The sequence below is a fragment of the Bdellovibrio sp. GT3 genome (genome assembly GCF_037996765.1).
Classification (GTDB): Bacteria; Bdellovibrionota; Bdellovibrionia; order Bdellovibrionales; family Bdellovibrionaceae; genus Bdellovibrio.
On the sequence record NZ_JBBNAD010000006.1, the window covers coordinates 115,343 to 230,685 of the forward strand.

113 protein-coding genes and 1 tRNA gene (2 of these 114 running past the window's edge) are annotated in these 115,343 nt (G+C 47.4%); 46 read left to right on the plus strand and 68 right to left on the minus strand.

What is annotated here, in order from left to right:
- Nucleotides 1–722, plus strand: partial view of a transglycosylase SLT domain-containing protein gene (locus tag AAAA73_RS15900; protein ID WP_340599478.1) — the 3' portion only. The gene continues 25 nt to the left of window position 1, outside the view; only the last 722 of its 747 coding nucleotides appear in the window; its start codon lies beyond the left edge, outside the window; its stop codon occupies nucleotides 720–722.
- A gap of 83 nt (nucleotides 723–805) precedes the next feature.
- Here AAAA73_RS15900 and AAAA73_RS15905 read toward each other — a convergent pair whose 3' ends face one another.
- From AAAA73_RS15905 to AAAA73_RS15945, 9 genes are all read right to left on the minus strand, one after another.
- Complete coding sequence (locus AAAA73_RS15905) at nucleotides 806–1,696, minus strand: mevalonate kinase family protein (protein ID WP_340599479.1); 891 nt, start codon at nucleotides 1,694–1,696, stop codon at nucleotides 806–808.
- Nucleotides 1,686–2,666, minus strand: coding sequence for a diphosphomevalonate/mevalonate 3,5-bisphosphate decarboxylase family protein (locus tag AAAA73_RS15910; RefSeq protein WP_340599480.1), 981 nt, complete (start codon nucleotides 2,664–2,666; stop codon nucleotides 1,686–1,688). The genes AAAA73_RS15905 and AAAA73_RS15910 overlap by 11 nt, the downstream gene beginning before the upstream one ends.
- A gap of 3 nt (nucleotides 2,667–2,669) precedes the next feature.
- On the minus strand, nucleotides 2,670–3,584 hold the full coding sequence (locus tag AAAA73_RS15915) for a hypothetical protein (protein ID WP_340599481.1): 915 nt from the start codon (nucleotides 3,582–3,584) through the stop codon (nucleotides 2,670–2,672).
- A 12-nt stretch (nucleotides 3,585–3,596) separates the two neighbouring features.
- A complete protein-coding gene (locus AAAA73_RS15920) occupies nucleotides 3,597–4,907 on the minus strand; it encodes a hydroxymethylglutaryl-CoA reductase, degradative (protein WP_340599482.1) in 1,311 nt (436 codons plus the stop codon).
- Nucleotides 4,904–5,947 (minus strand): type 2 isopentenyl-diphosphate Delta-isomerase, encoded by a 1,044-nt coding sequence (fni, locus tag AAAA73_RS15925; RefSeq protein WP_340599483.1) that lies wholly within the window; start codon nucleotides 5,945–5,947, stop codon nucleotides 4,904–4,906. The genes AAAA73_RS15920 and fni overlap by 4 nt, the downstream gene beginning before the upstream one ends.
- A 26-nt stretch (nucleotides 5,948–5,973) precedes the next feature.
- Nucleotides 5,974–6,321 carry a 50S ribosomal protein L20 gene (rplT, locus tag AAAA73_RS15930; protein ID WP_340599484.1) on the minus strand — a complete coding sequence of 116 codons (348 nt, stop codon included), beginning with the start codon at nucleotides 6,319–6,321 and terminating at the stop codon, nucleotides 5,974–5,976.
- Between the two features lie 76 nt (nucleotides 6,322–6,397).
- Nucleotides 6,398–6,589 (minus strand): 50S ribosomal protein L35, encoded by a 192-nt coding sequence (gene rpmI, locus AAAA73_RS15935; RefSeq protein ID WP_088614378.1) that lies wholly within the window; start codon nucleotides 6,587–6,589, stop codon nucleotides 6,398–6,400.
- A 189-nt stretch (nucleotides 6,590–6,778) separates the two neighbouring features.
- A complete protein-coding gene (locus tag AAAA73_RS15940; protein ID WP_340599485.1) occupies nucleotides 6,779–8,080 on the minus strand; it encodes a DUF3443 family protein in 1,302 nt (433 codons plus the stop codon).
- Nucleotides 8,073–8,540: a DUF2844 domain-containing protein gene (locus tag AAAA73_RS15945; RefSeq protein ID WP_340599486.1), complete on the minus strand. Its 468-nt coding sequence runs from the start codon at nucleotides 8,538–8,540 to the stop codon at nucleotides 8,073–8,075. The genes AAAA73_RS15940 and AAAA73_RS15945 overlap by 8 nt, the downstream gene beginning before the upstream one ends.
- A 189-nt stretch (nucleotides 8,541–8,729) precedes the next feature.
- Here AAAA73_RS15945 and AAAA73_RS15950 point away from each other — a divergent pair, with 189 nt between their 5' ends.
- A complete protein-coding gene (locus tag AAAA73_RS15950; RefSeq protein WP_340599487.1) occupies nucleotides 8,730–9,758 on the plus strand; it encodes an alpha/beta hydrolase in 1,029 nt (342 codons plus the stop codon).
- A gap of 15 nt (nucleotides 9,759–9,773) precedes the next feature.
- Complete coding sequence (locus AAAA73_RS15955) at nucleotides 9,774–11,261, plus strand: acetyl-CoA hydrolase/transferase family protein (protein WP_340599488.1); 1,488 nt, start codon at nucleotides 9,774–9,776, stop codon at nucleotides 11,259–11,261.
- On the opposite strand, the gene AAAA73_RS15960 is transcribed toward AAAA73_RS15955, so the two are convergent.
- Together AAAA73_RS15960 and AAAA73_RS15965 are read right to left on the minus strand one after the other, a co-directional pair.
- On the minus strand, nucleotides 11,258–12,184 hold the full coding sequence (locus tag AAAA73_RS15960; RefSeq protein WP_340599489.1) for a glycerophosphodiester phosphodiesterase family protein: 927 nt from the start codon (nucleotides 12,182–12,184) through the stop codon (nucleotides 11,258–11,260). The genes AAAA73_RS15955 and AAAA73_RS15960 overlap by 4 nt on opposite strands.
- A 56-nt stretch (nucleotides 12,185–12,240) precedes the next feature.
- Nucleotides 12,241–12,567: a DMT family transporter gene (locus AAAA73_RS15965; protein WP_340599490.1), complete on the minus strand. Its 327-nt coding sequence runs from the start codon at nucleotides 12,565–12,567 to the stop codon at nucleotides 12,241–12,243.
- A gap of 186 nt (nucleotides 12,568–12,753) precedes the next feature.
- Here AAAA73_RS15965 and AAAA73_RS15970 point away from each other — a divergent pair, with 186 nt between their 5' ends.
- The 5 genes from AAAA73_RS15970 to AAAA73_RS15990 all read left to right on the plus strand — a co-directional run bounded on the left by AAAA73_RS15970 (nucleotide 12,754) and on the right by AAAA73_RS15990 (nucleotide 16,597).
- The gene (locus tag AAAA73_RS15970; protein ID WP_340599491.1) at nucleotides 12,754–13,713 is read left to right on the plus strand and encodes a 2-hydroxyacid dehydrogenase; all 960 of its coding nucleotides are present in this window, start codon (nucleotides 12,754–12,756) and stop codon (nucleotides 13,711–13,713) included.
- 80 nt (nucleotides 13,714–13,793) lie between these two features.
- Entirely contained in the window at nucleotides 13,794–14,174 is a 381-nt protein-coding gene (locus AAAA73_RS15975; protein WP_340599492.1) for a hypothetical protein, read from the plus strand.
- Nucleotides 14,175–14,714 (plus strand): metalloregulator ArsR/SmtB family transcription factor, encoded by a 540-nt coding sequence (locus tag AAAA73_RS15980; RefSeq protein WP_340599493.1) that lies wholly within the window; start codon nucleotides 14,175–14,177, stop codon nucleotides 14,712–14,714.
- A 183-nt stretch (nucleotides 14,715–14,897) separates the two neighbouring features.
- A complete protein-coding gene (locus AAAA73_RS15985) occupies nucleotides 14,898–15,791 on the plus strand; it encodes a hypothetical protein (RefSeq protein WP_340599494.1) in 894 nt (297 codons plus the stop codon).
- A gap of 119 nt (nucleotides 15,792–15,910) precedes the next feature.
- Nucleotides 15,911–16,597: a hypothetical protein gene (locus AAAA73_RS15990; RefSeq protein ID WP_340599495.1), complete on the plus strand. Its 687-nt coding sequence runs from the start codon at nucleotides 15,911–15,913 to the stop codon at nucleotides 16,595–16,597.
- Between the two features lie 39 nt (nucleotides 16,598–16,636).
- On the opposite strand, the gene infC is transcribed toward AAAA73_RS15990, so the two are convergent.
- Both infC and thrS read right to left on the minus strand, forming a co-directional pair.
- Complete coding sequence (infC, locus tag AAAA73_RS15995) at nucleotides 16,637–17,227, minus strand: translation initiation factor IF-3 (protein ID WP_340599496.1); 591 nt, start codon at nucleotides 17,225–17,227, stop codon at nucleotides 16,637–16,639.
- 134 nt (nucleotides 17,228–17,361) lie between these two features.
- Nucleotides 17,362–19,326, minus strand: a complete 1,965-nt coding sequence (gene thrS / locus AAAA73_RS16000) for a threonine--tRNA ligase (RefSeq protein ID WP_340599497.1) — start codon at nucleotides 19,324–19,326, stop codon at nucleotides 17,362–17,364.
- A gap of 281 nt (nucleotides 19,327–19,607) precedes the next feature.
- Between thrS and AAAA73_RS16005 the strand changes: the two genes are divergently transcribed.
- On the plus strand, nucleotides 19,608–19,916 hold the full coding sequence (locus AAAA73_RS16005) for a hypothetical protein (protein ID WP_340599498.1): 309 nt from the start codon (nucleotides 19,608–19,610) through the stop codon (nucleotides 19,914–19,916).
- 35 nt (nucleotides 19,917–19,951) lie between these two features.
- Here AAAA73_RS16005 and AAAA73_RS16010 read toward each other — a convergent pair whose 3' ends face one another.
- The 12 genes from AAAA73_RS16010 to AAAA73_RS16065 form a co-directional block, all read right to left on the minus strand.
- Nucleotides 19,952–21,121 carry a BamA/TamA family outer membrane protein gene (locus AAAA73_RS16010; protein ID WP_340599499.1) on the minus strand — a complete coding sequence of 390 codons (1,170 nt, stop codon included), beginning with the start codon at nucleotides 21,119–21,121 and terminating at the stop codon, nucleotides 19,952–19,954.
- The gene (locus AAAA73_RS16015; RefSeq protein WP_340599500.1) at nucleotides 21,112–21,699 is read right to left on the minus strand and encodes a hypothetical protein; all 588 of its coding nucleotides are present in this window, start codon (nucleotides 21,697–21,699) and stop codon (nucleotides 21,112–21,114) included. Before AAAA73_RS16015 ends, AAAA73_RS16010 begins: the two co-directional genes overlap by 10 nt.
- Before the next feature lie 102 nt (nucleotides 21,700–21,801).
- Nucleotides 21,802–22,344, minus strand: a complete 543-nt coding sequence (locus tag AAAA73_RS16020; protein WP_340599501.1) for a hypothetical protein — start codon at nucleotides 22,342–22,344, stop codon at nucleotides 21,802–21,804.
- 126 nt (nucleotides 22,345–22,470) lie between these two features.
- Entirely contained in the window at nucleotides 22,471–23,670 is a 1,200-nt protein-coding gene (locus AAAA73_RS16025) for a molybdopterin oxidoreductase (RefSeq protein ID WP_340599502.1), read from the minus strand.
- A gap of 8 nt (nucleotides 23,671–23,678) precedes the next feature.
- The gene (locus tag AAAA73_RS16030) at nucleotides 23,679–24,257 is read right to left on the minus strand and encodes a c-type cytochrome (protein ID WP_340599503.1); all 579 of its coding nucleotides are present in this window, start codon (nucleotides 24,255–24,257) and stop codon (nucleotides 23,679–23,681) included.
- Between the two features lie 2 nt (nucleotides 24,258–24,259).
- Nucleotides 24,260–24,784 (minus strand): DUF3341 domain-containing protein, encoded by a 525-nt coding sequence (locus AAAA73_RS16035; protein ID WP_340599504.1) that lies wholly within the window; start codon nucleotides 24,782–24,784, stop codon nucleotides 24,260–24,262.
- Complete coding sequence (gene nrfD / locus AAAA73_RS16040) at nucleotides 24,784–26,145, minus strand: NrfD/PsrC family molybdoenzyme membrane anchor subunit (RefSeq protein ID WP_340599505.1); 1,362 nt, start codon at nucleotides 26,143–26,145, stop codon at nucleotides 24,784–24,786. Before nrfD ends, AAAA73_RS16035 begins: the two co-directional genes overlap by 1 nt.
- The gene (locus tag AAAA73_RS16045; RefSeq protein ID WP_340599506.1) at nucleotides 26,142–29,288 is read right to left on the minus strand and encodes a TAT-variant-translocated molybdopterin oxidoreductase; all 3,147 of its coding nucleotides are present in this window, start codon (nucleotides 29,286–29,288) and stop codon (nucleotides 26,142–26,144) included. Before AAAA73_RS16045 ends, nrfD begins: the two co-directional genes overlap by 4 nt.
- Nucleotides 29,289–29,305: 17 nt before the next feature.
- Entirely contained in the window at nucleotides 29,306–29,791 is a 486-nt protein-coding gene (locus AAAA73_RS16050) for a cytochrome c3 family protein (protein WP_340599507.1), read from the minus strand.
- A gap of 263 nt (nucleotides 29,792–30,054) precedes the next feature.
- Nucleotides 30,055–31,713, minus strand: coding sequence for a cytochrome c biogenesis protein (locus tag AAAA73_RS16055; RefSeq protein WP_340599508.1), 1,659 nt, complete (start codon nucleotides 31,711–31,713; stop codon nucleotides 30,055–30,057).
- Entirely contained in the window at nucleotides 31,714–33,123 is a 1,410-nt protein-coding gene (locus tag AAAA73_RS16060; RefSeq protein ID WP_340599509.1) for a cytochrome c biogenesis protein ResB, read from the minus strand. It abuts the gene before it with no gap.
- 60 nt (nucleotides 33,124–33,183) lie between these two features.
- Nucleotides 33,184–33,993, minus strand: coding sequence for an N-formylglutamate amidohydrolase (locus AAAA73_RS16065; protein WP_340599510.1), 810 nt, complete (start codon nucleotides 33,991–33,993; stop codon nucleotides 33,184–33,186).
- Between the two features lie 62 nt (nucleotides 33,994–34,055).
- Here AAAA73_RS16065 and AAAA73_RS16070 point away from each other — a divergent pair, with 62 nt between their 5' ends.
- Together AAAA73_RS16070 and AAAA73_RS16075 are read left to right on the plus strand one after the other, a co-directional pair.
- Nucleotides 34,056–34,631 carry a cob(I)yrinic acid a,c-diamide adenosyltransferase gene (locus AAAA73_RS16070; protein WP_340599511.1) on the plus strand — a complete coding sequence of 192 codons (576 nt, stop codon included), beginning with the start codon at nucleotides 34,056–34,058 and terminating at the stop codon, nucleotides 34,629–34,631.
- A gap of 10 nt (nucleotides 34,632–34,641) precedes the next feature.
- Nucleotides 34,642–35,769 carry a hypothetical protein gene (locus AAAA73_RS16075; protein WP_340599512.1) on the plus strand — a complete coding sequence of 376 codons (1,128 nt, stop codon included), beginning with the start codon at nucleotides 34,642–34,644 and terminating at the stop codon, nucleotides 35,767–35,769.
- Nucleotides 35,770–35,842: 73 nt separating this feature from the next.
- Here the strand turns inward: AAAA73_RS16075 and AAAA73_RS16080 are convergent, their stop codons facing one another.
- The 3 genes from AAAA73_RS16080 to AAAA73_RS16090 all read right to left on the minus strand — a co-directional run bounded on the left by AAAA73_RS16080 (nucleotide 35,843) and on the right by AAAA73_RS16090 (nucleotide 37,598).
- On the minus strand, nucleotides 35,843–36,394 hold the full coding sequence (locus tag AAAA73_RS16080; RefSeq protein WP_340599513.1) for a GNAT family N-acetyltransferase: 552 nt from the start codon (nucleotides 36,392–36,394) through the stop codon (nucleotides 35,843–35,845).
- 106 nt (nucleotides 36,395–36,500) lie between these two features.
- Nucleotides 36,501–37,052 (minus strand): GNAT family N-acetyltransferase, encoded by a 552-nt coding sequence (locus tag AAAA73_RS16085; protein WP_340599514.1) that lies wholly within the window; start codon nucleotides 37,050–37,052, stop codon nucleotides 36,501–36,503.
- 171 nt (nucleotides 37,053–37,223) lie between these two features.
- Nucleotides 37,224–37,598, minus strand: coding sequence for a hypothetical protein (locus tag AAAA73_RS16090; protein ID WP_340599515.1), 375 nt, complete (start codon nucleotides 37,596–37,598; stop codon nucleotides 37,224–37,226).
- A gap of 491 nt (nucleotides 37,599–38,089) precedes the next feature.
- Between AAAA73_RS16090 and AAAA73_RS16095 the strand changes: the two genes are divergently transcribed.
- Nucleotides 38,090–39,109 (plus strand): HNH endonuclease, encoded by a 1,020-nt coding sequence (locus AAAA73_RS16095; protein ID WP_340599516.1) that lies wholly within the window; start codon nucleotides 38,090–38,092, stop codon nucleotides 39,107–39,109.
- A 15-nt stretch (nucleotides 39,110–39,124) separates the two neighbouring features.
- On the opposite strand, the gene AAAA73_RS16100 is transcribed toward AAAA73_RS16095, so the two are convergent.
- Both AAAA73_RS16100 and AAAA73_RS16105 read right to left on the minus strand, forming a co-directional pair.
- Nucleotides 39,125–40,246: a hypothetical protein gene (locus AAAA73_RS16100; RefSeq protein WP_340599517.1), complete on the minus strand. Its 1,122-nt coding sequence runs from the start codon at nucleotides 40,244–40,246 to the stop codon at nucleotides 39,125–39,127.
- A gap of 3 nt (nucleotides 40,247–40,249) precedes the next feature.
- Entirely contained in the window at nucleotides 40,250–40,819 is a 570-nt protein-coding gene (locus AAAA73_RS16105; protein ID WP_340599518.1) for a hypothetical protein, read from the minus strand.
- Nucleotides 40,820–40,976: 157 nt separating this feature from the next.
- Between AAAA73_RS16105 and gspC the strand changes: the two genes are divergently transcribed.
- From gspC to AAAA73_RS16180, 15 genes are all read left to right on the plus strand, one after another.
- A complete protein-coding gene (gene gspC, locus AAAA73_RS16110; RefSeq protein WP_340599519.1) occupies nucleotides 40,977–41,888 on the plus strand; it encodes a type II secretion system protein GspC in 912 nt (303 codons plus the stop codon).
- Nucleotides 41,889–41,911: 23 nt separating this feature from the next.
- A complete protein-coding gene (gspD, locus tag AAAA73_RS16115; RefSeq protein ID WP_340599520.1) occupies nucleotides 41,912–44,197 on the plus strand; it encodes a type II secretion system secretin GspD in 2,286 nt (761 codons plus the stop codon).
- Nucleotides 44,198–44,216: 19 nt separating this feature from the next.
- Nucleotides 44,217–45,908: a type II secretion system ATPase GspE gene (gene gspE / locus AAAA73_RS16120; protein ID WP_340599521.1), complete on the plus strand. Its 1,692-nt coding sequence runs from the start codon at nucleotides 44,217–44,219 to the stop codon at nucleotides 45,906–45,908.
- Between the two features lies 1 nt (nucleotide 45,909).
- Complete coding sequence (gspF, locus tag AAAA73_RS16125) at nucleotides 45,910–47,130, plus strand: type II secretion system inner membrane protein GspF (RefSeq protein WP_340599522.1); 1,221 nt, start codon at nucleotides 45,910–45,912, stop codon at nucleotides 47,128–47,130.
- A gap of 193 nt (nucleotides 47,131–47,323) precedes the next feature.
- Nucleotides 47,324–47,728, plus strand: coding sequence for a type II secretion system major pseudopilin GspG (gene gspG, locus AAAA73_RS16130; RefSeq protein ID WP_340599523.1), 405 nt, complete (start codon nucleotides 47,324–47,326; stop codon nucleotides 47,726–47,728).
- A gap of 6 nt (nucleotides 47,729–47,734) precedes the next feature.
- Nucleotides 47,735–48,331: a pilus assembly FimT family protein gene (locus AAAA73_RS16135; protein WP_340599524.1), complete on the plus strand. Its 597-nt coding sequence runs from the start codon at nucleotides 47,735–47,737 to the stop codon at nucleotides 48,329–48,331.
- Nucleotides 48,328–48,822 (plus strand): type IV pilus modification PilV family protein, encoded by a 495-nt coding sequence (locus tag AAAA73_RS16140; protein ID WP_340599525.1) that lies wholly within the window; start codon nucleotides 48,328–48,330, stop codon nucleotides 48,820–48,822. Before AAAA73_RS16135 ends, AAAA73_RS16140 begins: the two co-directional genes overlap by 4 nt.
- Nucleotides 48,822–49,709: a type II secretion system protein GspJ gene (locus tag AAAA73_RS16145; RefSeq protein WP_340599526.1), complete on the plus strand. Its 888-nt coding sequence runs from the start codon at nucleotides 48,822–48,824 to the stop codon at nucleotides 49,707–49,709. Before AAAA73_RS16140 ends, AAAA73_RS16145 begins: the two co-directional genes overlap by 1 nt.
- Nucleotides 49,709–50,968 carry a type II secretion system minor pseudopilin gene (locus tag AAAA73_RS16150; RefSeq protein WP_340599527.1) on the plus strand — a complete coding sequence of 420 codons (1,260 nt, stop codon included), beginning with the start codon at nucleotides 49,709–49,711 and terminating at the stop codon, nucleotides 50,966–50,968. Before AAAA73_RS16145 ends, AAAA73_RS16150 begins: the two co-directional genes overlap by 1 nt.
- A gap of 94 nt (nucleotides 50,969–51,062) precedes the next feature.
- Complete coding sequence (gene pilM, locus AAAA73_RS16155) at nucleotides 51,063–52,733, plus strand: pilus assembly protein PilM (RefSeq protein WP_340599528.1); 1,671 nt, start codon at nucleotides 51,063–51,065, stop codon at nucleotides 52,731–52,733.
- Nucleotides 52,730–53,416: a hypothetical protein gene (locus AAAA73_RS16160; RefSeq protein ID WP_340599529.1), complete on the plus strand. Its 687-nt coding sequence runs from the start codon at nucleotides 52,730–52,732 to the stop codon at nucleotides 53,414–53,416. Before pilM ends, AAAA73_RS16160 begins: the two co-directional genes overlap by 4 nt.
- On the plus strand, nucleotides 53,416–54,381 hold the full coding sequence (gene gspN / locus AAAA73_RS16165; RefSeq protein ID WP_340599530.1) for a type II secretion system protein GspN: 966 nt from the start codon (nucleotides 53,416–53,418) through the stop codon (nucleotides 54,379–54,381). Before AAAA73_RS16160 ends, gspN begins: the two co-directional genes overlap by 1 nt.
- Before the next feature lie 165 nt (nucleotides 54,382–54,546).
- Complete coding sequence (locus AAAA73_RS16170; RefSeq protein ID WP_340599531.1) at nucleotides 54,547–54,987, plus strand: single-stranded DNA-binding protein; 441 nt, start codon at nucleotides 54,547–54,549, stop codon at nucleotides 54,985–54,987.
- Nucleotides 54,988–55,311: 324 nt separating this feature from the next.
- Nucleotides 55,312–55,722 carry a hypothetical protein gene (locus AAAA73_RS16175; RefSeq protein WP_340599532.1) on the plus strand — a complete coding sequence of 137 codons (411 nt, stop codon included), beginning with the start codon at nucleotides 55,312–55,314 and terminating at the stop codon, nucleotides 55,720–55,722.
- A 3-nt stretch (nucleotides 55,723–55,725) separates the two neighbouring features.
- The gene (locus tag AAAA73_RS16180; protein WP_340599533.1) at nucleotides 55,726–56,670 is read left to right on the plus strand and encodes a hypothetical protein; all 945 of its coding nucleotides are present in this window, start codon (nucleotides 55,726–55,728) and stop codon (nucleotides 56,668–56,670) included.
- Between the two features lie 3 nt (nucleotides 56,671–56,673).
- On the opposite strand, the gene AAAA73_RS16185 is transcribed toward AAAA73_RS16180, so the two are convergent.
- The 8 genes from AAAA73_RS16185 to AAAA73_RS16220 all read right to left on the minus strand — a co-directional run bounded on the left by AAAA73_RS16185 (nucleotide 56,674) and on the right by AAAA73_RS16220 (nucleotide 66,781).
- Complete coding sequence (locus AAAA73_RS16185; protein ID WP_340599534.1) at nucleotides 56,674–59,259, minus strand: ATP-binding protein; 2,586 nt, start codon at nucleotides 59,257–59,259, stop codon at nucleotides 56,674–56,676.
- The gene (locus AAAA73_RS16190) at nucleotides 59,246–61,459 is read right to left on the minus strand and encodes a RelA/SpoT family protein (RefSeq protein ID WP_340599535.1); all 2,214 of its coding nucleotides are present in this window, start codon (nucleotides 61,457–61,459) and stop codon (nucleotides 59,246–59,248) included. The genes AAAA73_RS16185 and AAAA73_RS16190 overlap by 14 nt, the downstream gene beginning before the upstream one ends.
- A 102-nt stretch (nucleotides 61,460–61,561) precedes the next feature.
- Nucleotides 61,562–61,801, minus strand: coding sequence for a DNA-directed RNA polymerase subunit omega (gene rpoZ / locus AAAA73_RS16195; RefSeq protein ID WP_088614336.1), 240 nt, complete (start codon nucleotides 61,799–61,801; stop codon nucleotides 61,562–61,564).
- Nucleotides 61,802–61,852: 51 nt separating this feature from the next.
- Entirely contained in the window at nucleotides 61,853–62,410 is a 558-nt protein-coding gene (gene gmk, locus AAAA73_RS16200) for a guanylate kinase (RefSeq protein ID WP_340599536.1), read from the minus strand.
- 1 nt (nucleotide 62,411) lies between these two features.
- Nucleotides 62,412–63,293, minus strand: a complete 882-nt coding sequence (locus AAAA73_RS16205; RefSeq protein WP_340599537.1) for a YicC/YloC family endoribonuclease — start codon at nucleotides 63,291–63,293, stop codon at nucleotides 62,412–62,414.
- Complete coding sequence (gene miaA / locus AAAA73_RS16210; RefSeq protein WP_340599538.1) at nucleotides 63,290–64,258, minus strand: tRNA (adenosine(37)-N6)-dimethylallyltransferase MiaA; 969 nt, start codon at nucleotides 64,256–64,258, stop codon at nucleotides 63,290–63,292. Before miaA ends, AAAA73_RS16205 begins: the two co-directional genes overlap by 4 nt.
- Complete coding sequence (gene mutL / locus AAAA73_RS16215) at nucleotides 64,258–66,156, minus strand: DNA mismatch repair endonuclease MutL (protein ID WP_340599539.1); 1,899 nt, start codon at nucleotides 66,154–66,156, stop codon at nucleotides 64,258–64,260. Before mutL ends, miaA begins: the two co-directional genes overlap by 1 nt.
- A 37-nt stretch (nucleotides 66,157–66,193) precedes the next feature.
- Nucleotides 66,194–66,781: a hypothetical protein gene (locus AAAA73_RS16220; protein WP_340599540.1), complete on the minus strand. Its 588-nt coding sequence runs from the start codon at nucleotides 66,779–66,781 to the stop codon at nucleotides 66,194–66,196.
- 213 nt (nucleotides 66,782–66,994) lie between these two features.
- Here AAAA73_RS16220 and AAAA73_RS16225 point away from each other — a divergent pair, with 213 nt between their 5' ends.
- On the plus strand, nucleotides 66,995–67,516 hold the full coding sequence (locus AAAA73_RS16225) for a hypothetical protein (protein WP_340599541.1): 522 nt from the start codon (nucleotides 66,995–66,997) through the stop codon (nucleotides 67,514–67,516).
- Nucleotides 67,517–67,662: 146 nt separating this feature from the next.
- Here the strand turns inward: AAAA73_RS16225 and AAAA73_RS16230 are convergent, their stop codons facing one another.
- The 3 genes from AAAA73_RS16230 to AAAA73_RS16240 form a co-directional block, all read right to left on the minus strand.
- Nucleotides 67,663–68,532 (minus strand): SH3 domain-containing protein, encoded by an 870-nt coding sequence (locus AAAA73_RS16230; protein WP_340599542.1) that lies wholly within the window; start codon nucleotides 68,530–68,532, stop codon nucleotides 67,663–67,665.
- Entirely contained in the window at nucleotides 68,507–69,202 is a 696-nt protein-coding gene (locus tag AAAA73_RS16235; protein ID WP_340599543.1) for a polyprenol monophosphomannose synthase, read from the minus strand. The genes AAAA73_RS16230 and AAAA73_RS16235 overlap by 26 nt, the downstream gene beginning before the upstream one ends.
- Before the next feature lie 74 nt (nucleotides 69,203–69,276).
- Nucleotides 69,277–69,717, minus strand: coding sequence for a hypothetical protein (locus tag AAAA73_RS16240; RefSeq protein WP_340599544.1), 441 nt, complete (start codon nucleotides 69,715–69,717; stop codon nucleotides 69,277–69,279).
- Between the two features lie 79 nt (nucleotides 69,718–69,796).
- Here AAAA73_RS16240 and AAAA73_RS16245 point away from each other — a divergent pair, with 79 nt between their 5' ends.
- The 3 genes from AAAA73_RS16245 to AAAA73_RS16255 all read left to right on the plus strand — a co-directional run bounded on the left by AAAA73_RS16245 (nucleotide 69,797) and on the right by AAAA73_RS16255 (nucleotide 71,764).
- On the plus strand, nucleotides 69,797–70,450 hold the full coding sequence (locus tag AAAA73_RS16245; RefSeq protein WP_340599545.1) for a hypothetical protein: 654 nt from the start codon (nucleotides 69,797–69,799) through the stop codon (nucleotides 70,448–70,450).
- A gap of 17 nt (nucleotides 70,451–70,467) precedes the next feature.
- Complete coding sequence (locus AAAA73_RS16250) at nucleotides 70,468–71,130, plus strand: hypothetical protein (protein WP_340599546.1); 663 nt, start codon at nucleotides 70,468–70,470, stop codon at nucleotides 71,128–71,130.
- A gap of 70 nt (nucleotides 71,131–71,200) precedes the next feature.
- Complete coding sequence (locus AAAA73_RS16255; RefSeq protein ID WP_340599547.1) at nucleotides 71,201–71,764, plus strand: Yip1 family protein; 564 nt, start codon at nucleotides 71,201–71,203, stop codon at nucleotides 71,762–71,764.
- 400 nt (nucleotides 71,765–72,164) lie between these two features.
- Here the strand turns inward: AAAA73_RS16255 and dut are convergent, their stop codons facing one another.
- The 12 genes from dut to AAAA73_RS16315 form a co-directional block, all read right to left on the minus strand.
- Nucleotides 72,165–72,614, minus strand: coding sequence for a dUTP diphosphatase (dut, locus tag AAAA73_RS16260; protein ID WP_340599548.1), 450 nt, complete (start codon nucleotides 72,612–72,614; stop codon nucleotides 72,165–72,167).
- Nucleotides 72,611–73,879, minus strand: a complete 1,269-nt coding sequence (locus tag AAAA73_RS16265) for a M16 family metallopeptidase (RefSeq protein WP_340599549.1) — start codon at nucleotides 73,877–73,879, stop codon at nucleotides 72,611–72,613. The genes dut and AAAA73_RS16265 overlap by 4 nt, the downstream gene beginning before the upstream one ends.
- A gap of 44 nt (nucleotides 73,880–73,923) precedes the next feature.
- Complete coding sequence (pnp, locus tag AAAA73_RS16270; RefSeq protein ID WP_340599550.1) at nucleotides 73,924–76,017, minus strand: polyribonucleotide nucleotidyltransferase; 2,094 nt, start codon at nucleotides 76,015–76,017, stop codon at nucleotides 73,924–73,926.
- A gap of 208 nt (nucleotides 76,018–76,225) precedes the next feature.
- A complete protein-coding gene (rpsO, locus tag AAAA73_RS16275) occupies nucleotides 76,226–76,495 on the minus strand; it encodes a 30S ribosomal protein S15 (protein ID WP_340599551.1) in 270 nt (89 codons plus the stop codon).
- Between the two features lie 143 nt (nucleotides 76,496–76,638).
- Nucleotides 76,639–77,592: a tRNA pseudouridine(55) synthase TruB gene (truB, locus tag AAAA73_RS16280; RefSeq protein ID WP_340599552.1), complete on the minus strand. Its 954-nt coding sequence runs from the start codon at nucleotides 77,590–77,592 to the stop codon at nucleotides 76,639–76,641.
- Nucleotides 77,582–77,983, minus strand: coding sequence for a 30S ribosome-binding factor RbfA (rbfA, locus tag AAAA73_RS16285; RefSeq protein WP_340599553.1), 402 nt, complete (start codon nucleotides 77,981–77,983; stop codon nucleotides 77,582–77,584). Before rbfA ends, truB begins: the two co-directional genes overlap by 11 nt.
- Nucleotides 77,983–80,904, minus strand: coding sequence for a translation initiation factor IF-2 (gene infB / locus AAAA73_RS16290; protein WP_340599554.1), 2,922 nt, complete (start codon nucleotides 80,902–80,904; stop codon nucleotides 77,983–77,985). The genes rbfA and infB overlap by 1 nt, the downstream gene beginning before the upstream one ends.
- 37 nt (nucleotides 80,905–80,941) lie before the next feature.
- The gene (nusA, locus tag AAAA73_RS16295; protein ID WP_340599555.1) at nucleotides 80,942–82,339 is read right to left on the minus strand and encodes a transcription termination factor NusA; all 1,398 of its coding nucleotides are present in this window, start codon (nucleotides 82,337–82,339) and stop codon (nucleotides 80,942–80,944) included.
- A gap of 12 nt (nucleotides 82,340–82,351) precedes the next feature.
- Nucleotides 82,352–82,876 (minus strand): ribosome maturation factor RimP, encoded by a 525-nt coding sequence (gene rimP, locus AAAA73_RS16300; RefSeq protein ID WP_340599556.1) that lies wholly within the window; start codon nucleotides 82,874–82,876, stop codon nucleotides 82,352–82,354.
- 292 nt (nucleotides 82,877–83,168) lie between these two features.
- Entirely contained in the window at nucleotides 83,169–83,606 is a 438-nt protein-coding gene (locus AAAA73_RS16305) for a GNAT family N-acetyltransferase (protein ID WP_340599557.1), read from the minus strand.
- Between the two features lie 7 nt (nucleotides 83,607–83,613).
- Nucleotides 83,614–84,240, minus strand: a complete 627-nt coding sequence (locus AAAA73_RS16310; RefSeq protein WP_340599558.1) for a hypothetical protein — start codon at nucleotides 84,238–84,240, stop codon at nucleotides 83,614–83,616.
- A 95-nt stretch (nucleotides 84,241–84,335) separates the two neighbouring features.
- Nucleotides 84,336–85,532: a hypothetical protein gene (locus tag AAAA73_RS16315; protein WP_340599559.1), complete on the minus strand. Its 1,197-nt coding sequence runs from the start codon at nucleotides 85,530–85,532 to the stop codon at nucleotides 84,336–84,338.
- Nucleotides 85,533–85,861: 329 nt separating this feature from the next.
- Between AAAA73_RS16315 and AAAA73_RS16320 the strand changes: the two genes are divergently transcribed.
- A tRNA-Leu gene (locus tag AAAA73_RS16320) sits at nucleotides 85,862–85,943 on the plus strand.
- A gap of 448 nt (nucleotides 85,944–86,391) precedes the next feature.
- Here AAAA73_RS16320 and AAAA73_RS16325 read toward each other — a convergent pair.
- Nucleotides 86,392–87,264, minus strand: coding sequence for a PAN domain-containing protein (locus tag AAAA73_RS16325; RefSeq protein WP_340599560.1), 873 nt, complete (start codon nucleotides 87,262–87,264; stop codon nucleotides 86,392–86,394).
- A 191-nt stretch (nucleotides 87,265–87,455) separates the two neighbouring features.
- Here AAAA73_RS16325 and AAAA73_RS16330 point away from each other — a divergent pair, with 191 nt between their 5' ends.
- Complete coding sequence (locus AAAA73_RS16330; protein WP_340599561.1) at nucleotides 87,456–88,259, plus strand: DUF4423 domain-containing protein; 804 nt, start codon at nucleotides 87,456–87,458, stop codon at nucleotides 88,257–88,259.
- A gap of 12 nt (nucleotides 88,260–88,271) precedes the next feature.
- Here the strand turns inward: AAAA73_RS16330 and AAAA73_RS16335 are convergent, their stop codons facing one another.
- From AAAA73_RS16335 to AAAA73_RS16345, 3 genes are all read right to left on the minus strand, one after another.
- Nucleotides 88,272–88,754 (minus strand): hypothetical protein, encoded by a 483-nt coding sequence (locus AAAA73_RS16335; protein WP_340599562.1) that lies wholly within the window; start codon nucleotides 88,752–88,754, stop codon nucleotides 88,272–88,274.
- Nucleotides 88,755–88,847: 93 nt separating this feature from the next.
- Nucleotides 88,848–89,255, minus strand: coding sequence for a VOC family protein (locus AAAA73_RS16340; RefSeq protein WP_340599563.1), 408 nt, complete (start codon nucleotides 89,253–89,255; stop codon nucleotides 88,848–88,850).
- Nucleotides 89,256–89,323: 68 nt separating this feature from the next.
- A complete protein-coding gene (locus AAAA73_RS16345) occupies nucleotides 89,324–90,667 on the minus strand; it encodes an MFS transporter (RefSeq protein WP_340599564.1) in 1,344 nt (447 codons plus the stop codon).
- A gap of 28 nt (nucleotides 90,668–90,695) precedes the next feature.
- Between AAAA73_RS16345 and AAAA73_RS16350 the strand changes: the two genes are divergently transcribed.
- Nucleotides 90,696–91,838, plus strand: a complete 1,143-nt coding sequence (locus AAAA73_RS16350; RefSeq protein WP_340599565.1) for a DcaP family trimeric outer membrane transporter — start codon at nucleotides 90,696–90,698, stop codon at nucleotides 91,836–91,838.
- A gap of 3 nt (nucleotides 91,839–91,841) precedes the next feature.
- Here AAAA73_RS16350 and AAAA73_RS16355 read toward each other — a convergent pair whose 3' ends face one another.
- Nucleotides 91,842–93,119 (minus strand): sensor histidine kinase, encoded by a 1,278-nt coding sequence (locus tag AAAA73_RS16355; RefSeq protein ID WP_340599566.1) that lies wholly within the window; start codon nucleotides 93,117–93,119, stop codon nucleotides 91,842–91,844.
- A gap of 243 nt (nucleotides 93,120–93,362) precedes the next feature.
- On the opposite strand from AAAA73_RS16355, the gene AAAA73_RS16360 reads away from it, so the two are divergent.
- The 6 genes from AAAA73_RS16360 to AAAA73_RS16385 all read left to right on the plus strand — a co-directional run bounded on the left by AAAA73_RS16360 (nucleotide 93,363) and on the right by AAAA73_RS16385 (nucleotide 101,250).
- On the plus strand, nucleotides 93,363–95,105 hold the full coding sequence (locus AAAA73_RS16360) for an alpha/beta hydrolase (protein ID WP_340599567.1): 1,743 nt from the start codon (nucleotides 93,363–93,365) through the stop codon (nucleotides 95,103–95,105).
- 1 nt (nucleotide 95,106) lies between these two features.
- Entirely contained in the window at nucleotides 95,107–96,228 is a 1,122-nt protein-coding gene (locus tag AAAA73_RS16365; RefSeq protein WP_340599568.1) for a DUF6765 family protein, read from the plus strand.
- Between the two features lie 12 nt (nucleotides 96,229–96,240).
- Entirely contained in the window at nucleotides 96,241–97,944 is a 1,704-nt protein-coding gene (locus AAAA73_RS16370; protein WP_340599569.1) for a GMC family oxidoreductase, read from the plus strand.
- Between the two features lie 104 nt (nucleotides 97,945–98,048).
- Entirely contained in the window at nucleotides 98,049–98,972 is a 924-nt protein-coding gene (locus AAAA73_RS16375; protein ID WP_340599570.1) for an HlyD family secretion protein, read from the plus strand.
- Nucleotides 98,972–100,546 (plus strand): DHA2 family efflux MFS transporter permease subunit, encoded by a 1,575-nt coding sequence (locus tag AAAA73_RS16380; protein ID WP_340599571.1) that lies wholly within the window; start codon nucleotides 98,972–98,974, stop codon nucleotides 100,544–100,546. The genes AAAA73_RS16375 and AAAA73_RS16380 overlap by 1 nt, the downstream gene beginning before the upstream one ends.
- Nucleotides 100,547–100,692: 146 nt before the next feature.
- Complete coding sequence (locus tag AAAA73_RS16385; RefSeq protein WP_340599572.1) at nucleotides 100,693–101,250, plus strand: septal ring lytic transglycosylase RlpA family protein; 558 nt, start codon at nucleotides 100,693–100,695, stop codon at nucleotides 101,248–101,250.
- A gap of 3 nt (nucleotides 101,251–101,253) precedes the next feature.
- Here the strand turns inward: AAAA73_RS16385 and AAAA73_RS16390 are convergent, their stop codons facing one another.
- Together AAAA73_RS16390 and AAAA73_RS16395 are read right to left on the minus strand one after the other, a co-directional pair.
- A complete protein-coding gene (locus AAAA73_RS16390; RefSeq protein WP_340599573.1) occupies nucleotides 101,254–101,838 on the minus strand; it encodes a hypothetical protein in 585 nt (194 codons plus the stop codon).
- The gene (locus AAAA73_RS16395) at nucleotides 101,838–102,401 is read right to left on the minus strand and encodes a cell wall hydrolase (RefSeq protein WP_340599574.1); all 564 of its coding nucleotides are present in this window, start codon (nucleotides 102,399–102,401) and stop codon (nucleotides 101,838–101,840) included. Before AAAA73_RS16395 ends, AAAA73_RS16390 begins: the two co-directional genes overlap by 1 nt.
- A gap of 155 nt (nucleotides 102,402–102,556) precedes the next feature.
- Here AAAA73_RS16395 and AAAA73_RS16400 point away from each other — a divergent pair, with 155 nt between their 5' ends.
- A complete protein-coding gene (locus AAAA73_RS16400; RefSeq protein ID WP_340599575.1) occupies nucleotides 102,557–103,072 on the plus strand; it encodes an HNH endonuclease in 516 nt (171 codons plus the stop codon).
- Nucleotides 103,073–103,196: 124 nt separating this feature from the next.
- A complete protein-coding gene (locus AAAA73_RS16405; protein ID WP_340599576.1) occupies nucleotides 103,197–103,586 on the plus strand; it encodes a hypothetical protein in 390 nt (129 codons plus the stop codon).
- A gap of 6 nt (nucleotides 103,587–103,592) precedes the next feature.
- Here the strand turns inward: AAAA73_RS16405 and AAAA73_RS16410 are convergent, their stop codons facing one another.
- The 7 genes from AAAA73_RS16410 to AAAA73_RS16440 all read right to left on the minus strand — a co-directional run bounded on the left by AAAA73_RS16410 (nucleotide 103,593) and on the right by AAAA73_RS16440 (nucleotide 111,035).
- Entirely contained in the window at nucleotides 103,593–104,189 is a 597-nt protein-coding gene (locus AAAA73_RS16410; protein ID WP_340599577.1) for a hypothetical protein, read from the minus strand.
- Nucleotides 104,190–104,198: 9 nt separating this feature from the next.
- Nucleotides 104,199–105,368 carry a hypothetical protein gene (locus AAAA73_RS16415; protein ID WP_340599578.1) on the minus strand — a complete coding sequence of 390 codons (1,170 nt, stop codon included), beginning with the start codon at nucleotides 105,366–105,368 and terminating at the stop codon, nucleotides 104,199–104,201.
- A gap of 111 nt (nucleotides 105,369–105,479) precedes the next feature.
- A complete protein-coding gene (locus AAAA73_RS16420) occupies nucleotides 105,480–106,652 on the minus strand; it encodes a hypothetical protein (protein WP_340599579.1) in 1,173 nt (390 codons plus the stop codon).
- A gap of 35 nt (nucleotides 106,653–106,687) precedes the next feature.
- Nucleotides 106,688–108,097: a hypothetical protein gene (locus AAAA73_RS16425; protein WP_340599580.1), complete on the minus strand. Its 1,410-nt coding sequence runs from the start codon at nucleotides 108,095–108,097 to the stop codon at nucleotides 106,688–106,690.
- A gap of 45 nt (nucleotides 108,098–108,142) precedes the next feature.
- Complete coding sequence (locus tag AAAA73_RS16430) at nucleotides 108,143–108,805, minus strand: hypothetical protein (protein WP_340599581.1); 663 nt, start codon at nucleotides 108,803–108,805, stop codon at nucleotides 108,143–108,145.
- A 16-nt stretch (nucleotides 108,806–108,821) separates the two neighbouring features.
- Nucleotides 108,822–110,093, minus strand: coding sequence for a hypothetical protein (locus AAAA73_RS16435; RefSeq protein WP_340599582.1), 1,272 nt, complete (start codon nucleotides 110,091–110,093; stop codon nucleotides 108,822–108,824).
- A gap of 243 nt (nucleotides 110,094–110,336) precedes the next feature.
- On the minus strand, nucleotides 110,337–111,035 hold the full coding sequence (locus AAAA73_RS16440) for a hypothetical protein (RefSeq protein ID WP_340599583.1): 699 nt from the start codon (nucleotides 111,033–111,035) through the stop codon (nucleotides 110,337–110,339).
- Between the two features lie 121 nt (nucleotides 111,036–111,156).
- Between AAAA73_RS16440 and AAAA73_RS16445 the strand changes: the two genes are divergently transcribed.
- Nucleotides 111,157–112,413 (plus strand): glycoside hydrolase family 113, encoded by a 1,257-nt coding sequence (locus AAAA73_RS16445; protein WP_340599584.1) that lies wholly within the window; start codon nucleotides 111,157–111,159, stop codon nucleotides 112,411–112,413.
- A gap of 8 nt (nucleotides 112,414–112,421) precedes the next feature.
- Here the strand turns inward: AAAA73_RS16445 and AAAA73_RS16450 are convergent, their stop codons facing one another.
- On the minus strand, nucleotides 112,422–113,156 hold the full coding sequence (locus AAAA73_RS16450; RefSeq protein WP_340599585.1) for a type 1 glutamine amidotransferase domain-containing protein: 735 nt from the start codon (nucleotides 113,154–113,156) through the stop codon (nucleotides 112,422–112,424).
- Nucleotides 113,157–113,308: 152 nt separating this feature from the next.
- Here AAAA73_RS16450 and AAAA73_RS16455 point away from each other — a divergent pair, with 152 nt between their 5' ends.
- The 3 genes from AAAA73_RS16455 to AAAA73_RS16465 form a co-directional block, all read left to right on the plus strand.
- Nucleotides 113,309–114,040, plus strand: coding sequence for a pseudouridine synthase (locus AAAA73_RS16455; RefSeq protein ID WP_340599586.1), 732 nt, complete (start codon nucleotides 113,309–113,311; stop codon nucleotides 114,038–114,040).
- Between the two features lie 292 nt (nucleotides 114,041–114,332).
- Nucleotides 114,333–115,121 (plus strand): substrate-binding periplasmic protein, encoded by a 789-nt coding sequence (locus AAAA73_RS16460; protein WP_340599587.1) that lies wholly within the window; start codon nucleotides 114,333–114,335, stop codon nucleotides 115,119–115,121.
- A gap of 177 nt (nucleotides 115,122–115,298) precedes the next feature.
- Nucleotides 115,299–115,343: the 5' portion of a HAMP domain-containing protein gene (locus AAAA73_RS16465; protein ID WP_340599588.1), read on the plus strand. 390 nt of this gene lie beyond the right edge of the window; 45 of the gene's 435 nt are visible here — the first part of the coding sequence; it begins with the start codon at nucleotides 115,299–115,301; its stop codon lies off the right edge, out of view.

Sequence of the window (115,343 nt, forward strand, 5' to 3'; positions counted from 1 at the left end):
TGCTTTTTATTTTGATCTCGGGATTTCTGGTTACTGCTTGCGGAAACAATTCCTCACTCAGCTCCAGTCAACTTTCCAGCACAACCGGCGACGACTCAGCAGCCGGAATTGAGACCCCTGATCCAACACCAACCCCTACACCGTCGGTAGAACCGACACCGTCACCAACACCTGGTGCTTTGGCTGTCGCCCCAATTTGGGAAGCTGCAAAAACTGATGGCAAACTATGGACCACGCACGTGATGACTCAACTTGAGGTTTTAGGAGAAGACCTTCTTGATGTGATTCCGGCTGACGGCACCACTTTCTGTCCGAAATACAACAGTCTGACTCGCGAACAACGTAAGAACTTCTGGGTCTACCTGATATCACAGATGACAAAGTATGAATCAAATTTCACACCTACGATGAACTACACGGAAAACTTCGATGACAGTTCCGGCAACAACGTGATCAGCGCTGGCCTTCTGCAGCTCTCAGTTGAAAGTGGCAACGCCTACGGGTGTGGCCTTAAAAAGACAACCGACCTGCATAATCCATATACGAACTTAAGCTGTGGTATCCGCATCTTAAATCGTTGGATGGGAAAAGATGCCCGTATCGCGGGACAGGTCAGCGGAAGCTGGAGAGGTGGCGCCCGCTACTGGGCCGTTCTGCGATCATCGAACTCGCCTTACGCAAAAATCGTGGCGGCGACCAAAGCGATTTCAATCTGTAAATAACCATTCCCTGGCAGCTCATTCCCCTGAATTGCCTCCCTTAAAACAAAACCCCATCTTTTTAGATGGGGTTTTACTTTTTAAACTTAGCAAGGAATCAGATTTTTCAAAGTTTCCGCAGAGGGTGGTTTTTCCCAAAGGGATATCACATACCCACCACCGCCTGAACCCGTGGGTTTCACGGCAATGGCTCCTTGCTCGCGCAACCAGGCAATGTGACTTGCCGGAGCCCCTTCATTCAGGCCCCATTTATCGAAGCACTCAGCACCCATATTCAGGGCCTGCACCAGAGTCTGCAGACCTTCTGATTCTGAATCCATCAACAACGCCTTCTGCGCTGTCTCGACGGCCTTGGCCATGTTCAGGTCAATTTGCTGGCCCACGGGAGGCTGCTTAGCCAATAGATCCTTCACTTTATTAACAGCATCTGCGGTAACGCCACGTTTGCCGGAATAAGAGATATACCAGCGCGGCTTCCATTTCGGAGTGATTTCAGTACGCTCGCCATTGCGAACAAAGCGCAATCCTTGTCCACTTAAAGCCACGGAAATATCAATACCACTGCTTTCGCCATGGAATAGATCTTCAAGACTGCGCGCAAACTCAAAATACTCAGATTCCTGAACGTAACCCAGGTGTCCCAGCCACCGAGTCAGCGCCACACAAAGAGCGGCGGAAGCACCCATCCCGGCACCCACAGGTAACGATGAATCCACATGCAAGGTTCCAGTGAAAACCGGACGAGGAATATTTTTTAGCTGAAAGGCTCTTTCCAAAACACCCCAGAAAAGAAGCTGCATTTCCTGGCCGTGATCACCTTTAAGATCCAGAACCAGGGCATGCTCGCCAGGAGTGTATTTTAGTTCCAAAGTGCGTGATGGAATTGGAAACACCAATGAAGGATATCCGCGAATCACGGAATGATCCCCCATCAGAATCCATTTACCAAAAGCCGTGCACTGAAAACTAGTGGACATCAGGCTTTACTCCCTCGAAGGCTAAAACTTTGAATTTCTCGCCGAAATGCTGGCGGTATTCAGAAAAACGTTTTATCTGATCATGACGGAACAACATATGCACATTGGCACCGGCATCCATGGTCACCAACGGACCATCCTGCCAACGATTCCACAACTTCTCGCACTCGGCCAGAACTTCTTTGGAAGCTTCTGTCATGTAACTAAATGCCGGAGTGCTGGTTTCAAACAAGCGATGCATATCAATGAATTCATCCCAAACAATCTGGCGAGCCATATCCCAATCGCCGTTTTGCAGTGCCATGGAAAGATCACGCAGACGGATTTCAGCACGCTCCACACGACCTTCAAAGCGAGGACTGGTGGTAACAAGCTTATGGGCCTCTGATGACGATACTTCCTTCTTGGACGCTTCAACCACCACACAGATGTGGTGCATGTCTGCCAAGGGCAGATTCATCGGTTGCGCGTACTCTTGCTGCCACAAAGCCCACGGCGTATACAATGAGCGGCAAGAAGAGCCGGACCCCTGACGGGAAAGTTCAGACAAAAACTTCTTATCTGCACCCCAAGGTTGTGGATTTATTTTTTGAAACATCTCGGCTGCTGCCAACGTCAAAGCCGCAAAGCTTGACGCGGAACTAGCCAGACCGCAATCAGAGGGAAAGTTATTAGCGGATTCAACCAGGAAGTTTTTTGTAACTCCCCACTTGTCCTTCAAGTTTGCCAGATGTTTCAAAAATCTTTGCTGACCTTTTTCAGACAGATCGATTTTTTCAAGATCCTCGCGCACCAGCGGTTTCCAACGGTCGACACCACCGTCAATTTCGGTCAAACGCACGAAGGTGCGCAGATTTTCCAAAGTATAGGACAAAGATGCATTGGTCGGTTTATTACCCGTTCCTTCAATCTTTCCCATGTACTTGATCAACGCAATGTTTGACGGAGCAGAAACCAAAACCTGATTCATAGACTAACTTTCCTTCTCACTGATATGAAGACCTGCTGAAACTGTGCGGTTGGAGGCAATCACATTCACCTTCACTTCCTGGCAATGTCTTTCAATCACTTCGGACTGATTCTTATCGGTCACTACAAACATCACATCGGCGCCCAAAGCGCCACAGCCCTTCGCCGCTTTCACTCCCGGTAGTGCACGCAGCCCTTCCAAAAGTTTCAACGTGGGCTCACAAGTAAAATTCAAATCTTTCAATGCCTGGGCATAAGCCTTCACACCACTGATCAACTCTGCCGAGTTCACAGCAGCGAAAGATTCATGCACCTGATAAGCGGCTTTCTCTAAAGCCGACGAATCGAACTCTTTTAAAGTCTTCAGATGTTCGTGGGTCGCCACTTTATTGCCCGTGTGGATCAGATAAAAATCCAGATCCTCAAAAGGCCAGTTTGTGACTGACAATAAACCTTTGCGCTTTTCAAAGAATGTCAGGTTGCCCTTCATCTGCGCGATCAGGTCAGTGCCACTTGGCGGAGCCCCTTCGCCATTCCAGGCATACTTCAAATACACAGACAGAAGATGCTTGAAATCAAACTGAGCTTCCATCCCGATTTGATGGGATTCACGGTGCATCCAAAAAGCATAAGCCCCCAGGAATTGCGCCGTCGAGGCACCAAAGCCACCGACTTTATAGGGATCTTCAAATTTCAAATTAATGTTTTTAAAGTACTGCGCATGATCGAGTACAAATTTTCCAGCCGGAGATTCAGGGTGAATACTTCCCAAGCCCGGCGTGCTTTGATTTTCATCGGCCTTGACTGCCGTGACCACAAAGCAAGGCTTCGACAGCACGAACAAGGCCGGTCCGCCGTGGAGGGCCAGATATTCGCCCACCAAAAAAGTCTTACCAGGAATCGTGCACGTCAAAGCCAAGTTGAACTCCTCTTAGTGAGGACGCTGAGTCGAGCTGGAAGCCTGACCCGCACGAAGCTCTTTTAGAACTTCAATCGCATTGCTAAGGGAAATACGCTTACGAATAGTCAAAATCTCTTCCAGCTTCTTTTGTACCGCCGGGATCTCACGCTCTTCAGCGCCCGCTCCCAGTGCCAGGTTTTTAGTATGAAGCTTCATGTGGCCTTCGATAATACCGACAGTCGTCAGAGCTTTCAGAGCCCCCAGGTTTTGAACCAATCCCACTGCCGCAATCACGCGCGAAAGCTCGTTTGCGGATTGAGTGCCCAACATTTTCATACACATCATCGCCGTTGGATGCAGAGTGGTCACACCACCCACAGTTCCAACCACTAATGGTGCTTCAAACACACCGGTCAGGCCGCCGTTTTCACGGTACCATTTGGTGATGGAGCGATACTGACCATCACGGCAAGCGTAAGCATGAATGCCCGCTTCCACCGCACGCCAATCGTTTCCTGTCGCCACCAAAACCGGATCGATACCATTCAGCACACCTTTGTTGTTGGTGGCAGCACGGTATGGGTCCATTTGTGCGAACAAAGAAGCTTCTTCGATTTTTTCGGCCAAAGCCGGATCAATGTCATTAATACGAACCACAGCGCGAGTGACTTTTGTATCCACTAGATTGGACAGGATACACATCGTCACTTTTTCGCCTGTGAATTGTTCGATCGGCTCTTTCAGGTATTCACACACCTGATTCATGATGTTCGCGCCCATGGCATCGCAAGGATCCATCAAAACGTGAACCACAGCCATGTCAGTGCCATCACCACGAGGTACACGGCGCACTTGAATATCACGAACACCACCACCGCGACGAACCAGGCCAAAAGCCACTTCGCGGTTGGAGATTTCGATCATGTAGTTTTTTTGAGCCAGAAGTTGTTTTTCAAAAACCGCAAAGTCTTTCACTTTGGCGATTTGAATTTGACCGATGATTTCACTGCCCACCACTTCAGTTGTGATAGAGCCGGATTCACGGATCCATTTTGCAGATTTACAAACAGCTGCCACGATGGAAGTTTCTTCCACCGCCATTGGAATAGCGAAGTCTTTGCCATCGATACGGAAATTAGTGGCAACGCCCAAAGGCATTTGAAAATAACCGATAACATTTTCGATGAACTTTTCACCCAAAGTCGTGTCACGCAGACCACCCTTTGCCAGGTAATCGACGTCCGCTTGTTGCAAAGCACCCACCTCAACCAAAGAATCCAAACGTTCCTGGCGAGTCAGTTTTGAGAAACCTTTAAAGATCTCTTGCAGTTGTTTTTTCATCGAACCACCTTCTTATCTGCCAGCTCAGCCAAGTTTCCGCTGCCTGTGCAGAATAGTGCGATTTTAAGTTCAGTTTCCAAACGATTCAGTAAGTTCTCCAGAGCATCGTCGCCTTGCAAAGCCGCTTCTAAAAACGGTTTTGCAATTCCGACCTTTTTCGCTCCTAAGGCACATAGTTTAGCCACATCAAGGCCCGTACGCACGCCGCCCGATGCCCAAACTTCATAAGTGACGCCAGCCGCCTTAGCATTGCGTAAAGACTCTACCGTGCTGATGCCCCAGTTCGCGAAAGTTTGCGCCACTTGGTAAAGCATCGTGGTCTCTTCAGAGCGATAACCTTCAACACGTCCCCAGTGAGTTCCGCCCTTACCAGCCACGTCGACCGCGGCAATGCCGGTGCCTTCAAGGCGCTTCAGCGTACTCACAGAAAACCCACAGCCAACTTCCTTCACTATCACCGGAACTTCTGCGAATTTCACGAGGTTTTCAATAGCTTGTAAGGAGTTCTTAAACTCTGTGGTGCCTTCGGGCTGCAAAGCTTCTTGCAGAGGGTTAACATGGACAAACAAAGCCACCGCTTCGGTCGCATTCACCAAGCGGCGAATGTCATCCAACGGGGTTTTGATCAATTGAGCAATACCAATATTTCCCAGGAGGCGGGCTTTGGGTGCAGCTTTACGCACCAGAGTCCACTCCTCGGCAGCATTGGTATCATTCAATTCACGACGTTGAGAGCCCACACCCATCAAAATCTGACGGCGATCGCTTAAACGAGCCAGGGCCTGATTGATTTCACGACCGTGCTCATGACCCGCGGTCATGGAAGAAATAAAAATGGGAGAAGAAAGAGAGAAAGACTGTTTGGAAAAAGAAAAAGAGGTCGAAATATCGACCTCTTTAAAATTCAAGTCAGGCAAAGCCTCATGAACTAATTCGATCGAATCCAATCCCGTTTGCCCTTCAGTCTGAGACCTTGGGTCCAGCGCGATCCTGATATGGTCGCGCTTTCGATTTTCAAACTGCGTATTGGATTCGCTCATTGCCGTTGCTCCTTATGAGCTTCGACTTATTTCAAAGCGTGTTTGCAAAGTGCTGCGAAACCCGCTGCATCAGTGATAGCCAAGTTAGCCATAACTTTACGGTCTACTTGGATGCCAGCTTTAATCAAGCCACCGATCAAACGAGAGTACGTAGTACCATTCAAACGAGCAGCTGCATTGATACGTTGATTCCACAAAGTGCGGAAGTTACGTTTTTTAGCTTTACGATCGCGGTAAGCGAAAGCCATACCACGGTCATTTTTCTCTACCGCGTGGATGTACGCGCGAGAACCAGCGCTGTAGTAACCTTTTGCTCTTTTAAGAACTTTTTTGTGACGAGCACGATTTGTTTTACCAGATTTTACACGAGCCATTTTGAACCTCTGTTTAGATCTCTACTGCCAATTTGTACGGCTTAAGAGAGAAAATTTATTTATTAACTTAAAAACCTTAGAATACTAGGCAGCGACGTGCTTGAAGCATGTTCGCGTCTTCTACGTAAGATGTTTTACCAAGTTGTCTTTTTGTTTTTGAGCTCATGTGAGAGTTCAAGTGACGCATACGAGTGCTTTTTTTCTTAACTTTGCCGCTCGCAGTAACTTTCATGCGTTTTTTAGCGCCTGAGTGAGTACGCATTTTCATAGGTATTCCCTTGTCTCCGATAAGGCGTTCCTCCCGATGGGGAAGACTCTTAGTAGTGCCCTAGTCAGTCATAAATACGGACTCATGGTTTTAGGTCGAATACTGTGGAAATGCAAGCATTTTAACAGGCTTGTAAAACGAAAAAAGGACGCTTGGGCGTCCTTTGGATATATTAATGATTTTAGGTAGTTAGAAAGCCCAGAAGGGTCCTGAAACCGTAGTTCCGCTAGGATTTCCGGTAGTACGATTGATGACTGCCGACTTCCCGTAGATCCCAACATAGACCGACCGGCCTAGGAAAAACGGCAGCCCCCAATCAAAGGGGTCTCCATTTAGATCCGACGAGTCAAAGGCGATATTGCGGTAAACCATGCTGTATGGCTCTGACGAAGCCAACGTGACCATATTACCGACCTCAAAAGATACCACTTTCGTGGTTGCGCCCGACTTCATCGTTGCTGAAATGTTGATTAAGGATGCCGGGCAATAAAAACCCGAATCTCCGGAACACAGAGCTGGATACCCACCAGATTGTTGTGGAAATCCGTTAAAGTTAGTTCCGCTATCAATGAATGAGTAATCGTATGTATTCCCATTGTACTCTGTAGCGAAAGTCGCATCATGGTCCTGAGCGAAAACAGTCAGGTCTGTCCCTGAATTATTCGCATCCGTACCGATACCTAATATAAGATATCCGTAGGCCGCACCAGCTCCTACTAGAGGCACATCAGGCAACATCATCACAAGTCCATTATTATGTGATACAAGCTTTGCAACAGGGTTTACGATTTGATCTGCGGCAGGAACTGGAACCTCAATGCAGTCATCTGTAGTAGACTTGCACCCCCAGTATTTATTCGGCAAGGTCGCGGGGACCCCGGAAGTACACCCATTTTGTCCGACAGTGCCAAACCCAACACTGCAATCTTCAACAAAAGACCCTACGCCAATTATGCCGTTAAAACCAGCCACATCAGGACCTGAATCAGGGTTGCTAGCGCATTTTGTTTTTTCTGAATAGTCAGAATCCAGGGTTACAATAGAAACCGAACCATCAGTTTTAATATTTCCTAACTTCACATCAGCTTTTACAACCTGCCCCCAATGCCCGGAACCATCGAGATATCGCGTGCAGTTTGCAATCCCTCGTGTGGAATCACCCGAGTATGTCACCTGATCCAACGGAACCGTGATTAGTGATTTAAAAATCTTCAAACCATAACTACCCGTGTCCACCAGAATGTTATCGATAGTTTGGCACTGTGAAGTTCCGGGTTTGCAGATCGTAACGCTGATACACGGCTCATTCACATAGCCATGCACCCCGCAAGCCCCAACGGACAATGGAACTACGTTATCACCAGTAAGATTTGTAGGAAAGTAAACGGAAGGCTTACGAGTACTACCGCCACCACCTTCCGAGCATCCAAGCTGGTTCATGCCGACAACAAGTCCACTCAATAAAATTAAAGCCGCTTTGATTTTATTCATTGTAGTTGATGTCCTTTAAATCAAAGCCCTGCGGCAAGCTTGCTGGAATGTAAGCACGCCCTCGCTGATCTGTCTGGCGACTGGATCCCTCGACGACGATGTTATCCGTCTTGATTTTCAAAGTCTTACGACCATACACACGGCCGCGCGCCGCAATCTTATCCTTGTACTCCGGCAAATAAGTGCCTAACAATTCCTCAAGAGGTGGCAAACTTGTGCCCTTCCAGGAAATTGCAAAGACCACCCCTGCGGAGTTCACGTATTGACGAATTTTAAGGTCGCCTGATTCAGTTTCACTGATCGTATAAGTCGTACCTGCAGAAGTTGCTTTTTTGGATTGTGCAGATTTGGAAGTGGATGAGGAGCCCGAGACCAATTGGTCCCCGAGTGCGGCACTGGCAGGCATAGAAGTGAACAAGTACATCGCCCCCAAAAGAAGGCCACAAATCTGATGTTTCATGAGGGCTCCCACTGATAGTATTTTCGGTTTAATTCAGCGAATTCGTAAGTGAAAAACGGCTTTTTTGTTATTCGTTTCCCATAACATGACAACCCTTTCCCAAGACGGGATTTGCTTAGGTTTTGTCGATCTTCTTGGCCCTGTGCATTTGACTAGAACTCACCCACGCAGCCCTGTACCATTCTCAATATGAAACATTTTGAGACGCTTTCAAATCTCCGTGCTTATGAAGTTCATAACTTTCAAATTGAGACTTTGCAGATTCGCAGTGAAGTTCTTAAGAACAATCCACTGAATGATTCCGCAGTCCGCTTCAATCCTTTGTTATTACCAAAAAACAACGGACCTTGGCCAGTTGTCTTGGTGCTGGGGGGCTTCAGCGGCAATGCGCCTTTTTATTTCAATCCCAAGTTCAATGAACAAAACACAATTCAAGTGATTGATCAGGCCTGCACCCGTGGCGAAGCACCTGAGGCTCTGTATGTTTTCGTGGATGCACTCACCACCTGGGGTGGCTCGCAATTTTTGAACTCGTCAGCCGTGGGGAACTATGAAGACTACATCATGACGGAACTTGTTCCGGCACTTTCACACTACTCTGTTTCAAAAAATCCTGCCGACTGGTGTGTGATGGGAGGCTCCAGTGGCGGCTATGGTGCACTTCATTTATCAAGTAAGTATCCTGATGTGTTTGGTTTGTGCGCCGCTATCGCTCCGGATTCATTTTTTGATGCGAGCATCATCAATGATCTTTATCAGGCCCTGCCCGTGTGGGAAAAATACGGACAATCGGGATTGCGAGTTCTGGAAGAACTTCGCAGCGGCAAGCTTACCAAGTTTCGCAATTGGCATTCATTACTGAACGCCTTTGGGATGTCAGCGTGTTATTCACCGAAAGGCTCCTCAGGTGACTTTCATTATCCGCTGGATCCGCGCACAGGAAATAAAAATATTGAAATTTGGCAGCAGTGGCTTGAAAAAGATCCTGTTCACTTTTTGTCAAAACGTCTGACCGAGGTTCGTAAACTTGATGGCCTCTATCTGGATGTTGGCACAAAGGACAACTTCCATTTGCAGTATGGGGCTCGCCAGATTTCTAATTTACTGAAAGAAAACAGCGTGCCTCATGATTATGTCGAATTTGATGGAAATCACTTCGACATCGGGGATCGCCGACCGGAAGTCTGGAAATGGTTAACGACATTCTGGCGGAAATAAACGACTGAGGGATTTATGCACCACGACCGCATCGCCGAAAGATTTCGTAGTAAAATTACTTCCGCTGAAAACGCTGCGGAGTTAATCAAAGACGGAATGGTCGTGGGAGCCAGTGGATTCACAAAGGCTGGCGACCCCAAAGCCACCTTGAAAGCTTTTGCAGCAAAGGCGCAAAAGAATCCACTAAAAATCAATCTGATGACCGGTGCTTCCTTAGGCCATAATCTGGATGGATTGCTGGCTGAAGCCAACGCTATTTCCCGTCGCATGCCATTCCAAGCTGACTCCTTGTTGCGCAAAAAAATCAACAACGGCGAAGTCATGTTCACCGATCCACATTTGGGTGAAACAGCAGAGCTGTTGGCCTACGGTTTTTTACCGGCCGTGGATATCGCCGTCATTGAAGTCGCTGCCATTTATGATGACGGCACTGTGCTCCCGACAACTTCTGTCGGCAACAATCTAACCTATGCCCGTCATGCGAAGAAAATTATCCTGGAAGTGAATACCACCATTCCACTCGAGATCCGTGGCTTCCATGATATTTTTGCGACAGGTTTATCCCCCCAGCGCCAAATCATCCCGGTCACTGAAGCTAACACGCGCATTGGAACAGAAACTATGCCCATGGATCCGGATAAGATCGTCGCCGTAGTGGTGTCGGATCTTAAGGACAGCCCCATAGAGCTAAGCTCAGTGGATGATAAAACCCAGGCGATTTCCAACCACCTCATGGATTTCTTTGGCAACGAAGTCAAGAAAGGCCGCCTGACTTCTCAATTGCCACCTCTGCAAACAGGCATTGGAAATATCGCCAATGCCGTCTTCAGTGGATTTAAAAATGGCCCCTTCGAAAACTTGCAAATGTATTCAGAGGTTTTACAGGACAGCACATTTGAACTTTTGGATTCTGGGAAAATGAGCTTTGCCTCGGCTTGCTCTTTTGCCGTGACAGAGAAATGCTACGAAAACTTCTTTGCCAATCTGGATAAATACCGGGGCAAAGTTCTGCTACGACCTGAAAAAATCAGCAACTCGCCCGAGGTCATTCGTCGCCTGGGAGTGATTGCCATTAATACCGCTATCGAGTTTGATCTTTACGGCAACGTCAATAGCACCCACATTGGTGGCACTAAAATGATGAACGGCATTGGCGGCTCCGGGGATTTTGCTCGCAATTCTTACTTAAGTATTTTCGTGACTCAGTCGGCTTCCAAGAACAATTCAATCTCCCACGTGGTCCCGATGGTCACTCACGTGGATAGCAACGAGCATGATGTGGATATCTTGGTTACTGACCAGGGGTTGGCCGATTTACGTGGCCTAGCTCCCCGTGAACGCGCACTGCGAGTGATTGAAAACTGCGTTCATCGCGAATATCGCGATCAACTGAATGCCTACTACAAAGAGGCCCTCGCTCGCGGCGGGCACACTCCACACATTATTGAGCGAGCTTTTTCATGGCATCAGAACTTTAACGAGCGCGGGACGATGAAGCTTTAGTAAAGCTCGCAGAGCTCTTCGCGGACTTTATAAAACCGCTCTGGGAAGTCTGTGATAATGCCATCAGCGCCGGATTCGATGACGTGATGAATTTCACTTTCCAGGTTCGGAGTCCAAACGATGGCTTTGATGTTTTTCTTATGCAGATTGAAAATCAACTCCGGCGTTACCTGCCAGAAGCCAGGATTCGCCATCTTCGCCCCCAGATCCAGGGCGGCTTTTTCAGCGTTTCGTGCATCTCCAACCAGAGGGACAATTTCAATATCGGATACTTTAGACTTAAAAGACTTTAAAAAGTCGTGATTGAAGGACTGAACGAAATAGCGATCTTGATTCCATCCACTTTCGCGCAGCACCTGCAATATTAAATCAATATATTCGGACTCCGGTGGATAGTACTGCGCTTGATCCTTGAAGTATTTCACTTCGATATTTAAGCGCAGCGGTTTTCCCGAGCTTGCCTTGACGTGTTTAAATGCTTCAAGAACTTCACTTAACTTGGGAAATGGTTGCAGGTTTTTTTCGGTGTATTCTTTGATTCCACAGCGAATTTTACTGACGTCAGAGTAATTCAAATCAAAAAGCGCTGCCTTCTGTAAAGACTTGCCATCAACTCCGCAACGATCCGTGCCCACATTGGGAATCGCATCATGACCTACAATCACGACTTTGTCTTTGGTCACCTGAAGATCCAACTCGATGGCATCCACGCCCGCAGTCACGGCGGCCTTAAAGGACTGAAGTGTGTTATCCGGATAACCATTCATCCCGCGATGACCGTGAACTTCCATTTTTTTCGCAAACAAACATGCCGGAGTCGACAACCCCACGCTGGCCAGACCTCGCCCCTTTGCTGTTAACGTGCTTGAATAAGCTATTGAGATAAAAAATGCTGATAAAAGAATAATAGAAGGCAATCGCATCCTTTAAGGATGACGTGGCTTGCCCCTATTTTCCAATTATTTTGCTTAAAACAGGTCTATTCTACAAACTTAAGACCAAGAATGCCCGCAATGATCATCCCCAAAAAGAACAATTTCATCAGGGACAATGGTTCTTTGAATATCAAAGTACCCATAATCACTGCACCGACGGCACCAATTCCCGTCCACACTGTGTAGGATACGCCGACCGGCAGCACCCTCATGGATAACGATAAAAGATAAAAACTGATCCCCATCGTAACGAGCGTGAAGATCGACGGTACCAGTTTGGTAAATCCTTCGGAATACTTAAGGCCCGATGCCCAGATAAATTCCAAAATTCCTGCAACAATTAAAACAATCCAAGCCGTTGTAGTTGTCATAACTCAACTATCCCCTTCGCTTCTGCGTTTATTTTTTTGCAAGTCGTTGCTGTGAAAACAGAGGGAGACTTTAAGATCCCGACACCAAGAAGAGATGTCCGATAAAAAAATCTTCTCACACATTGGAGCTTGAGAAAAGACTAAATTTGCTTGCGACAAAAAACACATAAGACGACACTATCCCGTATGAAACACACTCTACTTCTTCCCTACCGTGCGCCCCAAAACGTTACCATCCTCGCAAACCAGCGCTTTGAGGCCACCGTTGCCGACAGCGAACTGAGCGTGGACGAAATTGTTGCTCTGGCTCACGAAAAAAGAGCAGAAGGCATTGTTGTCGTTCCAAAACAGAAAATCACAAAAGATGTCATCAATAAGCTTCCTGACTCCGTCAAAGTGATTGCAACCTGCAGTGTGGGCTTTGATCATCTGGATATACCTGCCGCAAAAGCTCGTGGAATTTTTCTGACTAACACTCCCGATGTCTTAACAGAATGCACAGCGGACATCGCAATGCTTTTATTATTGAATGCCTGCCGCCGGGGCCGCGAATATATGGAAATCATGGATTCCGGCTGGCGAAAAGCCTACAGCCAATCCGAAATGCTGGGACTGAAAGTCAGTGGTAAAACCTTGGGTATTTACGGCATGGGACGTATTGGTCAGGCCGTGGCCGATCGTGCGCGGGGTTTTGGAATGAAGATTGCTTACTGCAATCGCCGTCGACTGCCGCCGGAACAGGAAAAAGGCGCCACTTATTTTGCTAATCTTCACGACATGCTTCCGCACTGTCAGATTCTGTCCTTGAATGCTCCGGGCACTGCTGACACCAAACACATTATCAATGACGAAACATTGGCTTTGCTACCAAACAACGCGGTCTTCATTAACGTCGCCCGCGGAAGTCTGGTCGACGAGGCCGCGCTGATTCGTGCTTTGAAATCAGGAAAATTATTTGCCGCAGGATTGGATGTGTTCGAAAACGAACCCGCCTACAACTTGGAGCTTAAAGAATTCCACAACGTGTTTTTGACTCCCCACATGGGCAGCGCCACCCAGGAAACCCGCGATGCCATGGGGTATCGCGCCCTGGAAAACGTCGAACAAGCCCTGCGCGGCGAACGCCCGCAAGACGCCCTGTGGTAATTAATTCGATATCCATCGAAATATACCCATTGACACCCTCGGTCTGTTTCGATATTAATCGAAACAGAAAAGGAGTTCCTATGTTCAATAAGGACGTTTTTAAAAACAACATTCAAAAAATTCAAACCGAAATGAAGACTTCATTTCGTGGTGAAATCGATTCAAAGATTGAATCACGAGTTATTGATGAGCTATCCAAAATTTTCCTGACCGTTGCTGATAATTTCGCAACATTGGCAGAAAAAGGTTTCCCTAGTCAGCCAGCACTTGCGATCTACCCGCAAGAACAGCGTGCATTTTACGCCCTTCAGGACTTGATTGAGCGCATGGAACTGGATTTTACGCAAAAGTTCGTTATGAATGTAAAACACGACTTGGAAAAGGAAATCGAAATAGGAAAGATTCAGATTTCATTCCTCGATAGCGTGCGCAGAAACCTTAATGGCAGCAAAGTTCAATAAATGAAAAGTCTGATTTTACTAAAAGCACTTGCCGATGAGTCCCGCATCAATATATTTCGCCTTTTGTTGGAGCGAGACGCCTATATTGAAGTTATCTCTGAACGCTTAAAACTCGCCCCCTCCACAGTTTCTTTTCACCTGAAGAAACTGGTGGAGGCGGGACTGGTGTCCTCCAAGAAAGATCAGTATTACACAATTTATTCAGCCGTTTCTAATTTTGCGGAAATGACTCTAAAGGATTTGGTGTTAGAAGCCGGAGTTAAGCTTAAAGAACAAGACAAAGTCGAAGAACAATACAAAGACAAGGTGCTTAAATCCTTCTTCAAATACGGCAAACTGACTAAAATCCCTTCGCAAAAAATGAAGCGTGAATGGGTATTGGATCGAGTGGCCGAAAGTTTGGCTCCAAATAGAGGATATACTCTTATCGAACTGAAAGAACTACTGACAGAGATTTACCCGGACCCAGGAATTCTGGTAACCGAAATGACAACTGCGGGCCTGATAGAAGTTCAGAACCACAAATACAAACGCACCTAACGACGCACTGGAAAACCGAACGGTTCTGCACAGCAGTACAAAAAGGGAACTGTTACCCCGGGACATTTTTCACGGTTGGCTAGGCGGCACCCACTGTTTTTCGTCTGCAAATGAATAGGTTTGATATGGGGCTGGAACGATCCTCGCAATGCTCTTTTCGGTTCATTTTAATCGGAGAGTCCCATGATGAGTAAATCCATGATTTGCGGCCTGTTCGCAGCCATTCTAACAATGACCGGCATCAGCGCCTCCGGCCTCTCCACCCATACTCCCCACTCCGGCCACCTGTGCGCAGGATTGGTACCGGAAAACAATCTGCAAATTCCCGCGAATATGTTCGCCGCAGGCGGCATCACCAAGAACCAATTCAATCAGGTGATTGAGCGCGTGAAATCCATCTACGAACCAGAAATTAGATCCATGGGTGGATCTCTTACCATCAACGGTTACTGGGATGACAGCACGGTGAACGCGAACGCCGTAAAGTTTGGAAACGATCGCGTGATCAATATTTACGGAGGATTGGCTCGCTTTTACTCCGTCGATGTTGAGGGCTTGGCATTGGCCGTGTGCCACGAGCTGGGTCACCATTTGGGTGGCGGCCCCAAGTATTCCGAACCCAACGACTGGGGCGGTCTTGAAGGAACAGCAGACTATTTTGCGACGTTGAAATGCCTTCGCCGTTATTTTGCGAGCGAAGACAATGAAAGAGCCCTTGCTGGCAAGAAAATCGATCCCACAGCGAAAGCCGCTTGCGAGGCCCAATACCCCAATGCCCGCGAGAAGTTCATTTGCTTGAGAGCCTCCCTTGCCAGCGAGCAACTGGCGGAAATGTATCAGATGATCACACAATCTGGTGCGAAGCCAAAATTCAACACACCTGAAACCTACCAGGTCACGGAACTGTACGAAGAATATCCGACACCACAATGTCGAATGGATACTTACCTGCAAGGCATGCTTTGCCGCGAGAACGAGTACACTCGCATGAGTGACACGGATTTCAAGCAGGGTTCCTGCTACGCCCCACGCGATAAAGTCGGCGCCCGCCCCGGCTGCTGGTTCGTCGCGAACTAAATTGTATTTGTTTTATAGTATCAAGCTGACACCTCATCCGGTGGCACAGCATCTGCAATGCCCCATCTCGCCACTGGGGCAATTAATGCCCCAAATGTCACTGGGGAGGGGCATTAATCATGAAAACACCACTACTGTTCGCATTCAGCGTACTTACGCTTTTTATCTGCCAAAATTCAAACGCAATGGCAAAGCGTCCATATATAGACTCAGAGATTTTGCACGAAGCCGAAGTTCAACAATCATTTCAACTTACCGCAAAAGACGGATCCAAAGTCAGCTATCAAAAACATCAGAACATCCTGGCACCGACGGTTTCATTTTCTCTGGATAAGAAAAAAGGAAATTTCCTGATCTTCAAAGATCGCAATAAAGAAATGGCTTTCAAAATTCTGGGCTCCGTCGAGAACATTAAAGAGATCACTGATCTTAACAAACTGCAAATCCTGCAAAATTCTTCAGGCCAGGGTTTAGCCATCAAGTTCAGAACAATCTCCAGAGATCACTCGATGGGGGAAGATAAAGAATACACCGAAAGCTGCAGCATCGAAAAAACCGCACGTCGCTGCCGTGACGAGTACGACCACGACAGAGAAACGAAAAAGAGATACTACCGTGGTGAGGCTTGTGAAACTATCACGATTTCTGAACCCGGGATTCGTGATGTCAGAAAAACTGAATTCACCACTGTCACAAATGTCTTAGTGGAGTTTGTCGACAACAGCATGCGAACTGTATTATCGGCTCACATCACTGACTACAACGTGTGGGGTCCGGAAACCAAGGGCCTGTGCATGTCGCGATAATTGGAAATAAAAAAGGCTGCCTTTGGGGCAGCCTTTTTTTTAGTCTTCGTCGTCGACTTCGACTTCTTTAAGTTCGTCGAGTTCTTTTGAGTCCTGTTTAGACTTGTTCGGATGAGCTTTTTCGTATTCTTTGATTTTCAAAGGATCCGGAGCCAGCATCAGGAACATTTGCTTACCTTCCATTTTTGGTTGGGATTCAACCATGGCAAGGTCGTCAACGAATGCGATCGCTTTTTTGATCACATCCATACCAACTTCCTGATGGGCCAATTCACGACCCATGAAACGCAATGAAACTTTCACTTTGTCGCCTTCAAGAAGGAAACGACGAGCGTGATTCATCTTGGTTTCAAAGTCATGTTGGTCCGTACGAGGACGCATTTGCACTTCTTTGATAGTCACAACAGTCTGTTTTTTACGAGCAGCAGTTGCTTGTTTCTTTTTCTCGTACTTCCACTTGCCGTAATCCATGATTTTACAAGTAGGAGGAGTTGCTGTTGGAGCAATCTCAAGAAGATCCAGGCCACGATCTTCAGCAATACGTAACGCCTCAGGCACAGTCATAACACCCAACATGTTACCTTCATCGTCGATAACACGAATTTGTTGGGCACGAATCTCACGATTCACTCTCAAAGAGTCTTTAGAGTCCTTCTTGTTGCGATCAAAACGACCGCCACCGCCGCCTCCAAAATTTCCTGAAAACTTGCTAATGGTAAACCTCCGGGGTTTAGTTAAGTACCAGAGTCACTTAAGTGTGACGTCTAGTTTGTGCTGGCAGACTTCGCAAGAGAGCTCTGCAAGCTTCGGTTTTTAATATCTGTCGTAATCAAAGTCATTACCTGATCCACGGTCATACCCTTGTGTTCTGAACCGTCTCTCAAACGCAATGATACCGTTCTGGATTCCGCCTCTTTATCCCCCACGATAATCATGTAAGGAATTTTTTGAAGCTGAGCCTCACGGATTTTATAATTCAATTTCTCGTTACGGCGGTCAAACTCCACACGAACGCTGTGTCCTTTCAAAGAGTTTTGCAACTCCTCACAGAACGCATTCACACGGTCCGTAACATTCAGGATCGCCACCTGCACTGGCATCATCCATGGAGGCAAATGCCCCGCTGTATGCTCCAGATAAACGCCGATAAAGCGCTCCAAGGATCCCAGGATCGCACGGTGAAGCATCACCGGACGATGTTCCTTATTGTCCTCGCCAGTGTATTTCAAATCAAAGGCTTGCGGCAGATTTGGATCCACTTGTAGTGTACCCAATTGCCAAGGACGATTCAAAGCATCGACGAACATGATATCCAACTTAGGTCCGTAAAACGCACCATCACCTGGATTCAATTCAAATGGCAAATTCAGGGACTTCAAAGCTTCCGCCAAAGCACCCTCTGCCATATCCCAATATTCCTCTGTCCCCATACGGTTGTCCGGACGAGTGGAAAGGAAGATTTTGTAATTGCTCATACCCAGTTTGTCGTAAACACGGTTTAGCAAGTTCATGAACTTGGCGATCTCTTCCTGCAACTGATCCAAACGGCAGAAGATGTGGGCGTCGTCCTGGCAGAACGTACGCACACGAGTCAAACCGTGCATCGCGCCCGATTTCTCGTAGCGATGCAAACGACCGAAGTCCGCCATTTTGATTGGCAAATCACGGTAAGAGTATTTCTCAGAGTTATAAAGCAAACAGTGAGAAGGACAGTTCATTGGTTTGGAAGCGAAATCACGCTCGTCCACTTTCGTGAAGAACATGTTTTCTTTGTAGTTCTGATAGTGACCGGAAGTATGGAAAAGGTTCACGTCGAAAATTTGCGGCGTGATCACTTCCTGGTAACCCGTTTCGAAATACAATTCACGCAGGTAAGTTTGCAAAGAGTTGTAAACCGTCGCGCCCTTGCCTGTGAAGAACGGAGAACCTGGAGCCAGTTCATTGAAATAGAACATGCCCAATTCTTTACCCAACTTACGGTGGTCGCGTTTTTTCGCTTCCTCGATATTGTGCAGGTAAAGATCCAGATCTTTTTTATCGTTGAATGCTGTCGCGTACACGCGCTGAAGTTGTGCGTTTTTCTCGTCACCTCTCCAGTAAGCCCCCGCCACGCTCAAAAGCTTGAACGCTTTGATCTGACCTGTGGATTGAATGTGCGGACCACGGCAAAGGTCAAACCAGCTGGTACCATTGAAATAGATACCAACAACAGTTTCGCCCTTTTTCGCAAGGTCTTCGATCAATTCAACTTTGAAGCGCTCGTTCATTCCTTTGAATGTTTCGATGGCTTTTGCGATCGGCCAGTCTTCACGATGAATCGGAAGATCCTTGGACACGATCTCAGTCATTTTCTTTTCGATTTTTTCGAAATGCTCTTCGGTGAAAGCAAATGGTGAATCGAAGTCATAGTAGAAACCATTGTCGATCACCGGACCGATTGTCACTTTAACTTCAGGCCAGATATCCTGGATCGCTTGAGCCATGATATGCGCGCATGAGTGACGAACAACCTCAACTGATTCAGGGGATTTGGTGGTGACCAGCGCCACTTTCGTTTGATCTTTCAAAACAGTGCGAAGATCAGAAATTTCAGTTGATCCATTAAGTTTTGCACCAAGAGTTTCTTTGGCCAAGCGAGGGCCAATGGACTGCGCCACTTCCAGCGCTGTCGGTTCATGGTCAAAAACCTTCGTCGAGTTATCCGGCAGAATAATTGTAATTTGTGACATTATGATTGCGTGCTCGTGAACGAGCTATTTTTTAGAGAGATAAATGATGATTCAAGTGCGATTTTTTGCATCACATTATTAGTAATCCCCGGTGCCGGAAGGGTCAAGTGTTCTCGCCCCCGACAGCGCCCAAAAGACACCTGGCGCTATGTGTTATTTCGCATGCAAACCGCTACAAGTAACTCACAAACCGCCACTTTGTCTAAAATTTCTGGCCTTTGCGACTCCATAAGCCCGAAAAACGATCATCATTAATTATATAACCCACAAGGAGGTTCTCTGTGAAAACCCTCTTAACCAGCATAGGAATTGCCTTTACCGCATCCATGGCGATCGGGGCGACAACGACATCCAACCCTTCCAACCCCGGCAACCAGACCACTGTGACAGCACCAACCAGTTCAAAAGTTCCAAATTCAACGGCCACTCAGGAAACGGGCCCCAATACATCCCGCGTACCATTTCCATCCAACAGACCGGCAATTACCGATCCCACAACAACGAATCGGCTGCCTTCTGAAAGTGAACGTGCTCAGCAATCACTTCCAGAAAACGTCAACACACCCACAACTCCACCAGAGAGATATTAAAGCAACACTTAAAGTGTGCTTCGTATGTATCCATCTTAAAAAGCCTGGTTGACGGAGACATAAGTGGCCCAATCGTCTCCGTAGGCCACGTCCACCCTGAAATCCACGGGATTTTGACGAGCCATCCGAAAACGAATCCCCGTCCCTCCGGCCCACAGCAAATTAGTTAAAGTTAATTCTGAAGCTTTCCCAACAACATCCCCGAATCCCCCAAAGACAACAAATCCCCAACGGTCCGTAAAACGCTGTCGGTACTCTGTTTGAGCAGCCCATAAAATATTGTCGCGATATTGACCCGCTTTATAGCCCCGCATATCTCGACCACGACCAAACACCGCCATTTTATAAAAAGGCACATCCCCGACGTTGGCTTCTGTCGCCACACGAACAGCCAAAGCACTTTCGGTGAACATTCCAAAGTACTGACTGTAGTTCAGACGATAGCGTTGAAAGGTGTGACCACCCCCCAGATTCTTGTCATAAAACTGCCCTTGGAAATTCGAGAAAATCCCTTGAGTCGGATAAAAGGTATTGTTGCGACTGTCATACTGACCTTTGAATCCGGGCAACCAGCTATCATCATCTAACTTAATGTCGGGGGTCACACCCGAAGGCAACGGATCCGCATCAAAGGATGTTTCCATTTTACTGTAGCCGACCGTGAGTCCCAGATAGAACCCCTCGGTCAAGCGAGGCATCCACTGAGCATTTACAAAGGTCACATTCTGATGCATTAAAACGGACTGATCCCGTTCTGCAGCTGCCTCACCGACACCGTAAAAATCTGAATTGATCCTTACGTAGCCGCCAAAAATATTCAACCGCCAACGATCTTCGTTCATCCGGCCCAGATAGCCCGCCATCGCGCCATAGCTTTCCTTCTGAGTTCCAAATATCGCAGCAAACCCCGTTGAAGGTTTCACTCCGGGAGTTGTCGAAAAGATATTCTGCGCCATCAAGGCCAATCCCCACCCTTGGGCAGGGTTGTAATTGGGAATGGGAGCCACCACGAGCTCATTCTTGGTTTTTTGCGGTTTGTATTCCAAGGGCGCTCTTTGCGATGGATCCGGCGCCGGGGGATTGTGCTCATCAAAATCATCAACATCCGACCCGTAATCCCCGGAATCTGTATCTTTTTCCTGACCAAAGGACGCACCGGCCACCAAAAAGAAAGTCAAAAATAGTGCAATGAATTTTACCGACACAGCTCTGTCACTCTTCGCATATCGCTGATGTCATCACATTCAAATCTTCCGAGCTGGGAACAAATCCTGTTGATACAACTCGCATCCGGAACGTCGTAGCACATGCGGGCTATGTTAAAGAGCTCACGCTTTTCATCACAATCGAAGCGATCCAACTGATTGCAAACAGCAGTCACACACTCCCCGTTTACACCGTCACACTGACAGGCAATGTCTTTGATTTTGCTGTCGCTATTACAATTCAAGTTTGGCATTTGATCACAAACCGCACGCACACAGCGGGCCGTCTCTGGTTCACGAGGATTGCAGTATGGGGGCTGGGGCTTTGAGGGAGGCTGTGGTTTTGGAGAATGCGGAGGAGGAGGTGGAGCCGGTTCCGGCTGAGGCTCCCCTTGACCAGGATCATCCGGCAGAGGCAACGGCAACGAGAAGGTACTCCGGGTTAACTGTTCATAGAGTTGCAACTTCTGATAATTAGGGCGAATGGGACGACTGTCGGCATCCGAGGCTTTTGCCTGCATACCAAAAACCACCAAAAACAAACTCAATAACTTTGGAAACGAACTGATTGAATTCATCCTGTACCTCTGTTGAATAATTTCAACAGAGGTCTAGAACGCAGGGCAACCTAGCTCCTTTCCTATTGGAAAAAAGCAAGGATCTGTCGCCAGGCAATGGGACTATTTATCGTCCTCTGCGACGGGAGCCGCCGTCTTTACAGCAGGAGCCTCTGCTTGTGGAACATTTGAATTTTTAAACAACTCAGCCAGAATTCTGGGACTTCCTGCTGCATCGAAATCATAGACTTTGCCACCATCGTAACCGCGCAGATGGTTGCATTCGTAACTAAGGGCATAGTCATAGACTTTACCACCCTTAAGCACGCGGATCCCATAACGGGGATTAAAACACCCTGGCAACGCCAAACCCTCTTTGTAGGATTCGGCTGCATCTTTGAACTCCAAAGCGGCTTCGTTCACATCCTCAGGTTTCAATTTGATTTCACCCAGAATTTTAAAACCATGAAAATCAGTGGCGCCACTGCCCTTTTGAGCGGGATCCAATGAATACACAGTTGCCGACTCCGGCTCCTGCAGGTTGTTAAGAAAAGTCATCTCAGCTTTGACCGCTTTGATTTCTTTCGTCGCCTCCAAAGAGTCATACTTAAAATCACAAGCAGCAACAACCGCCACAACAATCAAAGTGCAAATAAAATATCTCATCAAAAACTCCCACACCCGCCCCCAAAAGGCAGATGTAAAATTCTACAATGTATGAAACGACAAAAGCCACCGCGTGGGTGGCTTTTGTTAAGAGTCCAGCGTTATGCTTACTCCGGCTAAACCAGATTAGTAAGCAACGTGGTGATTCAAAGCCTCGTGCATACGAGGGTCTTTGATTGGCACCAGATTGTGCTTCGCCCAGAAACCCATCACACAGTGAAGGAACAAGCCCGCAAAACCAGCAAAGATACCGATTTCCCAGAACCCGAACACAACGTGACCGTGATTAAAGTTTGGATAAACCATCCAGTAGATATCCACGTATTGCATTACCAATACAAGAGTGGAAATCAACAATACGTTCGTGTCATTTCTTTTTGCATCACGAGGAAGCAAAGCCAGGAAAGGAACCACGAAACGGAAGATCAAAAGACCCACAGAGATTGGCATCCAACCATCCAAAGATCTCATGATGTAGTACTCAGTTTCCTCTGGGATATTCGCATACCACATAAGCATGAACTGAGAGAACGCAATGTAGGCCCAGAAGATTGAGAAGCCTTTTAGGTACTTCACAACGTCGTGTTGGTGCTCAACTGTCACATAGCCTTTTACAAGGCCAGAACGTCTCATGAACACGATCACGATAGCCAGGAAGGCCATACCCGCCTGGAACATACCAGAGAAGCAGTAGATACCGAAGATCGTCGAGTACCAAGTTGGCAACAAAGACATCAACAAATCCACAGAGAAGAATGAGAATGCCAAAGCAAAGAAACAAATGAAACCAACAGCCGGACTTACGTTTTTGTGAGTCAGGTTTTCGTCACCAGTTTGATCTTGCTTGATGGAATTTCCAACCATGACCCATTTGAAAATCATGCAACCAACAACGAAGATCAACAAACGAATCACGAAGAAAGTCGGATTCAAGTAAGCTGTTTTCGCAGCGATCACAGGGCTTTCAGCGATCACTTTAGGATCTGCCCAAATGAACAGGTTTTTGAAACCGAACAACATGATCAAACCGAACACCAGGATGTACGGAATGAAGGATGTCGTTGCTTCAGCGAAACGACGAATTGAAACCGACCAACCTGCTTTCGCAGTGTTGTTAAGCGCAATCCAGAAAAGTCCGCTCAAACCCATGCAAGAAAAGAAAAAGAAAGCTACCAAGTAAGAAGTCCACAAACGGTCCTGGTTTTTAAGCAAGCCCACTGCGAAAGTGATCAAGCCGATCGCCATCAACACAAAGCTCAAAGTTTTAAGCTTTTGTGGTGCTTCAAATTTACCCAAATGTAGATCTACGTGTTTATGTTCACCCATACGTAATCCTATTTACCATCACGCTTCTCAAGGAAGCGAATGTAGTTAACAACCTGCCAACGATATTGTTGTGGAATGTGAGAAGCATACGGACCCATCACACCTTGCCCCATCGTGATCACGTGGTACAAGTGAGCATCCGGCCAGCCTTTTACTTTATCACTCAACATTGGAGGTGGCTTCAAAGCCATTTTTGATGAAACAACAGACTTCGCAGCCTCGCCGCCTTCACCTTTATAACCGTGGCAAACTGCACAGTTAGTTTCGTAGTATTTTTGACCTACCAACAAAGTCTCTTCATCCATTTTGCCAGCCAATGGATTTCTCAGGTTCTTAATAGCCCCTTCCAAATCAGTAGCGTAACGGTATGGTTCGAAACCTTGAGGCACAGTTCTCTCAGGAGGAACACGCATGCCAGAATGATGAGGAGCACCTTCGTCATAGGACTGAGCCTTAACTGCAGGAGTCACCATCATGTCTTGGATGATTTCAACGTTTGGTTTGTTGCCGCGAGGACCACAGCTTGTCAGCGCAATTGCCGACAAACCTGCTGCTACAACTAGAGTCATATTAACAAGACTTTTCATTTCTAGTACTCCGTCTTCTTCACTTCAACGGCGCCCAGCTCTTTGAACATGTTCGTAAGCTTGGCTTCGTCATAGATAGAGTCATTGTGTGGAACAAAAATCGCAAATTTATGGCAGCTTAGATCCGGATCAATGATCGGTGGATCAATGCGTGGCATTTTGCATGCATAGAACAAAGCACCTACAGAAGAAAGAGCTGCGAAAAGAATCGTCAACTCGAACATGATAGGTACGAATGCTGGAAGAGAGAAAAACGGTTTACCACCGATATTCACAGCCCAGTTTACTGCGGAAGTCCAATAAGTCAGACCCAAACCAGCAGCCAAACCCACGCAACCAGCAACGAAAGTCACATAAGGAATCCAAGAACGTTTGATACCGCAAGCTTCTTCCATACCATGTACGGGATATGAAGAAATAGCTTCAAACTTGTTGGAACCAGATTCACGCATCTTGCGTGCAGCCTTTAGGATTTTTGCTTCATCCAAAAAGATGCCAGCAATACCTTTAGTATATTGAGCAGCCATTAGTGGTGCCCTCCTTCAGTGTCATAACCAACGTGTAGAACAGGCTTAACTTCCGCGATAGAAACCGCTGGGAACAAGCGCAAGTACAACAAGAACAATGTCAGGAACATACCGAACGAACCAACCAGAACGCCCGTATCCCACCATGACCATTGGTACATACCCCAGTTCGCCGGCAAGAAGTCGCGGTGAAGAGAAGTAACCGTGATCACGAAACGCTCGAACCACATACCGATGTTAACGAAGATGGAAACCACGAACATCACAGGGATAGAACGACGGAAACGTTTGAACCAGAACACTTGCGGAGACAATACGTTACACGAAACCATGATCCAGTATGACCAAGCATAAGGACCGAAAGCACGATTCACGAATGCGAAGCGCTCATACGGATTGCCAGAGTACCATGCAATGAAGAACTCAGACGCGTACGCGTAACCAACCAGCATACCAGTCGTCATGATGATTTTATTCATCACTTCCATATGGTCCAGAGTTACGTAGTTTTTGAATTCAGGGAAACCGATACGTACCAAAGTCATCAACGTCACAACCATCGCGAAACCGGAGAAGATCGCACCGGCAACGAAGTATGGAGGGAAGATCGTTGTATGCCAGCCTGGCAAGTTGGAAACCGCGAAGTCGAAGGATACGATCGTATGTACGGAAAGAACCAGCGGAGTCGAAAGACCCGCAAGCAACAAGTACAACATTTCGTAGTGTGACCAGTTTTTCGCAGTTCCTCTCCAACCCAAAGAAAGCGCGCCGTAAATTGTTTTACGCAATTTATTTTTCGCACGGTCTTTGATTGTCGCAAAGTCAGGAACCAAACCGATGTACCAGAATACCATGGAAACCGTCGCGTATGTGGATACGGCGAAAACGTCCCATAGAAGCGGAGAACGGAAGTTCACCCACAATGGACCACGTTGATTCGGATACGGGAACAACCAGTAGTCCAACCAAGGACGACCTGTATGTAGCAATGGGAAAAGACCCGCAGTCATAACCGCGAATACCGTCATCGCCTCAGCAGTACGAGCTACTGATGTTCTCCATTTCTGACGGAACAGGAAAAGTACCGCAGAGATCAGTGTGCCGGCGTGACCGATACCGATCCAGAATACGAAAGTAACGATCATCGTACCCCAGAATACCGGATGAGTTACACCCAGCAAACCGATACCAATACCCACTACGCAGGCCAGGATTACGATGTAAAATAGAAGCAATGTTTTCGCGCCCAGGAACATCCCCACCCAACCTTTGGATGGGAATCTTTCCAATGGAGCACAGATGTCATCACTGACATCCTTCAATGTCTTATTGCCAAGGACTAATGGACTACGCTTCATCATGAGTGCTCACCTTGTTTTGCAGTACCGTGACCGTGATCATGGCCACCAGTTGATTCTTTATCATTGTTACGGATTTTGGAAAGATAGCGAACAGATGGTTTAGCATGCCATTCTTCTAGCAACGCGTAACCACGCTCTTTCTCTTCAGCTTTCCAGATTTTTGCAACTTGTGATTCTGGATCATTCAAGTCACCAAACACGATACCGCCCGTTGGGCAGGATGTTTGACAAGCCGTTTTGATATCGCCGTCTTTTACCTGGCGTTTTTCATTACGAGCTTGAGTTTTACCGTCTTGGATTCTTTGTACGCAGAACGTACATTTTTCCATCACCCCGCGCACACGAACACCCACAGATGGATTCAAAGCCATGTGCATTGGTTTTTCGATCAGCTTCGCATAGTTGAACCAGTTGAAACGACGTACTTTGTACGGGCAGTTATTCGCACAGTAACGAGTTCCCACGCAACGGTTGTAAACCATGTCATTCAGACCTTCATCTGAGTGAGCTGTCGCGATAACCGGACATACAGTCTCACAAGGAGCGTTGTCACAGTGTTGGCACATAACCGGTTGGAAGATCGCTTCTGCGTTTGCGATATCACCTTGGTAGTAACGGTCGATACGCAACCAGTGCATGATACGACCTTCAAGAACGTACTTCTTACCAACAACAGAGATGTTGTTTTCAGATTGGCACGCCACCACGCAAGCTGAACAGCCTGTGCAAGTGTGAAGATCTACAGCCATACCCCATTTGTGACCGGAGTATTGGTGACCAGACCAGATGTTCCAAGTGTTGTGTCTGTGGATGCCAGCGGATTTATCTTTATTGTAGTCCTTCAAAGACGCTTCAGCAGCGATTTGACGACCTTCCATAGAGAAGTTTCCGGAAGTACCCGCTAGATCATATTTTTTACCAAGCTTAGTGAATGTCGCTGATTGACCAGAGAAGATAACTTTCCCGGCTTTATCTACAGCGATGAACTCATTCATGTTTTTACCAACGCCGTTCGCCACTTTACCAGCGCGAGTGCGTCCGTAACCAACTGCTACAGCCATAACCTCGTCATGAAGACCTGGTTGGATGTAAGTTGGAAGATCAACAGACTTGTCACCCACTTTAAGAGTGATCATAGAACCGGTTTTCAAACCGTTCTTTTCAGCCATGCCGATAGAGATCATTACGTAGTTGTCCCAAGTCAGCTTCGTCACTGGATCTGGTAGCTCTTGCAACCAACCTACGTTGGCAAGAGAGCCATCCATTATCGCCACTTTAGGGTAAAGAACAAGTTCCATACCTTCTTGAGCTTTAGCTGGCTTGATGGATGTGAACGCGTCCACTTTGAATGAACGAGCGCCAGATCCACGAACCACGTCACCGACATAACCTTTTTGAAGAGCTTCCAACCAGAAATCTTCAAAGCCTGCGCCTTTACCGTATTTCGGGTGGATGTCTGATTTCCAGTAAACTCTCAAGTAGTCATAGAACGTTTCGTAGTCGCGAAGACGTGCTGGACCTTGTTTCGCCATGAACGCCCAAGTCATCAAAGACAACTGGAACGAACGAGTGTCGTACATAGGACGAATTGCAGGTTGGCAGATGGAGATAACACCTTTACCAACTTCCAAATCATTCCAGGATTCCAACGCATGGTTGTCTGGAGTGATGTAATCTGCGAACACACCTGTTTCGTCAACGCGGTCACCAGTGTAGACAACCATTTTAACTTTTTTAACAGCTTCTGCGAAACCCATTGCTGTTGGCAAAGAGTAACCAGGGTTCACTTTGTGCATGATCAAAGTTTGAACTTTGCCGTCTTTCATATCCTGGATCAACTGAGCCATGTCAGCGTAAGACGCTGTCAAAGCAGAGTTGCCGGATTTGGAATCAACAGTTTTACCGTCATTTTCCAAAACGGAGTTCAACATGTTCACTGCAACTTGAAGCTCAACTGCTTTGTCAGTCAAAGTCGTGATACCACCGGCAACAACCAGTGACTCACCTTTGTTCGCCCAAAGATCAGATGCAACTTTTGCAAACATCGCAGCGTCGATACCCAATTTTTTTGCAGTGTCTGCAAATGGCGCCAACGCAGACTTCACATTGCCGTTACCAGCGTATGAAGAAAGACCTTTAACCACGATGATCTCGTGAAGAAGGCCCATAACAACGTCAAGTTGTTGTGAAGGCTTGATTTTGAAACGGATATCAGAGTTTGCACCCGTCAATGAGTAGTTGGAATCGAAAGAAACCATACGGCTCATGTTTTTAATGTCTTTACGACCTTGAGTGAACTGATGAGTGTAAGCCGTTGGATTGATCCAAGTACCCAAGAAGTCCGCTTCAACAGATACGATCATCTTAGCTTTGTCGAACCAGTACTGAGGCACAACATCGTCACCGTAAGAAGCTTTTTGACCATCACGGATTTCTTCGTGAGCAAAAGCATCCCAAACCACAGTCTTAGCTTTGAAGCCTTGAGCGAAGTCTGAAACTACAGCGCGAGTTGAAGGAGAAGCGATGGGGCCGGAAAGGATGGCCACGCCACCTTTTGCCAATTGCTCAACAACTTTTTTATCCAGCTCTTCCCATTTCACGTCGATGATTTGAGAGTTGGATTTCTTTTCATTGAAAAGATTGCGCTTAGGACCTTGTAGTCTTTCAGGATCATAAAGGGACATCAAAGTCGCTTGAGAACGAGCGCTCAAACCACCTTGAGTGAATGGATGCGCAGGATTTGATTCAATGTGAATCGGACGACCTTCACGAGTTTTGATAAGCAAGCCCATCGCATCGTTACCGTCGAAGTATGCAGAAGAATAGTAATTCGCCTGACCTAGAGTCACCTCTTCAGGCATTTTGTTGTATGGAACGATCTTTTGCACTGGACGGCGTACGCAAGACGCAGTCGCCATAGCCAAAGAAGCACCCATCAACTTCAAGAACTCACGACGAGCCCAACCGTCCTCACTGTCGCTTTCACGAAGTGGAGAGGATTTAAACTCAGTCTCTGCTTTCTCTTGAAACTCAGGACCACCGATTTTTTCTTCGATCGTTTCCCAGAATTTCGTGTCACGCACGATTTTCGGGCGCAACGCTTTTTTTGCTTCTAATTCATTATCATGATGCATTTCAGACATAATACCTTCCGAAACCCTTAGTAGTGACAAGTTGAGCAGTTAATTGGAGCTTTGTTCTCTGGTTGGCGGTGACAGTTCACACACCAGCCCATGGAAAGGTCAGAGAATTGCTCCACACGTTTCATCGTTTCGATCGGACCGTGACATGTTTGACAGTTCACGCCCTTCGCGATGTGTGCGCTGTGATTAAAGTGTACGAAATCAGGAAGCATGTGAACGCGAACCCACTCAACCGAGCCGCCGCTGTCGTAAGCTTCACGAAGTTTTTGAATTTCCGGTTTGTCTGTCGCTACTTGCAAGTGACAGTTCATGCACGTTGATAGTGCTGGAATATTCGAGTGTTTACTTCTTTCCACTTGATTGTGGCAGTATTGACACTGAATCTTGTTCGTCCCCGCATGCAGCTGGTGATCAAACGCAATTGGCTGCTCTGGAGCATAGCCTTTGTTGTAACCCCAACCTGGTTGGAATTTACAACCCGTGAGAAGTGTTGAAAAAATCATGAGCGCGCTCAAACAAGCTAACACGCCCGCCGTCGTACTTCTAAATACCCGATGCATAATCATCCTTTTGCTAAACTCCTATCCTCTTGTTGTAATTGAGGATTGAGGCCAACAACGCTGTCCTATATTTATTTTGCCCTTATTTAATGACTTAAAAGTCCAGTTGTCCATATTCTTTTTGCAAGCATATTGAAAAAGCGAGAGGCTTTGGGCCTCTCGCTTAGTTTTTATGCAGATCAAATTTCCTACGAACTCTACTCTTCTTAGGAATTTTTTGCCGATTTCTTACTGCGGCCTTGGCGCAAAACCCACACGTACAGCGCAAATAACAAATGTGCAGCCACAAAAGCAGACACATATTCAACGCCGCCCGCGCCGAATCCGTAAGAATGAAGCCCCGCACCAAGAACGAAGTTCACACCGTACCAAGCCATGATAACTAAAGAGAAAGTGATAATCGCTGTCACTACCATGCCGAAATTTTTGATCATCCCCGCATATCTTGCGTGTAGAACTGCCAAATAACCAAGAAGCGCAATCAACGCCCAAGTTTCCTTTGGATCCCATCCCCAGAATCGGCCCCATGAATAGTCAGCCCAAATACCACCCAAGATAATTCCCGGCGCCAAAAATGCGACGCCGATTTGCATGGATCTGTAAATAGCTGTCACGACCGCGCGAATTTTCTCGTGGTTTTTTTCTTCGCCCTTAAGATAGTAAAACAGACCAAGGTCGCCCAATCCGAACGCCAAAAAGAATGCGGCGTAACTGATAGTGATAGTCATCACGTGAATCGTCAGCCAATAATTGCTGCGTAGCACTGGTTCAAGCGGTTGCAAAGTAGGATCCAAAACTGCTGGCGCGAAGTCAGCAATCACCAATCCAAAAGCAGCAACCAACGTTCCCGCAAATAAAACAATGCGGAACTTATAGATCAGCTCAAGGATCGCAGCGAAAAACACGGTTCCCCATGCTACCCACACCACCGTCTCATACATATTTGAAACAGGAGCTCTCTCCATAATATACATGCGAATCGCAAAACCATATGTATTCAGGATGAAACCAATCGCCAGGAACACCCAGGCCGCTTTCATCAAAGACTCTTTAGAAAGAGCCCACACCAAAAGAATGGCAATTGCCGCAAGGATATAGAACACATAAGCCCAGCGGAACGGATGGAAACTGTTGTAGTGAACTTCCGCGTGAATTCGTGCGCTGTGATCATAAAGCGCAGGATTCTCCGCACGCGCTGCTGTTTCAAACGCGATGATCGATTCATCAAGCTTCGTTGCCGCTGCATCGATGTCTGCCTGGTTTGCACCACTTGCCACACCACCGATATAACTCACAAACGCCGTCGTGATGCCCATAAATTTTTGTTGAAACGCCTCTGGCAAATCGGCCACAGCAATCCAGTTATCCCCCTCTTTCGGAGGAAGAACTTTCAACATACGTCCTGCTGCCACTTCTTGAAAAACGAAGTACTGATTTTCCAGACGTTGCAAGGCCTGGAAGTACGGATTCAATTTTTCTTTGGCATCACGCTTTGCCTGAAGCTCCTGACGAAGCAAAGCAAAACGATCGCTGCCGAACAGCTCCTGGCCATTAAAGTATCTTTGATCCTTTGGAAGCTTCATCGCCTCCAAAACCTGGTGATTGCGAACTTCAAAGATCTTTTTGTCAGCCCATGCTTGAGGCGACAACATCCACGTCAGGATAATTTCTGTGGCTTTACGTCCCTCGTAGGAACTTTTCCCGTAGACAATCTCCAACATTTCCTTGGCAAAACTGTCGTAAGGCTTCAGTCGCCCGCCATCCTGAACCGGCAAATACTTCAGTTGGTCCCCGGGTTTCGCATAAGCAACCACACCAGAAAGGGACACTAAAACCGCTGTCAAAAAGAGTAAAAACTTTTTCATCTAATTTTTCCCGCCGTCTTTTTTCTTAGCTATCTTGAAATCCAAATGTTTAAACCACATCAAAAGAACGATACCCAGACTTAAAATCAGGGAACCCAGATACTTCCACGATCTGCCCGGATCTGCATTCACCGAAAAGATGGACGCCACAGGATGACCATTCTCCTCCTGGAAAGAGGCCTGGTAAATCGTCAGTCCTTTGTATTTTAGGGGCTCATTCATGGAGATCTCAATCTCTCCCAAATCCGGAACTTCAACCACACTCTTGTAAGCCGCAGCTCGCATCGTGCCCTGATAACGATCCACCACAAATGACTTCAGTTGAATTGGAAAACCGATATCGATACGACGGTTGCCGTAAGTCAGAAGATAAACCGCATTATCTGTGAATAATTTCACCATATCGTTCAACAACACCCAATGAGGCTTGTCCTGGAAAATAATTTTCACAGCGGATGTTGTCATCGGTGTAGGACGATCCATATCCTGCAGTTCCCAATCTTCCAAAGCCGATGGCAGGTATCTTAGAACACGGAAATCCAAGGCCATCTTAAATCCTGGGTCAAAAACTTCACCCTCTTTGATGAATCCGGATTTGCCGACTTTTTCAGAATCTTTGTAAAAGACAGCGTAGCGCAAGCCGCCTTTTTCTTTCACAGGCTCCAGGTAAATTTCATTGCGCATTTGCCCCTTTGCAGGGATCGGCCCCAGATGAACCTGAGCCGGACCGAAATCATGCGTTTGCAAAGTGCCAGCTTTTTTCTGAACCAGCCACTCGATCACATTGACGTTGGGATTTTGCACCTGGAAACGCAAACCGGAGCCTGCTTTGCCACTTTCATCAGCGATGACTTTACGAGAAGGCAGAACGTACTTTTTATACTCGACGATTTTGATATCGCCGGCATACACCGGGATCACCGTCGGCTTTTTTTCCGTTGGAGGTTTGACGAAGAAGTCCACTTCCTGCTCAAGGGTTTTCGTGTAACGATCCCCATCGAAAGAGCTGTAAACCACCAGATCGGTTTCAGATGTCTGCACCAGATTGTTTTTTTGACTGATATCGATTCGCATCGAGCCATCCAAGCCATACTTCATGGTCAAAAGACCACCGAACAACAAAATGATAATTCCGATGTGAGCCAACACGAAAGCCACGTGACGTTTTTTCCATGGCAGACGATCCACCATCACCGCAATCAAGTTGATCACTAGCATGCCCATGACAGTGTACATATACCAAGTATCGTAAACGAGCTTTTTGGCAGCGTAAGCATCGTACTTGGCTTCGACAATAGTCCCCACAGCTGTGATGACGGCAATTGAAATGATAATGAAAACCGCGAGCTTCAAACTTGCCAGCGGTCTATTCAGGCGCTTAATAACGGACTTCAAAGAAACATTTACCATAGAGCGGATATCTTTAGATGAAACCCTGCCCTGTGACTATGCTTTTCGGCCTTCGACACTCTACGTTAGGTGCTGCAAATTGTTGCGGATATAGCTGAGTGCAAAGCTGATTTTCTCCTGCACTTTTTTAGCTTCTTCAGGCTTCAGCTTCTTGGTCTTCTCATCCATGTAAAGTTCGCGATTCATTTCGACCTGCAAAGTATGCATTTCTCGCGTTGGATTGCCGTATTGCTCTGTGACGCGACCGCCAAAATACGGCCAGTTGTATCCAACTTTGAATCCTGCGGTCACATAGGCTGCGATCACCAGATCCTTGAATCTTGGATCACAGCTTTTCCCTTTGCTGTCGCTCACGACGATATCAGCGCGACGCTCTCCTGGATCACGGTGCTCACTGGTGCCGACTGAAGGCATGCTGTGCGCATCAATGTGATAAGTTTTAGTGTAACCTTTTGCGTGAAGTTTCGCGTAAAGGTCGCGGATATTACTATGGAAAGGCTCATACACCAAATTCACCAGCTCATCGTGTGATTGCTGACTCATTGGCTCTTTCATCAACTGATGTTTGTAGGTTGTGATGACCCAGTGAAAACCACGGTTGTGCATTCCTGCAGGATTTCCGTTACCGATCACAGAGCTCGCATCCACGTCCTCGGGAACACGATTCATATCAGCCGCATAACGATGCCACTCGGTTTTAACATAGGGAATCTGCAGTTTGTGCAGAGTGGGCTCATACAAAAAGTCAACGTAACGATCCACATCGCACATAACGATTTCTTCTGGCAGCGTATTCAACCAGGGAGTCTGTGGAGGGATTTTCTCTCCAGAATGCGGAATTGTTACCATCAACGGTGCTGTGATTTCCATAGGAACCTCTCTTGACCCCTTAACAGTAAAACGCGACACTTAAATTGAAAAGGGCAAAAGTTATGACGACACCTCCCAAAGCTAAGATCTATACACGTACTGGCGACAAGGGCACGACCCGTTTGGTGGATGGCTCCTGCGTCGAAAAGTTCAATCCCCGCGTCGAGGCTTATGGCACCGTGGATGAGTTGAACAGTTATTTGGGCGTCTGTCGGTCCTCATTGCGCGATTATCCGATCCTGCTTTCTTTGGATGACATCCTTGAAAAGATTCAAAATGAACTTTTCAATATCGGAAGCCTGCTTGCCACCGAAAAAGACGAAGTCTTCAAAATGTTGCCACCCATCACCGCAGAACAAATTCGCGTGGTGGAGCTAAAAATTGATGAATTGACAGCGGACCTGCCGGAATTGCGCAATTTTATTTTGCCTGCCGGCCACATCGTCGCCTCCCACTTGCATGTGGCGCGCACCTGCTGCCGCCGTAGTGAACGTCGCTCTGCTGAAATTGCAGTGCGCGATGAACGCTACGCCATGGCTTTGCAATACCTGAATCGCCTGAGTGATTTTTTATTTGTCGCTGCTCGCTGGGCCAACATGAAAATGGGACAGACCGAAGTCCTTTGGAAACAAACTTAAAGGTCCATGAATGAAACTTGAGATTGCATCACCTGAAGACTCCGCGGCCCTGGTTGAATTTTACAAAAGCTTCCCCTTGGACGGTCCTTTGCAGATCAAAATCGATCGCAATAAGGATTTTTTCGAGCCCTATGAAATCCATGGCGAAAAAGCCCTGACATACATCCTTAAAGACGAGGAAAAACTGGAAGGCATGGCAAGTTTTGTCGTGCGCGACGTTTTACTGAACAACAAAGTCCAAACCGTGGCCTTCGGTCGCGATCTGCGTATTGCCCAAAATCGTAAAGCCATTTTGGAATGGGGTCAGCACTTTTTGCCGGTCATGAATGAAGTCTCCTCTGTGCTTGATGCAAAATATTTCTTCACGGTGATGAGTTTGAACGAAGCCAAATCAATGAACGCCTTCGTTCGCCAACGCAACACCAAGCGCTCCCTGCCCCGCTATTATCTGTTCCGTCGACTGAATATGATTTCCCTGCACGGTCGCTTTCCGTGGGCGAAAAACCCACTTCCGCATCTGCGCATGCGCCATGGGAACGCTTCGAATGTCGATGCTTTGATTTACTATATTTCGCAAAAGTCCCGCTCTAAAGATTTGGCCACTGTTTGGGATGCACAAAGCTTCCACGATAAATTGGATCGCTGGCAGGGTTTGAAACTGGAAGACTTTATTATTGCGATTGATAAAAACGACAACATCGTCGGTTGCTGTGCGCCTTGGTCTGCAGAGGGCATGCAGGACTTCATCCCGATGACTTACAATTTGAAGGCCCATAATTTTAGGCAGTTCTTAAAGTTTGGCAAGATGCTGGGTTGGACCCGCACGATGACCAAGCCTTTTTCGCGACTGAAAATTGAAGCGAGTTTGAATTTTAAATATTTAAATTTCCTGCACGCAGATAACGGCGATATTTTTGAAGCCTTGCTATGGAAGGCCTTTGACGATGCCCGCGAAAATGAATTCCTGGTTTATAATCAAATGCGCTCGGAGTTTATCTATCGCAGGCCTATGGATTGGGTGTCGGCGAAGCTGCCGTTTGGGGTTTATCTGATGTTGCCGCCAGATCAGGAACCACCGTCGTTTCTGCATCCTTCCAACGAGCGCCCAATTGAAATGGAGCCGTTCTTTACTTTCTAAAGGTACGGCCTTACTTTTTGGATTTTAACGCGACTCTTCTTGGTAGCGCGGTAACTAAATCACACCCGACACATTACAGCGTCTTGATCATTATTATTTCATCGCAGAACGTACCATCGGGCTGCCTGTACGCCCGCGGCCTGCGCCCGCACTCTTGAAAACCGACTTTTTTATATAGCTGATAGGCTGAGTGATTTTCACTAAAAAGACTCAACTCCATTTGCGTGAGTCCTTCAATTTTTCGAACTTCTGATAGCAACTTTTGAAAAATCAAATACCCCAAACCCTCACCACGCATATCGGAATGAAGAGAAATACCCAAAGAACCCCGGTGTTTGGTTTTCGCACTTTTGCCGCCATTAAAATTTAGTATCCCGATAGTCTTGTTTTCATATTCTGCAATAATGACCAGACCTCGAAGGTCATCGTTGTGCTTTTGTATCCAGGCTTGCTCTTCTTCGACAGTTTTCTTTTTAAAGTCCTCGACTGAGCCAATAATATGCGGAGACGTTGCGGCGATTTCGACCATCGCTTGAATCATTCCCAGAGCGTCCTCTGAATTGGGGGACCTTAGCAGAACTTGTTTTTGTTTTTTTGTACTGACGACTTCTGAGGAAATTCGCATGGTGACTCCTTTGGATATCGTCACACTGGATAAGGAGCTCTGTCAAACTTCAGGTGTTGGCCTTCCCGCGCACTGACTCAATATTTCGGTATAGCGCGAACGCGCACTACACCGTCACATACATCGAAATTTCTTCAGCAAAAGTTCCGTCTTCAAGACGGAACGCATTTGGTTTTCTGCCGCACTCCATGAAGCCGACCTTTTTGTACAGATTGTAAGCCGGAGTATTCGGATGCATAACACTCAATTCAATTTGCGTGATTCCCTCTGCTCGCGGAACTTCTGCGAAAAGCTTTCTCAGCAACAACTCCCCGATACCGTCACCGCGCAGAGATGGCGCAATAGACATTCCCAAGTGACCGCGATGCAGATTCTTAAAGCGAATCCCCGTACTGAAATCCAGATTGCCAACGATTTTACCATCACATTCGGCCAATATGATCATATCCCGATTGGATTCTTGGTAGCGCTTGATCCAATTCTGCTCGGAGTCCTCGGACTTGGATCTGAAATCATCCGCAGTACTCAATATATACGGAGCCGTTTCCGCGACCTCGACCATGAATACCCGTAGCGCCTTGGCGTCCTCGATGGTTGGCGCGCGCAACGTGATAGTTTTACCTGTCTTACTTTTGGTGATTTCAGTTTTGATGTCCACTTTGACTCCTCAAAGTATTATCTTACCTTGATTCAAATTCCGTCAAACTTTGCATCCGAAGATAATTTTTATGGGAGACATAAGAAGCTAAGGGTCGTAGCTAAAGGTACGGCCTTACTTTCACATTCTCGTTTTAAATAACGCAGCTCTTCTTGGTCGCGCGGTTTAGAACTAATTGCCCGAGGTGAAGGTCTTATCCAGAACCACGCCCTCTTTAAAATTTATGGCGCAGTGGTTTTTTGCAAAACTGACTGTGGCTACACCCTCGGTGAAGCCCGCTGATTTCGCTGGCGAAAAAGTTCCTTTATTTGCTGCATTCACAACCTGACCTGTGGAATCCGTGAAGACCAGTTGTTCAAAAGCGGATGCGCCGATGAGTTCCATGACTTCAGAAATATTTTTCCCTGGCGTGATGGATTCACAAAAATTCTGAGCCTGTTCAAGGACCGCCTCGGATTTATTTTTATTATAATAAATACCTGCGATAACCACACAGACCACACCAAGAACCACTGCGATTTTTTTGAAAGCATTATTTGAATTCATACGTTGATTGTTTTATTTCAGTTTAATTGAGTCAAGCAGCAAAAAGGTCGCTTCAGAAGTCTATTTGTCGTTTAAGTTGTCATTTAAAACTTTTGTGTCGGCCAATTACTCCGTTACGCCGATTTCTTTTTTCTTTTCTTGATTTCCTACTTCCTACTTCTTACTTCTTATTTCTTATTTCTTATTTCTTACTTCTTATTTTCTATTTCTCCTCTCCCGCTTTTCCGCGCTACCAAGAAGCATCGCTTCAATTACTAAGATATTAGACTATTCTTCTTGCCATGGTTTTCGTGTGTTTAAAATGCCCACTCATGCATTGTTTCTTTTGATTCGCGAGCGACCTCCTAGGGAATTTTATGTGTCGCCACAGCTAATCCTCGATGATTTCACTGCACATTAGCGTCTCCTTCAGAGTGCATTTGGGTTTACAAATATCGGTAAAATTCGCCTTTTAAAACCCGTGATACAACTCTTTCAACAAAGGAGTTGATATGAATTTATCTGCACTATCAAACGAAGAACTAACCGGACGACTTGAGAAGCTGGCGCACTCAGAACGCAAGATTACTCATTTGGTTTTGAATCATATTAACGAAATGGAATCGCGCCGTCTTTATGCCGAGCTGGGATTTGATTCCATGTTTCGCTATCTAACCAGACATCTAAAATACAGCGAAGATGCGGCCTATCGCAGATTAAGTGCCGCACGAATTTTGAAACAAGCACCCCAAGTGGCGGAAAAACTAGAAAACGGCACTTTAACGTTAACGCAACTGACGCAGGTTCAAAATGCTTTGAAGTTGGAAGCAAAAATCAATCCCAATACGACTTCAGTGAGTCTACTACCTACGGTACTTGAAAAAATCGAAAGTAAAACTTCTTTCGAGACTAAATCCACCCTGGCCAAGGACTTTAATCTACCAATTCAAATCGCCGACTCAATCACACCCCAAAAGGACGATTCGGTTCGTTTTGAAATCACTTTAACTCAGGAACAAATGAAAACGCTGGAATCTGCGCGGGATCTTATGTCGCATCTAGTTCCAGACGGAAACTGGGCCGATTTACTAACTGTTCTTGCTGAAAAGCAGATTCACATAATTTTGGGTAAGGAACTTAGTAACCACGATGCCAAAAAAGAATTCACCAAGAAAACCAATGCCACTGTTGGTTTTAGTGTCGATGTCGGCGCCGGCGGCCCACTTTCTGTTGCCACTACTGACTTGAGCAAATCATCCTGCGTGAAGCAAAACTCAACGCAAAGCTTCTTGGTAGCGCGGAAGCGTTCGCAAATTAAAATCACAGACAAACGCAACCTACTCACAACTGCTGACTACTGCTGTGAGTATCGAAGCGCTAAAGGAATCAAGTGCAACTCAAAGTATCAGTTGCAAATTGACCACATTCAGCCAATTGCTTTAGGCGGAAATAACGAACCACAAAACCTAAGAGTCCTATGCCGGGCGCACAACTTGACTGAGGCAAGAAGATTAGGGTTGATTGCTGACTGATTGCCAGGAGACTTTCTAGAAGTAATAACTCAGATTAACACCATAAGAAGTAGAGGTCGTCTTCGCCGGATACTTTTCACCATTCATGAAGATCGTGCTTTCTTCTTCTGTTTCAGCGGTGGATTGGGTGAAAAAGGCCGAATATGTAATTCCCTTGTCGGAACCCCAGCCGAAGTTGAATGAAGTTTCCAAACGCTCATCACTGGCGGATAACTCACTGTAAAGTAAATTGGAAGGAATTAGATCTTCAAGATCGGCAAAATTACCCATAATCTGTCGAACACGAGCACCCAGGGACAATTTACCCAGACGCATTTCTCCGGCGACACTTAAACGTACTGATTCAGGTGGAGCCTTGATAAGTTCCAATGGATTCTCTTTCATCTCTAGATCCGATTGCGCCATTTTTTCGATACTGGCTTCGACTCTGAATTTTTTCGCCGTGAAACCTGAACCCACTCCATAACCGGTACTTTTAGTTTCTGCGGGCCAAACTTCCGTAGACCCCGGAGCTCCAGTTTGCGGATCGTAGTAGGTGTAACTGTAATCAGCCGTGGCAACCCTTTGCATAACATAGGCACCCACCGTAAAGCCGTTGATGTTATAAGCTGAACCCGCTTTTAAAAGGGTGTAGTCAATTTCTGCTTTAAAGTCATTGGCCGATACATCTGGCGGCGATCCCACACGAAAACGATTGAACGTATCGTACTTGGCTTTCGCAAACCCCAAGCCGATCAAACCAAAATCAACAATTCCCCCTCCGTACATGGACTTCGCGGAATTTGTGACATTGCGCAGTCCATAGGTTGTCGAATTGATGTGTTCCGTCTTCTCCCCGGTTTCATAGTCGAACATTCCCTCAAAAGTAACTTTACTCCCCTTGGTAGCACCAAAAAGAGTGTTCTTCTGTAGAGCAACATCTGTCTTCACACCACCCACGATTCCACCGGTAGTGATATCATGATTTTTATTAATATCCTTTTTACTGCCATCCAACGAAATCAAAGCCTGAGCTCGCAGATGAGCAACCCCGGGATTGATTGAACGCACACTGGGAAAAAAGGAACTGCTGGCGATTTGCGCCCATGCAGAAGTACAAGTTGTTGAAATAATGAACGATGCAATCAGCCCCTTCATCTACTAAATGAAGGCTTGCTGATTATCGATGAAACTGTCGCGAACCTGTGGCCAGAACCAGCCAAGATTTGGATCAGCCGCGATGACGTCTTTAATTTGAACTTCGACGTCCTTGCGAGTTGTAACCTCACGACGCAGCCAGAACTCCACTTCGTCATAGCCAGGGCCGATGACAGTGATTTCGACTTTGTCCATAAAGTGCAATAGATGTAAATCTTTGGTAGCAACGGCATTACCCGCCACTTTGGCGTTGATAAAATTGTGCACGACGTTCTTTAGTTCATCTAAAGAACGATGATTGATTCTTCTCAGAATCAAATCCGCACGCTGATCCCGATTGACCCAGCGTTGGTGTAAGCCTCTTTGCACAAGGTTGATCAAAAGAGTGCGTAACACACTCGGTATCTGACGAAATTCATCATCAGACAGTGACATTACCTGCATTAAGTCTACGTAGCGCGCCTGCTCCTGGCCGCGACGAAGGGAGGTAAGCACTTCAGGAATCCGCAAAACTGATTCGCGAATCCCCATTAGATCAATTCCTGCTCCATCCGTGAAGTAGAGAATTCTCATACTTCTATCATGGCCTATCTTCCGGGATTTTAAATGAAAATCAGAGCGTTAGGACCATGGTCCAGCATGTATTTTTTGATGCAGCCCGCCCCCAGATTTGGTACGATAGTCCGAGGCCCAAGGACTAGGTGCCGGAAATAACAAAGGATTTGCAACTGTGATTTCACGCAACCAGAAAAATCAGCGTCCACCATTTGAAAAATGGTATTCGTATATTTTATTTATCTTTATCGGTTACTGCGTGGCAGACTTGGCAATTCTTTCATATCGCGATCGCATGTTGCCACAAACAGCGCCACCGGCACACCCGAAAGCACCACCCGCATCCAGCTCTGTGAGCTCGGGCTTTTACAATAATATTACTTCCAGAAATATCTTCGCCTCCAATGGCCTGATCCCCGATCAACTCGTGGATAAAAACAAAGGCGTGGCAGAGCAAAAAGAAGCGGATCCGGTTCCGTCTCAATTGCCTTTAAATTTGATTGGTACACTTGTGCATTCCATTCCTGAAAAATCCATTGCGTCGATTGAGATCCGTGGAAAAAATCAGGTAATTTCTTATTCTGCAGGAAAAGAAATCGAAGGCATGGCGAACATCGTTCGCATCGAAAGACAAAAAGTGGTTTTCCGCAATCTGAATTCAAACCGCTTGGAATATATCGAGATGAAAAAAGAAGGCGGCAAACTTAATTTCGCCGCTGCCAAAGCGCCAACCACTGCTGGTGAAGTCAAAAAAGGCAATGACAATACTTTCACATTGTCCCGCGCGACTTTGTTGAAATATACCAATGATCTTTCCAGTATTTTGATGCAAGCCCGTGCAGTTCCGAATCGTGAACCAGGCACTGGCAACATCAACGGCTTCCGCGTTTTAGATATGCAACCTGGCAGTATTTATGAACAACTCGGCATCCAAAGAATGGATGTCATTAAGTCCGTCGACGGAAATCCTGTCGACAGCCCTGCCAAGGCGATGGAGTTGTACCAAACCCTGAAGAGCAACAATAAAGTTGTTCTTACGGTTGAGCGCAACGGCAAAAACGAAACGATGACATATAATATTCAATAAACTCCCTCAGGAGGAGAGAGCCTATGAAAAAATCAGTCAGCTTAGGAATTGCGTCATTGATGACAGCACAGCTGGTTACACCTGCGGCCCAAGCGCAGTTTGAATCATTTCCGCCACCGCCACCTCCACCGGATTTCGGCAATCAGGACAATAGCGGTTTCGCAGCTCCTGATTCCGGAGAATCCTCTGGCGTCATGCACGGCGGAACAGCGTCTGGTTCTGGTGATGAAGCCGGACAAGTGCTAACAAAAGCACAGAAGGAAAAATTCGCCAAAGCTCCGACTGAGGACATCACCAATAAAAACTTCTCGCAAACCATCGAGTCCTTTGACTATCCGAATGTGGAAATCACAGAGCTGGTTAAAGCCATGGGCGAGTTGACTGGTAAAAACTTTATCATCGATCCAGGCGTGCGCGGCAAAATCACGATCAGCGCACCTTCCAAGATCACAGTGGCAGAAGCTTACAACGCTTTCCTGTCCGCTTTGGCCATCAACAGTTTCACAGTGGTTCCTTCTGGCGGCTTCCTGAAAATCAAATCCTCCAGAAATGCCCAACGTGACAATATCGATGTTTACTCCGGTGCTTACTACCCTAACACCGACCAAATGATCACAAGAATCATCCACTTGAAGCACATCTCAGCGGCTCAAGTAAATCGTGATCTAAGAATCCTGCCATCCAAGGATGGCGAGATGAATATCTATGAACCAACGAACTCGATCATTATCTCGGACTACGGCGCAAATATCGACCGTGTGATGAGAATCATCAGCCAGTTGGACGTTCCGGGATTTGAAGAACAACTTGAAGTTATCCCTATTAAGTTCGCGAAAGCCAAAGACCTAGCGGACCTGGTGGATAAAATCGTCAACAAAGGCAATAAGAGCCAGGGTTCTGCACCGGGCACATTTACCGCAGGCGTTCCAAGATTCTCCAGATCTGCCGGCACTTCCGCTCAACAGGGCGCAAGCTTCTTTATGGCGATCCCGGATGACAGAACAAACTCCATCATCGTGGTGGGTAACAAATCCGGTATCGTGCGTATCAAAAAACTGATCAGCCAGCTGGATTTCAGAATCCGCGCTGAAGATTCCGGTGGCGTTTACGTTTATTACGTTAAAAATGGTGATGCCGAGAAAATCGCTCAAACACTTTCTGGCGTAACCAAAGAGGCCGCTCCGAAACCTGGCACTGGTGCCCCAAGTCTTCTGTCACCAATTGGTGGCCAGATGCAGGCTCCACAGGAGATTTTTGGCGGCGACGTGAAAATCACAGCTGACAAAGCAACAAACAGCTTGGTTATCACCGCTTCCAAACAAGACTACGAAGTGGTTTTGAATCTATTGAACAAAATCGACATCGCCCGCGATCAGGTATACGTCGAAGCGATCATCATGGAGATGAGTGCTTCTGATATCGACACTTGGGGTGTTGGTTACTACCAATACGGCGACAATGGTTATGGTAAAGTCGGTTTCAATGGCGGTATCGATTTGGCAACAATGCTAAGTCCTACAGGAGGCTCCGGTGCGATCCTGGGCTTCGGTTCCGGAAAAGTGATCGAAGTAACTCCGATCACAGGTGGCACACCGATCAAGATTCCATCTTTGGTGGGCTTCATCAACTTCCTGAAACAGACCAAAAAAGCCAATATCCTTTCCACTCCGACAATCATCGCTTTGGACAACAACGAAGCCGAGATCGAAGTGGGTGATAAAGTCGTGACTTCCATGCAGCAAAACGTGTCTGGCACGAGTGGCACTATCACGACGACGCCAACAATGGAAGATGCGACGATCAAACTTCACATCAAGCCATTCATCAGCCCGTCTTCAAACTCGATCCGTATGGAAATCAAACAACAGGTGACGCAGCTTTCTTCAGCCGCGATTCCAAAGGATTTCCAAAACAACACGCAGCCGCTGGCAAAACGTTCGATCAACACCATGATCAACGTGAAGAATGGCGACACGGCGATTCTGGGTGGTTTGATCAAGGAAGATGACATTGAATCCGTAGTGAAAGTCCCTCTTTTGGGCGACATTCCGATCTTGGGCTGGTTGTTCAAATCCCGTGATATTCGCAAGACAAAAACGAACATGGTATCATTCCTGACTCCGAAAATCGTTCGCAATTCAGATGATATGAACCACGTTGTTTCCAAACGCTTGGATGATCGCATAGAATATATCAAAGGCACTGGCGGAAAAGACCCATATGGGTCTACTATTGATCCAATCTACAGACGAGCAAAAGGCCAGCTTCCTCCAGAAGCAGCCCCAGCAGACCCTGAAGACGTAGAATAGTAATTAAGAAGGAATTTTAATGGCCACTGTGGATGTTCTGACAATTCTGTCCAAAGCTACTTCAATGACACAGGATCAAGTGCGTTCTGTGCTTGCCAACCCGTCGGTCGTAAGACCCGTGACCGTCGGGGAAGCTTTAAACCAGAAGGAATTCTCCACAGCGGATGAAGTCGTCAGTGATCTGTGCAAAGAGTTGGGATTGGATTTTATCCGCGACATCCCCGTTGCCGATATCAACGCCGACTTGATCCGGGATATCCCGATCAACTACGCAAAACAACATCAAGTCCTCCCCTACAAGGATGAAGCCGACCAAATGATTGCTCTTACCAGCAATCCGGTAAACCTTAAATCCCTGGATGATTTGAAAGTTCTGTTTGGCAAAAAAGTCCGCCCTCTGGTTACAACCACGATTCGTATTCAGGATGCGATCAACAAAGTTTACGAAAAATCCACTGCGAATCTTTCGGGCCTCGATGAAATCGACGAAGAGGATTACGATCTTGATGATCCGATCGTGGATCTTTTGGAAGCTGGCGAGGACGATGCGCCGGTGATCAAGATGGTGAACAGCCTTCTGTTCCGCGCGGTGAAAGAAAAAGCTTCGGATATTCATATTGAACCCTATGAAAAAGACATGGTCGTGCGCTTCCGTACGGACGGTGTTTTGATGGATGTCTTTAAACCACCTAAAAAACTACAGAACGCGATCACCTCCCGTATCAAAGTTATGGCGAACTTGAACATCGCGGAAAAACGTCTTCCTCAGGATGGTCGTATTCCGTTGAAAGTCGGCGGTAAAGATATCGATATTCGTCTCTCCACTGTTCCGACGGCTCACGGCGAGCGTCTGGTCATGCGTATTCAAGACAGATCCTCTGTGATCCTGGAACTTGAGCAGCTGGGTTTCTCAAGAGAAAACCTGGATCGCCTGGATGATCTTTTGGCTCGTAATGACGGTATCCTGCTGGTTACAGGTCCTACGGGTTCTGGTAAATCCACGACTCTTTATGGTTCATTAACGAAACTCAACAAGCCTGACGTGAATATCCTGACTGTTGAAGATCCGGTGGAGCAACGTATCCACGGGATTGGTCAGGTGCAAACCAACGCCAAGATCGGATTGACGTTCGCGGCGGGTTTAAGATCTTTCCTTCGTCAAGACCCCGACATCATCATGGTCGGTGAGATTCGTGACTTGGAAACTGCCGAACTTGCGATCCAAGCCTCCCTGACGGGTCACTTGGTTTTAAGTACTCTGCATACCAATGACTCTGCCGGTGCTTTCCCGCGTTTGATTGACTTTGGGGTTGAGCCTTTCTTGATCGCAACTTCAGTTATGGGCGTCGTGGCGCAGCGTCTGGTGCGTGTCCTTTGCCCACATTGTAAAGCTCCTTACGAGCCTACAGATTTCGAATTGTCACTGATTGGTGTCAGCCGGGAAGTTGCAAGCAAGAGCCACATCTGCAAAGCCATGGGTTGCTCGGAATGCGGGCAAAAAGGTTATTCCGGTCGTACGACGATCAGTGAATTGATGGTTGTGACTGATGATATTCGTTCATTGATCATGCAGCGTAAAGACGGTGCCACTTTGAAGAAACAAGCTTTGGCCAATGGAATGAAAACTTTCCGTGACCATGGTATTGCCAAAGTGCTGGCTGGTGTGACTACAATTGAACAGTTAACTACGAATACGCAACTGGATCTATAATATGCCAATTTTTGAGTACAAGGGCCTGACACGTGACGGAAGAAACACCAAAGGTGTGATCGACGCAGAAAATCTGCGTGCGGCCCGTACCAAACTCAAAAGAGATAATATTTATGTTGTTGATATTCGCGACAAGAAAAAATTAGACACGAAAAAGTCCAAAGGCGCTCCCCGCGCCACCAAAACCGTTCAAGTTAAGGATCTTTCCCTGATGACTCGTCAGTTGGCGACTCTGGTAAAGGCGAATATCCCCTTGGTGGATGCATTAACTGCGATTGCTGAGCAGGTTGAAAATCCGACTCTTTCAGAAGCCATTGCCGACTGTAAGAATATGGTGAACGAGGGTTCCCCTTTCCACAAAGCCCTGCAAAAGTACCCGAATATTTTCACCAAGATTTATATTTCGATGGTAGAAGCCGGGGAAATGTCAGGAAGTTTGGACGTGATCCTGATGCGTCTGGCGGAGTTTACTGAAGCCCAGGCCGATCTTCGTGCCAAAGTTTCCAGCGCCATGACCTACCCGATTATCATGCTGGTTGTGACGATGGGTTTGCTTTCGTTCCTATTTATCTTCCTGATTCCTAAAATGGTCACAGTGTTCGAGTCCGCGCCAAACCTGGTGCTTCCTTGGTACACTGTCGCTTTGATCAATGCCTCTCAATTCATGGTGAATTATTGGTACATTATCTTTGGTGCGATCTTTATTGCCATTGTGATGTTTAGAAATTGGAAATCCAGCCCAACGGGCCGCGCTCAATGGGATGCAATTTCTTTGAAACTTCCGATTGCAGGACCTGCGGTGCGCATGGTGGCGGTCTCCCGCTTCACTCGTACTTTGGCGACACTTTTAACAGGCGGCGTTCCGATGCTGACCGCTTTGGATATCGTTAAGAACGTCGTGGACAACAGCGTTCTTTCCGTCGCGATCGAAGAGGCCCGCAACAATATCGCGGAAGGTGAATCGATTGCCGGTCCTTTGAAAAAATCCAACCAGTTCCCGCCGATCGTAATCCACATGGTTAACATTGGCGAAAAAACGGGTGACTTGGAGAACATGCTGACTCAGGTATCAGATGCCTTCGACTTCCAGGTTAAAAACAAGTTGGAATCCCTGACGTCTTTGATGACACCAGTCGTTACTGTTTTGATGGGTTTTGCGATTGCGATGATCGTATTTGCGGTCATGGTTCCGATGTTTGAAATGACCAATATCGCTGGTTAGTTCGGTCTTAAAAGTTTAATTTGAGACATCCTACAGGAAGTTAAAAGTTTACTTTAACTTCCTGGTCAAAATACCATCCTCTAAGGACAAATTCTGTAAGACAACAAGACAAAAGAATGTGCCAAGTCAGAAGCATCTCTTTACCACGACCTTGCGCTCTGTTAGTATTTCATTCGGCAACAAGGAGTTTTAAATGTTAGCTATCAATAACCGCAAGGGTATGACTTTGATCGAGATCATGATCGTCCTTGCTATCATCGGCGGTATCTCTGCACTTTTGCTTCCACGTCTGACTGGTTCCATGGACAAAGCTAAAGTTAAAGAAACCAAAATCCATATGGGTCAGATTTCCAATGCTTTGCAAATGTACTACACAGATTGCAACAAGTACCCGCAAACGCTGGAAGGTTTGACGACTCAAGATCCAAACTGCAGCAACTGGGGTCCTGAGCCTTATATCAAAAACATCAAAGACCGTTGGGAACATGACTATGTTTACGAACTTAACGGCAGCGAAATTCATTTGAAATCTTTCGGTAAAGATGGACGCGAAGGTGGCTCTGGCTACGACGCTGACATCTCTTTGGACGATCTTTAGTCCATTATGAATCGTCGGGGCTTCACCCTCATTGAGGTGATGATTGTACTTGCCATCATTGGCGGTTTGGTTGTCATTGGGGCCCCACGACTCTTTAAAGCACAAACGAATATCCGGGCCACCACACGTCAATTCATGGCTCTGACCAAAGATATTCGCAACAAAGCCCGCATCTACAATTCCACTTACCGCCTGGTTATTAATATCGATGGCGACAAAGCCGGCCAGTACTGGGTTGAAAGAGCCAACGGCCCGACTCCGATTGATCCGGCAGCGGCAGAAAAAGAACGCGACAGAATGAAAAGCAGCTTCAAAGATGAAGATGCACCACCGCCGAAATATGCGATGGACACTACTGTTTTGAAAAAAGAAGCGCAACTACCGGGCGCTTTCAAATTCGTACAAGTCGAAACGGTTTCAAGTAAAGATCCCATCACATCCGGAACCGCTTACATTCACTTTTTCCCGGAAGGATTTGTAGAGGCCTCTGCCATTCAGATTTCCGGGGCAAATAATTCCATTTGGACTCTTGTTTTTAATCCTTTAACGGGTCAAGCTGATATCATAGAGAAAGCTCAATCGTTAAAGGGACTTCAGCGGTGAAAAATAAAGGCTTTACATTGATCGAGACCGTGCTCGCACTGGTCATCCTCTCCTCCGGGTTGCTGTTATTGGCAAATTCCTGGGGCGGAAGTTTCGCTTACGTTCGCAAAGCCCAATTCGCCACCGAAGTCACTGCCCTGCTTGAGCGAAAAATGGCCGAGATCGAAATTGAATACGCCGGCAAATCCCTTGATTCCATCCCTGAAGACAAAGAAGACGATTTTGGATCCGAGTTTCCGCAATACTCATGGAAAATGGAATCCAAAGAATTTGAAGTCCCCGACATTTCAGCAACCCTAACTGCGCGTGAGGGCGGTGCCGATGAAATGTCCCTGACGTTGATGAAGACGCTGACTCAGCATCTTTCCAAATCCATCAAAGAAGTAAAAGTCACAGTGATTTACAAAGGCAGCAAAAAGCCAATGAGCTTTTCTGCCACTCAGTACTTTGTCGACTATGATCGCGAAATCCCTCTACCAGGGGGCATGTAGTGGTCACTTCGCGCCGTGGTTTTACGCTGATTGAAGTTCTGATCACCATTGCCATCCTGGGCACGATGACGGTTTTGGTCGCGCAATCAATTCAACAAAGTGTGAAAATGAAAAACAAAGTCACCACCCAGGTGGATGATGTTTCCCATCTGCGCGATGCTGTTCGTTTGATTCAAAAAGATGTGAACCTGGCCTACCACTATCGCGATGTCGAAAAAGAACTCACAGATCTATTGGCTAAAAAAAGCCAGCCGACGCAAGCGCCGGCAACCCAGCCCGGTTTCCCAGGATTTGTTCAACCTGGAATGGCTCAGCCTTCTGCTTTTGAACAACAACAGCAAAATCGCGAAGTTCCCCGCAAAAATCCCGAAACCCAATTCGTGGGCACAGAAGAGACTTTGAACTTCGTCACCATGAACAACGCGCGCACCATTCGCAACTCCCCGCAGGCGGATTTTATTGAAGTCGGTTATGAACTGAAAGAATGCAAAAGCCTGAATGAAGCTGGTGGTTCTTCCAAGTGTATCTGGAGAAGATCCTCTCCTGTCGCAGATCTGGATGTCACCAAAGGCGGCCAGGAAACTGTTTTGCTGGAAAATGTCAGCGAGTTTAAATTCCGCTACATGGGTAAAGGCAAGCAGGACTGGGTGTCCTCGTGGCGTACAGATCAGGGCGGCGATGGCGCCACTAAAGGCAAATTCCCGCAGGCGGTGGAGCTTTCGATCACGGTGACCAAAAAAGAATCCGGCAAAGATCGCAAGTACTCGATGCAAGTGATCATCCCGATTCATTTCACCAACAATCCAGACGACACCAACACCGGACAAGCGACCCAACAGCAAGGTGGCCAGGGTCAACAACCAGGTCAACCAGGAGGGGCTAACTGATGAACATTTTTAAACCCCTTCGTAATAACCGAGGAATGGCGCTGATGATTGTCACCGCCTGCTTGATGTTCATCATGTACTTCGCAGTTGAACTGATTGCCGAAACGCGCATTGAATACGAAATCAATTCTTCCGGCATGAATCGTATTAAAGCTTACTATGCCGCCAAATCCGGCATGCAGCTTTCCTTGTTGCGCGTGAAAATTTATCAGACAGCACAAAATAAATTCGGGCAGCAATTGGGCAGCAACAGTCCGCTATTAAACATGATCTGGCAGTTTCCCTTTGCCTGGCCCATGCCGATTCCGGATGAGTTGACTGCAATTGACAAAGACAATTTCAAAAAGCTGGTTAAAGACTCCTCGATGGATGCAAGCTACATCACCACCATTGAGGATGAAGGATCCAAGATCGATATCAACGACCTGGTCTCCCCGTCTGAAACTTTGCGCAAGATCACCAAGCAACAGATTGTAAATGTCTTCCTGCAAAAAATGAAGGAAGACGAAAAGTGGGCCCGCGAAAATTCCAACACCAACTTTGAAAGCGTGGTCAATAACATCGCGGACTTTATGAGTGACAAATCCCAGTCGGCAAATGGCGGCGACAAACGCGCCACTTATTCGAGCATGAACTCTGAATTCCAGTCTGATTACTTTCCGCCGAATCGCAGTTTCCGCACGATTTCTGAACTGCATTTTGTGCCGGGATTAACCGACGAACTTTACGAGATTTTAGAACCACGAATCACCATCTATGGCATGAAGGGTATCAACCCCAACATTGCGACCAAAGACGTTCTTAAATCCCTGGATCCCGGCATGACTGATGAAGCCGTGACTGAAATCATCAAGCGCCGTGACGATCAAAATCAAGGTGGTCCGTTCAAGGACGCCGATGACTTCTGGAACTTTGTGACCACCAAGAATGTACGTCTTGAAGGAAAACCTGAAGACGTGCCATTGGTGTTTGATGCCGTATTCAACTTCCGCATTCGCAGCACCGGAGAGTTCGCACGCTCCACCAGCGAGATCACGGTCATCACGATGGATTTGAATAAAACTGTCGCAAAAATCAAAGACTACGTCGACAAAGACAAAAAGGCCCAAAACCCTGGTGCCGACACTGGGAATCCCGGTGGCTCCGGCTCTGGCGGCTCTGGTTCCGGCGGTTCAGCTGGTGGTGATGGCAAGACACAAGGCAAATCAGACCCGATTCCCAAAGGCCCTCCACGCATTGTATTTTGGGGTGAAAGATAGCCTTAGGTCGAGCCCTTGCGAAGAGGAAAGATTTTACTTAAGTCCAAAGGCAACATATACTTAGACCATTATCTCGTTCATGGAGGAACGGTCTTTGAAATCACTTGGTATCGACATCGGGTCAAGCAGCATTAAAGTTGTTGAAATGCAATCGACGACGAAGGGCTTTCAAGTCATTCAGTTCTTCGAGCATGTTCTAAGCACCAATCCTCAAAGTGATTCCGAACTGGAGATCATCGAGTACTTGCGTGATCTTTTAGGCAAGTACGATCACTCACAAACCCGCTTCATCATGGGACTTCGTCAGGATCGCGTGGCGATTCGTAACAAGTTCTTCCCATTCAGTGATCGCAATAAAATTTTCAAAAGTTTGGCCTTCGAGCTTGAGGAAGACCTTCCCTTCTCCAGCGACAACGCGGTCTTTGATGCGAAAATCATCCGTACGGTCGGCGGTGGTGCTGAAGTTCTGGCTTGTGCCGCTCCTAAAGTTCACGTTCAAAACCTGATCGACAGAGCCAAAGACATCGGCGTTGAGCCCTTTTTGATTTCTGCGGAAGGCACTGCTTTCGGCAATATCTTTGAACGCTGGAATGAGGCTCCTCCGACAACAATCAGCAATCCACAAAACTACGACATCTCCGAATACAAACCCCTTCGCCACGTGCGCTTGGTTTTGAATATCGGTCATACTCGCACTTTGGTTTGCGCGATCGAAGGCAACTCCCTGACGGGTGTGCGCTCCCTTCTTTGGGGCGGTAAGAACATCGCAGAAGCGATTGCGAAAAAATACGAAATTCCTTATCAGGAAGCTTTGCGTGAATTGCAGACAAAGGCGTTCATCCTGACCAATAAACAGGGCGCAACTTTCGATCAAGTGACGTTCTCTGAGACAATTGCCAAGTGCGTTCGCGAAATGACTCGTGATCTGCAACTTTCAATTTTGGAATTCAAAAGCGAATTCAATGCTGAGATTCTGAATATCGGATTGACCGGTGGCACTTCGCAAATCCAGAATCTGGGTCCTTTCCTGACTCAGGCGCTGGAGATCCCGGCAAATCGCCTTTCCGTCTTGGATACAATTCCCAATGTGACTTTCGAACGCTCCCAAGCCAACTCCGCAAAGTTGGGCGTGGCGGTCGGCCTTGCCATCGAAGGATTCAAAAAGCCCCGCAATCCTCCGATTAATTTCCTGCGTGGTGAGTTCGCCCGTCAAAACCATCAGTTCAAAGCTCTTTGGGAAAAATGGGGCCACACTGCCAAGATCGCAACAGCGGCTTTGGCGGTTTTATTCGTCTACTCTTACCTGCGTGAAGATTTCGCATTGAGCCTGGCTGAGCGTTCTCAGGAAGTATTAAAGACTCAAGCCAAGAACGTGGCGAACCTTAAAGGTCGCAATGCCACTGAGTCAGGAATCAAAAAGTATATTCTGGAAAACAAGAAACGTGCGACAGATCTAAAAACCCTGTCCAGCGTGGCCAACATGAATTCCGCCCTGGATATTATGAAGAAAGTGACCGACGCGACTCCTGCGAAAAACGCAGTGACTCTGGATGTTCGCACTTTCAACATCCGAGACACGCATGTGGTTTTGGAAGGCTACGTCAGCTCCCCGGCTGAATTAAACCTTTTGCAAAAATCACTTTCCAATATCACGGTGGATGGTCAGATTAAAAATCAGACATCGGGATTGGGATCGTTGCCAGGACGCCAGGCTTTCTCTTTCAGCTTTAACGTAGACCGCGGCATTCAGAAGGTGACTCGATGAATTTAGATGATTTAAAAGACAGATTTTCCTCTGAGTTTCGCTCAACCTGGGATCGCATCCAGGAAAGTGGCGCCTACAATCAAATGCGCGACCGCTACGAGAACATGACTCCCGGAATGCAAAAGCTGACCATCTATGGCGGCATTGCACTGGTGACGTTGATGGTTCTGTCTATTCCCTATGGATACTTCAGCGGCTCCAGCGAAGCCGTGGGTGAATTCGAAGGCAAGCGTATGACGATTCGCGAACTTCTAAAAGTTTCCCGCGAAGCTTCTGAAGTTCCAGCCATCCCTCAGGCTCCCCCGATGGACGCCATTCGCAGCACTGTTGAAAACATGATTCAATCCGCTCACCTTTTACCTGAACAGGTCAAAGGCACGCAGTCCACGGGCGGCTCCAACTTGATTCCGACAAATTTAAGTGAAGGCGGCTTGCAAATCACTCTGGCAAAATTGAATCTGCGCCAGATTGTTGATTTGGGCTACAAATTCGCCAACATCTCCCCGAGTGTAAAAATGGCCGACATGACGATGACCGCAAACCGCGAGGACAATCGTTACTTCGACGTGGTTTACAAACTTGTGGCCTTGGCAGTTCCCGCTCCTCCGGTAATTGCTGCCGAACCGGAACCTCCGGTAAAAAGAGGCAACCGTGGCAGAGCCCGCTCTGGATCGGATGAATAATGGAATACATCATTAAGTTTTTCAAATCGCTCAAAGAAAACAAAGGACGTCTCTTCGTCATGGTTCTTTCTGCGATCATCTTTCTTTTTGTTCTTTTCCCGTTTGATGACTTGAGTGATTTGATTTCGTCTCAAGTGGCCAAACTGAGCAATAACTCGGTTTATGTGACTTTTGACCGTTTGAAAATGAGCCTGGTCCCGCAACCTGGCGTTGAAATGGAACAAGTCTACATCGAGTCCATCAGCACACCGGCGTTGACCGCCAAAGAACTTACTATCACTCCGTCGATCCCCGGCCTGATTCAACAAAAGCCTTACGGTTCTGTTTCCGCAAAGGGCTTGCTCAAAGGTGACGTGCAAGTTTCCATGGGTAAAGGTTCTCGCAGTGACAACGGCGTTGAAAGACAGCGCATCGAAGTCAGCGCCAAGAAAGTGGCTTTGAACGACGTTCGTGAATTGGCGAATCTTCCGATTCTTTTAAAAGGTCAGTTGAATCTTGAAACCACGGCTTTGGCTGATTTAACGTTCCAGGAACAACCTGACGTTGAAGTGAACCTGACGATCAATCAATTCGAACTTCCGCCATCCAACGTGAATACTCCGATGGGGCCTTTGACCTTGCCAGAACTAAAACTAAGCGCTGTGGAGCTTAAAGGCCGCCTGGCAGCGGGTCGTTTCGTGATCGAGAGTGGAACCATCGGTAAACCTGGAGACGAGCTGCAAGGCACTGTTAAGGGCGATATCGGCATTATGATTGTGAACCGTGGCGGCCGTTTTGGTCAGCAAATCGGCGCTTACAATTTCGAGATCGATTTGCGCGCGAAAAAGAGTTTCCAGGACAAGGCCACTCTGTTCCTGACTTTCATTGATGGCTATAAAACGCCAACCTCTGAAGGGGCTCAGTATAAGTTCAAATTATCGGCCGCAAATCCTATGATGCCGCCTAGTTTTGGCGCCGTGCGCTAATCCGCATTTCAAACCGCTCCCCATCTCTATTTGATTATACCTGACACAGGGCTGTGCTTAAATGTTGCTCAGCTCCAAATCCAAATAAATTAAGGGAGTTGTCGACTGTTGACATAACTCCCAATCTGACAAAAAACCTTATGGTTATCTTATTTGGAGGGAACAATGTCTGGAGTAAATAAAGTTATTATCGTAGGTCGTCTTGGTGCTGATCCAGAAGTGAAAGCAATCGGAAGTGGGAGCACTGTAGCTCGCCTTAACATCGCAACTAGCGAATCATGGGTTAAAGATGGTCAACGTCAGGAAAAAACTGAGTGGCATCGTGTAACTGTATGGGGCAAATTGGCAGAAATCTGCGGCAAACATCTTGCTAAGGGTCGCCAAGTTTATGTTGAAGGTAAACTTCAAACTCGCTCTTGGGAAGACCAACAAGGTCAAAAACGTTACGCTACTGAGATCGTGGCGAACACAGTTCAATTCCTGGGCGCTGCTGGTGCAGAAGCTGGTTCACGTTCTAGCAACAATTCAGGTGGTGGCGACGATTTCAATTTCAACGATTTCGGTCCAGAACCAAGCTTCAACTCTAATGACGAAATTCCTTTCTAGGATTTTGTTTTAAACGTTGATTACGGTACGGGCTTTTCCCCTCTGGGTGGAAAGCCCTGCTCCGCTCACCCGGCCATCCTGGCCTTGCCCGACTTGAATACCGCATCCTGCGGGTCGGGAGGATTCGCTTCTCAGGGCTTTCCACCCAGAGGGGAAAATCCCGAACTTGTTTCTTCTTTAAAATAAATACTTCGAATGGAATTTCTCTTAGAATCTTGCTTGGGAGATTGTTGGGGAGTCGTACTTTGTTTTTTGTTGGACGAAGGGCTTGATTGGGTTTGGGGTTTTGTTTTTGTGGCTGGGGGTCTTTATACTTAATGGAGTATGAAGATTGCAGCTTTGGGTTTGATTTCATTTGTGTTTTTGGCGGGTTGTTCGGTTTATAAATCCGACGGTCGTAATCAGTTTGAGGCTGCGGCTCCGGCTAAAATTTCCACTTCGTCTGTGGATTCCTCTTCGCATATTTACAAGTTAACCGGTTGTCGCAATCAAAGCTTTATTGAAACCTGGTTTAATGATGAATTTCCTCGTGCCAATTATGAATTGGTGTTGATGGATAATGATCTTGAAATCTGGCGCACCACTCAGCCGGGAGTTATTCAGGTTAAAGCCTTTCAACGTGACGATAAAGCGGTTCAATCCTGCTCCTATGAATTTGCCAGCGTGGCCGTATGGGAGTTGTACAAAGATGAATTTATCCGCGAACTCAACAACAACCTGATGATCAGTGAATAGCGAATGAAAAAAACACTTCTCGCCTTTCTTGTCAGCATTCTGTTTTCCCTCCCCGCCTTATCGGCCAATGTCACTGCCGTCAAAGGTGGTAAAGTCATGGTGGACCTACAGGGCGCGGAAGTTCAAGCTGGTGACGAGTTCTTTTTGATCAATCCTGCAACGGGTAAAAAATCTGCGATCATTCGCATGAAGCAAGTCAAAGGCGGTCGTGCCATTGCGGATGTGTTGCAAGGACGAGGCGCTGTGGGTGCCACACTTCAGGCCAAAGCAGCCACTACTAAAACAGCCAAAGCTTCCAAACCAAAATCCTCTGCCCCTAATGAAGCTCTGGCCAAGGCCTCCACTCCCGACGAGGAAGCTGCAGCCTTTGATAAAGCCCGCGACATGAGTTACCTGCGCACTCTGAAAAACTCCTACGGTGTATTTGGGCAATTCGGCATGGACTCGATGAAACCCACGATCAAAGAAAATCCAGCGATCAACCCCACTGAACAACCGCAACTCAAAGGCACGGGCCTGGGTGCCGGTGGTTTTTATGAATGGGTTCTGACCAGAAATATCACTGTGAACACTTCCGGCGTCCTTGAACAGTTTAACGTCACGGGTAAGACCGACAGAAACGTTGGCTGCAAAGGCTCCACCAATTGTTCTGCAAACATCACTTATCTTTCCGGCTATGCCCTGGCGAAATACTATTTCACCACAACTGAAATCCGCTCTTGGGCGGGCGTCGGTGGTGGATTCCTGATTGCCATGTCCAAATCAGCAACGGCTCTGGATGAGAATCAAATCGCCACGAATCAGGTTCTGACTTTGGCAGCTGGTGGTGATTATCAATTGAATCGCAAAAACTATATTCCATTCAGCGTGGAGTATGTCTACTTCCCGCCTTCCGACACAGTCACGGCAAGCGCCATTGTTTTTAAAGTCGGCTACGCCTGGCAGTAAACTTTAAGACGGCAACCAAATAACAAATCGGGTTTGTTTGGACTGAGCGTCCAGATAAAGGCGCCCTTTATGGGCTTCGACAATCCCCACACTGATGCTTAATCCCAAACCAACACCTTTACCAACTTCTTTGGTGGTAAAAAATGGCTGCATCATGCGCTCGCGCACCTCTGCGGGAATTCCGGGACCGGAGTCAGCCACACTGATTTCAACTCCACCTTTTTGGAACTGCGCCTGCACCGACACCTTCTTCACCGATTCGTGTTCAACGGCATCAAAGGCATTGTTCAAAAGATTCAATAAGACCTGGGAAATCTGATAAGGACGGCACTTCACAATCATTCCGGGCTCGACGGAAACCTGCAGTTGAATGTTCGCCAGTTTGAATTTCTCATGACAGAACGCCAAAGTGTCATCCACGATCAAAGAAACTTCTGTCGACTCCAGTTCATCCAAAGCCGATTCATGGGCGTAACTTCTTAGGCCCTTTACGATCTTGGCAATACGGCCCACCATGGACTCCACAGAATCGATCCGCTTATTGAGCTCGACATCGTTGCCGAGTCCTTTGCTGTTCAGACTCTTGCGGATCACACTCATGTAACCACCCATGACCGCCAGAGGATTATTAATCTCGTGAGCAATGCCCGCAGCCATTTCCCCCAGCGAAGCCAAACGTGATGAGACCATGACTTTTTCTTCGCGCTCCTTCAACAGACGCTCACGTTCTCTTCGTTGCGTGATATCCTCTCCCACAACCAGATACCCGTTTGTTTCGCCCTGCTCACCGGAGACTCTATGCAGGGACAGCAGAAAATTAATTCTCTTGCCGGATTTTGATACGAAAACTCTTTCGTAACCGCTGGCATCACCAGATTCCAGAATGGCTTCCAAATAAGTGGGTCCCAACTGCAGCTGACGCTGAACCTTTTCTTCCATTCGACTGCGGTACATCAGGGCATCGGTATGCTCTGCCAAGGTGAACACAGGCCGACCCAAAAGATCCTGATCCGTATAACCCAATAGATCTGTCGTGGCTTTGTTCAAACTTAAAACATTTCCAGAACTGTCCAGCTGCAATAACAACAGCGAAACGCTGTCACGCCCTGCCTTATGCCATTCATTCAGTTCACGCATTTCACGCTCTGATTGCCGGCTTCGCAAAAAGAACACCAGACTAAGAGACATCAAAATGGAAACACTAACGCCAAAAATTAAAAGTATCGTGGGAAGACTTGAAGAGTTGGTGCGAACCAAAGCGGGATCTGGTGTCAGCATAAACGTCCAATTTGCGTTCAATGCATGATACTCCGCGGTCTCGGCCCAATCGTTCAGATAGTACTGCGGGATGTCCTTGTTTTCCATGAACAGATGACCGTCATCATCTGTGATTTGCACAAAATAGTCCGGCGCCTTCGCCGCGTTATTAAAAAATAAATTCGCATCCAGAGCGATACTCAACACCCCCAGAAGCTCATTGCCTCTGAAGACCGGATAGTACATCACCAGCCCCTCGCCCCCGGTTTTCAACGGAACCATATCAGAAATTGTGGGCTGTTTTGTGCTGATCACCTTATCAAAGAGCCCCAAGGAACCTGGCTGCTCGGAAAGCTTTAAACCATTAAAGTTAATATTCTCACTGATGGGATAATGCCACTTTACCAGTCTGTCATTACCAGCCCACATGACCCTGCGAATGCCTTTGATCTCCTGGATAAACATTTTTGCATCCAACTGCCAGGAAGTCTCGCCCCGATAATCATTAAGGACGAACCTCTCTGCCATATTTGCCAGAGAGCTGTTCATAAAGCGAAATGTGGAATCAAAACCATCCAGCATGGCACTAAGACGAATCTGCGTGATGCTTCGATTTTTTTGATAGTCCTTGATAATCAAAACCTGCTGAAAACCAATAGTGGCAAATACACCAATTACCAGCGCATAGTACGGACGAAACGATTTACGGTGATACCCCAAAGACAACATCCGGCTGCGCAGCTGCAGAACCAACGCCACTGACAAAAGAACAATACACACCGAGGTGTGAGGAGCCATTTTTGAAAAACTGCCCCAACCAAACTGTGAGTTGATGGAAAAAACATTTCCACTTAATCCGACAACGCCCACACAGCACACCATCGAAGCTACGGTCATTCTGACAAATCGGCACAGCAATGTCGTTTTATTAAAGAAGATTCCCAGCCCCAGCAAAAAAGCCGCAATACAGGTACTTGCTGCCGAGCGCCCCGGAAAGCGCGTTCGCAGGTTTTCAAAATCCCTGACGAAGAATTCATCAATTCCAAAACTCTTGCCCAAGGGGTACTGCAAAAACATGGCACCGGCCAAAATCATCACCACGATGGCACAAGCCCGGCCCACTTTGAAGTAATCCCGGTCTGAAAACAAAACTCCCAGGGAAATAAATGCCAACAGAAAAGCCGTATTAAACAGCATCGGAGTGTAGTTAAGTCCCAAGCGTATGGACCCAGTATCCTGCACCAGCCACCCCACCATCACAATGGCGGAAATGACCAGCACCACGAAACTTAGTAGATTGTGCGATTTAGGAAGATAATTACTGTATGACACGTGTGACACCGATGATGCCTTTGATTTTTTGAATCTCGTAAATCGCTTGATTCAACTGGACCGCATCCTTTACGGACACTTCAAAGTTACACACGGCTTTTTTGTCTTTGGTCGTACGAATTTGCGCAGACTGGATGTTAATTCCTGACTGTGCAAAGGCTTCTGACATGGATTTCAACAATCCCGGATTATCCTGGGATATGATTTTCAGGCGCACAATGCGCTCTTGCCCGTCACCGGCCACTTTCACGTTCCAGGTCACATCCACTTTGCGAAGCTGATCGAATTCAAAGGCTTTGCTGCAGTCACTGCGATGGATTGTGATACCGCGCCCACGACTGATAAAGCCCACAATAGGATCTCCTGGGATTGGATGACAGCACTTCGCGTAATGCACCAGCATGTCGTCCATACCATCCACAGAAACCAGGGAATTGGTTTTGCGGGTCTTGTGAGTTGCCGCCCGCATGACTCTTTCCATGAAAGTGGAGTCTTCGGTTTTTGCAGCTTCTTTCGCCAATCCCTCCGGCGAAAATTTTTCCACCAGATGACGGGTTTCAAGCTTTCCGTAACCCACGGTCACGAAAAGTTCTTCAAGATCCTTCAAGCCGTTGTCTTTCAAATACTCTTCAAAGGCCGGGCCTTTTAGATATTTTGCAGCGGCCATTCCAAACTTACGGAATTCTTTTTCAACCAGCTCTTTGCCCAAAATGATGGAGCGACGACGCTGCTCTTCTTTAACGAAGGCGCGAATCTTGGCTTTGGCTTTATTGGTAACAACAAATTTCAACCAATCCTTGGAGGGCTCCTGCCCTTTACCAGTGATAATCTCCACTGTGTCGCCATTGGACATTTGGTGCTTCAGCGGAACCATCTTGCCATTGACGCGAGCACCGACACACTTGTTACCAAGTTCGGTGTGCACGGCATAGGCGAAATCGACCGGTGTTGCACCTTCTGGAAACTCACGAACTTCACCCGTCGGAGTGAAAACGTAAATTTCAGATTCAAACAAATCTGTTTTAACTGTATCCAGGAATTCATCGGGACTGCGCACTTGCTGATGCCAGGAAACCAGATCACGCAGCCAGTTCGCCTGCTGCAAATCATCGGATTCCATCTTGCCGCGCTCTTTGTACTTCCAGTGAGCCGCGATACCCATCTCGGCGACCAAGTGCATGGCACTGGTTCGAATTTGAATTTCAATACGCTCCCCGCCCGGCCCGATCACCGTGGTATGCAGGGACTGATAGTTATTGGCCTTGGGCATGGCGATGAAGTCCTTGAAACGGCCTGGAATCGGCTTCCACAGGGAATGCACCAACCCCAGGGCTGCGTAACACTCAGCCACGCTTTCAACGATCACGCGGAACGCAAGAACGTCATAAACCTGATCGTAATCCAAGCTACGACTTTGCATTTTTCTATATACGGACCATAAATGCTTTGAGCGGCCAAAAACTTCAAACTTAAATCCAACTTTGCTAAGCTCTTTACCGATAAGTGATTTCACGTCATCGATATAACGATTCTGCTCGGCTTCGGTCTTTTTGATTTGTTGTACCAGCTCATAGTACATGTCCGGGCGATAGTAACGGAAGCACAGATCTTCCAATTCAATCTTCAGGGAGCTGATACCCATGCGACCTGCGAGTGGGCAGTAAATTTCCAACGTCTCTAAAGCAATTCTCTCTTGCTTATCGAACGGCATGAAATTCAAAGTGCGCATATTGTGCAGGCGATCGGCAAGCTTCACCAAAACCACGCGCACATCTTTACCCATCGCCACGATCATCTTGCGAATGTTTTCGCCTTGTTTCTCGTGGGAATTTTTGAATTTCATCTGACCGATTTTTGTTACACCATCAACCAGGTGTGCTACGGCATCGCCGAACTCACGACGAATATCCTCGAGAGTCGCCTCAGTGTCTTCTACCGTGTCGTGCAGAAGCCCAGTTGCGATCGTATCCAAATCCAAATGTAAATCTGCGAGGATCGCCGCTACGGAAAGCGGATGAGAAATATACGGCTCACCACTACGACGGATTTGACCTTCGTGATGCTTCTCTGAGAAGTAGTATGCTTTTTCAATGAATTTAAGATCCGCATTCGGCCAATAGCTGCGAATGCGGTTTAGAAGATCATCAACTGTTTTGACTGGCTTGTGAGAGAGGCCAGTCTCTTTTTGGGGTTCCGCCATATTCTAGTCAGTTTACCTGAGAAGAAGAGGCGTCTCCAAATAGATTCGCTTGATAATTAAAATATATTAGTATTTTTAGGAACTTAGGACCTAAGTCCTAGACTATTTATTCAAATCTTTTTCGATTTGAAGTAGAGCGTCTTTAGGATCCATCGCCACTTCATAACCTACGTTACCGATCGCCACTTCACGAAGTGCAGATACGATGTATTTGTTGCTGCGAGTGGAAACAGTCGCTTCAGCACCTTTTAGAAGTTGCTTCGCTCTTTTAGCAACCATCAAAACAAGAGCAAATCTGTTAGGAACTTTTTCCAAGCAATCTTCAACGGTTACACGAGCCATTCAATGCCTCCGGGCGCAATTAATTCATGAATTCAAAGGAGGAAATTACCCTTAACCTAGTAACTTTTCAATGATTTTCTTAAATTCGGCATAGGATTGCTCGAATTGGTCGTTGACGATCTGGAAGTCAAACTTGGAGGCCTCGGCAATTTCTTTCTCGGCATTGGCCATACGGACCTCGATATCCGCCGGCATCCCCCCGTCCCTCTTCTCGATTCTACGACGCAACTCGTCGATGGACGGCGGCAGAATAAAGATGGTCTTGGCATCCGGATACTTGGATTTAAAGGTCAATACGCCCTGGATATCGATATCCATGATCGCGCACTTCCCCGCAGCCCACGTGGACTCCAAAGACTCATAGGAAGTCCCATAGAAGTTGGTGTGAACCTTCGCCCACTCCACAAAGAAACCCTGCTCAATTTTGGCTTTGAATTCGTCATGGGAGATAAAGTGGTACTGCAAACCGTTCTTTTCACCCTTACGGATGTTACGCGTAGTGAACGTAATAATGTCCACGAGCTGAGGAATCTCCTCAATCGCTCTGGCAACAAAACTACTTTTTCCTGCGCCGCTGGGTGCAGCGACAATTATCATACGCGTTTTCATATTATTGAACGTTCTGTACCTGTTCTCTTAATCTTTCGATAAGGGTTTTCGCTTGTACCACGCTTTGAGTGATCTTGGCTACCTGAGACTTTGAACCGATCGTATTCACTTCACGCAGCAATTCCTGAGTGTAAAAATCAAGCTTTTTACCCTCGGCCTGCTGGGAGGCGATCAATTGACGATAGTTTTTAATGTGCTCACTTAAACGACTTAATTCTTCGTTGATGTCGGCTTTTTCCAGCTGAATCACGATTTCCTGAGTCATACGAGCCGGATCGATTTCGTTCCCCTTCATACGAGAGCGAATCTTGGTTTCATATCTCTCCTGAAGCTGCGCATTAGCCTCTTCACGAAGAGTGGTGATGACTTTGATTTCCTTATCCAAAGAAGCCAGAAGTTTTTCCAAATCCTTGCGCAAAGCTTTGCCTTCGCGCGCGCGTTCTTTATCGCAATTGCTGCAAGCATCAGCAAAGGCCTTTTTCAAAACCTTATCCTCGCCAGCGAACATCTCATAACTCTCTTCAAGTTTGATCACATCCGGCAAGCGCGCCATTGCTTCCAGGTGAACCTGATAACCAATGCCCAATTCTTTTGCCAGGTGTTTGTAAGCCGCTACGTACTTTTTAACCAAAGCATCGTTCACGGTCATTTGCGCTTTTCCGGAAGAGGTGGCCTTCACTCTTCTGGAAACAAAAATATCCACGGTCCCACGGGACAAAGTTGCACCCAGAACTTTTTTAAGCTCCCCTTCCATCGCCACGAATTCGCGCGGCAAATGAAAGCGTGTTTCCAAAAAACGACCATTCACAGCACGAATGCTGACTTCCACAGTGACGTCTTTGGATTGAACTTTTGCGGTGCCATAACCAGTCATACTTTTCATATAGATCCATTCTTGTCTTCGGGAGTAATTGTGGTCAAAGAGTTCAGAAAATTCTCGACCACGGCCCTCGCCTCATTGTACCCGCGAGCGCCATCAAACCAGTGAATGTCCCTGTCCCTTTGGAACCAGGTCTTCTGCCGCTTGGCGAGCTGGCGAGTATTTGTCGTAATTTGTTCCAACAACTGATCTTCATCAATTCGTCCGTGAACGAAATCAATGGTTTCCTTGTAGCCCACGCTGCTGAGTGGAGCCCATTGCTCCAGACCCAAGTCCAGCAGCTTTTCAACTTCATCAACCAGCCCGTCTTTCAACATCTTGTGAGTGCGCAAAGCAATTCGCTCTCGCAACACATCACGATCCCATTGGGGACCGATTTTTAACAACGGATAAGCGAAGGGAGTTTTGAGTTCATCAAATTCCTTTTGAATTTGAGTGACACCTTTACCCTGAGTGCGGATCAACTCAATACCGCGCCCGATACGGTAGTGATCAGCGATATTGATTTTTGCTGCGTACTCAGGATCCACATGAGTCAACTCAGCGTGCAGTTTTTCCGGCCCGCCAACTTCAGCCATTTCACGGGCCACCTGATTCTTCATCTCTTCAGAGACTTCGGTCACTGGGTACATGCCTTTTTCAATGGCCATGAAATAAAATCCCGTACCGCCCACGACAAACACAGGTGTGCCATTCGGAATCTTTTCCATGGCTTCAGAAAAATCACGGCAGTAACTGCCAGCTGTGCTTTCTTCGTGAGGAGTCACATATCCCACTAAATAGTGCGGCACGAGCGCAAGTTCTTCAGCCGTGGGCTTCGCCGCACCGATTTGCACATGGGAGTAACATTGAACCGAATCACAATTGATGATGACGCCCTGGTATTCCTGCGCAAGTTTCAGCGCCCACTCGCTTTTGCCAGTGGCCGTGGAACCTACAACAAAAATAACCGGTTTGCTTTTTTTCATCACACGATTCGCCCGAAGTCCTTTTCCAGTTTGTAGAAAGGATACTCCACGCTCACAGGACGACCGTGAGGGCAGAAACTGGAAAGCGGAAAGTGATCCATCTCGCGCAACAGATTTTTCATTTGATCATGACTCAGTGCCTGTCCGGCACGAACCACGGAATGGCAGGCCATGGTCGCACAGATATCGCCGACAGCTCTTTCCAAAGAATAGCTGCCACCTTGATCCACAACCTCAGTCGCCATGCGATCCAAAACTTTTCCTAAAACAGCTTCCTTAATAAACAAAGGCGCCGCCTTCACACCGACAGTTCCAGGCCCCAAAGGTTCAATGAAGACCCCCAGGCGTTCGATGTCCTTTGCCAGCAACAAAAGTCCTTCGACTTTTTCCGGTGACATATCGATCGCCAATGGGAATAGGAAATCCTGAATGTCGATCTTACCGCCCTTCCAGGCGTTCATCAGTTTTTCATAGGCCACACGCTCATGGGCCGCATGCTGATCGACGAAAACCATTTTGTCGCGATGTTGAGTTACGATATAGGTCAGATTGGCCTGCCCCAGCACTTCCAATGACGACCAGTAACCGCCACTGACGGGAGCCACGGCTTCCGTAGAGCTGTGCTCCTCGCGGGATTCCGCTGCATCCATCAGTGCATGATAGCCAACCTTGGGTTGTTGAACGGAAGACGCCGGGAACGAGAAATCTTTTTTCTGAAACTGCGTGGTTTTGAAAGTCGAATCCTGAAATGCCAGATTTTCTTTTGGCATTTCTGTAGGCACTCCGGCTTCACCGGAGTAGTTTGCAAAATTCGGCAAACCTTTCGCTGAAGGATAAGAGGCCGCAGGATCTGAATAATCCACGGTACCGCCCGCCTCACCAAACTGTGACTGCGAACGCAGCTGACCACTTTGTTGAATCCACGGCGCTTTCTCCAAAGTCGCACGCAACGCTCCCGCCACTGCACGGAACGCCAGGGACGGATCATGAAACTTCACTTGAGATTTAGTGGGATGAATATTGACGTCAATATACTCGGGGTCGGTTTCGACCCACACTGCTGCGATCGGGTACTCCCCGTGCATCAACAGACTGCGGTAGGCTTCATTGACAGCGGCTTGCAAACTGCGATCCTGAACCCAGCGGTTCTGTGCAAACAACCAGATATTTTTCGCGGTCTTGGCCACATTGTGGGGATCCGCAAACACAGCGTAAGCCTTCACGTATTCACGGGAAGCTTCGCCGACGAACAGCGGTTTGATTTCCAAAATTTGTTCCGCACGCTCTTTGCGGTCTTTGCAAGCGGGCCAAAAATTCACGAGCTTGCTGTTTTCCTGAATGCGGAACTCGACATCGTGATGAGCCAGAGCCATCGCTTTCAAAGTTGTTTTGATCGCCGTGTGTTCGGCGGCGTCGGATTTTAAAAACTTCAAACGCGCCGGCATATTTTCAAAAAGATTTTCCATCAGCACAGTCGTGCCCTGGGAACCACCGACGCGATCGATGGGTTGTTTTTTGCCGTACTCGCTGATCAGTTGATAAGCTTGCTCATCCCCTGCTCTGCGTGTTGTTAAAGTCATTTTGCTGACAGAGGAAATACTGGCCAAAGCTTCACCACGGAAGCCGAATGTTTTCAAACTCCACAAGTCATCGGATTTTGAAATCTTGCTGGTCGCGAAACGATCCAATGCTTTTGGCAAATCCTCCGGAGACATGCCTTTGCCATTGTCGATGACCTTAACAATGCGCCCACCATCATAGAACTCGACATGCACGCGCGTAGCACCGGCATCGATAGAATTTTCCACGAGTTCTTTTACAAGATGAGCAGGACGCTCGACCACTTCGCCTGCGGCAATTTGGTCGACTACTTCCGGGGATAAAACTTGAATAGACATGGGCAAAAACATGCCCTACCAGAGGGATTAAATCAAACTAGTATTGCGGACTTGGGCATTCGCCATTTTGCTGACATTTTAACAGCATCATACGCAAATGTTGGGTTTCCTTAAGCGTCAAATCCAACTCATAGGTCGCACCCTGCGCCACAGATCCTTGGGGACCCACGGTGTAAAAGGGCGTATTTAACGGAATCTGATCCACTGTGATGTTCGTGTCGCTGTCAGACGTAAATCGCAAGGAGTTCGGGTGCTTTTCAAGGTTCCAGAAAAAGCGCATCATTTGTGACTTCGCCTTCATCAGACCGTCTTCCATATTTTTCCAGCATTTGACTTCACCGAAAAGCACAACCTTATTGGTCACGCGATCAATCACGATGATATCCAGCTCGCCCACAGTTTCTTTACCAGTGCTGTATTCGATATCCCCGGTGATTAAAAACTTATCTGCGGGATAGCTTTGGGCCAAACGGACTCTTTCCAGTTGTTCGCACACGGCGCCATCCGGATCAAAATCAGCGCCTGAATTCTTAATAGAATCAAATGCGGCGTTCAGATCACCGGCCAAGGCCAAAGAGGATACAACGAATGTGCTGACAAAAAAGAATGCTGCGGCTTTAAACATGGATGGCTTGTAACCCAATCGCGTCGAAACCGTCACTCATAATGCCACGTGTTATATGTTTTCAACTCCACCAACAGCCGGGCTCTCGCTCGACAACCTTCGAGCGTGATTAGGGATCATTAAATCCGTGGGTTGTTAAGCAGTTGATAGATTCAAAACCTTCCCTTGTTGACCGATTTCTAAGATTTAGTAAAAACGTCACCAGAGGTATTAATGAAATATTTATTTTTCGCTTTCATCGGCGCACTACTTCAATTTCCCTTGATTGGTCAGGCCAAGATGACTGACAAACAGATTTATGCCGTCAGCATGGAAAATGATGCGCAATTCATCGAGTGTGTTGGTAATATATTTCTTGGAGTCGCGAACTTTCAAAGGGTGATTTTGGAAGACTTAAAATGGGACTCATCAAATCCTGAATTTCAAAAAATCGATAAAACAAAAAAATCTTTCCAGAAAGCTTCTGAAAATCTAGATTCGGCCGTAAAAAATTCTGATCTTTTACTAAAAGAACTATCGGATGAAAAAAAGAAGAAATTTGAAATGCAACTTAATGGATTTAAAAATCAGGTCAAAGATCTCAACAAAAACCTTATATCCATTATTTCAGGTATTGATAGACATCAACTTCCGAAGACAGACGAAGTTCACCAGATAATAACAAAGGCTATTGCAGGTACTGGATTTGGCATGAATGTCTCAAAAAAGAATTCAGAGAAAAAATCCGAACTATAACACTAGCCACTTATCCAAACTCACAATCAAAAAGCACTGACTTAAAAATCAGTGCTTTTGTTGTTTCAAGGATATGCCAAGGTTAACAACGCACTGAGAAACCGATATCGGTTCTGCACAGCAGTACAAAAAGGGAACTGTTACCTTTAGAAATCAAGACCTAACGTCACCCCGTATCCGAAGTAACTTTCTTTTTCCCAATAGTACTTAATATCGGGACGGATGGAGACTTTTTTGATGCGATAAGAAGCGCCCACATTGAAAAGCACTCCCAGAGTCATATCATCCGCAGAAAACCCATCCACCACGCCGGGCAATTGCAAATCAAAGTGCGAGTACTTAAGCATCGGACCGAAGCCGTAAAAGAAAATCAGATCCTTGCCTTTAGGAAGAACAGTCTGAAAAAGGAAATTCACAATGACGATGTAACCACTGCCCTCATGCCCTGTGTACTCCTTGTAGTAAGAAGGAGCGCCGGAGTGAAAAAGAATATTACTCTCTGTATAGATGTCGCCGGAAAACAGAGTGTTGTAACCATGAAAGTTCAAACCCAAAAAAGAAGTCTGCGCGTTTCTGCGACCACCCATGGTGTCTTCGGCATAGTCGATAAAATTTAATGAAAGACCACGATAGCGGGAGGCGAAAAACGGCTTCTTCCCAGTGTAATTGGACTCGTCGGGATCTGCATTTTCCTGCAGCTCTTCGGGTGTGATCACTCCGGGATGAATCTCTGCATCAGAAACCCATCCGGTCACTCCGGGCTTCAAACGGACCTTGTAGAAGGGCCCCTTTTTTCCTTTGGAGATGGCCAAAACCTGACCTTGCTTTAAGACTGTCATCACCGGCGCATCAAAATCAGGATCTTTATAGACCTGGGCTTCGTCGGCAACGACAGTTCCACGCTGAGCCTGAGCAAGCCCTACACAAGGAAACAACAAGACTGCAAATAGAAATGCCGAAAGACCGCAAAACAAAGCGCGGTCCACGCATTTACTTAAAGCGAATAAGCCAAACACGCCAGAATGCCTCAATGACGATCTTCAAAGACATTTTGCTTTGACCCACGCGACGATCTTCAAAAACGATCGGAGACTCTGCTCCCTTGAAACCTTTTTTCAAGGCTTTGTACTTCAATTCAATTTGAAAGCTGTAGCCATTGCTGCCCACGGTTGAAAGATCAATTCCCAACAGAACTTCCTTCTTCCAGGCGTTGAATCCACCCGTCCAGTCATTCAATGGAAAACCCAAAATCATACGGGAGTAAATCCCGCCACCACGAGAGATAATTTTGCGGATTATCCCCCAGTTCACAGTGCTTCCGCCTGCGACATAACGGGAACCCACCGCGAAATCATTGTCTTTCAGCTTAGCCAAAAGAGGTCCCAAATCCTGTGGACGGTGGGAGAAATCCGCATCCATTTCAGTGATGGCTTCATAACCCTGATCGATCCCCCAACGGAATCCCGCGATATAAGCTTTTCCCAAACCCTGTTTACCAGGACGGGATAAAAGATGAAGATTTGGAAGAGACTTTTGCATTTCGCGAACAATGGCACCAGTGCCATCCGGAGAGTTGTCATCCACAACCAGAATATCAACGCCCAAATTTTGAGCAAACACTGCAGGCACAATGGTCTGCACATTTTCTTTTTCATTGTACGTAGGAATTACGATCAGAGTTTTCATGCCCCTAAATTGGCATAAAGCTCCCGGACTGGCAACGAACGCGCTGCATCCGGGCGGCATTGGAACTCAAATTTTTAGATAGAACGAGAAACCAACTTACCTTTGCCCTTGTTTTCCAAGGCATCGGCTTTTTTCGGTGTAATGGTTGGCAAATTTAACGGCTTGGTCAGCAAGTACTTTGGATCCTGCTTACGCACGTCCAACTGCACTTTCACCTTATCCGCGGCGGCGGCCGGGTCTTTCACGTAAAGAATCGGATCAAACCCGCAAGTGCGACACACCACTGACAATCGCCAGCGGATTTGCACGAACACTTCCGAGATCGCCAAACACACCACAAAGGCAATCATCACGCGAGGATCATACTCCTGCCAAATAGCGAACATGACCACGATAGAGGCCATGGCTGCGGCAATGATATTCATCACTCCAATATTTTTCTTGCGATAAATATTCCGCGGAGTTTTGCAAAAGGCGCAGTAGCAGTTGTGTTTGGATTTAAATAAAGAAAACATATAACCAGTCTGCCAAAGACGTGGTCCAGATTGAAAGATCATTTTTTGAGAAATGACAAAGCCTTGCTAGAATCAGCTTATGACAAAACTAAAGACGTTCCAATTCGCTTTCGTTTCCCTTTTTACAATCTGCTCCTCAACTATGGTCTGGGCTGCTTCCGGTTCTGAATATAAGGAAGTCAGCTATGACGACCTGGTGAACGAACTCAGCCAGAAGAAATCCTCCTTTGAGCAAGTTAAAAAAGACGCAAACGGCCCCCAATCCCACATCGGTATCGGCTACGTGAACGGCTTTACCAATATTTCTACGGAAGGCGAAAGCTTCAATCGCCGCACAACCGGCGTTCAGCTTTCTGCGGGTCGCGACTTGGGTTCACGCCAAACCTATGCAGAAGCGATCTTCCGCAACTATGGCTCCAATGATTCTTTCAACGATGAATTTTCCCTGCGCGAGCTGGAAGGCAAAGTGGGCTACACGAATCAAATTGAAGGGCTTTGGAATTACTCCATCAGCGGCGGTCTTTCCGCCCGTATGATGAAGTACGTCAACTCCTCCAAGGATTTGCATGTGGATGAAACAACTCCGGCCGTAGTGGTTTCCAGTGGTATCTTCGCACAACTTAGCAAGCATATTTCCATCGGCGTTGAAGGCAGTGCCCGCACAGCCCTGGTTAACAAACCATCCGACAAAGACTCCTTTGATTTCGCGTTTCGCTTGAACACTTCCCTGTAATTCGCAATACTGAGCGAGTGGACACACTCGCTCTTCTTCTTAGCTTATTCGTATTCCTTGTCGCCTTGGCCGTCTGGTCCAACAAAGCGCGATCCAAACAACACTACGATTCAACTCTGACCCCCAATTGCCTGCTGACCCGCTGGCCGTTGTTATTTGTCACAGGTCCTCGCAGTTTTTTTTATTTCTCCAATTACTGGAACATCTATCCTTCCTTTCTGGCCGAACACGGCTACGAGGTCTATCACCTGCGCCTGCCGTGGAGTGATTCCCTGCTAAGACAGACCCGTCTGACTGAGTTTTTAAAATCCCAGGATGCAGCCAACAGACGCTTTCATATGGTTTTGGATTCGTACTCCCTGCAAGAACTGGAACCGGTCTTACGTGAACTAAAACCGGAATGCCTGATGTCGATCACGGAAATTGCTGACACGGACAGCATCAAGCCCACCAGCCTGAAAGCCTCTTTCGTCCCTCAGGAAACTCTGCAAACCCTGCCCTCCAAGAAAGGCAGCTTCTTTGTTAAGTGGGCCTACGATCTGCATCGCTTGCTTCTTTTCGGTCGCCCCCTGCCGTCACTGAGCTGCCTCGGTGCCGCCAAGGCGACACAACTCCAAAATGCCCGCCTGCTTTTGGAACGAGCACAGAACCTTGCCGAAATGGACCTGCGCGAAGGCTAAACCAAATTCACTAGTTACTTGGGCGCGCTTACCACTTGCTAACGAACTCTTGTCGTGGTGCAATGAGCCTATGAGTGACTACCGTGACGTAACACCAAATCAATCCCCACATCTACAAACCGCCAAAGAAGTTTTCAATTACATCATTGATTACCTTCGCCATCCGATTCAAAAGATCAAAAATCTGCCGGATTGGAAGTGGTCCACTTTGTTGATCACACTGGCTGTGGTTTCAATTATTTCTGGGGTTATTTCCGGATTGATCCCGCCCAATATCTACCGCATCGGCGCAGGAATTATTTTCGCCCCGTTCGTCGCGTTGGTGATGACGTGGCTGGGTGCCGTCTTCATTTACTATTACTTTCAGGTGTTCGAAAAAAGAACCTGCTCACTGCGCTTGATCTTCACTTTGATCTTGTTCGCAAACATTCCATTTTTTATTTTCCAGGCAGGCTCTGAACTGATTCCACCTCTGACCTTGGTGGGCTTTGCGTTCACAACAATGCTGATGGCTGTGGGCTTGACTGAAAACTTCCAAATGGAAAAACGCCGTTCCTTGCGCCTGGTGACTATCCTGTTTGCGATCGTTTTCTTCCTGTGGCTCTACAACCGCATCGAAGTCGCAAGAATGTAGTTGCATGGTTCAGCCAACGCTTGTTACATCACGCTTGACGCTCGAACCATTCAAACAGTCTGATGCTCAGGATATTTTCAACTATGGGAACCACACACAACACTAGAGGCTTCAAAACAGTTTTTAAAAAAAAGCCTGATACTACAGGGCCAGGTAATTGATACCGCTCACTCGCCTTTGTAAAAGACTAACTGCGGACGTCCGCACATCCGTATCGGATGGAATAGTGCATTAATATCCGCGCGACTAAGAAATATGCGTCAGTTAAAACTCTAGGCGTTTCAAAAACAAAAAAGCCATGGCTGCTAAAACCATGGCTTTTTTTTATTGGAGAAAGTAAGTCCGTACCTAAGCCTCCGGGCATTCAACACGCCGTTTACAGAAGTAGGACCGGCACCTTTTAAGCGCGGCCGGTGGAGCCGAAGCCGCCTGCGCCACGCTCTGTCTCAGTCAATTCCTGAGCCATTACGAAGTTTGCTTGGTAAACTGGAGCGACTACCAATTGCGCGCAACGCTCTTGATCGCCGATCGTCACAGCTGCATCGCCCAAATTGATCACGATGATTTTAACTTCACCGCGGTAGTCAGCATCGATGGTTCCCGGCGTGTTCAAAACAGTCAGACCGTTTTTTGCGGCCCAGCCGCTGCGAGGACGTGCCTGAATTTCGAAACCCATTGGGATTTCAAAGCTCAAACCCGTTGGGATCATCGCACGTTGACCTGGCTCAAGAACAACTGGACCATCCAATTGCGCACGAACGTCAACGCCGGAAGCGCCCGCTGATTGATAAGCTGGCAATTCACCTTTGAAGTTTTCAAGAGTCTTAATTTTTACGTTTACTTTATTCATAGTTCAAACCCCTCCCACCAGTCTTTGAGTTCCTCAACACCAGTGCCCAGCAATACGCCGGATGTTTTGTCAGTCTTAAGTTCATTGCGGATATAATCATTCACAGTATCCACTGTGACCAGATTGATTTCCTCGATGACGGATTCGACTGATCTGTATTCGCCAAACACCATTTCATTGACGGCCAAAGAAGTCATGCGATTTTCGATGTCGTCGGAGCCCAGCAAAATAGAGCCTTTGACTTGAGTCTTAAACATCTCAACATCCGCTCTGGTGGCACCTTTGGTGCGCAACTTCTGGAATTCCTTGGCAACAAGATCCGCGACTTTTTTGACGCTTTTCAACTCGGAAGCCGCATAGATATTCAGCATTCCTGAATCGATATTGGTATTTAAGCTGGAGAAAATGGAATACACCAATCCGCGCTTTTCGCGCACACTTTGATAAAGCTTCGAGGTCATCCCCCCGCCCAACAAAGTATTCGCGATAACAGCCTCAAAGCGATGCTTGTCATGGAAACTTGCGGTCGGTAGTCCCAGCAACATGTGCACTTGTTCGGATTGCTTTTCCATCACGCGACGACGACGCAACCAGCTTGGCTTTTTGCGCGTGTTCTTAAGTGTGGATTTTTTCTTTTTACCCAAGTGCTTTTGCACGCCCGCCATAAACTCATCATGATCCAGGCAGCCCGCTGCGCTGACGATGATGTTTTTGCCGGTGTAGTTTTTCTTATAATAATCCAAAACCTGATTTTGCTTCATCAAAGCAATAGAGGCTGGTGTCCCTAAAATCGGACGACCCAGTGGATGCTTGCCATAGGCTTCATCATAAAGAACGTCATAGATCACGTCCTCATGAGAATCCTCGGACATCGCAATCTCTTGCAGAATCACACCTTTTTCCAAGGCGAATTCTTTTTTGACCAGATCCATATTGGAAACAAGATCAGACAAAACGTCCAATGCCGTCTCCCAATGATCCTTCAAAACAAGGGCGTGGTAGCACGTGTATTCGCGAGTAGTGTAAGCGTTTAGCTCCCCACCCACAGATTCCAGTGATTTTGCGATTTGATAAGTATTACGGGTCTTAGTGCCTTTAAACACCAAATGCTCAAGCAAGTGAGACATCCCGGCGATGGCCGGAGTTTCGTCACGAGTCCCCGTCAAAACCCAGATACCGATAGAAACGGCACGGGACCCTGGATGAAACTCGCTCATCACTCGGATCCCGTTTGCTAGTTCAGATTTTTTGAACAGATTTGCCAATTACAACTCCATCCACCTTCGCCAAGGCTTCGGCGGACAAAGCTTTACTGAAGTAAAGCTTTGCGAGAAAGTTTCACGCGACCTGCGCGGTCAACTTCAAGAACTTTTACGTCGATAGTTTCGCCTTCTTTAAGAACATCAGTCACGGCGCGAACGCGCTCGTTAGAGATCTCAGAGATGTGTAGCAAACCTTGAGTGTTCGGAAGGATCTCAACGAATGCACCGAACTCAGCGATTTTTACTACGCGGCCTTTATACGTTTTACCAACTTCAGCTTCAGCCACGATGTCGTTGATCATGCCGATAGCTTTTTTAGTTGCTTCAGGATCAGCGGATGCAATGTGGATTGTACCGTCGTCTTCGATCTCGATCTTAACGCCAGTCGCTTCAGTGATACCACGGATAACTTTACCACCAGAACCAATAACCTCGCGGATTTTGTCTGGACGGATTTTGATAGTCTCGATACGTGGAGCAAATTCGGAGATTTGACCACGAGGAGTTTTCATCACTTTTTCCATTTCGTTCAAGATGTGGATACGGCCGTCTTTAGCTTGAGACAACGCTTGTTCCATAACTTCGAAAGAAACAGAGTCAATTTTGATGTCCATTTGAACCGCTGTGATACCTTGAGCAGTACCAGCAACTTTAAAGTCCATGTCACCCAAGTGATCTTCGTCACCCAGGATGTCAGTCAATACAGCTACGCGGTCGCCTTCTTTGATAAGACCCATCGCCACACCTGCAACGTTGCCTTTAACAGGAACGCCGGCGTCAAGAAGAGCCATCAAACCAGAACATACAGTACCCATTGAAGAAGAACCGTTGGATTCCAAAACTTCAGACACGATACGGATTGTGTATGGGAATTTCTCATGGTCAGGAAGAACTGCTTTAAGAGCGCGCTCTGCCAAGTTACCGTGACCGATCTCACGACGAGAAGTACCGCTCATACGACCTACTTCACCTACAGAGTATGGAGGGAAGTTGTAGTGAAGCAAGAATTTGCGTTTTTGAACGCCCAACAATGAATCAACCATTTGTTCATCGTCACCAGTACCCAAAGTCACAGTACCCAATACTTGAGTCTCACCACGAGTGAAAAGACCAGAACCGTGAGCACGTGGCAGGATACCAACTTCGTTCGCAACCGGACGTACAGTTGTCGTGTTACGACCATCGATACGAACTTTACGATCCAAGATCATCGCACGAGCTTCTTTGTACTTAAGATCTTCGATAACTGTGTTTAGATCTTTTTTACGTTGTTTCAAAAGGTCTTTATCAGTGATTGATGCAAGCAATGCTTTTTCAGCGTCAGCTGCTGCAGTTGCAGAAGCTGCGTAACGATCTTGTTTTTCTTTGATCGCAAGAGCTGCCGCAATTTTAGGTTGCAAGAAAGCTTCTGCAGAAGCTTTGAAATCAGCATCAACTGCAGGTGCTGTGAATGTGCGTTTAGCAACAGAACCCATTTTCTCACGCAATTCATCTTGCGCGTTCAAAAGAGGCATCAATGCCTGGTGACCGAATTTCAATGCTGCCAAAGCGTCTGCTTCAGTGATGAATTTCGTTTCGCCTTCCACCATCAACAAACCATTGCGAGTACCCGCAACGATCATATCCATGTCGGATTTTTCCATTTGTTGTGGAGTTGGGTTGGCGATGAATTGACCATCAACGCGAGCGATTTGAACTGCTGCAGTTGGGCCGTTGAATGGAATGTTTGATACGTGAAGGGCTGCAGAAGCACCCAAGCTCGCCAGGATTTCCAATGGGAAAGAACCGTCAGCAGAAAGTACTGTCGCTACAATTTGTGTCTCGTAGCGGTAGCCTTCTGGGAAAGAAGGACGGATTGGACGATCGATCAAACGAGCAATAAGAACCGCATCGTTTGTTGGTTTAGCTTCACGTTTGAAGTAACCACCTGGGATTTTACCAGTAGCATAGTATTTTTCGATGTATTCAACAGTCAGAGGGAAGAAATCCAGCTCAGATTGTTTTTTGGAAGAAACAGCAGTTACGATAACCATGTTGTTACCGCTGGAAACAAGCACTGATCCATCCGCTTGTTTTGCCATACGGCCTGCTTCGATTGTGATCTGTTTTCCACCTACAGAAGTAGTTACAGTCGTTTTCATTAAATCTCCTTATTTAGCGAAATTTCTTTTTCGCCATCCGTTTGTGGAAGCCATCTCAAAAATCATTCTGAGATCCGATCGCCTATCGGCGATCTCGGTTCGCAATCTTGCTCACCTTGAAGTCAGCGGGATTTCTCAGCTGGCTTCCTGTTTTTTAAAATTCGAAGGGGCTATTACGCCCCTTCTGATTATCTTATTTAAGATGAGATTACTTACGGATATCAAGTTCTTTGATAAGAGTTTGATATGCAGCCACGTCTTTGCGGTGCAAGTAATCCAAAAGCTTACGACGTTGGTTAACCAAAGTCACAAGACCACGACGACCGTGAAAGTCTTTTTTGTGAGTTGTGAAGTGACCTGTAAGGTCGTTGATTCTTGCAGTTAGCAAAGCAACTTGTACTTGTGCTGAACCAGTATCAAGGCCCGCAGTTTTAAACTTGTTAACGATCTGTGCTTTTTGTTCTTTAGTGACTGCCATTAGCGTCTCCTGTTTTTGGCGTTGCCGCCGGTTTCTAAACGCCCCGCCTCAGTCGTCATGGCTGTCGATCCTAGGCAGGTTTGGTAAGGTTCTATCCGACCCCGAATGCGGGGTCAAGTAGTGAAAATAACTAAAAAATTGGGTCAGTACTTAAAGACCCGCTTTAAGACAAACCCGCGGCCCGGCTCCAGCCCCACAATGGCTAAAAGCTTCCCGGAATCCAGCGACAGGATCTGTACATATTGGTCTTCTTCGGGCTTAAAAACCGCTATAAGCTGGCTGCGCAGGTCATGACTGATCTGCCCATTGCCCAAAAGAACCTGATCCTGCCCCTTAACTCGAATACGCTTTACCATCGGCAAGGCCGCTTCCATCGCAACAAAAGCCCCCGAAAGAGTGTCCTTTTTTACACACTCCTCGATAGCCTCCAAGGTCATGGCCTGCTCCAAATAATAGGGAGCCGAATAAGTCCGGCGGAGCCCACTCATCGCTGCACCACATCCTAACGCGTTCCCCAGCAGGTCGACCCAAGTGCGGATATAGCTGCCTTTTGAGCAGCGCAGGTCAAACTCAGCCCAATCAGTCCCCATCCCTAAGAATTTGATATCCCAGAAGTTCATGACCTTTTTAGGGATCACCACGTCTTTATCCTGGCGGGCATATTCATAGAGCTTTTTACCCTGCACCTTAATGGCCGAGTAAATCGGAACTTCAACTTCCATCTCGCCCTGAAGTTTCATGGCTTCAGCTAGCAAGCTGGCTTCATTTATATCCACCGGATGCGTTTCAAGAACTTCCCCTGTCGTATCCAAGGTGTCGGTACGAAGACCGAATTGAATACGCACGCGGTAACCTTTGTCACCTTCAAGAATGTATTGGGAAAGCTTGGTTGCTTCATTGATCAAACAGGCCATCAAGCCCGACGCCATTGGATCCAAAGTGCCGGAGTGACCGACAGACTTTGTGCCCATGATGCGACGGAGGCGTGAAACCACGTCGTGACTGGAAATGCCCGATGGTTTATCGACCAGCAATAAGCCATCAAACGGGACAGGGTCCCGCTTAGGCGGTCTATTATTTTCAGAATTATTCGTCATCAGATTCGGATTCGTCTTTGGGATTCTTGGCTTTTCGTTCAGCCTCAAGATCAGAGATAATGCGCTCCACTTTCAAAACCTGTTCTGTCGTATGATCCGGATAGAACTTTAATTTTGGGCAGTAACGCATCTTTAATTCTTTACCGATATAGTTTTGGATTTCGAATGCGCGCTCTTGCAAAAGTTCAATCGCTTGTTCTTGATCCGCTTCAGAACCAAGAACGCTGATGTAAACTCTTGCCGCACGCAAATCCGCTGGCATCTTTACAGAAGCCACCGTTACCAAACCTGGTAACGGCATTTTGAAACCTCTAATTAAAAATTGAGCAATGGTCGCTTGAATTTGACGCTCAACTTGCGCGACCCTGCGGCCATCACCCACATTTTTCATTAAAGACCCAACTCTCTGGCAACTTCTTTTTTAATGAAAGCTTCCATCATATCGCCGATTTTAACGTCATTGTAGTTTTCAATGCCGATACCGCATTCGTAGCCTTGTGCCACTTCTTTAGCATCGTCTTTGAAACGTTTAAGCGATGAGATTTTGCCTTCGTAAATGATCTTATCCTGACGAAGTAGACGGATCGAGTTGTTACGTTGAACTTTACCATCAAGTACGAAGCAACCAGCGATCGCTCCGATTTTAGGTACGTTGAACACGTTACGAACTTCCGCACGACCCATAACTTCTTCAACCATATCTGGAGTAAGAAGACCGGACATAGCGGCTTTCATTTGATCAATCAATTCGTACACGATCGAGTAAGTTCTGATGTCCACGCCCAATTGTTTCGCTTTAGCTTGTGCGCCCAAGTCAGGACGTACGTTGAAGCCCAAAACGATACCTTTGGAAGTATTCGCCAAAGTTACGTCATTCTCGTTGATACCACCGACAGCGGCGTGGATCACACGCACTTTAACTTCCGGAGTTACCAATTTACCAAGCATGCCGTTGATGGCCTCAAGAGAACCATGAACGTCTGCTTTCAAGATGATCGCAAGTTCTTTCACATCGCCTGATTTAACTTTAGAGAAGATCTCGTCCAAAGACATTTTTTGAGCAGGAACATTCGCCGCTTTCGCTGCTTGTTCTTTTCTCAATGTAGACATCTCTTCAGCCGTTTTTTCATCAATAACGATGTCAAACTTATCACCCGCAGCTGGAACACCATCAAGACCCAAGACTTCCACTGGAAGACCCGGACCGACAGATTCAACTCTTACGCCTTTATCATTCGTCAAAGAACGAACGCGGCCTTTCATTGTTCCTGCAACAAGGTACTGACCAACTGCCACAGTTCCGTCTTTAACCAGAAGTGTTGCAACAGGCCCTTTGCCTTTTTCCATTTTCGCTTCGATCACAAGACCTGTGCCCGAACGTTTAGGATTGGCTTTCAATTCACCCACTTCAGCAAGCAACTTGATTTGTTCAAGAAGCTCTTTCAAGCCGGTTTTCTTAAGTGCTGAAACTTCCACGAAGATCGTGTTACCACCCCATTCTTCCGGGACGATTTCAAGTTCAGTCAATTGTTGTTTGATACGATCCGGATTTGCACCCGGTTTATCCATCTTATTCACAGCCACGATAATAGGTACGCCTGCTGCTTTCGCATGGTTAATAGATTCTTGCGTTTGCGGCATCATACCGTCATCCGCAGCTACCACGATAACCGCGATATCTGTCGCGTTCGCACCACGAGTACGCATTGCCGTGAAGGCTTCGTGACCCGGAGTATCCAGGAACGTGATCAAAGAACCATCTTCAATTTTTACAGAATATGCACCGATGTGCTGAGTGATACCGCCGGCTTCGCCTTTGGCAACGTCAGCATTGCGGATAGCATCCAACAAAGATGTTTTACCATGGTCAACGTGACCCATGATTGTAACAACCGGTGGACGAGTGATTTTGTCTGCATCCAATTCACCGAATGCAGTCTCAGTCGCAACGTCATCAGCTGTTTTGAATACGTTTTGTGCTTCCCAACCGAATTCAGGCACGATCAACGCGATCGTATCGAAATCCAAGTCAGTGTTCATGTTCGCCATCACACCATTCGTCATCAAAACTTTAACCAATTGCGGAGCTTTTAGGCCCATCGCCATCGCCAAGTCTGTCAGCTTCATGGAATTGTTCACTTTAACTACGCGCTTATGGGCAGCAGCTTTAGTGATTTGAGTTTTTTGACCTTGCTCCGTAACGATCTTCTTCTTTTTAGGTTGGAAGACCATTTCGCGCTTACGGAAATCAACGGCGTTGAAGCTCTTGATTTCTTCTTCTTTTTCTTTCTCACGAGCATTTTGACCCGCACCGAAAGCTGGTGGAGCCGCCGGAACAGGACCGCCAAAGCGCTTACGCTTGTCAAAGTCTTTATTCTGGAAGTGCCCAGCACCCTCTGCTGGTGGCATTTCCGGTGGAGCCTGTTGCGCTACAAACCCTGGACGGATATTGCGCGTTGGCGCACCACCCGCTGGACGATTGAAACCACCCGGACGAGGACCTGTGAAAGATGCACTTGCACCACCACCTGAACGCGGCTGGAATCCACCTTGTGGGCGATCACCTTGCTGGCGTGGAGGAGCTTGTGTTTGAACGCGGGATAGATCCATACGTCCAATGATGTTTCTTTTCGGCGCAGATGCTGGAGTGGAAGAACTTGCAACACCGCTTGTTCCCACAACAACTTCCTTCTTACGAGCCGCCGGAGCTTGTGGCGCCGGAGCCGCTGCTGCTGCCGGAGCTGCAGGTGCGGCCGCAGGTGCTTCTGTTTTCACAGGAGCCGGAGCCTCAACCTTCGCTTCAGCAACAGGTGCAACCGGAGTCGACTCTTGTTTTGCGACAAGCTTTTCCTCAACAACTGCCGGAGTTGGCTCTACCGCCTCTTCCTTGGCAACTGCTGCAGGTTTTTTAACTACAACACGAGTTGTTTTAGAAGCTTCTGTTTCCGCTTCCTCTTCAACGTCGGGTTTGGAAATAACTTTTGCTTTCGCTTCAACTGGAGCCGCTTCCTCTTTCGTCTTACGACGAATGACTTTAGCTGGAGCTGCTGCTGCTGCAGCCGCCTCAGCTTCCGCCGCTGCTGCCGCTACTTTTTTAGCTGGCGCTTTGCGAGTTGCTGCTTTTTTGGGTTTAGCTTCTTCAGCCGGCTTATCGCCACCACCCAACTTAATTTTAATCTGCTCAAGAACCTGTGGATCCAACTCCGCCATATGACTCTTAATAGGCAAATTCCACTCGCGGATTTTGTCCATCAAGGCCAACGGGGTCATCCCGATTTCTTTTGCAAATTCAAAAACTTTTGGATTACTCACTCAGTCTCCCTGTGTAGTAACTGTATCTTTAAAAAATCTATTCTTCTTCAGCTTCTTGAGAGTTCAATTTCTGCAACTCTTGCTTCAACAATGCATCGGCTTGTGCCTTGGCAGACCCACCAGCTTTTGTCTCTTTTGCAGCAGATGGAGCTGTTGGAACCGGAGTGCCTTCAGACTCATACTTTTTAAGCAAAGCGTTTGCTTCGTTAGAAAGTTTTTCTGCCTTTTCAGGATCATCGTAACCTGGGATCGTCATCAATTCCTGTACGCTCGCCTGAGCTACAGATTGGAATGAACCGAAGCCGGATTGGAAGATGTTTTGTGCCATAGTTTCGTTCATACCCGGGATCAACATCAAATTGAAGATGGATTCCGCTGTACGAGAAGCCGCTGAAGACTCAGAAATGATGTCCAATTTCCAAGTTGTCAATTTAGCTGCCAAGCGAACGTTTTGACCACGTTTACCGATTGCCAATGACAATTGAGAGTCTGGAACAACGATTTCCATTTCACGATTTGTATCATCAAGGAATACGCGGGAGATTTCAGCCGGAGCCAAAGCGTTCACCGCGAAACGAGTGATATCCTCGTCCCAAGGAACGATATCGATTTTCTCACCACGAAGTTCCTGTACGATGTTTTGTACACGGGAACCCTTCATACCAACGCAAGCCCCTACTGGATCTACAGTGGAGTCATTGGAACGAACTGCGATTTTAGCACGTTGGCCTGGCTCACGAGCCGCCGCCATGATCTCAACCACACCGTCATAAATCTCTGGAACTTCCATTTCGAAAAGTTTCATCAAGTAACGCTCGTCTGCACGAGACATGATGATCTGAGGACCACGAGTGGTTTGACGAACTTCAGACAAGTAACCTTGAATACGGTCACCTGGTTTGTATTGCTCACCTGGGATTTGTTCACGAGGCGGGATGTATGCCTCAGAACGGCCCAAATCGACAACGATCGCGCCTTTTTCAACACGACGAGCGATACCGGAAGCGATTTCGCCTTTGCGCTCTTCGAATTCAGTAAAGATGATGGAGCGTTCAGCATCACGCACTTTTTGCATGATGATTTGTTTCGCTGTTTGCGCAGCGATACGGCCCAAATCAGAAGCTTCCAATTTGATACCGATAGAATCGTCCATTTGAACGTTTGGATCCAATTTAACTGCGTCGTCGTAAGTAATCTCTACTTCTTCGTCGACGAATTTTTCACGAGGAACTACTTCTTTGAACTCAAACAATTCAACTTCGCCAGTCTCTTCATTGTATGCCGCTTCGATTTCACGGTAAGTACCGTACTTTTTACGGGCTGCTACAAGCATACCTTGAGTGATTGCATCGATAACGACCTGTTTGTCGATACCTTTGTCTTTACCAACTTGCTCAATCACTTTGGAAAGATCTGAAAACATATTTTCAGCCATGGCTCATCCTCTCTACTTTTTTTGACCTTTAGTAACTTCAAATAAAACTTTAGCTTTTTCGATCATCGCGTACGGGATTTTGATCTCGACGTCTTTGACCACGAAACGCACACCTTGATCGTCAGCGGACTCAATAACTTCCTCGACGGTCTTAACGGCCTTCCATTTTTTATCTGTCACACCCATGCTCTCTAAAGATTTGGATGTTTTCAGATATACTTTTTTGCCCACGGCTTTTTGAAAATGCCATGGTTTCACCAGATGACGTTCCAAACCCGGACTGGAAACTTCCAACGCGTAAGCCGCACCCGGGATGATGTCCTCATCCTTTTCCAACACTTCGTTCAATGCCTTGGAGACATTCGAGCAATCTTCAAGACTGATCCCGCCTTCGTCTTCCTTATCAATGAACAAACGCAAAGTACGCCCTTTGCCCATGCCTACGAACTCAATATCGTAAAGCAGGCAGCCATTTGCTTTGGCAGCATCATTTGCGATTTTTTCTACTTGATCTAACCAAGAGGGTCTCTCAGACATCTCTTCACTTCCTTTAACTTCAGCCCACCAACCCCGTACGGGTGGTTTCAGCTTACTAATGAAGTGACTCCTGCTAAAAGCCGTTGGGAAATATCCAACTGGGCCTGCAGCGTGTACCTGCTCAAACGCTTAAAGCGTATCTGGCATGCACATCCCGTTTTGTCCGAGGAACTCAAAAAGAATTCAGTGGCAAAAAAAAATGGGCCTGTAGGGCCCATCGAACGTCCTTAAACTAGCAAAAAAATCGAACCAGTGCAAGGACTTATCTGGTCCAAGGTCAGCAGCAGCCCATTCAGGGACAGGAATAAAGCAAAGCCGTGGCCCCATCCTTATAATAGCGAGGACGTCGCCCATTCAATTTAAACCCGAGCTTTTCATACAATTTTTGCGCTGATTCATTGTTTTCATGCACTTCCAACCACAGCTCACGACCCTGACCCTTTGCAGCAATCATATAGCCAATTAGCTTTTCCATCAGTCCGCGGCGCTGAAATTGAGGATGCGTCGCCACCAAAGAAATCTCCCAAGCGCCTGGTACTTCCCGGTACAAAACAAACCCAGCCAACTCCTCACCCTCAAAAATCCCCACGCCCTCTGCCGTGGCCATCTCGGCCCCCAGCATATCCGCCGGCCAATAAAACTGCGGGAGCAATCCCGCCTGGGCGTGAATAGCCTCCACCAAGGCCCGCATTGCTGGTTTATGAGGTGTATATAAAGATTCGATTTTCATGATCGCCCTAGATAAAGTTTCTGACCTTGTATTTGCGCTTCATCAACTCAAACCATGCGCGCAAACGCTCTTCCAGCTGTTGCTGTCCCAGGAAAGTTTTGATGCTGTCACGGATCTCCGCGAACGGTGTGCTGCCGAATTTGCTGCGATTCTTTTGATAGTACTCGTAGGCATCGACGTTGGAAACAATCCCCGCCATGGAGCCGGTTTTAAACTTCATAAAACTTTTCGCCACAAGCTTGCGATCCGTGAACCTTTTCACTTCGGCTGCCGTTGGTTGAAGCTGATTCCAATAGGTTTTACCAGAGGCGGTTCTTTCCACTTTGACTATCGCCTCATCCAACTCCGCCACAGAGGCTGTACCGACATTGAAAGTCGCAGCTTCCATGGCCACCACGGCCTCCAACAGGACAGCGGTCACGTGATTGCGGAACTCCTTGGATTCAGGCCCGGTTTCCATCAATGCAGTCGATTTTTTATCTTTGGGAGGAAAAAGAATGTGATCAATCACCGTCGTGATTTGCACTTCACGGCTGGTGATCACATAGTCCCCGACCTGCCCCACGGTTTCAGAAACCACATTGGCAGCCAAGGCTGGTACGGCAAAAAACAGGGAAAGGATCAGGATGCGCATGGACTTATTGTACCGAAGCGCCGGGCTTTGTCCAAAAAAAAAGCGGAGCCCCATTACAGGACTCCGCCACCACTGAGAGATATTTTCGGAAAATACTAGAAATTCATGCGACCGGAAACTGTCATTACGTAGTATTGCAGTTTTTCGATCGGATTCGTGTTGTTATATTCGTTCCACGCAGAGTTGTAGTTGCTGCCGTAGTTAATACGGCTGGAAAGATTCCACATATATCTGAAGTCCAAACCAATAGAGTACTTCGGAGAGAACTCTAGGTCAGCACCCACCAACGCACCAAAGTCTACTGCATGTGAATTCACATCAGAGTTTGAGTTGTTGTATGAGTTCATGTAAGCGTAGCTGTTTTTCATTTCGTAAGTTCTGTAAGAGTAAGCCGCGATACCACCGATTACTGGCTTCACGATACCATCAAAGAACTGGATTTTAGCTGCCAACGCACCTGTGTATTGATTCACATCAACGCCATTTTGGTTGTTATAGATATTGCCATACCAATTTTGGTTCACGGAGTAGTTCGAGTAAAGGAAAGAACCCTCGATGATGAAACCATCAACTTTGCTACCAAACGCTACACCAAGAGCATAGTTGCCCTTAACGTTGGAAACATCTGGATAGTCACCCATACCAACTAGACCGGAAACGTATTTGCTACGAACTGGCTCTTCTGGTTTGTTTTTTTCCAAAGATGCTGCCATTTCCTGGCGAACGATTTCGCGAGTTGCAGAATCATCAGTCACTTGTTTTTCAACGATAATAGGAGCCGGAGCCGCTACGGGTGCCACCACTACTGGAGCTACCGGTTGCTGAACTGGAACCTGTTGCGCTTGATTTAGATTGTTGAATTTATCACCGAACAATACGTCAGCACGGCGTTTTTCATCTTCCATGCGGGATTGCTCAAGTTTTTCCACGATTTTTTGTTCAGTTTGAACTTCAGCATCCTGACGGCTCTTACGGATGGATTCCGCACGAGACTCCGCCAATGGAGAAGCTTCAATAACAGTCGTAGGCTGTTTTTGAACCTGCTGAGTCGCCGCAGTGGCCTGAGCCGCCTGAGCTGGGGAGTTAATAATATAGATAGGTTGTGGCTTAACCGTTTGCACTTCACCTTGTGCTGCCGCTGGCAACGCAGTTTGTGTGCTTACAACCTGTGGTGTCGTCTGCTTGGAATACATAGCATCCAATTCAGCATCAACATCACCTTCTAGGGATTGAGCTAACGCAAATACTGGCGCCATGCTCAAAGCCGCAAGGACATAGAAATACTTTTTCATACAGTCTCCTCAGTGTGGTTTCTTGGAACCTTTTTTAATCGAAACCCTGTAAAGCAAGGCCAGTGCCAACAGGGACGGATTTCGGCCTCATCGTGTAAACTATTGAAATCTTGGGATTTAGGGCCTCAAAGCAGTCCGGGTTTGTTTGCCGGGTTGAATAAAGAAGTGACAACTCTTAGAGCGGTTCCTGAAATCCTTTCAAACTGGGGTCATTTTGGCCAGGGGTGGCAAACCCGCTGAAAAAGAGGGCAAAAACGCAGAAAAATTAGGGCTTTTTAAAAAATATGTTGAGGATGAAGGCCATCTAATATTACAAAGATCACCTCACTGCGGGTGTGGTGAAATGGTAGACACAGAAGATTCAAAATCTTCCGCGAAAGCATGGGGGTTCAAGTCCCTCCACCCGCACCAAATCTTCTTCGGAAGTAATAAATCAAGCTGACCTTCGAGTCGGCTTTTTTTATGCCCAAAATCTGCCGGCAATGTGGCGGCGGGCGTAGTTCCTCTCGCCAAAAATAGCGAAGGCACTGATTTTAAGTCAGTGCCATTCTATAGTGACTCTATCAAGAATGCAGGGCTCCCCGCCCGAATGGGGCTAACCAAGACTACTCCGTCGCGCTGCCGCACCCGTAGCGGGTGTGGATATAAGAATAGCCACAACACAAATATCTATTGGGTCGAAACGGATCAAAAAAAACCCACTTCATGACCAGCGAGGCGGCTGCCTTTTTGAAGATACCATAAAGACCGGGATGAAGCCTCTCGCCAAAAACAGCGAAGGCACTGATTTTAAGTCAGTGCCTTTTGATAGTGATTCTGTCTAAGTCTCAAGTGATTACGATTCAACTGGGTGATCGGACTACTTCACTCCACTAATGGATCCGAGTTCCCACTTCTTGCCGCCAACTTCAGACTTCAAAAAACAAGTATTGGTATTTCGCTGCCAAGTAAAGGCAGCGCATTGCGACTCTTTCACACACTGTTGAGAACAAACATACGGATCATTCGTTGCGAAGGATCGATAGTCGGCACCCATGTACTCCCAGCCACTACGGAAACCGATAGTTTTTAGCGCCGTAATAGCGTCAGTACGCGCTAAAAGTCGGCCCTCGCGGTTCATGATATTCAAACTACATTTTTGCATGTGGTAATAGTAGACGCTCGCAAAGCATCTTGCATCCACATTACAACTGGCAGCGCAGCTACTTTCATCAGAAGATGCCAGCAAAGAATAGCTCTCACCCACAAACTTAAATCCCCGATGAGAGTCCATGAATGTCCCAGAAGTCTTCTGCAAAGAGCCCAGAAGATCGCTGGAGATATTGTAGTAACGATCATCATAGCCGTTCACACTGACAACTTCATGAACAACCAAAATTTGCCTTTGACTGTCAGAAAGAGCCATCCAACGGGCTCTGTTAATCGCGATACGTTTTTCTGTCGGCCAATTTTTCGCATCTTTGCTCAGATTGTTAACCACAAGCTGTTCGTCGGTAGAGATGATATTCAATGAAGGGAGGGACTCAGAGATTTTTCGAACATCAACAACTGAAATTTGTTCCGGAGACGAGCGAAGAGCTGAAAATACGACATTCGCAATAGAAGTAAACTCAGCAACGACACCATCTCCGCCGCCGCCACCACTCATCGTACCGCCAATATCAACAGCGTAAACCGACGACGTAAACGTTCCGAAAAAAAACACTGCTGCTATCAATCGCAAAATGCCCATTTTTATCCTCTTTAGCGGGAGATACTACCCATGGCCTCTTTCAGCCAGCAAAACTTGGTATCCGTGTTGAATGTGAAAGCTTTACTCTTCAATGGGAAGAGAGATAGCCTACCCTCTTGACCATGGCTATACCAATTTAGTAAATAAGTTAAGAAAGTCTTTACCAAGCAGTAAAATTAAATGTGGGGCCTATGGAAGTATTTAACGCTCAAAACTATCGAGACCTCGTTCGCGCGCGCATTGAAAATATGCCCAACCGAGGATATGGCCAACTGGGAAAGCTGGCAGATCATCTCGATGTCAATCAAACCCTCATCAGCCAGGTTCTGTCGGGAAAAAAGGATTTCACTGAGGAGCAGGGAATTCTTTTGGCAAACTTCTTTAGCCTGAACTATTCGGAAACATCTTTTTTGCTTCAATTAATTCGCAAAGAACGAGCTGGAAGTCAGAAGCTTAAAGATTTCTTGGAAAAACAACTCGAACAAGCCAGAAAAGAAGCTTTTAAAGTAAAAAGCCACGTCCAAAAAGAAAAAGATTTATCGCCAGATCAACAGGCGGTCTTTTATTCAAGCTGGATCTACACAGCTGTGCATGGATTAACCGCCATCCCTGCCACACAAACCGTGGAAAGTATCGCAAGCTACCTGGGTGTCTCGCGCGCTCGAATTGCGGATGTCACAAACTGGCTGATCGAAGTAGGACTTTGCAAACAAGTTTCAGGAAAAATTGAAGTCGGACCGAAGGCTACTTTTATTGAAAAGGAATCCCCCCTTTCTGACAAACATCTTTCCAATTGGCATGTGAAAGCACTGGAAGCCATGGTTGAAAAACAGGAAGACGATTTCTTCTTTTCCGCACCGATGACGCTTTCTAAAGAAGACTACTTCGAGCTGCGCAAGGAGCTGGTGCTGCAAATTTCCAAGATCTCAAAGCGTGTGGAAAAAAGCGAATCGCAGATTCTTGTCGCCTTCAATATGGACCTATTTAAGGTTTAATAAACCAGGTAACTACTTTTTAGAGGTCGGGATAAAACGGCTGCCACTTTTGCCAGCGGCCTTGGGCTGACCCTTTTTCATTTTTTTGGGGCGCAAGTCCTCGTCACCAAAATCATCGTCAAAGTCAGTGTCATCTTCAAGCTCAGCATCCGCGGGCTTGGCAACTGCTTTTGGTTTCTTAACCGCAGCAGGTTTTGCTGCAGGGGTCTTCTCTGCCTTTGGAGCAGTTCTTACCGGGCGTTCTTCACGAGGCTTGGCTTTACCAAACGTTTCGATATCTTCCAAACGAATCAAGGACACTTTATTTGCCATGAAGGCTTTCAAACCCTCTTCTGAAAGACCTTTAATTTGTCCGGTGAAACCAAAATGGCCTAATGCTTTGCCTGTGATACGGAACTTAATCCCCGGCTCTTTTTTCAAAAGTTTGTTAATTTCATTCAGATCCGAAGAACCAAGTTCTTGGGCGATAACTTTGATAATATCCGCTAGCTTCATGGGGCACCTTTGATTGTCGACTGCCTATTCTTATATTACTGATCAGGAGTTAGTGCAATTCCCAAAGGCCCACTATGTATTTAGCGCAAAAACCTAAGTAAGGGCGCCATATCCTTGTTCGTTGAATTCAATCAGACAAAACCCATGACCGAAGGGATCTGAAAACATCGCCAATTTGCCATAAGGCTCTTCCTTGGTATCACTTTCAATCCGGGCCCCGTGGGCCAGAACCCTTTGGGAGGCGAGCTCGATATTATCGACGACAAAATCCAGATGAACAGGACTCCAGTGGCGGGAGTAACTTCTCCCCTCCCGGGCGGTTGGAAATGGCAATGTCCCCGCCTGATTCTGAAGGAGGTACACAGGACATGGAAGCCCCAAGAGCTCCACGAATTCAGCATCAAACCTACGGCCCAACCGCAAACCCAACCCTTCCGTGTAGAAGAGAATGGCTTTTTCAATATTATCGACATCAATGTTAACGAGTGCAGTTTTAAGCATGCATAAAGTGTAGTGCGATAGTCAGAAGCTGCAATTTGATTCCTGACAAGCGCCCTGCACTTCAGTGATTACGGTGCGACTTTATCCATATCCATTTTTCGAAGCGCCGGGAATTTCCAGCTCACAAATCCCACCGTCAGCAGACACATCACCGCCCCAAAACAGGCAGCCGGAACCGTCCCCAGGAATTTGGCGGCAACTCCGGATTCAAACTCCCCGACTTCGTTGGAAGAGCCAATGAACATCGAATTCACCGAAGAGATGCGACCGCGCATGTGATCCGGCGACGCCAACTGAACGGCGGTGCTGCGAATCACGACACTGACACTGTCAAACACGCCACTGAATATCAGCGCGAAAATAGACAGATAGAAGTCCTTGCTGACAGCAAAAACCAAAATGCTTAATCCAAATCCAAACACCGCACTTAGCAAATACCTGCCCGCGTTTTTACGGATTGCGAAGCGAGTTAGAATAAATCCCATCACCATCGCGCCCACCGCGGGTGCGGCTCTTAGGATACCCAAGCCCCGTGGTCCGATCTCCAGAATTTCTTTCGCATAGATCGGTAACAAGGCCGTCACTCCGCCGAAGAGGACTGAAATCATATCCAGGGTTAAGGCCGGTAATAAAATCGGATGGCCGAATACAAACTTCACACCGGATTTCAATTCCTCCACCATCGCGCGGGGCTCCCCATCCAGGGCGGGGGCTTCGATTTTCATTTTAATTCCGTAGGTGGCAGCCAGCGCCCCCAAAAGCAGAACAAAAATTACTCCGAAAGAAACCTTCATTCCCATGAAACCAAAAATCAAACCGCCCAATGCCGGTCCCGAGACCCGCGCCACTTGCATGGCAGTACTCATCCACGCCAAAGCCTTGGACAAACCATCTCGCTTGGTCATCTTGGGAAGAATCGCATACATCGAGGGCTGAGAAAATGCACGGGCCGCTCCGGAACATACCGAAGACAAATACAGTGCAAAGATATGCATTCCCGTGCTCCATTGATCACCGAACAATGAGGCCGTCAGCAAAATCCCTGATGCCAACAAGCTGCCTTCCAAAACCCAGCGGTAAACTTTAATCGGACGAGAGCGATCCACAACGTATCCAGCGTATAGCGCCAAACTTAGCGCAGGAATCGCTTCGGCTAGGCCCACCAGTCCCAGAGACAAGGGATCATTGGTGAGCTCGTAAATTCTCCACCCCACCACGACCGCCTGCATTTGCACGGCCAGGGTGAATAGAAAACGAGCGGAAATAAGCTTTTTGAAATCAGAAAGAGCAGAGGATGAGAGCATGTGGATACTTGTACACTGCTTTTCGCCCGCAGGCAATTTGCCAAACACCACATTACAACCTTGATTCTTGTCATTTGGCTGAAGTTTTTGAATTTTACCACCAAGCATACAACTCATACTTTGGGGGACGACAGTCATGAAGAAGTCTGTAGGAACACTTATATTAGGTCTTGTGATGGCAAACTCTGCTTATGCAGATTTTGAAGTCTATGGATTTGCCCAATTGGACTATGTGCAGGATTTCAAAAGAACAGATCCCGATTGGATCAGCACTCTAAGACCTTCAAAAATTCCCACTCAGGACAACCAGTATGGCAGTGATGGACAGGCGATATTAAGTCCCCGTCAAACTCGCTTGGGAGTTCAAGGCAACACCCCTGTTTCCGGAGACAACTTAAAATCACGTATTGAATTCGATTTCTTTGGCGTCGGAAAAGATGCCGGCAAAGTGACGCCTCGCTTGCGTCACGCCTATGGCGAATGGGGCACAGTACTTGTGGGCCAAACTTGGTCAAACTTTATGGATGTTGATGGCTTTCCCAATGTCGTGGATTATTGGGGGCCAACAGGTATGGTCTTTATTCGTACTCCACAAATCAGATACACTCCGATCACTGGAACAACCACTGTTTCCGTGGCGCTTGAGAACCCTTGCGCCGACCTGGATGCTTCGTTGGGTGCCGTCACTATGGATAACAAATATCCGGATCTTTCTGCGAAATATCGCTACAGTCCGGAATGGGGTCACCTGAATGTATCAGGAATAGTTCGTTACCTGGGGTTTGATTCTCCGGGCGCTGCCAACGCGGATCCTAAAGACCACAAGATGGGTTGGGGTGTTAATCTCTCCACGTCTTACGTGATTGGCTCTGCAGACAAATTGATTCTATCTGCAGTCTATGGCGATGGTATTGCAAATTATATGAATGACGGCGGCACCGACCTCGCAGCCGACGGCCCACCGGGTGACTTGCAGGCGAAAGCTGTTCCACTATTAGGATGGGTGGCCTACTTTGATCATCGTTGGAGCGAGATCTGGTCATCATCAATTGGTTTTTCCAAAACCGAAGTCACAAACACCAATTATCAGGCAGCAGACGCTTATAAGTTTGGCGAGTACTCCTCCGTGAATATGCTCTATACGCCTGACAAAAATGTCTTGATGGGAGCGGAGTTCCTGTATGGATTGCGTGAGGATAAAGACGGCGACCGTGGCGAGGACTATCGCGTGCAATTTACGTTTAAATATATTTTTGCAAACAAGTGGGCGAATCTTTAGGGATTAGCTTATTGGAGTTAGCGGAATTTTTAGAACAACCTTTGTGCCCCTTGGATGAGCGGGCACATGTTCTTCCTGGGAGGTGATCATGATACTTCCCCCCATCATCGTCAGATACTCTTTAACCAAAGGCATCCCATAACCGGTGCCTTTCTCCCCTTGCGTTCCCGTGCGCGTGGTGGCCGTGTCCAGACTGAAGATTTTGTTCAGCAGCGTTTCCGGCATACCAATGCCGTAGTCCTGAATTTCTATGACGGCCATGGTTTCTTGAGAATAGGCCCGCAAATCAATGCGCTCCCCTGGAAGAGAAAATTTAACTGCGTTATTAATCAGATTTGCCAATACCACATTGCTTAGAATCGTCTTTTCACTATTCACGACCATTTTATCGCGAGTCAAATCAAGGGCGATTTTAATCCCTTTTTGCGTGGCCAGAGTTTCTGACTTCTCCATCACCTCATTCAAAACAATGGCAATGGATACTGGGTTTAATGGCATCATGGCTTTTCCATCCTTGACGGATTTCAAATGGCGCACCTGGTTCAATAGGTTGTTGATGTCATTCACAGCCCGCTCCATCTTATCCAGTTCCAAAACCATGGGAGCTGCTTGTTCCTGGTCTTCGCGCACCTTGATCAGATTGTAAGTCATGGCTGACAACGTGTTTGCCACGTCATGCAAAAGAACCCGCAAAAGGTTTTCAACGTCCCAGTGTTTTTCCTGCAGTCTTGTCGTGAATTTCTGTTCGCCTTTGATATATAAATGAGTGGTTATGCCGGCAAAAATCAGAAAGGTGCAAACATTGAAACTTTTCTCAAAGTCGTAGTCACCATGGGTGGCGATGATATTCACACCCCCACCCTGCATTTTCAAAATCCAAAACCAGATCATCGCCACAAACACAGAAAAATAACCGTAAACGGCGCCTCGCACCTTTAACAATACCCCTGACACCAACGGAACGGCCGCAAGCCAAAAGATCCCGGGTGCCTCAACGCCTCCGGATAGATACAAAAGATATATCAATAGACCCGAAGCAAGCCCCACACAAGTCAGTGCCGCCGCCGTATAACTTTTGAAATAGTACAGAAACAAAGGTGGCAAAATCGCTGTCGCAATCCACAAAGTGAACAGCATCCCGTTATAGGTGGAAACGTGATATTCGAAATTGAATTTAAGCAGATAGACGCTGGATATTAGCAAACAGATGACGTAGATCATCTTCAGATAAAAGAGTCGTTTTTGTTGAGCTTCCTCAGCTGTGATCTTGAACTCGAACATTCTGGCTGTATTTCCAATTCTTTTCTGTTTATATATCGGCAGAAGGACATTTGTGCGGGAGAGTCATACAAAGTTTTAATATTTGTTGTCTCAACATGAGACCACCTCCGCGACCTAAGTCTCGCGACTCTAATGCGTCCTTTTTATTGGGTTTTCCGCCCACCGCTCCTTGGTCTGCATTGACTGTTGTTTATTTACTGCCTTTTTCAATCCACCTATCCTTTGTTAAACAAAAGGAATTCAATGACCTCTTCAAGAACCTCACTCGAGTTCACCGAGCGAATGGCTGGCCACTATATTTCAAAACCATTTGCCCTTTCCACCAACAGCCCACTTAAAAAATCGGATTTTGAAAACCTGGTGGAGTCACCTTCCCGAGTCCCATTTGAATTCACCCTCACCATCCAAGTTTCTGATTTGGATTCTTTCATCGTCGATCCGCAGTTAGAGGCTGATGCCGTGGGAGAAATCACGGATTTTAAGATTGAAAAAGGTCTGTTCAATCTTTTTGTGCGACCGGAAGCAAGCTCCGCCCTGGATACCGCTAAAGAAATGCACTACACGCTTTTCCTGCGTGATCCTCAGGGGAAGCCATGGACGTTCTTTGGTTTTAAGGAAGTCATTAAAGAAGACTCCTTCGAGATGTGGTCACAGACAACGACACTGTATTACTACCTTTATGAAGGCCACTCTGCCTACAATCCGGGCGAAACCAAGAATGTCAGCGGCGTTGGTATTTTGCACATATCCGTCAGCGACTTTATCAAGCAATTGACCACATTCAAAAGCAACGCTCCAACGCAAATTCAGGAACAGGAGGCGGTTGCCAAGTTTCTGAATGTCTTTGCGAAAAATCTTTGGCAGTCCTATGCGCCGTTTGTGTTCACAACCACCACAGCTCGTTGGAATGAACACTTTTATCCCATGCACACCACCCAGGGTGTCGCCATTGGCGAAAAGACTCTTTATCCTCTGGACACTCCGGATGGTTTGACGATTTCAATTCAGCGCTTCAAAGCCAAAGAAACCAAAAACGTTATTTTGCTGCTTCATGGATTAACCACCTCCACTGACATGTTCATCATGCCCGAGCACCAAAATTTTGTGAACTACCTGCACAGCAACGGATACACCGATGTGTGGTCCCTGGACTGGCGTGGCAGCGGCCGCTTCACTTACAATCTGGGACCTCATCGCTATAATCTGGATGACATTGCCAAAAACGACATCCCCACAGCAGTGGATTTCATTCGCAAACAATGTGGTGAAGACGTAAAAATCCACGTGGTCTGCCACTGTGTGGGCTCCATTTCCTTTATGGCTTCCTTGGCTGCCGGTCATGTCAAAGGCATCACCAGTGTCATTTCAAACAGTGTTTCGCTGACTCCCAAAGTGCGCTGGCAGGCATTTATCAAAATGCTTTTCGGTCCCGACTTGCTGGAATATGTTTTTGGTTATGCTTACATCAGTCCCCGCATGGCTTACTTTCCGGGGCCCGGTTTTGGAAAATGGCTTTATTGGATGGAACGTGGCATCCGTCACGAGTGTAAAGAACCTGCATGTCACCTGGTGAGCTTTATGTGGGGCTGGGGGTATCCAGCGGCCTACGTTCATCGCAACATTCACCCGACCACGCACCGTCGTCTGAAGGATTTATTCGGCGGCACCAGCTTTCATTACTACCGTCACATCAGAAAAATGCTTTTCGCAAAGGCCTCTGTATCTTTTGATAAGTCCAAAAACTATCTGGAGGAAAGCCAAAAAGGAACTCTGCCTCCGACTCTGTTCCTTAGTGGTTCAGACAACAACATCTTCCCGGGCTCAAACAAAATGACCTACGAGGCATTGAAAAATAGCAAGAATGCCGCGCATGTCGAATATCTGGAGGTCCCCGGTTATGGACATCAGGACACCTTCATGGGGCAGTACGCGCACATCGAAGTCTTCCCTAAACTTTTGGCATTCCTGAACAAGCAAAGGGTCTGATATGCAAATCGATTTTCATCTGGGTGTGACCTATGTACTTGCGCGCATGAGTGGATTTTCCCCTTATGAGGCCAACACCATCGCCAGCAGCTCACAGTATGTTGACGATGCGGTGAACTCCGGTACTATTTTTTTTGAAAACCGCTCTGTTTATGAATTTCGCGCCAGCGCCCACAAGATGCTGGACTACCGAAACTTCAAAGAACTGGCAAACCATCATGTGTGGATTCCCTTTCACTTTATTCCCGGCAATGAAGTCCGCGATCAAGGTATCGACTCCTTGGCGCAGAAGCTGGTGTGTCGTCCGAATAGTAAAATTGCCCAGGATGTCGTCCACAGTTGTGTGACCAATTTCAATAAACCCTTTGGCTATCATCTGCTGGGCGTAACAACCCACGCCTTCGTGGACACTTGGGCTCACCAAGGGTTTGCTGGTATCACTCACGAACTGAATAAAGTCAGCGAGATCTATGACGGCGAAGGCGCCCTGGATGCTGACATGATGAACTACCGCAAGAAGTTCTATCGCAGAAACCCATTCCGTCGCATGTACGATTGGGTTCTTTCATTCTTTGTGGGTGAATACAATCCCATCGGCCATGGCACGGTCTTGTCGTACCCTGATCTGCCCTACTTACGCTGGAGCTACCAGGACTGGCAGGGCCGCACCATTCAGCGCGACAACCCTTCCGACTATATGCAGGCGATTCACCACGTGTTGGCCTTTTATCAGGAAGTCCGCAAAACCCACGGTCTGCCTGTGGTGAAAATTTTCGATGAAGATCTGAAAAAACTAAAAGAGCTGATTCAGACAATCGATAACGAAGAGGGCGAGGAACGCCTGCAAAAATGGCGCGAGCATATTCAATGCGGCACCTTTCAATTTGGCACGGACACCTGGAACTACTCTGTTGAAGGCAAAGATGGCTGGCTGAGTGAAGCCTTTGAAGACATCGAAACCAATGATGACTTTGACTTCAACTCCGACCTGGAGCTGTTAAATGTTCCGTATAAGGAAGAGTTTTTAAAGTCCAACTGGAAGCTGATGCATGATGCTTTGCTGTTTTATCGCTTTACAGTTTTGCACGATGTTCTTCCCAGATATCAAATTTGTGTCGCATAAGGATTTTACTGTATGAAACTTGATTTCGACTACGTGGTGATTGGTTCAGGATTTGGCGGCTCTGTGATGAGCTGCCGTCTGGTTGAAAAAGGCTACAACGTCTGCCTGCTGGAGCGCGGACGCCAATGGAAAATGCACGAATTCCCTCGTCGCCCCCATGAGATTCAGGACAATATGTTCTGGGATCCGGAAGATGGCAAATACGGTTTGATGGAATTCCGCGACACCCCGGACAGCGACGTCATGACGTTGACGGCGAGCGGTCTGGGCGGAGGCAGCCTGATTTATGCGAATGTTCTTTACCGCATGCCAGAAGAGCTTTTTGCGGGATGGCCCGGTGGTTTCACTCGCAACAAGCTTGAGCCTTACTATGATAAAGTGATCTCCATGATGGAGGCTCGCCCCTATCCGTACAACTCCGATCCGTATTACACGGACACTCCGAAGACCACGGCCATGAAAAATGCCGCACAACAGATGCAGCAGAATCCCGCCTCCCTGACGCCTGCGGAATTTCAACTTCCGCCACTGGCTGTCCGTTTTGAAGGCGAGTTTCCAGGACAACAATCCTTGAATTCCCATGGCGCAGTTCAATCAAAGTGCAACAAGTGTGGTGAGTGCGACCTGGGTTGCAATATTCACGCAAAAAACACCCTGGATCTGAATTATATTTTTCGCGCCAGAAATCTAAAAAATTCCACAGGCACTTTGGATTTACGAACACAGGCCGAAGTCAGCAAGATTGAACAAGTTGGCGACCACTACAAAATCACTTTCCACGTCCCGCAATTCCCCTCTCAGGAAATCGTTTTAACCGCCGGCAAAGTCATTGTCTCTGCGGGTTCCGTGGGCTCCACATCGCTTTTGTTGAAAATGAAACAAAAGGGCCTGTTACCGAAACTGAACAACTGGCTGGGACAGAAATGGTGCGGGAATGGTGATCTGTTGGGAATGGTCTTAAATACCAAAGACAACCATGATCCCACGAATGGCCCGGTCATCACGAGTGCCATCAAATACTCAATGAAAAACTATCCTGATGGTTTCCCTCACGGAATGTATCTGGAGGACGCGGGCTTCCCGATTGGCATGGCCTGGTATCTGTCAGGAAAAGTTCCGCAGATCACGGGCATAACAGGTGTGCTGTCACTGGTATGCAAAACTTTGAAAAAATACGCCTGCAAAATTTTGCGCATCAAATACAAGTCTGAAATCAATGTGGGTGATGACTTTGCAGCGGCACTGGATCGCGGCACTTTCACCCGCAAAGCGATGGTTCTGCTGGGTATGGGACGCGATCGTTCTGACGGCGTGGTCTCCTTACGTGATGACGGACAGACCGTGATTAACTGGGACATCAAAACCAGTGACCTGCACTTTGATCGCATGCGCGAGGAAATGAAAAAGGTCGCGGAAAACCTGGACGGAACTTTTATGGACAACCCTCTGACTCATTTGGATAAGGTCATTGCGGTTCATCCCCTGGGAGGCTGCCCGATGGGTGACAGCGCTGATTCAGGCCTGGTGAGCCCTCGTGGTGAAGTCTACGGGTATGAGGGGCTTTACGTCGTTGATGGCAGCATCTTGCCCACCTCAACCGGCACGAACCCTTCCTTGACCATTGCCGCCGTGGCAGAGTTTATCGCTGACCAAATCCCAGCGAAACCATCCATTATGGCTGCTTCCAATTTGAGCGATACTCAAAAAAATCAATAATCTAAGGGGGTTACTTATGCCCCCGTTGTAAATAACCAAAGAAGCTTAGTTGCCTTAGTATTTAACTTTTGATAAGCTCAGGACATTCCAAATGGAGTGTCCTTATGTCTTCTGCTACCACGCCTTTATCAAATCTAACGTTTCGGTCTCTTTCCAGATTACTAATTCCCACCCCACTGAAAGAGAAAATCAAACAGAGTCCTCTTGGAAAAATCAACCTCACACCAAAGCAGCAACGAACCGCAAAGTTCGCGGGCCTCATTGCAATAATTTTGATTTCCATCACCACCTATAACATTTTCTTTTTTGAAGGCACCGATGATGCTTTCGTTAAAGCTCACCTGCACACCGTCAGTCCACGCATTGTTGGAACCGTTGTGGAAGTTCTGGTGAAGGACAATCAGCACGTCAAAAAAGGCGATGTCCTGGTTCGTCTGGACAAACGCGATTATGAAGTGCAAGTGAAGGCCGCTCAAGCTCGCTACGGGAAATCACATCGTGACCTGGGTCGCTTCAATGGTTTTGCCAACCTGGGACCTTCCGAACGCCCGGTGTTCGATCAATACCAATCCGATGCACTCGTGACTGAGGCTGAATTACAGAAAGCACAGTTGCAGTTGGAGTACACTTCCATCGTGGCTCCTGAGGACGGAAAGATCGGTAAACGAAATGTTGAAACCGGTGAATTGGTTCAACCCGGACAACCGTTGATGGCCCTGATTGAAAATGAACCATGGATCGAGGCAAACTTTAAGGAAAGTCAGATTCGTCATTTCCAAATCGGTCAGAATGTTGAAATCAAAATCGACGCCATCCCTGGCAAGACTTTCAAAGGGCATCTGGACAGTATTGCTCCGGGCTCTGGTTCCACTTTCTCGCTACTGCCTCCGGACAATGCGACAGGAAACTTCACTAAGATTGTTCAACGTATTCCCGTAAAAATAGTTTTCGATAAAGAAGATATGAAAGGTTACGAAGATAAGCTGATCTCAGGCATGTCCACAGAAGTCTCCGTTAGAATTCACTAATGTCTGCCGATATCGCTCATGGTTCAAGCACTGAACCCCCGATGACTTTTAAATCCTGGCTGGCCGTTTTCGGAGCGGTGCTGGGGGCCTTTATGGCCATTCTGGATATTCAAATCACCAATGCCTCCATCCGTGACATCACCGGCGGTTTGGGAGCCACGCTTGAAGAGGGCTCCTGGATTTCAACCTCGTACCTGGTCGCAGAAATCGTGATCATTCCGATCAGCGGCTGGCTGACGCGGGTGTTTTCACTGCGCACTTATCTGACGTGGACTTCGATTCTGTTTCTAATCTTTTCCGTGGCCTGTGGTCTGGCGTGGAATCTGGAATCGATGATTATCTTCCGCGCCCTGCAAGGTGCAACCGGCGGAGCACTGATTCCCCTCGCCTTTCAAGTCATCCTTAGAATGCCCACAAGCAAACGCAATATCGGTATGGCGATGTTTGCCATCACTGCGACCTTTGCTCCAGCGATCGGCCCCACTGTCGGTGGCTACCTGACCCAAATGTTTCACTGGTCCGTGGTCTTTTACATGAATCTGATTCCCGGCGCATTCCTGATGGCCGCGATCTACTTCGGTATCGACAAAGCCCCCAAGCAACTGGATCTGCTAAAACAGATCGATCGCTGGGGTATTATCACCATGGCAATCGGTTTATCCTCTTTGACGATCTTTCTGGAGGAAGGTGAACGCAAAGACTGGTTTAACTCCTCGACAATTATTTGGCTTGCGATTTCCTCACTGGTTTTCCTGACAGCTTTCCTGTGGATTGAACTTAAAATCAAAAATCCATTCATCAATCTGCGCTTGCTGATGCAAAAGAATTTCGGTTTCGGCTGCCTGGTGAACTTCGTCGTGGGCCTTGCGATGTATGGAGCACTTTACCTGTTGCCACTGTATCTGGCGACGATTCAAGGGTACAACTCCGTCGACATCGGTCGCACGATGATGTGGGCTGGTATTCCTCAATTGCTGATCCTGCCCTTTGTTCCGAAGATTTTGGCGCGTGTCGATGCGCGCTGGTTGGCTTTTATTGGTATTAATATTTTCGGCATCAGCTGTTTGATGAACAGCCATATGACCGCGGATGTTGGTTATGACCAGCTGATGTGGTCGCAAATTGTGCGCGCCATGGGGCAACCGCTGCTGATGATTCCGCTTTCCACAATCACGACGGGCCTTGTAGCCCCGCAAGACGTGGGATCCGCTTCCGGATTGTTCAATATGCTTCGCAACCTGGGTGGCTCCGTGGGGATCGCTCTATTGGGAACCATGATGAGCCACCGCGAGAAGTTTCACTCAGCCATGCTAACTGAAGGTGTCAGTCTGTTTCACAAAAACACCCAGCAGCGCATAGCTGACTTGGAAGGATTTTTCATGAGTCGTGGTGCAGATGTCGTGACCGCTCATCAAAAGGCCATCGCCACACTGGATGTTCTGGTTCGCAAACAAGCGAACCTTTTAAGTTTCAACGACTGCTTTAAGTTCGTGGCTATTGCTCTGGTGGCAAGTTCTGTCTTGATTCTTCTGTGTGACAAGGTCAAAGGCGGCGGTGGCGGCGAAGCGCACTGATTTCCACTGTCTCCGAGTGAGATCGTCCAGATCCTGACAGCTGTCTAAAATTATTTATACGTTAGGCTTCCAAATCACCCTGGAAGCCCCACCAAATGCACTGGAGTCGGCATTTCCCTGGCCTCTAATTTGAATATCTTAATCACATGATTAAGATTCAATTTGCCTCCACACTTCTGATTTTCCTGATGGTCCCCTTGATGTCTCAAGGTAAGACAGCACCGGCCTGCGAGCCCACGGGCTCTCTTTCGAAGTTTACAACGGATATCTCCGACGTAAAAAAACATATTTCCGAAAAGCCCAAGGAAGTTCCCGGCTACAACTCCTGCAAAGGCAAAGAGTCTGGAGTGGCTTCCGTTTACGGCATTCGCGGCCGCGATAGCTTCGCGGGCAAACGCACCGCCAGTGGCGAAGTCATGAGACCGGAAAAACTTCGCGCAGCCATTCTACGAAGCGCTTCCCGACAATACCCGATGGGCAGCTGGGTTCGCGTTTCCAGTGGTGATCGCTCAGTGGTGGTTTGTATCAACGATAAAGGTGGCGGCAAACGCGGCCGGGTGATTGACCTTTCCGCTGCCGCTTCCCGCGCGCTGGGAGGCGATGATTTGACTGATGTGGAAGTTGAGTGTCTGTTAAAGCCTGCAGATGGATCGGGCCGCTGTGATGACAAGGTCGCAGCCCAAATTTCGGCGAATGATTTCTAATTCCTACTTAAGAATGACCTGCTCGGCTTTGCCGTCTTTGATTTCATAGACGCTGGCCGTGCCCATATAACTTTCAATTTGAATACCGGTACTTTTGCCAAGCTTCTTGGCGTGCTCATCCTGGGCTGGAATCACGTATAACGGGATGCCGACCTCTTTTTGCTTGTTCTCATTTTTAGTGACGGTTTTTTCGATATTTGAGATTTTCCATTTCTGGATTTCCACGGCCTTCCAACCTGAGCCTGACTTGGTCAGTGCCACGGCATATTGCTGACTTAAATCTGCACCCAGAAGAACAATGTCTTTCTCGCCGTTATTATCGAAGTCCGCGATGAACGCCATTGGTACACCACTGGGTTCAACTTCTTTAACCAAACTCACGACAGAGCTGCCATAGTCCTTCAGATCAAAAACCAAGAATTCAGGATTCCATTGCGCAAGAGCCTTTTTAGCTTCGGCTGGCACTGAAATCTTCGTCTTCCCGTCTTGAACCGAGATCTCCACCCCATTGTCCTTGGAAACCGCGATCGGAGCAGCCACCGCAGAACAACTTACGCCACATAGAATGCCCAGCAAAACTGTTTTCATTATTGACGTCCTCCTTTGGATTTCGCAGGAGTTTTTCCAGCCGGTGCATCCGTATACTTTTTATTGGCGCCCAATTTACGAGGACATTTGTCTTCGCGAGGAACCAGGAATACGTGACTGTCGACTTTACCGCACTTTTTCATTCTGCGTGCCCAACCTGGAGAAGCCAGACTTGGATTGTAGTAATAGATCACATCATTCGGGCCTTCACGAACTGACAGGTTCACAGCCTTTTTGCATTTCTCCAAGGCGTCTTTGTCATCATCCTTTGTCGCTCTGATGTTGTTGTTTAAATTATCCTGAGTCCAACTGAATTGGGAGTCATCAAAAACAACTCCACAAACCGTACTTGGAAAAGCGTCATCTTCCGCCCGTGACAAAACGACTTTATTCACGGCAACCATTCCGTCAAAATTCTCTCCGCGAGTTTCGTGATAGCAATTGCAGATCATGCAAGTCGTTGCCGATTGCCTTTTATTACAGGTTAAAGAAGCCGCCCAAGCAGAAGCATCCACGAACGACAAACCGACAATCATCAGAAAGGCACTGGAAAATAGTCTCATCTCTCTTATTTTACTCATTTACCTCACATTCGGAAGACCTTTCTCTCCTGCCCGAACAGTTTGAACTTTCGCATACGCCTTTGGTCCAACCCCTTACCCAATCCAGGCGCAGGAAACACTTCATTTCAAACAAGCTCCTGTCGATAAGGTCTTGTATGGCAAAACTTCTGCGTAAATTTATGCGAATCCTGCGCAATGCCCTCAGCGCACTTACTGCACTTGTTCTAATTTCTTTCTTAGTGACGTCTCAACAGCGCGTTTCAATGTGGGTCGGCTGCTCAGGTTTGGTTCTACTGCTAGCTTGGCTTGGTTATAAATTTAGACCCCGAAATGAAAAGTATCTGGATTCCCGTGGGTATGTTGTCTTACGCAAATATGACGAATTCGAGCATCGTTTTATCGCAAAACGGTTTTTACGAAGACGCCTCTATCACAATGAAGTGGTTCATCACATTAACGGTCGCAAAACCGACAATGCCCTCGACAACCTCTGTGTGATGGATCGTAAGAAACATGATGCATTCCATTCGTGGCTGCGCTGGAAAAAAATCAAATCGGGCGAGTACCCAAGCTTGCAAAGGCAAAAAAGAATTCTTGTGGATGAATACCATGGCATCCTCCTCACTGAAAAACACACCTCGCTCTTTAAGCAAAGAAAGTTCAATTCCTGATACCATTGGAGTCACACCAAGAAGCCCCAGACTGAGACAAAAATGCGCTTGGAAACAAGACTTGGACCATTGTTTACTTCTCAGAGGGCCAGGGTCGTGGCTTAATAGATTCATGAGCTTGAAGATGAAAACTAATTTTCTGACGACTATTGTACTTGGACTGGCACTCTTGGCACCACTGAGCTGTGGTCAGTCCTACAATTCGTCATACTACGACGCTGACATTTACGGTGAAGGTGGTGGCGGCACTCCCGCTTTTCAGGCAGCCCAGGCTATTTTAAGAACTGAATGCGCCACTTGCCACACTCAGGCCAGCCATCAAAGCTGGGGTAATATTTCTGAAGCTCAGTTTATTGCTTTGGGATTGGTTTCCCCGGGAAATCTTTCAGGTTCGCAAATTTATACCAAGCTCAGAAACAACAGCGTCAATTCGACCGGCAACATGCCGCCTTCTTACAGTTTGAGCAATTCACAGATTCAAACAATCGAAACCTGGATTTTAGGTATCATGTAAACTCGCTTACATTCTGTAAGCGAGGCCAATTCTCCAATACATCGTCTCGTCCTTGTAAACCATCCCCATGCTCTGAATGTATTCAAAGCGTTCGCTTAAACGGGCACGCAAATCCACAAAGCCACCGGAAATTAATTTTGAACCCGACTGAACAGTCATATTGCCATTGGATCCGGAAGACCAATTTACGTTCTTCATGTAGGTCGACAAATCCAGCCCCAAATCAACCTTCGGTCCCAAGCGGTAAAAGATACGCGGTGTGATTCTGAACGCCATCCACGGCACGCGGGCCTCGAAGTAATTCAGACCAGAGTTCTTATCGCCCCCCACAGCACTGCCGCTGGCAATACCACCACCAACACCCCATCCCCAGTTCGCGTGGTAGATGTTTTTCTCAACCCCCACTCCAAACCCGTAGTAGGACGCTTTGGATTCCTGTGTGCCGCCGACATTGTCGGTTATCGAAAGTTTCTCAACCCAGGAGTTAAACTCCGCCGACAACAACCACTTTTCCATCGGAGGCACGACACGAGTCACCGATCTTTGTGCATGACAGTTTAAAGAAACCAGAATGATCAGAGGTAACAAAATAATACTTCTCATACCCGCCTCCTACAGTGACAAGTGCAGCTGACTTTGCAGCATCCACGTGTCTTGAGTGACACTGTCGTCGTTGATAGTACGTCCATTAACAAAGCCGGCACGGAACTCCATGCGTGGCATCGGGAAAGCCAAAAGACCAAAGGACCATTTGAACATATCCGAGGAATCTGCAGACAGCGTTGGATTGTAGTATTCAACCTGACTCAGAATATTGTAGCCGCGGGAAATCCGGGTCAGATTCCGCAACATCAAATAGCCACCCATTTTGTCACTGGGATTGGAAAGAGGGCTGTCTTTAACAAACCCCAGTTCCGTCAGCAAACTGTCGCCCTTGGAAAAACCCAGCTTTTGGTGCACAGCCATTCGGGTTTTCTCGACGTATTCGTTGCGTGAAGCCAGAGCTGATATCCCGACGCGATTTTGATCAGCGACGTCGTACTCAAACATGACCGACGCCCCTTTTTGCCGGACGTCCTCTTTTTCCTGAAGCAGGTTTCCAACGAACAAGTTCCCCGTTACTTCCCAGCCATCGGCGTAATACTGGGTAATCACCCCTGTGGATTGATCGTTTTGCGCGAGATCCGTGACATTGCGACTGTAGGCCGTGTGGTCAGCGATACGGATACCAAAAACTTTATCCATCAATCCCACATAAGTGAAAAGCGACTTGCTGTACTTCCAACGGAAATAATGTTCACGGGAGATCATGTTCTTATTATCAGGATCTTCGATGTTGGCGCGAGACGCCGGCGTGGGTTGATATCCCCCCGACAAAACAAACAAATACTTGCCGGCACGATCCAACTGAAGAGCGACATTGGCATCAGCCTGCATCGTGATATACTTACTGACGGCAGCAGAGCCACCTGGATTGTTTTGAAAATAGATCCCGCGATATTTAATCCCAGGACGAACCCACCATGGCAGTTGCGTGGAGCCCAGAAAACCTGAACTGGCAGCGATCTCTTCCTCGGTTGTTGTGGATTTAAAAACAGCACGGGACGCGATCTCGGTTGCGAAAAGAGCGCGACCATAATCGGTCAAGGGTCCATTTCCCTGGCCGTTATAATGACAAGTGATGCATGTATTGTATCCATAAGAAATAAAATCTGGATACGCTTGCGCAGGTTCGGAAACCAGGCTTCCCAAAAATAACAATATCGGCAAAACAAAAATCACGCTGCAACCTCATTTGAAGAACAAAACCGAATTGGAGCTTCAGTTTAGGGTTCCTGTCCATGAGGCGCAAATCAAAAGCACGGAATATGAAGGAGTATTTTGCAGTGCTCCCTACTGAGGAGCACCGTTATCCACCCAAGAGTTGACGATATTGCGTTGGGCTTCCGCCAAGATTCCACTTGTCGGCATCGGATTGTTGGCGTTGTTCATACGGGATTTGATATTCGCTGCCGCCAGTCTTGCCGCTGCATAATTGGTCAAATCCAATCCCCCGCTGGCTTTACCGGGAGCATGACAGGACACGCAGCTGTTCGTGAACACACCACCGCTGGCCACCAACTGCGAGAATGTCACATTCGTCGGAGAAGCTGTTGGCGACGCCGTGGCCGTGGCTGTTGGAGTCGGCGTTGGATTCGTCGCACTGGTCGATCTCAGAGTCGCAAACTCCAATGCGATTTTATCCGTGGTATTTGGAGTCATCACCAGAAGCGCATTTGCAGTTCCAGCGGACAGATTTGTCGCTGCCGTGGTTGAAATAACCGCATTCACGTTTTGATAAGTTGTTACTTCAGAAGCCAAAACATCGTTCGCATGGATCGTGATCATCTGTACCTGATAACTTCCGGACGAGGTGTTTTTCAAACGCAAAGATGGATTGCGGAACTCATAACCCTGAGTCACACCACCCACCACAGCACGGCGGATTTCAATAGTCGCCGTTAACGGTGTGGACGGAGTTGCCGCAGCCAAATCAAATGTCATGGTTTGGAAAGCAGTTGTAGTCGCCAAATTTGCTGGAACAGTGACTGAAGCAGACTTCACGGCGCTGGAAGGAGCCGTCACACCGGTCTCAACCAAACACTCTGCATACTTTTCCTGAGCCGCAGACCAGTAAGTATTGATTTCAGTGATACGCGCCTGATTCGCAGGTCCCGTATAAGGTGGTTTATGGGAAGCGTTGACCGCTTGAGATGAAATTTTCGCAGCACCTACCGCCGCAAAGGCCACATAGGAAGTTTTCACATCTTGAGAACCAAAGACACCCAAACCCGGACCATCGGTAATATGGCAGCCACTGCACGTTTGTGCCAGGAAGGGATGAAAAGTATTTGCATACACTTTTACGATCGCTTCCTCGCAGGTTTCCCCGCTGGCAGTTGAGAAATACGCACTTCCACCGGACACACTGCTCATGATGAAGCCCTCGCCACAGTTGTTGAATGCAACAAGCGTGACCACAGCCCCAACGGCCCAGAATAATTTTTGTCCTATCTTAGTCCCCATCACTCCCCCGAGCAAACGAACAAATACAATATCACTTAGGCGACTTTGATCACTTGAGAAAGCTGATTCGTATCCAGGATACGACCACCCACCCGATCAAACAAATCCATACGTTTATTGGCCTGACACCAGTTCGCAAATACCGCTGCTGCCACCAATTCAGGATTCGAACCCGTCACAAATGTCGGATCAGAAGCCTGGTTGTTGTTGAAGTGCCCCACTTGATAGTCACTTGTTGCAGGACGACCCGCAGGATCGTAATAAAACAAGTACGCAATACCATGACCGCGATCGCCAACCCAAGGTGCCGCACGGTCCTCAGAAGGATCACTGTACACAGAGCCATCCGAAACAACCAACACCATCACAGGCTTACCCAGAACATTGGCAGTTTCAAGGATACGGCCCACTTCATTACCAGCGTCCAGGTCCTTGGCATCACCCGCAGTACGAGTGTTGTTGTGGTAGTCATAACCACCAATTTCAAGATTGGAAGAACCGGCTTGTCCAAGCAGCGTGTTATAAACCATCGCACCAAATAACAACTCACGGTTGTTATTTGCAGTATTGGCATTGATACCCCAAACACTGGCAACGCTGGCGCTGGAACGTGGATCCACAGCCGAGTTCCCTTTTGCCAGGACATCAATATTCTTGATACCCGCACAATCCAGAACTGTCTTTACGGTTTCGCCGCCCTGAATGGAGGCGATCTTACGAGTTTGAGATTCAGTAAGGTTGCTCATCAATTTAACCAAGGAACCTTTTTGAGAGGCGTTCAGCGAGGTGTTTAATGATGAACTGTAACCAATCGAAGTAAGCAACGAAGTATAGTTATTCACCACCAACGGCGCTGGTGGCGCGGCAAAGCCCGAAGACTGATTCATACCCGTGCGCGTGTTGCGATTGCCCATATTAGGCAAATTGGAACCAACAAGCCCGGCCTTGGTGATAGCACCAGACACGTCAAACTTGTTCGCATTGGTATCATTCTGGGAGTCCACACAAAACGCGATGAACGCTGTTTTTGAAATGGTCGTTGTTGAAGCTCGGGCTTTAAGCCCGGTCAAAAACTTACTGATGCCATTGCCGGCAAACGGCGCATTACCGAATGTGCGCTCGATAGGAACCTGGTTGTTTCCCAGACCCAGTTTGTTATAGGTCGAAATCGGCTGGCGAGCAGCATTCTGTGGCACATAGTTCGCGGCCATCGCGGCACCGCCACTTAGATTGACTGTCACAAAGGGAATCAATGAATTTGGAATCGGGCACTCCGCCGCTGTCGCTGCGTGAGCGGAATTCCCCAACACTAAAGACATCCAGTTTGGCACAAACATGTGCGCTGCAAACGGAATCATTCCCGCTGACAAAAAGTCACGACGGCTGACTGGTTTCTTATGACCAGATTGCGCCCACATAGGGATGTCTTTTTTATTTTTTGCCATATTCTCCCCCCAGAGAAGTCCTGCTAATAAAACTTAAATCAAAAACTAGTACGTAATAGCATCGAAACTGGATAGCATTGCCGCACAAGTCGACAACATCAATCCATTCGTGGATGCCGCCTGAGTACGCGCCGCTGCTGCCAGGGCCGCTATGAACTCAGTCTTATATCCTTGCAAAAGAGCCAATTCTTCCATGCTGATATTTCTGCCCCAATAAGAGCGAGCCATGCCACGCACGCTGGATTCGAAAGCTGCGTCGGTCAACGAACTCACACCTGCGGCGAAATTCACACTGCCAAAGAAAGCACGTTGCGCTGCCGCCTGTGCTTTCTCTGTTGTCAGCAATGAGTTACAAACTTCACCGGCCAGACTGGTCGCACTTAGCATCAAAGGACCGTTGGCCATGCTTAGGTCATTCCCCGCTGCCAGGGCTCCGTAGCGATTGTTATATTCTGATGACAAAGCCGTGCTCACCGCAGTTACGTTCGTCACACGCATCATGGAAGCCATGGTCTGTTCAGCTGAAAGCAGGGCATAAGGAATTCCCAGCTTCTCGGAGTCGGTTTCCTGAACTGTCCCGCCGCTGGTAGAGGAAAAATCCTCACTCACCGGCAATTCACCGTAGCGACCACAGTTATTGAAACTGACCGTCACGAAGATCATCGAAGGAAGAACGTAAAATAGAAACTTGATATACTTCTTATTCATAAATCCCCCCTTCACCTTAGTTCAAACACTCTGTTTTAGTGGCCATTCTTTCGAACAATGCTTTTAGCTTGTAACCGTTTTGTTCGAACTCATCCCCCCACTCTTTCAAGCGGGCCTTGTCGTTGACAGGGTCCAGAGTCTTACGACAAACAGTTTCAAACACTGTTTTTGCCATACACTGACTGAACCGGCGGGAATTCGAAACCACGCGGCCGAAACCGGCTGCGCCATTGCCACTGAGTGCATCACCGCGCCACTCAAAGAAATCAGCATTCTTGGTTCTGATCGCATTGTTAACAAAGGAAGTGTTGGTGGTCACATAGCCGGATGGGAATACCGAGTTGTTGCGATTCATTTTAATCACAACACCTGTGTTGGTATCCGCGGCGATACGATACTCCGCCGGAGAACCACCACGCGTGTTCACATCTGAATGCTTGATACCCAAGGCATCAAAATCCCATTTGGCAAAAGCCCCACGGAAACCATCCATCACGGTGTGACACCCTTTGCAGGACGTCGCAAACTTCATATGGTCGCCACCTGGAAAACGGTCGATATCGCGACCGATACGCACGTCAGAAGCGCCCGTGTCGGCCCAGTCATTCAAAGGCACACACATAAATTCACGGAAAGTATATTCAACAAGACGACGGTTTGTCCCGGCCGTGGCATGCGCACCCATAAATGCACGCAACGTCAATACACCGGCAGGATCCGGATTCGCCACAGACGTTGTCGCACTGGTCGCAATCTGCTGGCCAGTTCTGCGCACCAGATTTGTTGCCAGGTTCACGCGTTGTGTTTCCAAATCCATATAGTGATTATTGGAGATCAACAAATCCGCCACCATATCAGAGCGCACGTTCGCACCGCTGCCCATGTAGTAGATATTGCCCGTCAATAGTTCGCGGGCATCGGTCTGATCACGAGTGACGCCGATAAAGGTCGCCACCATGTCATTCAATTCTGTTTTGATTGTTTCATCACGAGTTGAAAGCTTCAACGCCATCAACTTTACAGTGATGTTCAGGAAGTTGTTATCGGCTGTCGCGATTTGCGCAGCACCCATCACATCGCCTCTGTTCAGCAATGCAACCATTTGAGAAACAATGGGACTGTCTGCAGGAAGTTTTGTTCCGGTCAGACGCTCATAGATCTTACGCGCTTTCAATTCCATTGCAGAAGGGTCCGCAGCACCTGTCACAGGTTTTACCTGTGCATGCACCGACTGCCCTACAGACAGCAGCCCTACAACAATGAGTGTGGTCATCAAGAATCGCATCATATCCCCCAAGCCCTTATCGACAATTTTCGCTTGAAAATGACCCAACCCCCACAAAAAAAGGTTGCAATCTCAACTTGATACTGGAGAAGTTTTTTGCACCAGGGGGTTTTCGTCTAAGAGATTTCCAATGGTCGGTCTTGACTCCACGTTTTGCTCAGAATTCAGAGAGGAAAATTGACATTTTGCCCGGTTTTTAAGCACGGAAACAGGGGCCTTTTGAGCGCATATTTTTAAAAGAAGTACTTATCGCGGAGCTTGGGAAGGTGGTCCGATACTTCCCGGAACAACATTCTCCAGTTCCCGAACATCCTTGGCCGAGGGGCGATTAAGTTTCTCAATACTCCGAATCACTTCCACGGTGGATAAGTTACTGCTATCGACAAAATCACAGCTTCTTTTTTTAAGGATATCTTTAAGAGTCTTAACACCTGCGCCCAGGTTTGCCGCAAAGGGATCTTTTTTTTGTCGAGGGGGACCAATCCAAATACATTTACTTGCCACTTTCTCCACTTCATTGAGAATTTTCCCGATGGCATCTCTCTGATTTTCCATTCCCCGGGGACTGTTTAGCATGTAAGTTCCCAGAGCAATGACGGTCAAATCCGGATTTGCCTTTGCCAGCTCTTCAGGAATCATTCGGCGCTTCACTTCCTTGCTGACACTTTCCTGCCCTTCCTCATTGCGTTGCCAGAATCCACAACTGGAGGGCGCATAGTCCGTACTGACTCCAATCCAGGTATCTGCAGTCGAGCCACAAACCGCCACAGTATTGACATCCACGGCTATTGTCCGCAAATAGCGATCCACGGTATTTCCAAATGTGCCCGCCACGCGATCGTCGCCAACAAATAAAACGCTCTCATATAATGGTGGAGCCTCGCCGGAGGCCATCGCTTTTGGATTTGCAAACAGAATCAGAAATAGCAACGCTGTAATTCCCATAGTCTCATTGTAAGGGATTCCATTTCAGAGAGAATTTGAAGTTTCGCACTGGATCCCAAAGCCCTTGGCCTTGTGTTGGCAGTCAGCTTGCAAATCGGTACAGGTGCATAAAAATAGAGATATGAAAAAACTAATTCTGGGTCTTGCCATTATATTAGTTGCCTTGTCAGTGACACCTGCGGCTGAATCCAGAGAGTCCGCGGTGAATATCATCACATACTGGTCCAGTGGCTTTCGCATCGACAATACAGAGCAAGGTAATCGCGTACGACGCCTTCTACAGAAAATTAAGGACCTTGGTGTGACCACCGTTATCTTTAATTTTCGCGGGCAGATGATTGGGGGAACCTCAAACACCGTATTTTCCGTCGTACCCGTGGATCAACAGGCCGAAGAGGAACGTAATCTGGAAGCCACACTCCAATATGCCAGAAGCATCGGGCTGAGAGTCGCCTTCAGACCCATCCTCTTGGTGATTGGTCCCAAATGGGAATTCCCCTATGAAGATGAAAATGGTTACCTGTGGTGGCATGGAAACATCAATCCCACAGATCCCGAGTTGTGGTTTCGCAGTTTCTTCACCTACCATGCGCGCTACATGAGGATCGCCGCACGAACTGGTGCCGCCTGGTATTCCATCGGTGCAGAAATGCATTCACTCACCTCGGGAATGGGCAGTCGCAGTCGCAATCAAAGATTCGGTCGTCCTGATCTGTGGATTCAATTTATCTATCGGGCCCGACAAATTCTTGGCAACAAAGTGCAAATCACTTACGGCGTGAATTACACAGATCAATACGTCATGGAGGATGGAGTTAAAACCTGGGGTGGCGAATTTGAACAGTGGCGCCACGACCTCACTTACTCTCCCCGCACCAATCAGGAAATTCTGCACCAGCAGTACCTACGCAGTTTCTGGAGTGAACTGGACTTTATCGGGGTCGACTACTATCGCGCCCTAGGGGCCGCCAGCACCAAGTACCCCACTGAATATGAAAAATTAAAACAAGTACTTACTCCTTTTTCCATGCAGTATGCACTGCAACTGCAAAATTCACTCAACCAAATCAACACGGCCACAAACACCCGTAAGACTCTGGCAGTTCAGGAGGTCGGCTATCGCAGCGTCGACAAGTGCTTCGTCTCCCCTTATCTTTATGAAGACGACGAGGCCCCGATCAATGTGCAACACCAGGCTGTGGCCTGGGACGCATTGCTAATGTCTCTGTGGAATCCCCAGACTCCGTGGATGACCAGCCTGGGTATCTGGCAAGTATTGGTGGATGACGACACTGATCTGACACCCAACGGAGGATTCTCCCCACTGGGCAAAGAGCCCACAGAGCAGGTCTTGAAAAGATATTTCAGAACGAAATAAATATTAAACTACAATTGAGCGTGCCATTCGCACCAGTTGACGGCTGGTAAATCCAGCCCTTGCTCGATAAACTCCAACATTTCCACAACCGATTGCCCCACACCCATCGCAGAGGCTGGATTTTGTCCCGTAACCAGGCGTCCACTTTTAACGACGTGTGCTGAGAACTTGGGACCGCTGGTGTATGTGGCGCCCAAAGATTCAATTTTACTTTGCAATAAAAACGGCACGACGTTATCCATCCCAACCATTTCCTCTTCGGCATTGCTAAAACCCGTGACTTCGTGATCTCGTAACAAAAATTCGCCTTGGGAATTTCGGCAGTTCACCAGCCCCGCGGTGCCATGACAGACAGCTGCTATGACGCCATCGTTTTCGTAAATTTCTGAAACCAAGCGCTGCAACTCTGAACTATCCGGAAGATCAAACATCGCTCCATGGCCACCGGATACATAGAGGGCGCAGTAGTCTTCGGACTTGAGTTTTGAAAGATTCAGACTGCTTTGGATTTTTTCCAAAAAATCCTCATCATTCATCCACACCGCATTCATCGGATCATCCATTTTGATGCCATCCAGGGGAATTTCACCTCCCAAGGGGCTGGCTAAATCTATTTCATAACCTGCGGCTGTAATTTCCTCATACGGATGAGTCAGCTCCGACAAAAAGGCTCCGGTGCGATGACCGGTCTCCCCTAAATGAACCGTGTTGGTGGCGACAAAAAGGACCTTTTTTTGCTTCATAATCCCCTCCGTACACCTAGAATCCCCTATAGAATCCAGAAGAACTATTTTTTTACTCTGATTTGCGAATGATCAAACTTCGCGCAAACGAACCACGGACTTTGGCTGAGGAATCTCTGGACAAAAGCACGCTCACCGCCTAGGTTGGCGCCATGAAATTGCTGTACCAGGATCCTCATTTTATCGCCGTGGATAAGCCCTCGGGCTTCCACGTTCATCCGCCGGAGGATTCTCAATTCAAAGTCCCGCGGGATAAAATTTGCCTCTACCTGGTTCGCAATATGATGAAGCAGCATGTATTTCCTGTTCACCGCCTGGATGCTGCCACCAGCGGCGTATTGTTGTTTGCGCTGTCTTCGGAAGCTGCAGGCACCATCTGCAAAATGTTCGCGCAACGTTCGCCGCAAAAAACCTACTGGGCTGTGGCCCGGGGTTTCACACCTGAACAGGGTGATATTAAAGTCCCTTTGGAATTGGATTCCACCGGCGACCTGGTGGATGCTCACACGTCCTTCGTGCGCAAAGCCACCATTGAAATTCCAGTCGCTGTAGGGAAAAAATTCCCCGCTGCCCGCTACTCTTTGCTGGAGGCCAAGCCCCATTCCGGCCGCTACCACCAGATTCGCCGGCACTTCAACCGGATCTCCCACCCTCTTTTGGGAGACGCCTATCACGGCGATTCGCATCACAATCGCTTCTTTAGGAACGAACTGGGAATTCCCGGCCTTTGCCTAAAAGCCCGCAGTATCGAATTTACGAACCCTTGGAGCGGTGAAAACGTCTATATTGAGTCCCCAACCTGCGAAAAATGGGAAAAGATTCACGATCTGTTTGATTCCACCACGCCCTTGCCTGACAAATTCAAATCCCCTTTGACGACCTAATCCAAGCAGCGTAGAACACCACCTTCACGAGGTTTTCCCTATGTTGTGTTCAAAATCCCAGGCAATGCAGAAATTGCTATTCGTTGTCGGGCTTCTATTCTTCCTATTGGTGACTCTAAACACCGGTACTTAGTCTTCAATGTTAAAAATGTGTAAAACGACTCCCTAATCGCCCCGTGGTGTCGTCGCAAATCGTCCCTTAACCTGCCCGCGATAGTTCGTCTGGCAATATTTTTTATCTTTTCACAATGGTAATTAACATTTTGATTAGAATTTGTTTTAGAGTGCGCCCATGCCAATTGTTAAATCACACGGACTACTACTAGCCATCGTACTTTGCTTTGCACTTCCTGTGCACGCGAAGAAGGCATTCCGTATTCTGGTTGAAGACAATTGGCCCCCATATGCCTACGTGAAAAACGGTCAACCTGCGGGCCTGACCATCGACCTTATCAAAGCTGCTCTTCGACTGGGCGGCGCTGATGCTAAAATTCAACAAGTGACTTACCTGCGCTGCATGGCTTTGACTGAGCCCGCTGGTAAAGACGTTGCCTGCGCCAACACGGCCCGCAACGAGGATCTGGATCTAAAATACAACTTCCCCAGCCACTACCTATTCCGCAGCCGTGGCTTGATTGTCACCAGCAAGGAATTCAATAAAGCCAACCACAAGAAATACAAAAAGGTTTCTGATCTTGAGTACAAGATGGTGGCTCTACCGAGCAGCTTTACCTTTGGTAAAGAGTTCGATGAAAACACACGCATTCTTCGCTATTACACAGTCAATGACCTGAACGCCCTTCGCCTGGTGGAATCCGGTCGAGTGAAGTTTGCCGCCATTGACGAGATGGTTCTTTATTACTACCTAAATCACCATCCGGAGCTGAAAGAAGTCATCACTCCGATTCTGGAACTGACCAACGAGCCGATTTACATGCAGCTTTCAAAAACGCATATCGATACGATCGAGCTGAAGGACAAATTTGATCGCGGCATGGCGGCCCTTAAAGCCTCCCCCGAATACGATCAGATGCTGCAAAAATACCTGGGTAAAGGTATTCCGGTCGATAAATTCAAATAATCAGACTTTTTAAATTCGCCCAGTTTCCCGACGGAATTGATCAGGAAACTGACAATGCTGTTTCGTCACCTGTTGGCTGATCGTCTTATTTTGAGAAACCATCTGCAGACCTGAGAATTTTCCAGCAAGCCCTCCTACATCACGCTATATTTAAATAAACACCAACGAGGACCGGCCATGGGTATTTTCAAACACCGTCGCAAACTGATTGTAAATCGCGAA

Coding starts and splice junctions, on each gene's coding strand:
- AAAA73_RS15905 (WP_340599479.1), bottom strand. CDS start 1,696: ATGTCCACTAGTTTTCAGTGCACGGCTTTTGGTAAATGGATTCTGATG.
- AAAA73_RS15910 (WP_340599480.1), bottom strand. CDS start 2,666: ATGAATCAGGTTTTGGTTTCTGCTCCGTCAAACATTGCGTTGATCAAG.
- AAAA73_RS15920 (WP_340599482.1), bottom strand. CDS start 4,907: ATGAAAAAACAACTGCAAGAGATCTTTAAAGGTTTCTCAAAACTGACT.
- fni (WP_340599483.1), bottom strand. CDS start 5,947: ATGAGCGAATCCAATACGCAGTTTGAAAATCGAAAGCGCGACCATATC.
- rplT (WP_340599484.1), bottom strand. CDS start 6,321: ATGGCTCGTGTAAAATCTGGTAAAACAAATCGTGCTCGTCACAAAAAA.
- rpmI (WP_088614378.1), bottom strand. CDS start 6,589: ATGAAAATGCGTACTCACTCAGGCGCTAAAAAACGCATGAAAGTTACT.
- AAAA73_RS15940 (WP_340599485.1), bottom strand. CDS start 8,080: ATGAATAAAATCAAAGCGGCTTTAATTTTATTGAGTGGACTTGTTGTC.
- AAAA73_RS15945 (WP_340599486.1), bottom strand. CDS start 8,540: ATGAAACATCAGATTTGTGGCCTTCTTTTGGGGGCGATGTACTTGTTC.
- AAAA73_RS15950 (WP_340599487.1), top strand. CDS start 8,730: ATGAAACATTTTGAGACGCTTTCAAATCTCCGTGCTTATGAAGTTCAT.
- AAAA73_RS15955 (WP_340599488.1), top strand. CDS start 9,774: ATGCACCACGACCGCATCGCCGAAAGATTTCGTAGTAAAATTACTTCC.
- AAAA73_RS15960 (WP_340599489.1), bottom strand. CDS start 12,184: ATGCGATTGCCTTCTATTATTCTTTTATCAGCATTTTTTATCTCAATA.
- AAAA73_RS15965 (WP_340599490.1), bottom strand. CDS start 12,567: ATGACAACTACAACGGCTTGGATTGTTTTAATTGTTGCAGGAATTTTG.
- AAAA73_RS15970 (WP_340599491.1), top strand. CDS start 12,754: ATGAAACACACTCTACTTCTTCCCTACCGTGCGCCCCAAAACGTTACC.
- AAAA73_RS15975 (WP_340599492.1), top strand. CDS start 13,794: ATGTTCAATAAGGACGTTTTTAAAAACAACATTCAAAAAATTCAAACC.
- AAAA73_RS15980 (WP_340599493.1), top strand. CDS start 14,175: ATGAAAAGTCTGATTTTACTAAAAGCACTTGCCGATGAGTCCCGCATC.
- AAAA73_RS15985 (WP_340599494.1), top strand. CDS start 14,898: ATGATGAGTAAATCCATGATTTGCGGCCTGTTCGCAGCCATTCTAACA.
- AAAA73_RS15990 (WP_340599495.1), top strand. CDS start 15,911: ATGAAAACACCACTACTGTTCGCATTCAGCGTACTTACGCTTTTTATC.
- thrS (WP_340599497.1), bottom strand. CDS start 19,326: ATGTCACAAATTACAATTATTCTGCCGGATAACTCGACGAAGGTTTTT.
- AAAA73_RS16015 (WP_340599500.1), bottom strand. CDS start 21,699: ATGAATTCAATCAGTTCGTTTCCAAAGTTATTGAGTTTGTTTTTGGTG.
- AAAA73_RS16020 (WP_340599501.1), bottom strand. CDS start 22,344: ATGAGATATTTTATTTGCACTTTGATTGTTGTGGCGGTTGTTGCTGCT.
- AAAA73_RS16025 (WP_340599502.1), bottom strand. CDS start 23,670: ATGGGTGAACATAAACACGTAGATCTACATTTGGGTAAATTTGAAGCA.
- AAAA73_RS16030 (WP_340599503.1), bottom strand. CDS start 24,257: ATGAAAAGTCTTGTTAATATGACTCTAGTTGTAGCAGCAGGTTTGTCG.
- AAAA73_RS16035 (WP_340599504.1), bottom strand. CDS start 24,784: ATGGCTGCTCAATATACTAAAGGTATTGCTGGCATCTTTTTGGATGAA.
- nrfD (WP_340599505.1), bottom strand. CDS start 26,145: ATGATGAAGCGTAGTCCATTAGTCCTTGGCAATAAGACATTGAAGGAT.
- AAAA73_RS16045 (WP_340599506.1), bottom strand. CDS start 29,288: ATGTCTGAAATGCATCATGATAATGAATTAGAAGCAAAAAAAGCGTTG.
- AAAA73_RS16050 (WP_340599507.1), bottom strand. CDS start 29,791: ATGATTTTTTCAACACTTCTCACGGGTTGTAAATTCCAACCAGGTTGG.
- AAAA73_RS16055 (WP_340599508.1), bottom strand. CDS start 31,713: ATGAAAAAGTTTTTACTCTTTTTGACAGCGGTTTTAGTGTCCCTTTCT.
- AAAA73_RS16060 (WP_340599509.1), bottom strand. CDS start 33,123: ATGGTAAATGTTTCTTTGAAGTCCGTTATTAAGCGCCTGAATAGACCG.
- AAAA73_RS16065 (WP_340599510.1), bottom strand. CDS start 33,993: ATGGAAATCACAGCACCGTTGATGGTAACAATTCCGCATTCTGGAGAG.
- AAAA73_RS16070 (WP_340599511.1), top strand. CDS start 34,056: ATGACGACACCTCCCAAAGCTAAGATCTATACACGTACTGGCGACAAG.
- AAAA73_RS16075 (WP_340599512.1), top strand. CDS start 34,642: ATGAAACTTGAGATTGCATCACCTGAAGACTCCGCGGCCCTGGTTGAA.
- AAAA73_RS16080 (WP_340599513.1), bottom strand. CDS start 36,394: ATGCGAATTTCCTCAGAAGTCGTCAGTACAAAAAAACAAAAACAAGTT.
- AAAA73_RS16090 (WP_340599515.1), bottom strand. CDS start 37,598: ATGAATTCAAATAATGCTTTCAAAAAAATCGCAGTGGTTCTTGGTGTG.
- AAAA73_RS16095 (WP_340599516.1), top strand. CDS start 38,090: ATGAATTTATCTGCACTATCAAACGAAGAACTAACCGGACGACTTGAG.
- AAAA73_RS16100 (WP_340599517.1), bottom strand. CDS start 40,246: ATGAAGGGGCTGATTGCATCGTTCATTATTTCAACAACTTGTACTTCT.
- AAAA73_RS16105 (WP_340599518.1), bottom strand. CDS start 40,819: ATGAGAATTCTCTACTTCACGGATGGAGCAGGAATTGATCTAATGGGG.
- gspD (WP_340599520.1), top strand. CDS start 41,912: ATGAAAAAATCAGTCAGCTTAGGAATTGCGTCATTGATGACAGCACAG.
- gspE (WP_340599521.1), top strand. CDS start 44,217: ATGGCCACTGTGGATGTTCTGACAATTCTGTCCAAAGCTACTTCAATG.
- gspF (WP_340599522.1), top strand. CDS start 45,910: ATGCCAATTTTTGAGTACAAGGGCCTGACACGTGACGGAAGAAACACC.
- gspG (WP_340599523.1), top strand. CDS start 47,324: ATGTTAGCTATCAATAACCGCAAGGGTATGACTTTGATCGAGATCATG.
- AAAA73_RS16135 (WP_340599524.1), top strand. CDS start 47,735: ATGAATCGTCGGGGCTTCACCCTCATTGAGGTGATGATTGTACTTGCC.
- AAAA73_RS16150 (WP_340599527.1), top strand. CDS start 49,709: ATGAACATTTTTAAACCCCTTCGTAATAACCGAGGAATGGCGCTGATG.
- AAAA73_RS16160 (WP_340599529.1), top strand. CDS start 52,730: ATGAATTTAGATGATTTAAAAGACAGATTTTCCTCTGAGTTTCGCTCA.
- gspN (WP_340599530.1), top strand. CDS start 53,416: ATGGAATACATCATTAAGTTTTTCAAATCGCTCAAAGAAAACAAAGGA.
- AAAA73_RS16170 (WP_340599531.1), top strand. CDS start 54,547: ATGTCTGGAGTAAATAAAGTTATTATCGTAGGTCGTCTTGGTGCTGAT.
- AAAA73_RS16175 (WP_340599532.1), top strand. CDS start 55,312: ATGAAGATTGCAGCTTTGGGTTTGATTTCATTTGTGTTTTTGGCGGGT.
- AAAA73_RS16180 (WP_340599533.1), top strand. CDS start 55,726: ATGAAAAAAACACTTCTCGCCTTTCTTGTCAGCATTCTGTTTTCCCTC.
- AAAA73_RS16190 (WP_340599535.1), bottom strand. CDS start 61,459: ATGGCGGAACCCCAAAAAGAGACTGGCCTCTCTCACAAGCCAGTCAAA.
- rpoZ (WP_088614336.1), bottom strand. CDS start 61,801: ATGGCTCGTGTAACCGTTGAAGATTGCTTGGAAAAAGTTCCTAACAGA.
- gmk (WP_340599536.1), bottom strand. CDS start 62,410: ATGAAAACGCGTATGATAATTGTCGCTGCACCCAGCGGCGCAGGAAAA.
- AAAA73_RS16205 (WP_340599537.1), bottom strand. CDS start 63,293: ATGAAAAGTATGACTGGTTATGGCACCGCAAAAGTTCAATCCAAAGAC.
- miaA (WP_340599538.1), bottom strand. CDS start 64,258: ATGAAAAAAAGCAAACCGGTTATTTTTGTTGTAGGTTCCACGGCCACT.
- mutL (WP_340599539.1), bottom strand. CDS start 66,156: ATGTCTATTCAAGTTTTATCCCCGGAAGTAGTCGACCAAATTGCCGCA.
- AAAA73_RS16220 (WP_340599540.1), bottom strand. CDS start 66,781: ATGTTTAAAGCCGCAGCATTCTTTTTTGTCAGCACATTCGTTGTATCC.
- AAAA73_RS16225 (WP_340599541.1), top strand. CDS start 66,995: ATGAAATATTTATTTTTCGCTTTCATCGGCGCACTACTTCAATTTCCC.
- AAAA73_RS16235 (WP_340599543.1), bottom strand. CDS start 69,202: ATGAAAACTCTGATCGTAATTCCTACGTACAATGAAAAAGAAAATGTG.
- AAAA73_RS16240 (WP_340599544.1), bottom strand. CDS start 69,717: ATGTTTTCTTTATTTAAATCCAAACACAACTGCTACTGCGCCTTTTGC.
- AAAA73_RS16245 (WP_340599545.1), top strand. CDS start 69,797: ATGACAAAACTAAAGACGTTCCAATTCGCTTTCGTTTCCCTTTTTACA.
- AAAA73_RS16255 (WP_340599547.1), top strand. CDS start 71,201: ATGAGTGACTACCGTGACGTAACACCAAATCAATCCCCACATCTACAA.
- dut (WP_340599548.1), bottom strand. CDS start 72,614: ATGAATAAAGTAAACGTAAAAATTAAGACTCTTGAAAACTTCAAAGGT.
- pnp (WP_340599550.1), bottom strand. CDS start 76,017: ATGAAAACGACTGTAACTACTTCTGTAGGTGGAAAACAGATCACAATC.
- rpsO (WP_340599551.1), bottom strand. CDS start 76,495: ATGGCAGTCACTAAAGAACAAAAAGCACAGATCGTTAACAAGTTTAAA.
- truB (WP_340599552.1), bottom strand. CDS start 77,592: ATGACGAATAATTCTGAAAATAATAGACCGCCTAAGCGGGACCCTGTC.
- rbfA (WP_340599553.1), bottom strand. CDS start 77,983: ATGAAAAATGTGGGTGATGGCCGCAGGGTCGCGCAAGTTGAGCGTCAA.
- nusA (WP_340599555.1), bottom strand. CDS start 82,339: ATGGCTGAAAATATGTTTTCAGATCTTTCCAAAGTGATTGAGCAAGTT.
- rimP (WP_340599556.1), bottom strand. CDS start 82,876: ATGTCTGAGAGACCCTCTTGGTTAGATCAAGTAGAAAAAATCGCAAAT.
- AAAA73_RS16305 (WP_340599557.1), bottom strand. CDS start 83,606: ATGAAAATCGAATCTTTATATACACCTCATAAACCAGCAATGCGGGCC.
- AAAA73_RS16310 (WP_340599558.1), bottom strand. CDS start 84,240: ATGCGCATCCTGATCCTTTCCCTGTTTTTTGCCGTACCAGCCTTGGCT.
- AAAA73_RS16315 (WP_340599559.1), bottom strand. CDS start 85,532: ATGAAAAAGTATTTCTATGTCCTTGCGGCTTTGAGCATGGCGCCAGTA.
- AAAA73_RS16325 (WP_340599560.1), bottom strand. CDS start 87,264: ATGGGCATTTTGCGATTGATAGCAGCAGTGTTTTTTTTCGGAACGTTT.
- AAAA73_RS16330 (WP_340599561.1), top strand. CDS start 87,456: ATGGAAGTATTTAACGCTCAAAACTATCGAGACCTCGTTCGCGCGCGC.
- AAAA73_RS16335 (WP_340599562.1), bottom strand. CDS start 88,754: ATGAAGCTAGCGGATATTATCAAAGTTATCGCCCAAGAACTTGGTTCT.
- AAAA73_RS16340 (WP_340599563.1), bottom strand. CDS start 89,255: ATGCTTAAAACTGCACTCGTTAACATTGATGTCGATAATATTGAAAAA.
- AAAA73_RS16345 (WP_340599564.1), bottom strand. CDS start 90,667: ATGCTTGGTGGTAAAATTCAAAAACTTCAGCCAAATGACAAGAATCAA.
- AAAA73_RS16350 (WP_340599565.1), top strand. CDS start 90,696: ATGAAGAAGTCTGTAGGAACACTTATATTAGGTCTTGTGATGGCAAAC.
- AAAA73_RS16355 (WP_340599566.1), bottom strand. CDS start 93,119: ATGTTCGAGTTCAAGATCACAGCTGAGGAAGCTCAACAAAAACGACTC.
- AAAA73_RS16360 (WP_340599567.1), top strand. CDS start 93,363: ATGACCTCTTCAAGAACCTCACTCGAGTTCACCGAGCGAATGGCTGGC.
- AAAA73_RS16365 (WP_340599568.1), top strand. CDS start 95,107: ATGCAAATCGATTTTCATCTGGGTGTGACCTATGTACTTGCGCGCATG.
- AAAA73_RS16370 (WP_340599569.1), top strand. CDS start 96,241: ATGAAACTTGATTTCGACTACGTGGTGATTGGTTCAGGATTTGGCGGC.
- AAAA73_RS16375 (WP_340599570.1), top strand. CDS start 98,049: ATGTCTTCTGCTACCACGCCTTTATCAAATCTAACGTTTCGGTCTCTT.
- AAAA73_RS16380 (WP_340599571.1), top strand. CDS start 98,972: ATGTCTGCCGATATCGCTCATGGTTCAAGCACTGAACCCCCGATGACT.
- AAAA73_RS16385 (WP_340599572.1), top strand. CDS start 100,693: ATGATTAAGATTCAATTTGCCTCCACACTTCTGATTTTCCTGATGGTC.
- AAAA73_RS16390 (WP_340599573.1), bottom strand. CDS start 101,838: ATGAAAACAGTTTTGCTGGGCATTCTATGTGGCGTAAGTTGTTCTGCG.
- AAAA73_RS16395 (WP_340599574.1), bottom strand. CDS start 102,401: ATGAGACTATTTTCCAGTGCCTTTCTGATGATTGTCGGTTTGTCGTTC.
- AAAA73_RS16400 (WP_340599575.1), top strand. CDS start 102,557: ATGGCAAAACTTCTGCGTAAATTTATGCGAATCCTGCGCAATGCCCTC.
- AAAA73_RS16405 (WP_340599576.1), top strand. CDS start 103,197: ATGAAAACTAATTTTCTGACGACTATTGTACTTGGACTGGCACTCTTG.
- AAAA73_RS16410 (WP_340599577.1), bottom strand. CDS start 104,189: ATGAGAAGTATTATTTTGTTACCTCTGATCATTCTGGTTTCTTTAAAC.
- AAAA73_RS16420 (WP_340599579.1), bottom strand. CDS start 106,652: ATGGGGACTAAGATAGGACAAAAATTATTCTGGGCCGTTGGGGCTGTG.
- AAAA73_RS16425 (WP_340599580.1), bottom strand. CDS start 108,097: ATGGCAAAAAATAAAAAAGACATCCCTATGTGGGCGCAATCTGGTCAT.
- AAAA73_RS16430 (WP_340599581.1), bottom strand. CDS start 108,805: ATGAATAAGAAGTATATCAAGTTTCTATTTTACGTTCTTCCTTCGATG.
- AAAA73_RS16435 (WP_340599582.1), bottom strand. CDS start 110,093: ATGATGCGATTCTTGATGACCACACTCATTGTTGTAGGGCTGCTGTCT.
- AAAA73_RS16440 (WP_340599583.1), bottom strand. CDS start 111,035: ATGGGAATTACAGCGTTGCTATTTCTGATTCTGTTTGCAAATCCAAAA.
- AAAA73_RS16445 (WP_340599584.1), top strand. CDS start 111,157: ATGAAAAAACTAATTCTGGGTCTTGCCATTATATTAGTTGCCTTGTCA.
- AAAA73_RS16450 (WP_340599585.1), bottom strand. CDS start 113,156: ATGAAGCAAAAAAAGGTCCTTTTTGTCGCCACCAACACGGTTCATTTA.
- AAAA73_RS16455 (WP_340599586.1), top strand. CDS start 113,309: ATGAAATTGCTGTACCAGGATCCTCATTTTATCGCCGTGGATAAGCCC.
- AAAA73_RS16460 (WP_340599587.1), top strand. CDS start 114,333: ATGCCAATTGTTAAATCACACGGACTACTACTAGCCATCGTACTTTGC.